Annotated in this window: 123 protein-coding genes, 3 tRNA genes and 1 pseudogene (1 of these 127 only partly in view); 76 read left to right on the plus strand and 51 right to left on the minus strand. The window is 68.0% G+C overall.

Annotated elements, in window-relative coordinates:
- Positions 1-256 precede the first annotated feature (256 nt).
- Positions 257-742, plus strand: coding sequence for a hypothetical protein (locus tag ACFWY5_RS03200; RefSeq protein ID WP_379615108.1), 486 nt, complete (start codon positions 257-259; stop codon positions 740-742).
- Position 743: 1 nt separating this feature from the next.
- On the opposite strand, the gene ACFWY5_RS03205 is transcribed toward ACFWY5_RS03200, so the two are convergent.
- On the minus strand, positions 744-896 hold the full coding sequence (locus ACFWY5_RS03205) for a hypothetical protein (protein WP_246508322.1): 153 nt from the start codon (positions 894-896) through the stop codon (positions 744-746).
- A 344-nt stretch (positions 897-1240) separates the two neighbouring features.
- A complete protein-coding gene (locus tag ACFWY5_RS03210; protein ID WP_379615106.1) occupies positions 1241-1522 on the minus strand; it encodes a hypothetical protein in 282 nt (93 codons plus the stop codon).
- 65 nt (positions 1523-1587) lie between these two features.
- Here ACFWY5_RS03210 and ACFWY5_RS03215 point away from each other — a divergent pair, with 65 nt between their 5' ends.
- The 3 genes from ACFWY5_RS03215 to ACFWY5_RS03225 are packed head-to-tail and all read left to right on the plus strand — an operon-like array spanning position 1588 to position 3837.
- On the plus strand, positions 1588-2427 hold the full coding sequence (locus ACFWY5_RS03215; RefSeq protein WP_379630418.1) for an LLM class F420-dependent oxidoreductase: 840 nt from the start codon (positions 1588-1590) through the stop codon (positions 2425-2427).
- A gap of 17 nt (positions 2428-2444) precedes the next feature.
- A complete protein-coding gene (locus ACFWY5_RS03220; RefSeq protein WP_379630419.1) occupies positions 2445-3239 on the plus strand; it encodes an SDR family NAD(P)-dependent oxidoreductase in 795 nt (264 codons plus the stop codon).
- Between the two features lie 34 nt (positions 3240-3273).
- Positions 3274-3837: a hypothetical protein gene (locus ACFWY5_RS03225; RefSeq protein ID WP_379630420.1), complete on the plus strand. Its 564-nt coding sequence runs from the start codon at positions 3274-3276 to the stop codon at positions 3835-3837.
- Here the strand turns inward: ACFWY5_RS03225 and ACFWY5_RS03230 are convergent.
- Positions 3832-6642, minus strand: a complete 2811-nt coding sequence (locus ACFWY5_RS03230) for a BTAD domain-containing putative transcriptional regulator (RefSeq protein ID WP_379630421.1) — start codon at positions 6640-6642, stop codon at positions 3832-3834. The two genes, ACFWY5_RS03225 and ACFWY5_RS03230, sit on opposite strands and share 6 nt — an antisense overlap.
- A gap of 150 nt (positions 6643-6792) precedes the next feature.
- Complete coding sequence (locus ACFWY5_RS03235; protein WP_379630422.1) at positions 6793-7242, minus strand: hypothetical protein; 450 nt, start codon at positions 7240-7242, stop codon at positions 6793-6795.
- A 99-nt stretch (positions 7243-7341) separates the two neighbouring features.
- On the opposite strand from ACFWY5_RS03235, the gene ACFWY5_RS03240 reads away from it, so the two are divergent.
- The 3 genes from ACFWY5_RS03240 (at position 7342) to ACFWY5_RS03250 (ending at position 12184) form a co-directional block, all read left to right on the plus strand.
- Complete coding sequence (locus ACFWY5_RS03240; RefSeq protein ID WP_379630423.1) at positions 7342-7602, plus strand: hypothetical protein; 261 nt, start codon at positions 7342-7344, stop codon at positions 7600-7602.
- Positions 7603-7697: 95 nt separating this feature from the next.
- Positions 7698-8585, plus strand: a complete 888-nt coding sequence (locus tag ACFWY5_RS03245) for an S-4TM family putative pore-forming effector (protein ID WP_379630595.1) — start codon at positions 7698-7700, stop codon at positions 8583-8585.
- Positions 8582-12184: a tetratricopeptide repeat protein gene (locus ACFWY5_RS03250; protein ID WP_379630424.1), complete on the plus strand. Its 3603-nt coding sequence runs from the start codon at positions 8582-8584 to the stop codon at positions 12182-12184. Before ACFWY5_RS03245 ends, ACFWY5_RS03250 begins: the two co-directional genes overlap by 4 nt.
- Here ACFWY5_RS03250 and ACFWY5_RS03255 read toward each other — a convergent pair.
- Positions 12181-12792, minus strand: coding sequence for a hypothetical protein (locus tag ACFWY5_RS03255; RefSeq protein ID WP_379630425.1), 612 nt, complete (start codon positions 12790-12792; stop codon positions 12181-12183). The genes ACFWY5_RS03250 and ACFWY5_RS03255 overlap by 4 nt on opposite strands.
- Positions 12793-12939: 147 nt before the next feature.
- Here ACFWY5_RS03255 and ACFWY5_RS03260 point away from each other — a divergent pair, with 147 nt between their 5' ends.
- From ACFWY5_RS03260 to ACFWY5_RS03270, 3 genes are all read left to right on the plus strand, one after another.
- Entirely contained in the window at positions 12940-13197 is a 258-nt protein-coding gene (locus tag ACFWY5_RS03260) for a hypothetical protein (RefSeq protein ID WP_379626239.1), read from the plus strand.
- Positions 13198-13442: 245 nt separating this feature from the next.
- Positions 13443-13715, plus strand: coding sequence for a hypothetical protein (locus ACFWY5_RS03265; RefSeq protein WP_379630426.1), 273 nt, complete (start codon positions 13443-13445; stop codon positions 13713-13715).
- 121 nt (positions 13716-13836) lie between these two features.
- The gene (locus ACFWY5_RS03270; RefSeq protein WP_379626235.1) at positions 13837-14358 is read left to right on the plus strand and encodes a hypothetical protein; all 522 of its coding nucleotides are present in this window, start codon (positions 13837-13839) and stop codon (positions 14356-14358) included.
- A gap of 152 nt (positions 14359-14510) precedes the next feature.
- Here ACFWY5_RS03270 and ACFWY5_RS03275 read toward each other — a convergent pair whose 3' ends face one another.
- Complete coding sequence (locus tag ACFWY5_RS03275; RefSeq protein ID WP_379626233.1) at positions 14511-14774, minus strand: hypothetical protein; 264 nt, start codon at positions 14772-14774, stop codon at positions 14511-14513.
- A 238-nt stretch (positions 14775-15012) separates the two neighbouring features.
- On the minus strand, positions 15013-16236 hold the full coding sequence (locus ACFWY5_RS03280; RefSeq protein WP_379630427.1) for an FAD-dependent monooxygenase: 1224 nt from the start codon (positions 16234-16236) through the stop codon (positions 15013-15015).
- Positions 16237-16887: 651 nt separating this feature from the next.
- Between ACFWY5_RS03280 and ACFWY5_RS03285 the strand changes: the two genes are divergently transcribed.
- A complete protein-coding gene (locus tag ACFWY5_RS03285) occupies positions 16888-17208 on the plus strand; it encodes a hypothetical protein (RefSeq protein WP_379630428.1) in 321 nt (106 codons plus the stop codon).
- Positions 17209-17343: 135 nt separating this feature from the next.
- Positions 17344-18057, plus strand: coding sequence for a type II CAAX prenyl endopeptidase Rce1 family protein (locus tag ACFWY5_RS03290; protein ID WP_379630429.1), 714 nt, complete (start codon positions 17344-17346; stop codon positions 18055-18057).
- 237 nt (positions 18058-18294) lie between these two features.
- On the opposite strand, the gene ACFWY5_RS03295 is transcribed toward ACFWY5_RS03290, so the two are convergent.
- The 3 genes and pseudogenes from ACFWY5_RS03295 to ACFWY5_RS03305 all read right to left on the minus strand — a co-directional run bounded on the left by ACFWY5_RS03295 (position 18295) and on the right by ACFWY5_RS03305 (position 19937).
- Positions 18295-18720: a hypothetical protein gene (locus tag ACFWY5_RS03295; protein WP_379630430.1), complete on the minus strand. Its 426-nt coding sequence runs from the start codon at positions 18718-18720 to the stop codon at positions 18295-18297.
- Between the two features lie 228 nt (positions 18721-18948).
- Positions 18949-19074, minus strand: a pseudogene (locus ACFWY5_RS03300) (hypothetical protein); the annotation flags it as partial.
- A 530-nt stretch (positions 19075-19604) separates the two neighbouring features.
- Complete coding sequence (locus tag ACFWY5_RS03305) at positions 19605-19937, minus strand: DUF6247 family protein (RefSeq protein ID WP_379626221.1); 333 nt, start codon at positions 19935-19937, stop codon at positions 19605-19607.
- 352 nt (positions 19938-20289) lie between these two features.
- Here ACFWY5_RS03305 and ACFWY5_RS03310 point away from each other — a divergent pair, with 352 nt between their 5' ends.
- Both ACFWY5_RS03310 and ACFWY5_RS03315 read left to right on the plus strand, forming a co-directional pair.
- Positions 20290-20670, plus strand: coding sequence for a type II toxin-antitoxin system RelE/ParE family toxin (locus ACFWY5_RS03310; protein WP_379630431.1), 381 nt, complete (start codon positions 20290-20292; stop codon positions 20668-20670).
- A complete protein-coding gene (locus tag ACFWY5_RS03315) occupies positions 20667-20999 on the plus strand; it encodes a helix-turn-helix domain-containing protein (protein WP_379630432.1) in 333 nt (110 codons plus the stop codon). The genes ACFWY5_RS03310 and ACFWY5_RS03315 overlap by 4 nt, the downstream gene beginning before the upstream one ends.
- A gap of 250 nt (positions 21000-21249) precedes the next feature.
- Here ACFWY5_RS03315 and ACFWY5_RS03320 read toward each other — a convergent pair whose 3' ends face one another.
- From ACFWY5_RS03320 to ACFWY5_RS03335, 4 genes are all read right to left on the minus strand, one after another.
- Complete coding sequence (locus ACFWY5_RS03320) at positions 21250-21483, minus strand: hypothetical protein (RefSeq protein ID WP_379630433.1); 234 nt, start codon at positions 21481-21483, stop codon at positions 21250-21252.
- 242 nt (positions 21484-21725) lie between these two features.
- Entirely contained in the window at positions 21726-22337 is a 612-nt protein-coding gene (locus ACFWY5_RS03325) for a hypothetical protein (RefSeq protein ID WP_379630434.1), read from the minus strand.
- Positions 22338-22454: 117 nt separating this feature from the next.
- The gene (locus tag ACFWY5_RS03330; RefSeq protein WP_379630435.1) at positions 22455-23261 is read right to left on the minus strand and encodes an inositol monophosphatase family protein; all 807 of its coding nucleotides are present in this window, start codon (positions 23259-23261) and stop codon (positions 22455-22457) included.
- The gene (locus tag ACFWY5_RS03335) at positions 23258-24112 is read right to left on the minus strand and encodes a DUF5919 domain-containing protein (RefSeq protein ID WP_379630436.1); all 855 of its coding nucleotides are present in this window, start codon (positions 24110-24112) and stop codon (positions 23258-23260) included. The genes ACFWY5_RS03330 and ACFWY5_RS03335 overlap by 4 nt, the downstream gene beginning before the upstream one ends.
- Before the next feature lie 312 nt (positions 24113-24424).
- Here ACFWY5_RS03335 and ACFWY5_RS03340 point away from each other — a divergent pair, with 312 nt between their 5' ends.
- On the plus strand, positions 24425-24712 hold the full coding sequence (locus ACFWY5_RS03340) for a hypothetical protein (protein ID WP_379630437.1): 288 nt from the start codon (positions 24425-24427) through the stop codon (positions 24710-24712).
- A gap of 426 nt (positions 24713-25138) precedes the next feature.
- Here ACFWY5_RS03340 and ACFWY5_RS03345 read toward each other — a convergent pair.
- A tRNA-Gly gene (locus tag ACFWY5_RS03345) sits at positions 25139-25212 on the minus strand.
- Between the two features lie 92 nt (positions 25213-25304).
- Between ACFWY5_RS03345 and dcd the strand changes: the two genes are divergently transcribed.
- Positions 25305-25880 carry a dCTP deaminase gene (gene dcd / locus ACFWY5_RS03350; RefSeq protein ID WP_379630438.1) on the plus strand — a complete coding sequence of 192 codons (576 nt, stop codon included), beginning with the start codon at positions 25305-25307 and terminating at the stop codon, positions 25878-25880.
- Here the strand turns inward: dcd and ACFWY5_RS03355 are convergent.
- Positions 25852-27081, minus strand: coding sequence for an MFS transporter (locus ACFWY5_RS03355; protein WP_379630439.1), 1230 nt, complete (start codon positions 27079-27081; stop codon positions 25852-25854). The genes dcd and ACFWY5_RS03355 overlap by 29 nt on opposite strands.
- A gap of 198 nt (positions 27082-27279) precedes the next feature.
- Between ACFWY5_RS03355 and ACFWY5_RS03360 the strand changes: the two genes are divergently transcribed.
- Together ACFWY5_RS03360 and ACFWY5_RS03365 are read left to right on the plus strand one after the other, a co-directional pair.
- Positions 27280-27897 (plus strand): DUF47 family protein, encoded by a 618-nt coding sequence (locus ACFWY5_RS03360; protein ID WP_184958320.1) that lies wholly within the window; start codon positions 27280-27282, stop codon positions 27895-27897.
- Entirely contained in the window at positions 27898-28902 is a 1005-nt protein-coding gene (locus ACFWY5_RS03365; protein ID WP_379626196.1) for an anion permease, read from the plus strand. It abuts the gene before it with no gap.
- Here ACFWY5_RS03365 and mshD read toward each other — a convergent pair.
- Complete coding sequence (gene mshD, locus ACFWY5_RS03370; RefSeq protein WP_379626194.1) at positions 28835-29800, minus strand: mycothiol synthase; 966 nt, start codon at positions 29798-29800, stop codon at positions 28835-28837. The two genes, ACFWY5_RS03365 and mshD, sit on opposite strands and share 68 nt — an antisense overlap.
- Positions 29801-29908: 108 nt before the next feature.
- Between mshD and ACFWY5_RS03375 the strand changes: the two genes are divergently transcribed.
- The 4 genes from ACFWY5_RS03375 to ACFWY5_RS03390 all read left to right on the plus strand — a co-directional run bounded on the left by ACFWY5_RS03375 (position 29909) and on the right by ACFWY5_RS03390 (position 35057).
- Positions 29909-31693: a bifunctional metallophosphatase/5'-nucleotidase gene (locus ACFWY5_RS03375; protein WP_379630440.1), complete on the plus strand. Its 1785-nt coding sequence runs from the start codon at positions 29909-29911 to the stop codon at positions 31691-31693.
- Between the two features lie 571 nt (positions 31694-32264).
- Entirely contained in the window at positions 32265-33374 is a 1110-nt protein-coding gene (locus ACFWY5_RS03380; protein ID WP_379622800.1) for a hypothetical protein, read from the plus strand.
- Positions 33371-33955, plus strand: coding sequence for a hypothetical protein (locus ACFWY5_RS03385; RefSeq protein ID WP_379630441.1), 585 nt, complete (start codon positions 33371-33373; stop codon positions 33953-33955). The genes ACFWY5_RS03380 and ACFWY5_RS03385 overlap by 4 nt, the downstream gene beginning before the upstream one ends.
- A 592-nt stretch (positions 33956-34547) precedes the next feature.
- The gene (locus tag ACFWY5_RS03390) at positions 34548-35057 is read left to right on the plus strand and encodes a GNAT family N-acetyltransferase (protein ID WP_379630442.1); all 510 of its coding nucleotides are present in this window, start codon (positions 34548-34550) and stop codon (positions 35055-35057) included.
- A 327-nt stretch (positions 35058-35384) separates the two neighbouring features.
- On the opposite strand, the gene ACFWY5_RS03395 is transcribed toward ACFWY5_RS03390, so the two are convergent.
- A complete protein-coding gene (locus ACFWY5_RS03395) occupies positions 35385-35510 on the minus strand; it encodes a hypothetical protein (protein ID WP_379622794.1) in 126 nt (41 codons plus the stop codon).
- A gap of 210 nt (positions 35511-35720) precedes the next feature.
- On the opposite strand from ACFWY5_RS03395, the gene ACFWY5_RS03400 reads away from it, so the two are divergent.
- Complete coding sequence (locus ACFWY5_RS03400; protein ID WP_379630443.1) at positions 35721-36482, plus strand: SDR family NAD(P)-dependent oxidoreductase; 762 nt, start codon at positions 35721-35723, stop codon at positions 36480-36482.
- Between the two features lie 105 nt (positions 36483-36587).
- Here ACFWY5_RS03400 and ACFWY5_RS03405 read toward each other — a convergent pair whose 3' ends face one another.
- Positions 36588-37283, minus strand: a complete 696-nt coding sequence (locus ACFWY5_RS03405; RefSeq protein ID WP_379622789.1) for a winged-helix domain-containing protein — start codon at positions 37281-37283, stop codon at positions 36588-36590.
- A 167-nt stretch (positions 37284-37450) separates the two neighbouring features.
- Between ACFWY5_RS03405 and ACFWY5_RS03410 the strand changes: the two genes are divergently transcribed.
- From ACFWY5_RS03410 to ACFWY5_RS03460, 11 genes are all read left to right on the plus strand, one after another.
- Positions 37451-37702, plus strand: a complete 252-nt coding sequence (locus ACFWY5_RS03410; RefSeq protein WP_379622787.1) for a MoaD/ThiS family protein — start codon at positions 37451-37453, stop codon at positions 37700-37702.
- A gap of 61 nt (positions 37703-37763) precedes the next feature.
- On the plus strand, positions 37764-38429 hold the full coding sequence (locus tag ACFWY5_RS03415; protein WP_379622785.1) for a DUF2993 domain-containing protein: 666 nt from the start codon (positions 37764-37766) through the stop codon (positions 38427-38429).
- Between the two features lie 68 nt (positions 38430-38497).
- Entirely contained in the window at positions 38498-39010 is a 513-nt protein-coding gene (locus tag ACFWY5_RS03420) for a sigma-70 family RNA polymerase sigma factor (protein ID WP_379622783.1), read from the plus strand.
- A gap of 2 nt (positions 39011-39012) precedes the next feature.
- Positions 39013-39816, plus strand: a complete 804-nt coding sequence (locus ACFWY5_RS03425) for an anti-sigma factor family protein (RefSeq protein ID WP_379622806.1) — start codon at positions 39013-39015, stop codon at positions 39814-39816.
- A gap of 118 nt (positions 39817-39934) precedes the next feature.
- Positions 39935-40291 (plus strand): TlpA family protein disulfide reductase, encoded by a 357-nt coding sequence (locus ACFWY5_RS03430; protein ID WP_379622804.1) that lies wholly within the window; start codon positions 39935-39937, stop codon positions 40289-40291.
- A gap of 33 nt (positions 40292-40324) precedes the next feature.
- Positions 40325-40408 carry a putative leader peptide gene (locus ACFWY5_RS03435; protein ID WP_357918323.1) on the plus strand — a complete coding sequence of 28 codons (84 nt, stop codon included), beginning with the start codon at positions 40325-40327 and terminating at the stop codon, positions 40406-40408.
- Positions 40409-40467: 59 nt separating this feature from the next.
- Positions 40468-40881, plus strand: a complete 414-nt coding sequence (locus tag ACFWY5_RS03440; RefSeq protein ID WP_379622780.1) for a DUF4395 domain-containing protein — start codon at positions 40468-40470, stop codon at positions 40879-40881.
- Positions 40878-41717, plus strand: coding sequence for a sulfurtransferase (locus ACFWY5_RS03445; RefSeq protein ID WP_379622778.1), 840 nt, complete (start codon positions 40878-40880; stop codon positions 41715-41717). The genes ACFWY5_RS03440 and ACFWY5_RS03445 overlap by 4 nt, the downstream gene beginning before the upstream one ends.
- Positions 41717-42022, plus strand: coding sequence for a DUF1416 domain-containing protein (locus tag ACFWY5_RS03450; RefSeq protein ID WP_184958290.1), 306 nt, complete (start codon positions 41717-41719; stop codon positions 42020-42022). Before ACFWY5_RS03445 ends, ACFWY5_RS03450 begins: the two co-directional genes overlap by 1 nt.
- Before the next feature lie 115 nt (positions 42023-42137).
- Complete coding sequence (locus tag ACFWY5_RS03455) at positions 42138-42689, plus strand: RNA polymerase sigma factor (RefSeq protein WP_379622802.1); 552 nt, start codon at positions 42138-42140, stop codon at positions 42687-42689.
- Positions 42686-43417, plus strand: a complete 732-nt coding sequence (locus tag ACFWY5_RS03460) for a methylated-DNA--[protein]-cysteine S-methyltransferase (protein WP_379622776.1) — start codon at positions 42686-42688, stop codon at positions 43415-43417. The genes ACFWY5_RS03455 and ACFWY5_RS03460 overlap by 4 nt, the downstream gene beginning before the upstream one ends.
- Here the strand turns inward: ACFWY5_RS03460 and ACFWY5_RS03465 are convergent.
- Entirely contained in the window at positions 43384-43947 is a 564-nt protein-coding gene (locus ACFWY5_RS03465) for a helix-turn-helix domain-containing protein (RefSeq protein ID WP_379622773.1), read from the minus strand. The two genes, ACFWY5_RS03460 and ACFWY5_RS03465, sit on opposite strands and share 34 nt — an antisense overlap.
- A 47-nt stretch (positions 43948-43994) precedes the next feature.
- Here ACFWY5_RS03465 and ACFWY5_RS03470 point away from each other — a divergent pair, with 47 nt between their 5' ends.
- Positions 43995-45179 carry a benzoate/H(+) symporter BenE family transporter gene (locus ACFWY5_RS03470; protein ID WP_379630444.1) on the plus strand — a complete coding sequence of 395 codons (1185 nt, stop codon included), beginning with the start codon at positions 43995-43997 and terminating at the stop codon, positions 45177-45179.
- On the opposite strand, the gene ACFWY5_RS03475 is transcribed toward ACFWY5_RS03470, so the two are convergent.
- Complete coding sequence (locus ACFWY5_RS03475; RefSeq protein WP_379630445.1) at positions 45134-45502, minus strand: tetratricopeptide repeat protein; 369 nt, start codon at positions 45500-45502, stop codon at positions 45134-45136. The genes ACFWY5_RS03470 and ACFWY5_RS03475 overlap by 46 nt on opposite strands.
- An 81-nt stretch (positions 45503-45583) precedes the next feature.
- On the opposite strand from ACFWY5_RS03475, the gene ACFWY5_RS03480 reads away from it, so the two are divergent.
- A complete protein-coding gene (locus tag ACFWY5_RS03480) occupies positions 45584-46903 on the plus strand; it encodes a hypothetical protein (protein ID WP_379630446.1) in 1320 nt (439 codons plus the stop codon).
- Here ACFWY5_RS03480 and ACFWY5_RS03485 read toward each other — a convergent pair.
- From ACFWY5_RS03485 to ACFWY5_RS03495, 3 genes are read right to left on the minus strand one after another with little or no spacing between them, the layout of a single operon-like run.
- Positions 46893-47759 carry a hypothetical protein gene (locus ACFWY5_RS03485; protein ID WP_379622766.1) on the minus strand — a complete coding sequence of 289 codons (867 nt, stop codon included), beginning with the start codon at positions 47757-47759 and terminating at the stop codon, positions 46893-46895. The genes ACFWY5_RS03480 and ACFWY5_RS03485 overlap by 11 nt on opposite strands.
- A 3-nt stretch (positions 47760-47762) precedes the next feature.
- Positions 47763-48401, minus strand: coding sequence for a hypothetical protein (locus ACFWY5_RS03490; protein ID WP_379630447.1), 639 nt, complete (start codon positions 48399-48401; stop codon positions 47763-47765).
- The gene (locus ACFWY5_RS03495) at positions 48398-49060 is read right to left on the minus strand and encodes a hypothetical protein (protein ID WP_379630448.1); all 663 of its coding nucleotides are present in this window, start codon (positions 49058-49060) and stop codon (positions 48398-48400) included. The genes ACFWY5_RS03490 and ACFWY5_RS03495 overlap by 4 nt, the downstream gene beginning before the upstream one ends.
- Before the next feature lie 170 nt (positions 49061-49230).
- Here ACFWY5_RS03495 and ACFWY5_RS03500 point away from each other — a divergent pair, with 170 nt between their 5' ends.
- The 5 genes from ACFWY5_RS03500 to ACFWY5_RS03520 all read left to right on the plus strand — a co-directional run bounded on the left by ACFWY5_RS03500 (position 49231) and on the right by ACFWY5_RS03520 (position 56736).
- Complete coding sequence (locus ACFWY5_RS03500) at positions 49231-51180, plus strand: hypothetical protein (protein ID WP_379622760.1); 1950 nt, start codon at positions 49231-49233, stop codon at positions 51178-51180.
- A gap of 169 nt (positions 51181-51349) precedes the next feature.
- Positions 51350-54184, plus strand: a complete 2835-nt coding sequence (locus tag ACFWY5_RS03505) for an ATP-binding protein (protein ID WP_379622758.1) — start codon at positions 51350-51352, stop codon at positions 54182-54184.
- 10 nt (positions 54185-54194) lie between these two features.
- Complete coding sequence (locus ACFWY5_RS03510; protein ID WP_379622756.1) at positions 54195-54788, plus strand: thermonuclease family protein; 594 nt, start codon at positions 54195-54197, stop codon at positions 54786-54788.
- 15 nt (positions 54789-54803) lie between these two features.
- The gene (locus ACFWY5_RS03515; RefSeq protein WP_379622753.1) at positions 54804-56033 is read left to right on the plus strand and encodes a MurT ligase domain-containing protein; all 1230 of its coding nucleotides are present in this window, start codon (positions 54804-54806) and stop codon (positions 56031-56033) included.
- The gene (locus ACFWY5_RS03520; RefSeq protein ID WP_379622751.1) at positions 56023-56736 is read left to right on the plus strand and encodes a type 1 glutamine amidotransferase; all 714 of its coding nucleotides are present in this window, start codon (positions 56023-56025) and stop codon (positions 56734-56736) included. The genes ACFWY5_RS03515 and ACFWY5_RS03520 overlap by 11 nt, the downstream gene beginning before the upstream one ends.
- Positions 56737-56768: 32 nt before the next feature.
- Here ACFWY5_RS03520 and ACFWY5_RS03525 read toward each other — a convergent pair whose 3' ends face one another.
- Entirely contained in the window at positions 56769-57131 is a 363-nt protein-coding gene (locus ACFWY5_RS03525) for a DsrE family protein (protein ID WP_379630449.1), read from the minus strand.
- Positions 57132-57220: 89 nt separating this feature from the next.
- Between ACFWY5_RS03525 and ACFWY5_RS03530 the strand changes: the two genes are divergently transcribed.
- From ACFWY5_RS03530 to ACFWY5_RS03545, 4 genes are all read left to right on the plus strand, one after another.
- On the plus strand, positions 57221-57709 hold the full coding sequence (locus ACFWY5_RS03530; RefSeq protein ID WP_379622747.1) for an FABP family protein: 489 nt from the start codon (positions 57221-57223) through the stop codon (positions 57707-57709).
- A gap of 6 nt (positions 57710-57715) precedes the next feature.
- Positions 57716-58012 carry a DUF2470 domain-containing protein gene (locus tag ACFWY5_RS03535; RefSeq protein WP_379622745.1) on the plus strand — a complete coding sequence of 99 codons (297 nt, stop codon included), beginning with the start codon at positions 57716-57718 and terminating at the stop codon, positions 58010-58012.
- Positions 58013-58295: 283 nt separating this feature from the next.
- Positions 58296-58709, plus strand: coding sequence for a Fur family transcriptional regulator (locus ACFWY5_RS03540; RefSeq protein ID WP_184958251.1), 414 nt, complete (start codon positions 58296-58298; stop codon positions 58707-58709).
- 10 nt (positions 58710-58719) lie between these two features.
- A complete protein-coding gene (locus tag ACFWY5_RS03545; RefSeq protein WP_379622742.1) occupies positions 58720-59658 on the plus strand; it encodes a YgfZ/GcvT domain-containing protein in 939 nt (312 codons plus the stop codon).
- A 26-nt stretch (positions 59659-59684) separates the two neighbouring features.
- On the opposite strand, the gene ACFWY5_RS03550 is transcribed toward ACFWY5_RS03545, so the two are convergent.
- Positions 59685-60101 (minus strand): hypothetical protein, encoded by a 417-nt coding sequence (locus ACFWY5_RS03550; RefSeq protein WP_379622739.1) that lies wholly within the window; start codon positions 60099-60101, stop codon positions 59685-59687.
- A 76-nt stretch (positions 60102-60177) separates the two neighbouring features.
- Entirely contained in the window at positions 60178-60603 is a 426-nt protein-coding gene (dtd, locus tag ACFWY5_RS03555; RefSeq protein WP_379622736.1) for a D-aminoacyl-tRNA deacylase, read from the minus strand.
- Positions 60604-60653: 50 nt separating this feature from the next.
- Here dtd and ACFWY5_RS03560 point away from each other — a divergent pair, with 50 nt between their 5' ends.
- On the plus strand, positions 60654-61565 hold the full coding sequence (locus ACFWY5_RS03560) for an asparaginase (RefSeq protein ID WP_379630450.1): 912 nt from the start codon (positions 60654-60656) through the stop codon (positions 61563-61565).
- A gap of 9 nt (positions 61566-61574) precedes the next feature.
- Here ACFWY5_RS03560 and ACFWY5_RS03565 read toward each other — a convergent pair whose 3' ends face one another.
- Together ACFWY5_RS03565 and ACFWY5_RS03570 are read right to left on the minus strand one after the other, a co-directional pair.
- Positions 61575-62156, minus strand: coding sequence for an ankyrin repeat domain-containing protein (locus ACFWY5_RS03565; protein ID WP_379622732.1), 582 nt, complete (start codon positions 62154-62156; stop codon positions 61575-61577).
- Between the two features lie 207 nt (positions 62157-62363).
- Positions 62364-62870, minus strand: a complete 507-nt coding sequence (locus ACFWY5_RS03570; protein WP_379630451.1) for a heme-binding protein — start codon at positions 62868-62870, stop codon at positions 62364-62366.
- Positions 62871-63048: 178 nt separating this feature from the next.
- Between ACFWY5_RS03570 and ACFWY5_RS03575 the strand changes: the two genes are divergently transcribed.
- Complete coding sequence (locus ACFWY5_RS03575; protein WP_379630452.1) at positions 63049-64089, plus strand: sensor histidine kinase; 1041 nt, start codon at positions 63049-63051, stop codon at positions 64087-64089.
- The gene (locus ACFWY5_RS03580; RefSeq protein WP_379622724.1) at positions 64086-64706 is read left to right on the plus strand and encodes a response regulator; all 621 of its coding nucleotides are present in this window, start codon (positions 64086-64088) and stop codon (positions 64704-64706) included. The genes ACFWY5_RS03575 and ACFWY5_RS03580 overlap by 4 nt, the downstream gene beginning before the upstream one ends.
- Here ACFWY5_RS03580 and ACFWY5_RS03585 read toward each other — a convergent pair.
- The 3 genes from ACFWY5_RS03585 to ACFWY5_RS03595 are packed head-to-tail and all read right to left on the minus strand — an operon-like array spanning position 64701 to position 68339.
- Positions 64701-65795 carry a serine hydrolase domain-containing protein gene (locus tag ACFWY5_RS03585; protein ID WP_379630453.1) on the minus strand — a complete coding sequence of 365 codons (1095 nt, stop codon included), beginning with the start codon at positions 65793-65795 and terminating at the stop codon, positions 64701-64703. The genes ACFWY5_RS03580 and ACFWY5_RS03585 overlap by 6 nt on opposite strands.
- Positions 65788-66732, minus strand: coding sequence for an RNA polymerase subunit sigma-70 (locus ACFWY5_RS03590; RefSeq protein ID WP_379630454.1), 945 nt, complete (start codon positions 66730-66732; stop codon positions 65788-65790). Before ACFWY5_RS03590 ends, ACFWY5_RS03585 begins: the two co-directional genes overlap by 8 nt.
- Positions 66729-68339 carry a DUF2207 domain-containing protein gene (locus ACFWY5_RS03595; RefSeq protein WP_379630455.1) on the minus strand — a complete coding sequence of 537 codons (1611 nt, stop codon included), beginning with the start codon at positions 68337-68339 and terminating at the stop codon, positions 66729-66731. The genes ACFWY5_RS03590 and ACFWY5_RS03595 overlap by 4 nt, the downstream gene beginning before the upstream one ends.
- Positions 68340-68399: 60 nt before the next feature.
- Between ACFWY5_RS03595 and ligD the strand changes: the two genes are divergently transcribed.
- Positions 68400-69305, plus strand: coding sequence for a non-homologous end-joining DNA ligase (ligD, locus tag ACFWY5_RS03600; protein WP_379630456.1), 906 nt, complete (start codon positions 68400-68402; stop codon positions 69303-69305).
- Here ligD and ACFWY5_RS03605 read toward each other — a convergent pair.
- Positions 69295-70374 carry an FAD-dependent monooxygenase gene (locus ACFWY5_RS03605; RefSeq protein WP_379630457.1) on the minus strand — a complete coding sequence of 360 codons (1080 nt, stop codon included), beginning with the start codon at positions 70372-70374 and terminating at the stop codon, positions 69295-69297. The genes ligD and ACFWY5_RS03605 overlap by 11 nt on opposite strands.
- A 111-nt stretch (positions 70375-70485) precedes the next feature.
- Here ACFWY5_RS03605 and ACFWY5_RS03610 point away from each other — a divergent pair, with 111 nt between their 5' ends.
- From ACFWY5_RS03610 to ACFWY5_RS03620, 3 genes are read left to right on the plus strand one after another with little or no spacing between them, the layout of a single operon-like run.
- Complete coding sequence (locus ACFWY5_RS03610; RefSeq protein WP_379630458.1) at positions 70486-71388, plus strand: TetR/AcrR family transcriptional regulator C-terminal domain-containing protein; 903 nt, start codon at positions 70486-70488, stop codon at positions 71386-71388.
- A gap of 27 nt (positions 71389-71415) precedes the next feature.
- Positions 71416-72012: a DUF2975 domain-containing protein gene (locus ACFWY5_RS03615; RefSeq protein WP_379630459.1), complete on the plus strand. Its 597-nt coding sequence runs from the start codon at positions 71416-71418 to the stop codon at positions 72010-72012.
- 1 nt (position 72013) lies between these two features.
- Positions 72014-72223, plus strand: coding sequence for a helix-turn-helix domain-containing protein (locus ACFWY5_RS03620; RefSeq protein ID WP_379622708.1), 210 nt, complete (start codon positions 72014-72016; stop codon positions 72221-72223).
- A 2-nt stretch (positions 72224-72225) separates the two neighbouring features.
- Here the strand turns inward: ACFWY5_RS03620 and ACFWY5_RS03625 are convergent, their stop codons facing one another.
- Positions 72226-72960, minus strand: a complete 735-nt coding sequence (locus ACFWY5_RS03625) for an alanyl-tRNA editing protein (RefSeq protein WP_379630460.1) — start codon at positions 72958-72960, stop codon at positions 72226-72228.
- Between the two features lie 42 nt (positions 72961-73002).
- On the opposite strand from ACFWY5_RS03625, the gene ACFWY5_RS03630 reads away from it, so the two are divergent.
- Complete coding sequence (locus ACFWY5_RS03630; protein ID WP_379630461.1) at positions 73003-73692, plus strand: SGNH/GDSL hydrolase family protein; 690 nt, start codon at positions 73003-73005, stop codon at positions 73690-73692.
- Here the strand turns inward: ACFWY5_RS03630 and ACFWY5_RS03635 are convergent.
- The 5 genes from ACFWY5_RS03635 to ACFWY5_RS03655 form a co-directional block, all read right to left on the minus strand.
- Positions 73677-74045 (minus strand): DUF2516 family protein, encoded by a 369-nt coding sequence (locus tag ACFWY5_RS03635; protein ID WP_379622701.1) that lies wholly within the window; start codon positions 74043-74045, stop codon positions 73677-73679. The genes ACFWY5_RS03630 and ACFWY5_RS03635 overlap by 16 nt on opposite strands.
- A gap of 110 nt (positions 74046-74155) precedes the next feature.
- Entirely contained in the window at positions 74156-74575 is a 420-nt protein-coding gene (locus ACFWY5_RS03640) for a hypothetical protein (RefSeq protein WP_379622699.1), read from the minus strand.
- Positions 74576-74578: 3 nt separating this feature from the next.
- On the minus strand, positions 74579-75070 hold the full coding sequence (locus tag ACFWY5_RS03645) for a helix-turn-helix domain-containing protein (RefSeq protein WP_379622697.1): 492 nt from the start codon (positions 75068-75070) through the stop codon (positions 74579-74581).
- Positions 75071-75130: 60 nt separating this feature from the next.
- Entirely contained in the window at positions 75131-76039 is a 909-nt protein-coding gene (locus ACFWY5_RS03650; RefSeq protein WP_379622695.1) for a M56 family metallopeptidase, read from the minus strand.
- Complete coding sequence (locus ACFWY5_RS03655) at positions 76036-76392, minus strand: BlaI/MecI/CopY family transcriptional regulator (protein WP_379622693.1); 357 nt, start codon at positions 76390-76392, stop codon at positions 76036-76038. Before ACFWY5_RS03655 ends, ACFWY5_RS03650 begins: the two co-directional genes overlap by 4 nt.
- Before the next feature lie 54 nt (positions 76393-76446).
- Here ACFWY5_RS03655 and ACFWY5_RS03660 point away from each other — a divergent pair, with 54 nt between their 5' ends.
- Positions 76447-76971, plus strand: coding sequence for an O-acetyl-ADP-ribose deacetylase (locus tag ACFWY5_RS03660; protein WP_379630462.1), 525 nt, complete (start codon positions 76447-76449; stop codon positions 76969-76971).
- 39 nt (positions 76972-77010) lie between these two features.
- Here ACFWY5_RS03660 and ACFWY5_RS03665 read toward each other — a convergent pair whose 3' ends face one another.
- Entirely contained in the window at positions 77011-77796 is a 786-nt protein-coding gene (locus ACFWY5_RS03665) for a class I SAM-dependent methyltransferase (RefSeq protein ID WP_379630463.1), read from the minus strand.
- The gene (locus tag ACFWY5_RS03670) at positions 77789-78532 is read right to left on the minus strand and encodes an SDR family NAD(P)-dependent oxidoreductase (protein ID WP_379622686.1); all 744 of its coding nucleotides are present in this window, start codon (positions 78530-78532) and stop codon (positions 77789-77791) included. The genes ACFWY5_RS03665 and ACFWY5_RS03670 overlap by 8 nt, the downstream gene beginning before the upstream one ends.
- Positions 78533-79037: 505 nt before the next feature.
- Between ACFWY5_RS03670 and mshA the strand changes: the two genes are divergently transcribed.
- From mshA to ACFWY5_RS03685, 3 genes are read left to right on the plus strand one after another with little or no spacing between them, the layout of a single operon-like run.
- Positions 79038-80321, plus strand: coding sequence for a D-inositol-3-phosphate glycosyltransferase (gene mshA, locus ACFWY5_RS03675; RefSeq protein ID WP_379622684.1), 1284 nt, complete (start codon positions 79038-79040; stop codon positions 80319-80321).
- A gap of 10 nt (positions 80322-80331) precedes the next feature.
- Positions 80332-80811 carry a YbjN domain-containing protein gene (locus ACFWY5_RS03680; RefSeq protein WP_379622682.1) on the plus strand — a complete coding sequence of 160 codons (480 nt, stop codon included), beginning with the start codon at positions 80332-80334 and terminating at the stop codon, positions 80809-80811.
- Between the two features lie 10 nt (positions 80812-80821).
- Entirely contained in the window at positions 80822-81559 is a 738-nt protein-coding gene (locus ACFWY5_RS03685; RefSeq protein WP_379622680.1) for a phosphoglyceromutase, read from the plus strand.
- A gap of 49 nt (positions 81560-81608) precedes the next feature.
- Here ACFWY5_RS03685 and phoU read toward each other — a convergent pair whose 3' ends face one another.
- Positions 81609-82253, minus strand: coding sequence for a phosphate signaling complex protein PhoU (gene phoU / locus ACFWY5_RS03690; protein ID WP_379622678.1), 645 nt, complete (start codon positions 82251-82253; stop codon positions 81609-81611).
- Positions 82254-82376: 123 nt separating this feature from the next.
- Here phoU and ACFWY5_RS03695 point away from each other — a divergent pair, with 123 nt between their 5' ends.
- A complete protein-coding gene (locus ACFWY5_RS03695) occupies positions 82377-83555 on the plus strand; it encodes a sensor histidine kinase (RefSeq protein ID WP_379622676.1) in 1179 nt (392 codons plus the stop codon).
- The gene (locus tag ACFWY5_RS03700) at positions 83552-84244 is read left to right on the plus strand and encodes a response regulator transcription factor (RefSeq protein ID WP_184958198.1); all 693 of its coding nucleotides are present in this window, start codon (positions 83552-83554) and stop codon (positions 84242-84244) included. Before ACFWY5_RS03695 ends, ACFWY5_RS03700 begins: the two co-directional genes overlap by 4 nt.
- A gap of 65 nt (positions 84245-84309) precedes the next feature.
- Here the strand turns inward: ACFWY5_RS03700 and ACFWY5_RS03705 are convergent, their stop codons facing one another.
- Positions 84310-84882: a copper chaperone PCu(A)C gene (locus ACFWY5_RS03705; protein ID WP_379630464.1), complete on the minus strand. Its 573-nt coding sequence runs from the start codon at positions 84880-84882 to the stop codon at positions 84310-84312.
- A 242-nt stretch (positions 84883-85124) separates the two neighbouring features.
- On the opposite strand from ACFWY5_RS03705, the gene ACFWY5_RS03710 reads away from it, so the two are divergent.
- The 4 genes from ACFWY5_RS03710 (at position 85125) to ACFWY5_RS03725 (ending at position 86909) form a co-directional block, all read left to right on the plus strand.
- Positions 85125-85607, plus strand: a complete 483-nt coding sequence (locus ACFWY5_RS03710) for a CarD family transcriptional regulator (RefSeq protein ID WP_030451583.1) — start codon at positions 85125-85127, stop codon at positions 85605-85607.
- Between the two features lie 17 nt (positions 85608-85624).
- Positions 85625-86086, plus strand: coding sequence for a 2-C-methyl-D-erythritol 2,4-cyclodiphosphate synthase (ispF, locus tag ACFWY5_RS03715; RefSeq protein ID WP_184958197.1), 462 nt, complete (start codon positions 85625-85627; stop codon positions 86084-86086).
- 186 nt (positions 86087-86272) lie between these two features.
- A complete protein-coding gene (locus ACFWY5_RS03720) occupies positions 86273-86560 on the plus strand; it encodes a GlsB/YeaQ/YmgE family stress response membrane protein (protein ID WP_379622670.1) in 288 nt (95 codons plus the stop codon).
- A 73-nt stretch (positions 86561-86633) separates the two neighbouring features.
- Entirely contained in the window at positions 86634-86909 is a 276-nt protein-coding gene (locus ACFWY5_RS03725; protein WP_379622668.1) for a GlsB/YeaQ/YmgE family stress response membrane protein, read from the plus strand.
- Here the strand turns inward: ACFWY5_RS03725 and ACFWY5_RS03730 are convergent.
- Complete coding sequence (locus ACFWY5_RS03730) at positions 86906-88084, minus strand: fumarylacetoacetate hydrolase family protein (RefSeq protein ID WP_379630596.1); 1179 nt, start codon at positions 88082-88084, stop codon at positions 86906-86908. The two genes, ACFWY5_RS03725 and ACFWY5_RS03730, sit on opposite strands and share 4 nt — an antisense overlap.
- 63 nt (positions 88085-88147) lie before the next feature.
- Complete coding sequence (locus tag ACFWY5_RS03735) at positions 88148-88990, minus strand: DUF2637 domain-containing protein (protein WP_379630465.1); 843 nt, start codon at positions 88988-88990, stop codon at positions 88148-88150.
- Between the two features lie 55 nt (positions 88991-89045).
- On the opposite strand from ACFWY5_RS03735, the gene ACFWY5_RS03740 reads away from it, so the two are divergent.
- The 4 genes from ACFWY5_RS03740 (at position 89046) to ACFWY5_RS03755 (ending at position 91943) form a co-directional block, all read left to right on the plus strand.
- Entirely contained in the window at positions 89046-89432 is a 387-nt protein-coding gene (locus tag ACFWY5_RS03740; protein ID WP_379622662.1) for a PPOX class F420-dependent oxidoreductase, read from the plus strand.
- A gap of 42 nt (positions 89433-89474) precedes the next feature.
- Positions 89475-90866, plus strand: coding sequence for a cysteine--tRNA ligase (gene cysS / locus ACFWY5_RS03745; RefSeq protein WP_379622660.1), 1392 nt, complete (start codon positions 89475-89477; stop codon positions 90864-90866).
- A 23-nt stretch (positions 90867-90889) separates the two neighbouring features.
- Complete coding sequence (gene rlmB, locus ACFWY5_RS03750) at positions 90890-91849, plus strand: 23S rRNA (guanosine(2251)-2'-O)-methyltransferase RlmB (protein WP_379622658.1); 960 nt, start codon at positions 90890-90892, stop codon at positions 91847-91849.
- A gap of 21 nt (positions 91850-91870) precedes the next feature.
- Positions 91871-91943: transfer RNA gene (locus ACFWY5_RS03755), tRNA-Thr, on the plus strand.
- 78 nt (positions 91944-92021) lie between these two features.
- Here ACFWY5_RS03755 and ACFWY5_RS03760 read toward each other — a convergent pair.
- Entirely contained in the window at positions 92022-92636 is a 615-nt protein-coding gene (locus tag ACFWY5_RS03760) for a site-specific integrase (protein WP_379630466.1), read from the minus strand.
- Between the two features lie 203 nt (positions 92637-92839).
- On the opposite strand from ACFWY5_RS03760, the gene ACFWY5_RS03765 reads away from it, so the two are divergent.
- Together ACFWY5_RS03765 and ACFWY5_RS03770 are read left to right on the plus strand one after the other, a co-directional pair.
- The gene (locus ACFWY5_RS03765) at positions 92840-93373 is read left to right on the plus strand and encodes an XRE family transcriptional regulator (protein ID WP_379630467.1); all 534 of its coding nucleotides are present in this window, start codon (positions 92840-92842) and stop codon (positions 93371-93373) included.
- Between the two features lie 667 nt (positions 93374-94040).
- Positions 94041-94853 (plus strand): hypothetical protein, encoded by an 813-nt coding sequence (locus tag ACFWY5_RS03770; protein ID WP_379630468.1) that lies wholly within the window; start codon positions 94041-94043, stop codon positions 94851-94853.
- 406 nt (positions 94854-95259) lie between these two features.
- Here the strand turns inward: ACFWY5_RS03770 and ACFWY5_RS03775 are convergent, their stop codons facing one another.
- Positions 95260-96372, minus strand: coding sequence for a hypothetical protein (locus ACFWY5_RS03775; RefSeq protein WP_379630469.1), 1113 nt, complete (start codon positions 96370-96372; stop codon positions 95260-95262).
- A 391-nt stretch (positions 96373-96763) separates the two neighbouring features.
- Between ACFWY5_RS03775 and ACFWY5_RS03780 the strand changes: the two genes are divergently transcribed.
- Positions 96764-97363 carry a transposase gene (locus ACFWY5_RS03780; RefSeq protein ID WP_379630470.1) on the plus strand — a complete coding sequence of 200 codons (600 nt, stop codon included), beginning with the start codon at positions 96764-96766 and terminating at the stop codon, positions 97361-97363.
- Positions 97364-97496: 133 nt separating this feature from the next.
- Here the strand turns inward: ACFWY5_RS03780 and ACFWY5_RS03785 are convergent, their stop codons facing one another.
- Positions 97497-97868, minus strand: a complete 372-nt coding sequence (locus ACFWY5_RS03785) for a hypothetical protein (RefSeq protein ID WP_379630471.1) — start codon at positions 97866-97868, stop codon at positions 97497-97499.
- A gap of 611 nt (positions 97869-98479) precedes the next feature.
- Here ACFWY5_RS03785 and ACFWY5_RS03790 point away from each other — a divergent pair.
- Positions 98480-99283 (plus strand): hypothetical protein, encoded by an 804-nt coding sequence (locus ACFWY5_RS03790; RefSeq protein WP_379630472.1) that lies wholly within the window; start codon positions 98480-98482, stop codon positions 99281-99283.
- Between the two features lie 151 nt (positions 99284-99434).
- Positions 99435-99507 (plus strand) — tRNA-Thr (locus ACFWY5_RS03795).
- 62 nt (positions 99508-99569) lie between these two features.
- Here ACFWY5_RS03795 and ACFWY5_RS03800 read toward each other — a convergent pair.
- A complete protein-coding gene (locus tag ACFWY5_RS03800; RefSeq protein WP_379630473.1) occupies positions 99570-99731 on the minus strand; it encodes a hypothetical protein in 162 nt (53 codons plus the stop codon).
- A gap of 1209 nt (positions 99732-100940) precedes the next feature.
- Here ACFWY5_RS03800 and ACFWY5_RS03805 point away from each other — a divergent pair.
- The 3 genes from ACFWY5_RS03805 (at position 100941) to ACFWY5_RS03815 (ending at position 104541) form a co-directional block, all read left to right on the plus strand.
- Positions 100941-101465 (plus strand): hypothetical protein, encoded by a 525-nt coding sequence (locus ACFWY5_RS03805; protein WP_379630474.1) that lies wholly within the window; start codon positions 100941-100943, stop codon positions 101463-101465.
- Between the two features lie 194 nt (positions 101466-101659).
- Positions 101660-101938: a hypothetical protein gene (locus ACFWY5_RS03810; RefSeq protein WP_379630475.1), complete on the plus strand. Its 279-nt coding sequence runs from the start codon at positions 101660-101662 to the stop codon at positions 101936-101938.
- 932 nt (positions 101939-102870) lie between these two features.
- Positions 102871-104541 carry a TROVE domain-containing protein gene (locus tag ACFWY5_RS03815; RefSeq protein ID WP_379630476.1) on the plus strand — a complete coding sequence of 557 codons (1671 nt, stop codon included), beginning with the start codon at positions 102871-102873 and terminating at the stop codon, positions 104539-104541.
- Positions 104542-104715: 174 nt separating this feature from the next.
- On the opposite strand, the gene ACFWY5_RS03820 is transcribed toward ACFWY5_RS03815, so the two are convergent.
- A complete protein-coding gene (locus ACFWY5_RS03820; RefSeq protein ID WP_379630477.1) occupies positions 104716-105651 on the minus strand; it encodes a zinc-binding dehydrogenase in 936 nt (311 codons plus the stop codon).
- A 92-nt stretch (positions 105652-105743) separates the two neighbouring features.
- Between ACFWY5_RS03820 and ACFWY5_RS03825 the strand changes: the two genes are divergently transcribed.
- Positions 105744-106508, plus strand: coding sequence for a TetR/AcrR family transcriptional regulator C-terminal domain-containing protein (locus ACFWY5_RS03825; protein ID WP_379630478.1), 765 nt, complete (start codon positions 105744-105746; stop codon positions 106506-106508).
- A gap of 827 nt (positions 106509-107335) precedes the next feature.
- Here the strand turns inward: ACFWY5_RS03825 and ACFWY5_RS03830 are convergent.
- Positions 107336-107716: the 3' portion of a hypothetical protein gene (locus ACFWY5_RS03830; RefSeq protein WP_379630479.1), read on the minus strand. Its footprint extends 129 nt past the window's final position; 381 of the gene's 510 nt are visible here — the last part of the coding sequence; its start codon lies off the right edge, out of view — the gene reads right to left on this strand; it ends in the stop codon at positions 107336-107338.

Below are 107716 nucleotides of genomic sequence, written 5' to 3' on the forward strand. Positions count from 1 at the left end.
CGCGTTCCGCGTCTCGCGTTCCGCGTCTCGCGTTCCGCGTCTCGCGTTCCGCGTCTCGCGTTCCGCGTCTCGCGTTCCGCGTCTCGCGTTCCGCGTCTCGCGTTCCGCGTCTGTGAGTTCTCGCCTGCCAGGGTGTGTGCCGTCGTGGTCTGTGCGGGGCGGAGCGGGGTGTGTCGGGTTTGTAGGGCTGGATGGGTGCGAGGTGGGGTATGGGCTGCTTGTGCTTTATGTCTTTGGGTTTGAACAGACCGGTGTCGTGCTGAGCGACCTCTACTTCATCGACCCGAAACCCGCCAAAGGTCAAGAAGGCCCCGAGCATGGCGTCCGTCTGGAGGTCAGGGAACTCGAACGGGGCGCGCTCAAAGGGACGATCTACTCGGCCCAGCCCATCGCCGTAGGCCGGCCCATCTGGCGGGTGGATCTGCTGGAGTCGGTGGATGGTACGCCGGGCAGCTTCGACCGGACCCACCACCATCCGGAGTTCACCGGATGGGATCCGAGCTCACGCGTCTTCGACCGGGCGCTCACCGCCGACCCGTTGGGTTGGCTGAGCGACCGGCTCACCGAGGCCGCCGGGCCGCTGGCCGTGCTCGACGAGGCGGATCGGGGCGCGCTTCGCCGGGCCGTACCGGAAATCGTGGAGGCGGCGGGGCGGCTGCTCGACGGCGTGCGCGCAGGCACGCTTGGCACCGCCCCCTCCTCCGGCGCGCCTCTGGCGGACGCGCGGGCCGGTTGGCTGTAGCTCAGAGCTTGACGAGCTTGGCGTACGGCACCGTGATGCGAAGGGTCTCCGTGCCGAAATCAACGACAACGGCGACATCCTTCTCCACCCGGATGACCGAGCCCAACCCGTATTTGTCATGGCTGACCAGGTCCTGCACCTCGAAGTCGGGCATCGGAGGCGCAGGGGCCTGAGGGACGTTGAAGGGACTTCCTGGCAGGGGACGCCGGACCGCGGCTGTTCTGGGTTTCATTACGGTAAGTATGAGCCCATTTGACACGCGGCGGGGGTTTTCTGGATATCAATCCGTACTCGGCGCCGCTCACCGGCCCGTTTTCCTCGCCCAGCACCCGGCTGCGGCCACAAAAGATCTACGCGGCCGGGACCGTAACCGGCCAGGTCAGGGGCGGGACGAACACGAGCATACGGCAGACACCCCCGCCGGATACCTCAGAACGCTTCCACCACTCCGGCCTCATCCGAAAGGTGTGCTCCGCACAACGGACAAGAGCCGGCACTCTACGCGGTACGCCGCCGGTGGAGCAGGGCCTCGACCATCGAGGTGAGCAGGAATCCCATCGCGACCAGGGCCAGGCCGTGCTCGACCCATTGGGCGGCCGGCCCCCACTTCAGAGACTCGGCCAGCAAACTCTGCGGCACCCCGGTGGCCAGGCCGATCACGTGGGTGAGGACCACCCAGCCCGCGACGACGCTCATCGCCCACAATGCCCACTGGGGGTATCGGTCGACGGACAGGGAGTTGCCGAGTCGGATCGCCGCCAGAGCGCGGTTAATGGCCATATGAGCCACTATGGCACTTCGCGGTTTGCCCTGACGCCGGTGTCAACGTTCTAGCCTCCAGGACCATGAAGTTCGGCATCAGCTACAGCACGCCCTACTACGGCGTCGACCCCCAGAAGATCGTGGCCTTCGCCCAGCTCGCGGAGGAATGCGGCTTCGAGTCGATCTACCTGCCCGAGCACATCGTCCTGTACCCGGGGGCCAAGGTGGGGACGTTCGAGATACCACCGGCGCTGCCGTACCTGGACCCGCTCGACTGCCTGTCCTTCATCGCCGCCGCCACCGAGCGCATCCTGCTCGGGACCGGGGTACTGCTGCTGCCGTACCACCACCCGGTGATCCTCGCCAAGCGCCTGGCCACGGTCGACGTCCTGTCCGGCGGCCGCATGCGCCTGCTCACCGTCGGCCTCGGCGCGCTGCCCGGCGAGGCGGAGGCGCTCGGCGTCGACTTCGCCACCCGCGGCCGCCGCGCCGACGAGGCCATCGACGTCCTCCGCCTGCTGTGGGCAGGCGGCGAAGAGGGCGTCAGCCACTCCGGCGAGTTCTTCACCTTCACCGACCTGGTCAGCTTCCCCAAACCCCACCAGACCACCCGCCTGCCCATCCACGTAGGCGGTTCCAGCCGCCCCGCCGCCCGCCGCGCCGGCCGCCTCGGCGACGGCTACTTCCCCGGCGGCCGCCCGGACCCGGCACAGTGGGACCTCGTCCGCGCCACCGCCGCCGAGTCCGGCCGCGACCCCGGCACCCTGGAATACACCAGGACCGCCACCATCGACCTGACTCCCGAACGGCTGGCGGACCTGACCAGCGAAGGCGTCACCCGAGTCGTCGTCAGCACCTCGGCCACCTCGCTCGACCAGCAGCGAAAGGAGCTGACCGGCTTCTCCCGCCGCTTCAGCCTCTGACGGGTATGTTCTGGATCATGCTCATCGATCTCACGGACAGAACGGCCCTGGTCACCGGCTCCACTCAGGGCATCGGGGCGGCGATCGCGGCGGGCCTGGCGCGGGCCGGCGCCCGGGTCGGGGTCAACGGCCGGAGCCGGGAGTCGACCGCGGCGGCGGCGTCCCGGTTGAGCGCCGAGGTGCCGGGCGTCCAGATCGTCCCGGTCGCGGCGGATCTGGCGACCGAAGAGGGCGCCGCGGCGGCGGTGGAAGCACTGCCGGACGTCGACATCCTCGTCAACAACCTGGGGATCTTCGAATCGCGGCCCGCCCTGGAGATCGACGATGCCGAGTGGCGCCGGTACTTCGAGGTCAACGTCCTCGCCGGTGTACGGCTGACGCGCGCGTACCTGCCGGGCATGATGGAGCGCTCGTTCGGCCGGGTGCAGTTCATCGCCAGTGACTCAGCCGTCGCGATCCCCGCCGAGATGATCCACTACGGGATGAGCAAGACCGCGCTCCTGGCGATCTCCCGCGGCTTCGCCAAGGCCGCCGCCGGAACCGGCGTCACGGTCAACTCCGTGATCGCCGGCCCCACCCACACCGGCGGCGTCGAGGACTTCGTCTACCAGCTCGTCGGCCGCGACCTGCCCTGGGACGAGGCACAGCGCGCCTTCATGCGCGAACACCGCCCGCAGTCGCTTCTGCAACGCCTCATCGAGCCGGAGGAGATCGCCAACATGGTCGTCTACCTCAGCTCCGCGCAGGCCTCGGCGACCACCGGCGGCGCCCTCCGCGTCGACGGCGGTTACGTCGACGCGATTCTCCCCTGACGAAGAAGCGCGCCCGCTGGATACGTTCGCGTCCATGGACGACAGAACAAGATCACTGAGTACGGCTCTCGCGACGGCGCTCGACATGGCCGACCCCGGCACGGCGTACCGCGTGTGCGGCACGAGCGCCGCCCTCCTCCAAGGCGTCCCGCTCCCCGCCAGAGACGTCGACATACTGTTGGCCTGCCGAGAGGACCTGGACAGGTTCGCCGCGGCACTCTCGGTGTTCCCCTGCCTGTACGAAGCCTCATGGCTCCCCGAAACCGCGCAGTACTTCACCAGGTTCGACGTGAACGGCGTCGACCTGGAGCTCAGCACCGTCGAACGGCCGGCCGACTCGGACGCCCTGGAATGCGTGGGCAGCGGCCCATGGCAGCACCACGTCCTGATCACGTGCGGCTCTCACCAGGTGCCCGTCGTCCGCCTGGAACTCCGGCTGGCCACCGAATTTCTGCGCGACCGGCCCGACCGATACGACCCCCTCCTGGACCACCTGAGCACGCACGGTTTCGACGCCGACCTGCTGGGACGCGCGCTGGACGCCCACGCCATCCCCGCGCACCACCGCCGGCTCGTCGAGGCCCGCCTGCGGCTATGACACCAGCAGCGGGCGCACGTCCTCCGCCTCCGGCAGCGCGAGCCGGTCGAAGATCTTCAGCGCCTCGGTCAGGCAGGCTCGCGCCCGCCCCGGCTGCCCCCGTTCGCCGAGCGCCCGGCCGAGCACGGTGAGGGCCATCCCCTGCGCCCACTCGTCGTCCGCCTTCGTCAGCACCGCCAGCGCGTCCTCCGCATGCTCGATCGCACGCTCGGAACTACCGACCAGGAGGTAGGTCTCGGCCATCCGGAACAGCGTCGCTCCCTCCCACCCCAGCTTCTTCAGCTTGCGATGTTCGGTCAGGGCCGTCTCGAACTCGGCCAGCGCCTGCTCCGGATGTCCCGCTTGGTGCAGGACGATCCCCAGCTGGTACGCGGCCGACGCGTCCGGCCTGCCGTCACCCACCTCCAGCATGATCTTCTCGGCTTCCCTGCCGGCCTCGAGCGCCTCGTCCATCCGGCCAAGATCGGCCAGCACGCGTGCGAGGTTCCCGAGCGTGATCGCCAGGTTGGACGGGTCACCGACCGAGCGCCACACCTCGGCGGCCTGCCGGTACCAGTCCGCCGCCTCCTCCGATTCCCGCCGGCACATCGCACTGCGGGCCAGCAGGCTGAGCGAGTCGGCGTAGGTGTCCAGATCGCCGTGCTCCAGGCTGAGGTCGCGCGCGGCCAGGCCGTCCTGCGTGGCCGCGTCGAGTGCGCGCCTGCTCACCCAGGTGAACCCGCGCACACAACGGGCCCGCGCCTCCAGAACCCCGTCCGCGCGATCCGCCGCCGCGGTGACCAGCAGATCACACAGCCGCTCATAGCGGGCGGTGTCGGACTCATAGCCGATCACGTCGATGGTCATGTCGAGCAGGATGACGGCCTGGCGCAGTTCGCCGCCCGGGGTGCGCGCGGTCTGTTCGAGGCAGCTGAGCAGGCCTTGCTCCTCCTCGTCCGCCCAGTCGACGGCGGCGCCCTCGTCGTTGAAGCGCAGCCCCGCCGAGCGCGTGACGACCTTGTCCGGGCGCAGGTCGCCCAGGAACGTCAACCGGAGCGCCCCGGCCACCGTGGCCAGGTAGAAGTCCAGCATCCTGGCGAGCGCGGCCTGCCGTACCCCTGGATCGTCGGGGCGTGACCTGGCGTAGAGCTTGAGCAGGTCGTGGAAGCGGTAGCGGCCGGGCGAGGGCGACTCCAGCATGCTCAGGTTGACCAGCGCCTCGCACACCTCCTCGGCGTCCGGCTCCGGCAGGTCGAGCAGCGCCGCCGCGACCGGCAGCGAGAACATCGCGGCATCCGGTACGGCCAGCAGCCGGAACGCCCGAGCGTGCACCGCGTCGAGCTGGTCGTACCCCAGCGAGAACGTCGCCTCGATCGCCAGATCGCCCGCCCTCAGCTCGGCCATCCTGCGCCGCTCGTCCGACAGCCGGTCGCGCATCGTGGCCAGGCTCCAGCCCGGCCGGGCCGCCAGCCGGGCGGCGGCGATCCTGATCGCCAGCGGCAGGAATCCGCAGGCCGCGACCAGATCCATGGCGGCCCCGCGCTCGGCGGAGACCCGCTCCTGCCCGACGATCGTCGTGAACATCAGCAGCGCCTCGGCCGGCCCCAGGACCTCCAGATCCACCTGCCGCGCGCCGGACAGCCCGGTCAGCCGGGCCCTGCTCGTGACGATCACCCCGCACCCCGCCGAACCGGGCATCAGCGGTCGTACCTGACCGGCGCCGGAGGCGTTGTCGAGCACCACGAGCACCCGCCGGTCGGCGAGCGCGGTCCGGTACTCCGCCGCTCGCTCGGCCAGGTCCTCCGGCGGCTCCTCATGCCCGAGCGCGCGCAGGAACGCCCCGAGCACCACCCCGGGCTCGACCGGCCGCGCGCTCGATCCGCGCAGGTCGACGAACAACTGCCCGTCGGGATAGTGACCGGCAAGCCGATGAGCCGCGTGTACGGCCAGCGTCGTCTTGCCCACCCCGCCCGCCCCCGACACGGCCGAGATGACCAGGGCCGGCACCTCACCGGAACCCAGCGCGGCCACCACGCCCGCCACCTCGCGCTCCCGGCCGGTGAAGTCGGCCACGTCGGACGGCAACTGCCTGGGCACCTGCCGCTGCGGGACACGTTCGGCGGGGCGGCCGAGCGCCACGTCCGCGCTGATGATCTGCTGGTACAGCTCCGCGAGCTCCGGAGACGGGGCCACGCCCAGTTCCCGGTCCAGCAGCTCGCGGGTGTCGGTGTAGACGCCGATCGCCTCGGCCTGCCGTCCCGCGAGGTAGAGGGCCAGCATCAGCAGCGCGCGCATCCGCTCATTGGTCGGGTGGTCGGCGCAGAGCGCGGTGAGCTCGGGGACGATGTCCGCATGCCGGCCGTTTCTCAGGTCGGCGTCCAGGCGGCACTCGAGCGCGGCCAGCCGCCGCTCGTTCAGGCGAGCGCGCTGGGTCTCGGCGAAGAAGCCGTCCAGGCCGGCCAGCGGCTCTCCCTGCCAGAGGGCGAGCGCCTCGGTGTAGTGCCGCTCGCCGTACAGACGCTCGAATGCGACGACGTCGCGCTCACCGCCGAGCAGGACATAACCATGACCGACGGACGACAACACCTCCGCGCCGAGCACCCCGCGCAGCCGCGAGATGTAGGTCCGCAGCGTGCTGAGCGCCGTGCGCGGCTGCTCCTCACCCCAGATCGCGTCGATGAGCAGGTCCGGGCCGGTCGCCCTGCCCTCGGCCAGCAGCAGTACGGCCAGCACCGTCCGTTGCTGCGGCGAGCCGAGCTTCAGCTCCCTGTCACCGCGCCAGGCGCGCACCGGGCCGAGCAGCGAGAATCGCAGGTCGTCCGCCATCGTCTTCCTCCTGACCGGCCCTCCTGGGGGTGGCTTGAGTGGAGCCGTGGCCTCGATCGGGGCGCCCGCAATCGTAGAGGACGTTCCTTGTTCAGCGGCCGGCCGACGCCCACCAGGATGTTCACGTAGCTGCCGACGGCCCTGACCTGGTCATATCGTCCACCCCTGGCGCTGAGCTCCGAGCAGCTCTCGGATGAGGTCACGGGCGTTGGAGTCCCGTTCGGCGATCACCTGCAACGTGCCGGCGGCCCGCCCAACTCGCTCGACGATCGCCGCGATGACATCAACCGTCTCACCCTCCGGATCGATGAACGTCTCGAAGCCCGGTTCCGGCTGAAAACATCCCCACCAGTCCAGCAGAACACAAAGAGCGATCTGCCTCGGCGACCCGGGGCGCTCGGCGATGATCTCCAGTAGGACGTCGGTGCCCGCGACGGCGGCTGGATACAGCGTCCCAGCGTGATCGTTCCCGATCACTGATCGGATGCCGCCACCTTCCGCCATATCTCTGCGCAGGGCGGTGAAGGCTTCCGGGACGGCTTCAGGCCGGTACCACTCCGGCCCGGGGATCGCCGCCCAATCCACAGCCTCCGGGTTCACGAGGGGAGCGTACGCCCGACCATCGCCTCCGCAGGAGGCGTTAGGTTGAAGCGGCACAGATCGAATGCTCGGGTTGGGCACGGAGAAGGGGCGAAGGGTATGGCGGTTCGTCCGAAAGCCTGGAGTAAAGAGTCGCGCGGCGCCCTGCTCAAGCTGACTGCCTTCCTCGTGATGCTTTTCCTGGTGGAGCTGGTCGTCGACTACCTCACCGACGGGCCGGAAAGGTTCACCGCGTCGTACCTCACCGTGCGCCCTCTCACGCTCGCCTTCTTCTGGATGGTCGGGGCGGTGTTGATATGGCGATGGGGCTATATCCGCGCTCTCCGCCGGCAGAACGATCCGGACGACGTCAAGGAGTAAGGCGCCAGGCGGTCAGCACTGCGGGTATCGCGGGAACGCCGGGCGTGTGACACTCAGTGAGTCGACCGGCATGCGCGGGAGGGGCATTGAAAGGCGTGCACCCATTATCCGATCGGCAGGACAGTGTCGCGGCCATGCGCCTTCTCAAGGCCATCGCTGTCACTCACGTCTACAACCAGCGCGCGCAGGCTCTGAGCGTCGGTGTCTCGATCGCCGTGGCTGTCGCGGGCCTGGTGACCGGGCTGGGTTCAGGGTATGGCGCCGCGGTCGCTCTCATCGGCGCTCTCTGGGCCGCCGTTTACAAGGCGGTGATGGCCCCCTGGGCCGAGCGGTATTTGCGTATGGCCGCGACGCTCCAGGAAATGTTCGACGCTGACCTGCTCGGATTGCCGTGGAACCACGTCGCGGTCGGGCATCGCATCGGCGATGACGAGGTGAGCCGGCTCAGCCGGCGCTTCCGGGGTGACGAGCGTCGGCTGCGGGGCTACTACCTGGTGGCGAACGCGGCACCGCCGTACGACGTGCTCTTCTGTCTGGACCAGAACCTGGCTTGGGGCTCACGCATCCGGCTCCGTTTCGCCCAGATGATGCTCGGCGTGCTGGGGCTGTGGTCGATAGCGGGCGTCGTGTTCACGCTCGCCACCGGCGCGACGGTGAGCAGGCTGGTCACGGGATGGTTCGTGCCCTCGCTCGGCCTGCTGCTCTTATGTCTGGAGATGTATCGCACGCAGATGGCGAGCACCGCGGAACGGCTACGCGTACTGGGATTGGTGCGGGCGGCCATTGACGATCCGTCGTCACCGGTGATCGCCACCCCCGCCGCGCTGACGCTCTTCGTCCGCCAGGTGCAGGACACGCTGTATCACATGCGACGGCTCCAGCCACGCCTGCCGACGTGGTTCTTCCAGCGTTACCACGACCAGGACAAGGCCGATTTCCAGGTCAGAATGCAACTGCTGGAAGCGCGGTTTCCCCGCTCATGAACGCCTTGGAGCAGTTGACCCGCGTGTTCGACGACCAGGTGGTCGCGTCGGAGATCATCGAGTCGCTGTTCGGCGACGAGGTCGAGATCGATGCCAAGAGTGTCGCGCCTCTAGCACGCGGCTACACCGGGGCCCGGCTGGCGAAGGCGATGCTGACCAATCGAAGCGGGAAACCCGATCCTCGCTGGTGCGTGATCAAGTTCTGCCCGCCGGTGCCGGCGAACCATCGGCGGGAAGGCGAGCAGCACAGGCAAGCTCTGAACGAATCGCCCCGGGAGTTTCGCGAGCAGCACCTCACTGAGATCGCCTTTCCGGCCATTCGATGTCCCGGGGGCACTTTGGTGATCGGTCAGTCGATGGTCGACGGCGATCCGCTGGGAACGGTGGAGCTCAGCCAACTCGCGGGCGCCTGCGAAGTGGTCTGGAAGGAAATCCTTGAGAAGTGGGCCGGTTGTGATTACGGCAGCGAACACTCGACGGTGGCAGAGCTACTGCGGTGCGAATTGGGCAGTAGCTTCGAAACAGGCGGGTGGTTACGCGGCTGGGCGGAAAAGCACAACCTCCTCGAGCCCGCTTTCCTGCGACTGCCGGACGAGGAAGCGGCGCTACCGAACCCATGGCGGCTTTTCGCCGAGGACTCGCCTGCGGCCCAGGCGGGGATCCACTATCTGGTGGGCCGAACGCACGGTGACCTGCACGGGGACAACGTTCTCGTACCGGTGCGCAACAGGACCGTCTGTCCAGCCGACTTTCGGCTGATCGACCTGGCAACGTACGAATCGCGAGGACCACTGAGCCGGGATCTTGCCACCCTGCTGCTCTCGCTCTGCTCCCGCGAGATAGGTGCCTCCTCCGAGCACAGCCAGAACGTGTTCCTCGCCTACCTGGAGCTCGGCTATCGAGATGAACGCCTCGACGGCGGCATGCCGGGTGACGTGCGGAGCGTCATCGACGCGCTCCGCGAGCCGGCGCTCGGGTTCGTGCGCCGGAAGAGCTGGGACCCGGCGCTCTGGCAGCGGCAACTGCGGGTGTCTCTCCTCGCGCAGGCCATGCTGCACAGTGCCTACACCTCCGGTACACCGGCAGCCGCCCGCTGGTGCTCGAGGCTGGCGGGTCGGCTCACCCAATGTCTGCTCGGGCCAGTGGACGTTCGGATGGGCCCGACGATGCCCTTCGACGCCGGGAAGATCGTTGAGACCAGTCGCACGACGGCGACACGGACGATGAGCCGGTCGGCACAGAGCGGGTCGGTCTTCGTCGACCGAACAGGGCACCGCGGTCACCTGCGCGCGGCTCTGGAGGATCAGGTCACGTCCGTCATCGTGGTCACCGGCCCGCCCGGCATCGGCAAGACGGCGTTGGTACGCGAGGTGCTCGCCGACCTGGGCTGGAACGATCCGGATGTCGATACCTCGCCGGTGCGCTGGCACGAGGCCACACCGCACGAGGAAATCGGCGTACCAACCTTGATCGAGGCCATCGAGCCGCCCGGGTCGGGACAGGTGGCCGGCCCGTCCGCGCCGGCACGCCTGGAGATCGCCCTGGACGGTCTCGAGCAGGCCGGTGGCATCCGGCCGATCATCGTGCTGGACTCGGCGGAGAACCTCCTCAAGGAGGGGAACCTCCTGCGCGACCCACAGCTCGATCTGGCGCTGGACGTCGTGCAGAGCCGGCCGTACCCCCTGGTCAAAGTCGTTCTTCTGACGCAGCACCCGCCCGAGACGACGACGGGTGTGGCGTGGGCGGGAAGCGCGTGCCGGATCAGTCTCGAAGGACTGGAGCCGCCGTCCTTGGGCGAATATTTCGCCCAGCTCGATCCAGACCGCAGGTATGGCCTCGCAGAGCTGAGAGGAGCCGATCTGCGGCGGCTTCATGGCCTCTTGGCGGGAAATCCCCGGCGCGCCGAACTCCTCCATGCGTGCCTCAGCAGCGAGCCACCCGCCCTACAGGCCCATGAGGTTGAACCATGGCTGGAGGCGAGCGAGGTGCATCAGCGTCTGGTACGCACGTTCGTCGACCACCTGCCCGTCGAACAGCAGCGGGTGGCGGAGGCCGTCGCGGCGCTCGGCGTCCCGGTTCACCATGACACCGTCATCAATGTCCTCAAGCCGTACGTGTCGGCGACGCAGGTCGAGCCGGCCCTGCGCGCTCTCGTGGCGGCTCGCCTCGTCCTTGAGCGCAGGGATGGCCGCAGACATCTGCGAAAAGCCGAAACGGACGCGGTCCTCGGGCGTCTGGGCCAGGGCGATCGGTGTGCGGAAGAGGGAGAGCCGCCAACCCGATTTGACCTTTTGCTCCGGGCGGCCGAGGTGCTGGCGACCATGCAGAAGGACGACGAGGACGTGCACGGCATCGCCGACCTGGACATGCACTTCGCACGCGTCGACGTCTGGCTGCGGGCCGGGATGTACGGCGCGGCGCACGACTTGATCCACTCCATGGACCACCTGGTGTACCTCTGGGGCAGCGGCGCCGAACTGCGCACCCAACGGGAAGCCATCCGAGGCCGACTCCATGACGACCGGGAGGGCGAGATGATGAACCTCGCGGCCCTCGGCGACATCTACTCCTACAGCGGCGACCATCCCTCCGCCCTGATGGCGTACAAGAACGCGCTCTCCATTGCTCAAGAGGAACACGATCGCGAGGCGATACGCCGGTGCCACATAGGCATGGGCGCCATGTTCTGGGAACACGACGATCTCGCGAAGGCCGAGGAGCATTTCGGCTGGGCGTACGCTCTGGCGGGCGAGGACGAGGATGACGGCGGCGATCGCGCCGCCGCGCTGATGGGCCTGGCCGACTGCCGCCAGCGGCGTGGCGACTACCGACACGCTGTCGGAAATGCTCTCGAAGCCTTCGGCGCCGTACGGGAAACCGAACCTGGGCTGGCGTCGAGCGCCACGCTGCGCCTCGCTCGCTGGTACGCCGAGCTGAACCAGATCCCGGACGCCCAGCGGATGCTGGACGAGTGCGCGAATCTCATCCTGGCCGCCCCTGATCCCACGGCCCAGGCGGAACTGCTCACCTCGACCGCGGACCTCCATCTCTACCGGGACCTGCACAGCGAGGCGCGAACGACAGCGCAGCGGGCCGTCGATGTCGCGCGCGACCACCGGGATCCGATCAACCTGCGGCGGTCACTCACCACGCTGGCCCTCGCCCACGTGCACATGGGCGCTCTCCCGGAGGCTCGAAAGGCGATCGAAGAGGCGGCTCGATACCGAGTGGCCGGCCGGGAAACCGCGGAACTGGCGCTGCGGGGCATCATCGCGCACCGCTGCGACCTTCCAGGCACCGCGAGGGACCTTTTCCAGCAGCTCCGTGAGGAGACGGACAAGCGCACCGGGGCGGACCAGAATGATCTCGTAGCCTGGGACTTCACCGGGATCGCCCGGTGCTACTCAGTCCTTCTCGGCACCTCGGAAACAACGGTGGCGCTGGAGGCGTTCCGTCGCGCACGGCCAGAGTGGGCCGAGCCGACCCCGGGTCTGGACGTCCGTCTGAGGTTCATGGTGAAGGCGATGGCCGACGGCGCCTCCGAACTGGAGCCGGTGCTGAACGGGCTGGCCTGCATCCGCCCGGGCGCTACCGTCTAGGACTGAAGCCAGCCCTCCTCATGTGCCAGCAACATGGCCTCAAAGCGGGAATTGGCGCCTATCTGTTGATAAAGCGTCTTGAGCAGCCGGTACATCGCTCGCTCGGAGTAGCCGGCCTCCGTGGCGAGGCGCGCCACCGTCCACCCATCGGATAACCGTCGCAACCAGGCGATCTGCTCCTTCGAGAGAACCGAGCGACGGGGCGGCCGGCCACCCCGGCCGGCAACCAGAAGGTCGGCCACGTCGGCCGGCATGACCGCTTCGCCGTCGAGCGTCGCCGCCACCGCCCGTTGCAACGCCGGCACCGTCGCCGTGTGCGCCACCACCGACCGGGCACCTGCCCGTACGGCCCGCGCTCCCAGCGAAGAGGCCTCGCCGAAGGGCAGTGCGACGACGAGGGGCCGGGGCCGTACGCGGGACAAGGTGATCACCTGGTCAAGGTCCTCGGCGGAGCGCAGGGTCAGCAGAATCATCGCGCCCGGCCGTTCGCTGAGCCATGCCGCCGCATCGGGGGGCTCCTCGACGAGATATCCCTCGCTGGACAACGCCGCCACGACGCCATGACGGAACACGGGCACGGGGTCCACGACCGCAACGTGAACGGTCACCCGCACCTCCCTCTCACCTCCAATGGCAGCCGACAGCTTAGGGCTGGCAGGAACATGTCATTCGACGTCACAGTTCCGCACAATTCGGTCATAGACCTGCATGCCGTGCATTTTTAGCGTCGAGTCATCCGGTGCTGGGAGGTATGCGTGGTCTACTTCGACAAATCAGGCCGGCGTATACGTCGGCCCCTCGAACGCCGCATCCCACGAGCAGACTCCAACCCCGACGAGGCCAAAGCCCGATACATCCGCGACGTTGCCGCCCAGCACCCAAAGTTCACGCCTGAGGAGGTGTACGTCGAGATTCGCTACGTCCGGCGCCGGAACGACATCACCAAGGACCTGGTCCGTCGCGTCCTTGGCCGGCGACGCCGCACCTTTACGCTGTGGCCTTTCCGCCGTTGACGACGGCCCGCAGGGCCGGCTGTACGGCGTGCTCGGCGGCGCCATGGTCGGCCTGAGCCGCACCAGGGCGCCTATCCAGTCCCGTGCCCAGCGGATATGAGCTCCAGACTTCGCCTTGCCGCGCTGCGAAACCAGGGCGCAGGTAAGAGCTGGCTCCCTGGCACGCGATGGCTCGCTCGTGCTTGGGTGTTCGATGTGAACCCCGATGTGAGTGGCGTGGGCGTCTCCGATCTGCGGTGGCGACGATGAACCCAGCGGCTGGCAGGTCGAAATCCCTCACGCCGGCCCTTTTGCTGGGCGCGGTCCCTCTTCTCCTGGCCAACTGGTTTGCCGTTGTTGCGATCCTGGGGCGCAACTGCGTGTTGTCATACGACGGCGGCAACATTACGGAATGTGGTGGTGGGCTTTCGGAGGAACAGATGTCCGCCGTGTCGGGACTGATCGCGCTGGCGATGCTTGTTATCCAGACAGCGCTGATCGTCCTGGTGAGTCGGCGCGTCCGCTCCGGCCCTCAGTGAGGACGCCCGGCGTACCGGCGCAACCCTTCGGACCATGACTCTGACACGTATCTGGCACGGAAGCCGCTCTGTGCCGCCCGGCAGCCGAAACTGTCGTGGAAGAACTCTATGCTCCCCGTCCATGAGCAGAGACGAATCTCCTGTCGTGCGCACGAGGCGGATGGTCGTGGAGGTCGAGGACTGTGGTCAGGTCTATCTCATGGATCGCGGGGACTATAAGTCGGCCGACTCACGGACCCACACCGCGGGGCTCATCAAATTAGAGGAGAGAGGTCTCGCGAGCCTGAACATCGCCACGCAGTGGGGGGATATTCCCTTCACGGTGACTGCCGCCGACCGGGATCCAGGCGCTGACCTTGACGGCTATGAGGACATCGTAGAGATCAGTTTTGAGTCCCCGTCCGGCAAGCTTTTCCTGGTGGGATGGCTCATGGACTGGAACGATGAAAAGGCGCACAACCTTGCCCCGTTGCTTTCTGGTCCCGGTACATACCGCTTGCGATACCACCTCCGAGGAAGGGATGAAGAGCGCTGCGCGGTAGATGACCACTACCTTCAGATATGGCCCGCGCCACATTATGACCCGGCAGTGCTGAAAACCACGGACGCCGCCGTCCAGTACTTCCTGAAGCCCGAAGCCTGATGCTGTCAGATTGGAAACAACAATGATCCGTTCCTGCGTGACCGTGATCGACTAATCGCACGACGATCACGGTGAGGCCGGGCAGTCGCCGTCCACCGCGGTATGGCACCCGCCCCCGCTGACAGACTGCCGGCGGGAACGGACGCTCGTCGTCAGCGGCGATACTCGCGGAAGAACGTGAAGTTGCGATACTCCCGGACCCGCCCGCTGTTGTAGACATAGTCGTAGTTGCCGAAACCGGGGCGTTCGACGACCACGAACCCATCTTCATCGGGATGCCGGCCCTCGAAGCAGCAGGCGCTCGCGGGTGTCGCTGTACTGACGGCACCAGCGACGGTGAGGCTGGCGGTCGCTACGGCCAGGGATGCCAGCAGCCGGACCCAGCGGCGGGTAGGGCGGGAGATGTCAGCTTGCATTTCTGCTCCTGCGTTGGTCGGGACACCGGAGAACCCCGGCCAGCTCTATTCGAAATCGGGCATCCGCAGGATGTGTCGGCGGCCTTGAAATCGTGGATCGCATCGGGGGCATGCCGAGGCCGGCGCACGCCGTACCGCGAAACTCGTCCCGCCCTTGGACCAGCCGAAGGTCCGCACGGGCGGCACCTGACGCTCCAATGCGCACTACGCGGCTTGAGCGGAGATTGTCCGGCCGTGTCTACCGCTTGGCCGACGAGGCGGGTGGCGATCCGGCAGGGTCCGGCACCCCCGTGTAGTCGGGCAGCTCGACGCCGTTGATCGCGCGCCCGACCAGCTCGGCGAACCATTCGCCGGCGAAATCGGGGCGCGGCTCGGCGTCCGGCCCGGGGACGTCGCGGCTGCGGGCGTTCAGGCGGCCGATCTCCTGGTTGGCCTCGACGAACGAGCGCATCCGCGCCTCGTAGGCGGCGAACCCCGCGTCAGGATCCCATCCGGCGGCGGCCAGCTCCCCGGCCAGCACGTACGCGCCGACCAGCGCCAGCCCGGTGCCCTGCCCCGACATCGGCGAGGAGCTGAACGCCGCGTCCCCGAGCAGCCCCACCCGGCCACTCGACCAGCGGTCCATCACCACCTGGGCGACCTGGTCGAGGTAGAAGTCCGGGGTGTCGTCCAGGTGCGCGAGGATGCCCGGAGCCAACCAGCCCAGGCCCGCCATCCGCTCACGCAGCAGGACCTTCTGGGCCGCGATGTCACGGTAGTCGACGTCGAAGCCGGCCGAGGAGAAGTAGAACATGGCCATCGCCCGGCTGGCGTCCTGAATGGGCCGCAGGAGGGCGGAGCGCCCGGACTCCTGATCCTGGTACTCAAGCAGCCAGCGGTCCAGCCCGAACTCGTTGGGCACACTGTAAAAAGCCAGCACATGCCCGAGATGGCGAAGGAACCGCTCATGCGGCCCGAAGACCATCGCGCGCAGCGCCGAGTGCAACCCGTCGGCCCCGACCACCAGGTCGAAGCGCCGCCGGCTCCCGCCCGCGAAGACCACGTCGACCCCGTCCGCGTCCTGGGTGAGCTCCGCGATTCGGTCGCCGAAGACGTACTCGACGCCGTCGCGGGTGTCGTCATAGAGCACCTGGGACAGGTCCCCGCGCAGGATCTCGATGTCCGCGATGAACCCGTCGCCGCCGTCGTCGTCGACACGGAAGGTCTCCAGCACCTGCCCGTCCGCGTCCACCGTGTGCGCGCCGGCGGTGTCGGTGCACGCCGCGCGTACCGCCGCGTCCAGCCCCATGCGCCCGATGACCTCCCTGGCGACCCCGCGCGCGTCCACCGCCTGTCCGCCGGGACGCAGCTCGGGAGCCCACTCCACCACGGTCACGTCGGCCCCCCACCGGCGCAGCCAGTGGGCCAGCGCGGGCCCCGCGATGCTCGCCCCCGCCACCAACACCCTGGGACCGACGCTCATCGTTGCCTCCATATGCTTCCTCCCACGCTGAGGCGTTTCCAGCCGTATAGACCGCGGGTCCGCACAAAACTCATCGGCACGACCCGAAATCGCGTCCTGAACTCGGCATCTGCGTGCCGCAACGATCAGCCTTCGCGGCGGTCTCAGGTAGCCTCCAGCGTCATCTCCCGGTGCGGTACGTTCTCGCGCCCCACGGACGGCGACGGCGTACAGCCAGATCTCCGTGCTCTGTAGCGTGCGGAAATGACCAGAAGCGATGAGATTTACGGGAGATGGAACGCAGGGGTCCGCGAACTCTCGGACACCGACCTGGAGAAATCGAGCTCCGCACGTACACGTGAAAGGCACCAATCACGGCCTCAACCGTGCGCACGTAACGTCATGCCCGCCGCGACCGTGCGCGACGTCACCTCCGGGACATCGGCGCCGGCCCCGGTGGGTGGCCGCGACGATCCTCGATCTCGTACGGCAGGTGCCGATGCGGAGGGCGACCGCCCTGAACGGCCGTACCTGCGCGACCACATGCACCCGGTGATCCACGCCTACGCGAATGAGCTCGTCGCTCGCCACGAAGTCCATCCTGGCGGGCGGTACCCGGTTCACCCCTTCGGGTGAGGACGGACCGATGCCGCCCGGCCTAGCTTCGAGATTGTGCGTTTCCCACGTCTCATACTTCTCAGCGTCGTCATGCTCGTCGGCTGGACGGCCCCGGCCTATGCCGGTGACCAGGAGCTGACCGACGACCACCGCTCCGATTACGGTACGCCGGGCGTACCCGCGGCCGTGATCGACGGGTGGTCGGTCGAGACGATCGTCCACGGCCGAGACGAGGACGACAACGCGGTGACGCCCCGGACGCCGTACCGCATCGCGTCCTTGAGCGAGTCGATGACAGCAACGGTGATCATGCTGCGCGAGTTCAAGATGGCCGATCCGCGCCACACCAAGATCACCGCACGTTCATCGAGCTAGATCCTCGCGCCCGCACGAAACGAGGTCATCATGACTACGTCCCCCACGCGCTCCAGCTCCGCCAGATCAACCACTACAGACGTCACGTGGTTCTTCGCGATCGCCGTCCTGCTGTGTTTCGCGCTGTCCATTCCGATGGTCTTCCGGCTCGTCTCGACGGACCTCAACAACCTGATCACTCCGATCCTGCAACTGACCCCGCTGCTCGCAGCGATCATCATGTGGCTCGCCCGACGACCAGGAACGTTCCGGGAGACGTTCGCCACCAGGTGGCGCGGCACACCCAAGTGGGCCGGCATCGGGATCGGCCTCATCGCCGCGATCGCCGCGATCCAAACCGCCATCGCACTGGCCTTGGGAATCTGGCCGCTCAACCCGCTTGACCAGATCCTCGTGGCGTCCATATGGATCGTTCCGGTCTTCCTCATGCAGTCGGTCTTCGCCATCGGCGAAGAGTTCGGCTGGCGCGGCTGGCTGGCGACGCGCGCCGCGTCCTGGGGATTCTGGCGGCTGGCCCTTGTCAGCGGCCTGGTCTGGATCGTCTGGCACCTGCCGGTCTTGGCCGTCATCGGTGATCGCCCATTCTGGGACCTCGTCATCTACTACGCGGGCATGCTGCCGTGGGCGCCGCTGTTGCTCGCACTTCGCTGGCAGTCGGGAAGTGTCTGGCCCGCGGTCCTGACGCACGGAGCGATCAACAGCGTCCGGGTGTTCCTGCTGCAATCCGTCCCCACCGCAACGGATCACCTGCTCATCGAAGTGATCGGCTGGGTACTCACGCTCGCCGCCGCCGTATGGCTGATGCGCCCAAGCCGGGCCCGGCTCGTCCGCGGGCCTATCGAAGGTTAGGTTGATCCCCTTGCTTGAGCCTTCGCCCCATAGCCCTGGCCTCTTCCTTGAACTCCGGCGAGAACTGCCTACGACGCCTCGTCAAGTACCTACCTCTTCCAGGCTTCTGTCAGCTTATGGAGCCGACTGTCCGGAATCTGCTGGGCACCTCAGCCTCCGGCGCCCCGCTTGTGGTGGTCGAGATCTTGCTCCCTGCTGATCGTCACGAGCTGGAGGACGCCTACCCGGTCGGGTAGGTCAGATGCAGCGCCAATCCCAATCGCTGTCGTGGCTGTCGTACACCTCGACGATGACCCGGCGTCCGCCGGCGTCGCCCTCCTCCTCGAAGAACAGGGAGATCTGTGCCTGGTGCACTGCTCCAGGGATCTTCGCTTCGCGGAAGTACGTGCGGATCTCCTCTTCGGAGAGTGCGGTCTGAAGCGTCAGGCGTACGCGGTAATCGCAGTAGTCTCCGCTCCCGCCAGTCAGGTTCTTTCCGAAGGTCGCTTCGGGATCTTTCGGATAGATGCCGCTTGTATTGGGCGGGAGAGGGTGAGCGAGAACCCGTTCTCGCAGGTCGTTGAGCCGAGCATTGTCACGCCAAACCGGGCTCATGATCAGATAGAAGCCGCCGGCTAGCGGCACCAGTACGATCGCGGTCAGAGTCGCCCATAAGATCCGCACGACGGCACTCTAAGGTCGCGGCCCTATGCTTCGAGCCACCCCGTTCCATCTAGGAACTCGACCTATCAAGAAGCCGGCATGTTCGTAGATCATAACTTGATAGCTTAAGTGACTATCGCTCAATGGGAGGAGCAGGCTCGGCTCTGCGAGGTCCGATCCCTGCCACTTGCGAGACGCTCTACGGCGGGTGCGCCGCGCCGGATGGCGTTGGGCCGCCCAACAGGTGCTTCACGATCGCGATTGCAGCCCTGAATCGAGGTCCTGGGTACGTGGGAAGCCACTCAGCCCCCTCAGGCGATCGCCGAGCCCTGCCTCGAGCTTCCGGCTCAGGCCGGCCAGTTCGCCCTTGGCCTCGAAGAGGCTGAGCGGTCACGCTGATCCTTTTGACGGTTCTGGGCCTGTCGATCATTCATCCCTGATGATCGATCTGTTGCCGAGCGGGTGCTGATCAGCCCATGCCTTCGGGAGTCAGGAGATTGGTGTCGATCTGGCTGACAGGTGCTGCCTGGGGCTTGCCCTGGAGGCCGTGTTCGCACCCGCCTTTCGGCCGTGGCTTAGCTGATGGCGTTAGCTCTTAGAGGAACGTGCGGAGCGAAGCGGTGGGATCCAACTGGCTGACCACTTGGCTGGGCAACGGGTGGGGCCTCAAAAAGGGCACTAGGTAGGTCTCGCGCTGTCGTTCCAGGACGATGTAGGTTGCCAGACCGCGTTCACCGAAGGCGTGGGTGAGCATGTTCGCTTTGGGGTTGGCGGAGTTGTACGGCTCGCCGCTCCACGGAGCGGTTTCCAGGAGGGTGAACAACTCCGCGAGCGGTCGAAGGGCCTTCATCGGGGAGAGCAGCGATCTGATCTTCGGCTATCGGATCGATGGCGAGCTTGTACACTTACACGTCGATTCCGCGCGCGGACAAGATCTCACGCCATGGCTTTCCTTGCTGTACCGCTTCGCCGGCCATGACTTGCTCAGCCCGGATGTGCATCTGCCGCCGCCCTTCGGGATCCTTCACCGAGTCGCAGGCGGAGATCCACCAGCGGTGCACGAACGCGCTCAGCGCTCCGAGGTCGAGGCTGACCCTGACTTCGTCGAGTACGGCCTTGAGCCCAGCGTCGAACGCCTCCCGATCTTGTGGGACCACAAGCGCGGCGCGTATGGAGCGGAGATTCTTGTCCGGCATGGACGCGCCTGCGGGGGTGAAGTCCTGCGGTTGGGCTGTCATGGCTTGCTCCTCTCCCTGTTATAGAGGGTACAGAGTGAGGGTGACATCGCTCATGAACATGGGTGGAGCGGGTGACGGGAATCGAACCCGCGCTGTCAGCTTGGGAATTGCAGGGATCTTGCCTTGTAGAGGCGTTGACCTGGTCTGAGGCCGGTCGTGAGTGACCGTGGTTGACCCCTCGTTACCGCCCTTAATGGCATGCTAATGGCACGCCGATCAGCCCACGACCTGGTGCCTCCCGTCCGAGGCGCACACGCCGACCGCTTGATCATCCGGTCCATCGTTGACCCGCCGCGACGGAGGAGCGAGAATGCGGACACGGAGAATATGACTAGATGGTTATAATCGTTGCATGAGCTGGGAGGTCAGTCTTCATCCGGAGGTCGAGGCGTGGTACCTGACCATATGCGCAGCCGATCCGGAGACTGGAGACCTGATCAAGGACGCGATCGATCAGCTCGCGGAAGAAGGCCCGACGGCACGCCGTCCTCTGGTGGATCGGGTACAGGGCAGCCGATACCACAACATGAAGGAGCTACGTCCGCCCTCATCAGGGACGAGTGAGATCCGAATGCTGTTCTGCTTCGATCCAGCAAGGGAAGCGATCTTTCTGGTAGCCGGCGATAAAGCCGGCAACTGGAACCGCTGGTATCGGGAAGCGATACCACTGGCTGATGAACGATTTGCCCAACACCTGATCACGCTCAAAGAAGAAGAGCAGGAGGAGCGATGAGCACTCGGGCCAGCAAGTGGTCAGATGTCAAGGCCAAGGCGGCAGCGCTCGACCCGCGAGACGAGACGGAACGCGCTGCTGGAGAAGCCGTCGCGCGTGAACGCCGCGAAGCGTACGTCCGCGGATTCCAACTCGCCGAGATCCGTCAAGCCGCCGGTGTCACCCAGGCTGAACTCGCCCACACCTTGGGAGTCAGCCAAGCTCGCATATCCAAGATCGAACATGGCGAGGTGTCCGGCATCGACGTCGTACGAGAGTACATCGCTGCCCTCGGGGGTCACTTGGATCTCGTAGCTACGCTTGGCGACCGAACCTGGAAAGTCGCCTGAGAAAGGCGCGCCAACTCGCAGTCGAATAGCTCAGAGCCTTGATCATGTCAGCCCTGACCTGGGCCTCACCAGTTGGAGCGGGTGACGGGAATCGAACCCGCGCTGTCAGCTTGGGAACAGCAATGATCCGGGCTTGTCAGGGCTCTGAGCTGGGCGGGAAGCCGGTCCTGAGTGACCGTGGTTGACCCCTCGTCACCCCGTCTAATTGCACGCTAATTGCACGACGATCAGCTGGCGACTTGGGGTCCTCCTACCACTTCTTGCCCTCAGTCAAGCGCTGCTGCTTCATCGAGCTGATCGCATCGCTGATGGCTCGTAGCACTGCTCGGGCTTGTTCCCGGTCAACCCCCATGCGCGTCTGGAAGTCCCAGTCGTTGAGGTTTACGCCGTTGCAGATCTCGTTGAGGGCGTTGTTGATAGCGAGAGCATTGTCTGGCCCAAGGTCCGCAGTGATCACGTCAGCTGTCGCTCGAATGATTTTCACGGTGAGCATTCTGAGGGTGAAAGCGCACCTGCGCACATCTGCTCCGCCTGATCATCCCGTCTGCCGTCGTCCCGCCCGAAGGGGAAGCGGGCCAGGGCCACGGGCACCAGATGGAGCGCCCAGTTGGACGAACGATCTGGTGCCCGTGGCCCTGATCTGCTCGGCTTGTCCCGGATCTACAGCAGACGGGATGATCAGGCCCCCCGCCTCAGCCACCTACGAGCCTGATTTCTGCGCAGCGATCATCCCGTAGTCGGAGCGCCCCCGCCGGAGGCATTGTCGCTCTCCTTGGGACGGCGCCAAGCAGAGCGGAAGCAGGCGTGAGCAATTGCCAGCTGGCTAGCTAGATTGAAGACATCCGTAATTGCCCAGTGCTGATTGGGAGGAAATGCTTTGGGGCGCTGCCGACTCCGTACGAGATGGAAGGTTTCGTCATCATCATTCCCACCAAAGGGGCGGCCGATACAACCGTCAGGCGGCTCACCGCGGCCAGGCTTCAGTTCGCAGTACTCCCTCGTCCGCCATACGCCATGCACAACTAGGTTTCTCTGTTCGCGTAGGGGCCCCATAAGGTCCAGGGCAGCAAGAATATGCTCTCTGATTGGAGAATAGCCGAAACGGCCTGCCTCGGGGTCATTGGCGTGCCAGTTCAAGAGAAGGCGAATATGTCCCGTCAGCCATTCGAAATTCTGCCCCTCAAGAAGGAGGACAGAGGGGTGACACCAGCCAAACAGCTCTTCAAGGAAGGATCGGAGCTCAGTTTCCAGCTCAGCGCTAGCGATTGAGACTCTGCCTATTGCCAGAAACAAGGCATCTGGCACCACCAGACTTGTCGGATCCTTGGCGGCGATCACTCCCGTATTATGCGCCGTTGCTCTCTGATTGGCGATAGGATTTTCTGACTGTGACGGCCCGAGCGCAGGGCCGCGCGGAGCGCCGCCCTTGATACCTGTAAGAACGATTCGGCAGTGCTATGCCTTGGCTGCCTTCTGTGCTTCGGCGATCAGCTCGACGAGGTCTGCGATGAGCTTGGGGCTGGCCGCGATGGTGGCTCGGGCGTTCATGGTGTGAGGGCTGCCGTCGGTGTCGACAACTACAGCTCCGGCTTCTCTGGCGATGAGGACGCCGGCGGCTGTGTCCCAAGGGTTGTTGCTGAGCATGATGTTGGCGTCGATCTTGCCGTCTGCTACCCAAGCCAGATCGATGGCGGCTGAGCCGAACATGCGAACCCGTTGGACTCGGGCGGCAAGTTCGTGAGTGAGCGCGAGGCGGGGTCTGTTCCGTGCCTCAGCATCGCTGCCCACCGCGTAGTCGCCGAGAGCGACGATTGCTGCGTCGAGGTCGCTGGTGTCACTGACGCGGATGTGTTCGCCGTTGAGCTTGGCTCCACCATCGATGGCTGCGCTGTACCGCGCGTCGAGGAATGGCATCTCGATTACGCCAAGCGTCGGGACATCTTTGTCGACAAGGCCCAGAGAAACTCCGCACAGGGGGAGACGGTGCATGAAGTTGGCGGTGCCGTCGACTGGGTCGAGTGTCCACATGAGACCGGTTCCGAGATGGGCAACGCCTTCCTCCTCGCCCAGGAACCCGATCTCGGGCGTCTCGGCGGCGAGGAACTCGCGGACGGCTTGTTCGACGGCGTAGTCCACTTCGGTGGCCATGTCGCGGTCGCCCTTGGCGGTGATGATGCCGGGCAGCTTGGTGCGGATGATGTCGCTGGCGATGGTGACGGCTTGTTCGGCGATCGGGAGAAGCGTTCGGGTGTCTATGGTCATGCAGGTCTGCTCCGCTCCCACATCTCGTTGAACACCTGGTCGAAGACGGGGAACAATCCCTCTGCGGCGGTGTTGTCGGTGATCACAAACGTAGGGGAGTCGACGCCGCGCGCCTGCGGGAGGTAGGGCTGTACGACGCAAGTTGCCCGGTCGATGAGAAGAATGTTGAACCGGATCGTCTCGTCGTAGACGCGAAGCTCAAGGCGCTCAGCCGCCTCGGGCGTGAGCCGGTCTCGTAGCCGGGTCAGCATCGTGATGTTGAGCGCGGTCAGCGTCGTGAGCGTGCCGTCCGTGTAGCGCTCTTCGTCCTCGCGGGCGCGGATGGCTGAGCCCTTGGGATCAAGGAAGAGACAGCGAATCCGGGTGCCCGACTCCAGTAGACGCTTGAGCTGGTGATCGGGATAGCTCTGGCACAGCACATTGAGTGAGAGCCCGGCCGCGCAGATCTCCTTTGCCTGGCCGAACCACTCTGACGCCGGATAGGCGGACGAGAACGCCGAACGACTGCTGAACACGGCGGTCACGTCCTCGAGCTGCGGTGTGGGCGTGGGTTCGGCCGGCGGTTGAGGCTCGGCCCGCGGAGCGGGAGCGGTGGCACCGTTGGCGGAGAACAACTCGTCGGCTCTCTGGCCAGGGAACATGGCCTCCAGGACACGGCAGTGGTCCGAGTACGGCAGGCCCTTGAGTTCGCCGGTCAACCATCTGTGCAGCTGCGCACGGCTGGGGTAGCCGCCCTGCAACGACGGATCGACCTTCTTCGCAGCCTTGTCGTACTCCTTACAGAATGTGCTGTACGTCTGCCAATGGCGCTGCTTCAGGAGTGTCTTCAACAGGATCTGCCGGTCAGTCATGAATCCACGCCTCGGGGCTGGGGCTCCCTTGTCTGATCAGGCAAACGACTGGGAGGAGCGAAGAGGAGACAAAGACGAGACGAACAGAGACGCGGTGATCACAAGCGGGACGTGCGCGCGGTCGAGACGTGACAGGTGATCGGGAAGTCCTCGCTCTATGGCTGCGCCATGTGGATCGTGTTCGGGACGAGGGTGGAAGTATCTGAGCCTGCGTCGCGCCCTGGTGGCGGAGGGCACCGCCCATGCCGGTCGCGGCGGACGCCAGCGAGCGACCTGCCTGCCGTGCTCGGGTACAGGATCGGTGCGTGCATCGTGATCGTCTTGTCGGAGTGCTTCAGCCCTCATGTCGCTCCCGCACAGGTGCGCTACACCCAGATCAGCTGGCGCGGGGCGGTCAACAGGGAAGATCGTGTTCGGGTGGTCGCTTGGACCTGCGACTGCCGTTCCACGGTGTACGAGCTGCGCCACGCGGGAGGCCAGGCGCACATTCGCCGAACCAGCCGCAAGAAGGCCAAGCCTGTGATCCACGAGACGCTCCGCTGGACGTTCAACGAGGCCGACAAGCTGTGTGCCGCACTGCTGCGCGGCGAGGCTCGATAGGCGGACGCGGCGGCACTGACATCGGGTGTCCGGTGTCGTCGTGTCTCTCAACGCGGGGGCTTGCTGTAGCTCGTACAGCAGGCGCTGCCTGGGCTCGCCTGGGGTGTGTGCCTGCGGTCGGCGCCTGTCTTGGCCATGGCGCAAGCTCTTCAGAAGGGCGCGCGGAGCACCTTTGAGCCAGGGTGGGATTTAACTGGCTGACCACTTGGCTGGGCAACGGGTGGGCCGAGAAGGGCGCCCGACCGAAGGAGGACCTTCAGGGGTCGAGCCCGCGGCTCGACTGGAAGAACAGCCTGAGCCCTATAGGCGCGAAGCGCCCCCAAGAGCGAAGCCCGAGCAGTGGGCGGGGTGTGGGGGTCGCGCCCCCACTGAACACAGCCTGAGCTAATTGGCGCGAAGCGCCCCGGGAGCGAAGACCTTGCCTTTTGGAGCGGGTGACGGGAATCGAACCCGCGCTGTCAGCTTGGGAAGCTGATGTTCTGCCATTGAACTACACCCGCGTCGGCCGAACGCCGCGCCCCCCACTGTAGCGGAAACCAGCCGTCCCCAAGCAACCCCGCCCCACCCCCGCAACCACGGTAGGTTGCTCTACGTGCTGCTTTCAGACCGCGACATCTTCGCCGAGATCGGCTCCGGCAGGCTCAGCCTGGAGCCGTTCGATGAGGACATGATCCAGCCGTCCAGCATCGATGTCCGGCTTGATCGATTTTTCCGGGTCTTCGAAAACCATAAATATCCGCACATCGATCCGGCAGTCGAGCAGCCCGACCTCACCCGTCTCGTCGAACCCGAGGGCGACGAGCCGTTCATCCTGCACCCGGGCGAGTTCGTCCTGGCCTCCACCTACGAGGTCATCACCCTGCCCGACAACCTGGCCAGCCGCCTGGAAGGCAAGAGCTCGCTCGGCCGCCTCGGCCTGCTCACGCACTCGACGGCCGGCTTCATCGACCCGGGCTTCAGCGGCCACGTCACCCTTGAGCTCTCCAACGTCGCCACGCTCCCCATCAAGCTCTGGCCCGGCATGAAGATCGGCCAGCTGTGCGTGTTCAGGCTGAGCTCGCCGGCCGAGCACCCGTACGGCGCCCAGAAGTACGGCTCCCGCTACCAGGGCCAGCGCGGCCCCACCCCGTCGCGCTCGTTCAAGAATTTTCACCGGACCAAGATTTAGACCGCAGCTCCACGAGCCCGGGAATCATTAGCGCCACCAGCGGCAGCACCGCGGCGAGCGCGCTGACGAGCAAGACAGGCCTGGCCCCGACGGTGTCCACGAGCACACCGGTCGCGACCAGGCCGAACGGCGTCAGCCCGAGCACCGCCACCCATTCCAGCGAGGCCACCCGGGCCTGCCGTCCCGGCGGCACCTCGCGCAGCATGCCGATGACCCATTCGATGGCGGCGACCTCCAGCCCGACCCCGGCCAGCAGGAAACACGTGAACACCGGCCAAGGCGTCGTCGAGGTCAAGAGCGACAAGGGCACCAGCCCGTACGGCAGCAGCCCCACCATGGCCGTGAGCCCCGGCCGAGGCCTGGGCCCGAGGAGCGCGATGACGGCCCCGATGAGCCCGCCGAGTGAGAGCGCGGCCAGCGACAGCCCGTAGATGGCGTCGGCCTCGTGCAGCGGCAGGAAGTTCCACTGCAGCTTGGACGCGGTGGCCGGCAGCAGGACCTGGGCCGGGGCGACGATGAGCGTCTGGTGGAGGGCGAGCACCGCGATCACGGCGGCCATCCAGGGCCGGGACCAGACTTCGCGCATGCCTTGGCGGATCTCGTCCATGAGGCGGTGGCGCGGCTGGGCGGGTAGAACGGGTTCGCGCATGAGCCAGATGAGCCCGGCGCTGATGCCGAACCCGAGGGCAGCGGCCAAGAAGGCGGCCCACGGGCCCCACGCGACGACGATGGCCGATCCGGTGAACGCCCCGAGCAGCGATCCGCCGCGCAGGGAGACGCTGGTCATGGCGATTCCGGTACGGCGGTGCCGTTCAGGAAGAACGGTTGACAGGACGCCCTGCAACGCGGGGCGGAAGAACGCCTCGCACAGCCCGCCGAGGAAGACGGCGACCCCCATGAACGGCGCCAGCGGCCAGATCGCGACGACGAGCGCGATGACGAGGAGGCCGAGCTGGGAGCAGGCCATGACGACGCGGCGGGGGAGCCGGTCCGCCCATACGCCGCCGATGAGGGCGAATCCCACCAGGGCGATCAGGCGCCCGGCCAGGACGAGGCCGATGGCGGCGGCGCCGTACCCACCCCGGACGAGTGAGATCACCACGGCTATGGGAAAGATGTAGTCAGCCGCCACAGATGCGGTGAGGCTGCACCAAAGCAGACGGAAGGCTCGATCTCCCAACACACCGGCGGCTGGCCGCATATGTCACCAGGATGAGCCATAAGTGGCTCAAAAACCAGCAAAGCGGACGTCGGCAAAATGGTGATCAAGCTATCCGCAGGGCCGGTGTCCGGCAAGGGATGGAGGGTAGCCACACGATGAAGGGGACATGAAGTTCGCATTTTGCCTGGTAACCCGTACTCTCTTCCACGGACCATCCCCGCACATCTGGAGAACGACGTGCGCCTGCGTCTCACGCCTCGTGAGGACAGCTACTACGACCTGTTCGCCGACTCCGCGAACAACCTGGTCACGGCATCCCGGCTGCTAGTGGAGATCATCAGCGACGGCTCGGACCGGGAAGCCCTGGCCGAGAAGATGCGCGCTTGCGAACACGCCGGTGACGAACGCACTCATGCGATCATGAATCGGCTCAATGAGAGCTTCATCACCCCATTCGACCGCGAGGACATCTACCGCCTCGCCTCGAACCTCGACGACGTGATGGACTTCATGGAGGAGGCCTCCGACCTCATCGTCCTCTACCAGATCGACCACCTGCCCAAGGACGTCATCCGGCAGGTCGAGGTCCTGGAACGCGCAGCCGAGCTCACCGCCGAGGCGATGCCGAGGCTGCGCTCGATGAAGAACCTGAACGAGTACTGGATCGAGGTCAACCGCCTGGAGAACCAGGGCGACCAGGTGTACCGGCGCCTTCTGGCCAAGCTCTTCAGCGGTGAGTACGACGCGCTCACGGTCATGAAGATGAAGGAGGTCATCGACCGTCTCGAAGAGGCCGCCGACGCCTTCGAGCACGTGGCCAACACGATCGAGTCGATCGCGGTCAAGGAAAGCTAAGTGGACCTCACGCTCGCCCTCGTCGTCGGCGTGGTCATCGTGGCGTTGATCTTCGACTACACCAACGGTTTCCACGACGCGGCGAACGCCATCGCCACCTCGGTCTCCACCAGAGCCCTCACCCCAAGGGCGGCTCTGTTCATGGCGGCGGCGATGAACTTCATCGGCGCCCACCTGGGAACCCAGGTCGCGCAGACCGTCGGAAAAGGCATCATCGATGCACCACAGGGCTCCCACGGTCTGGTGGTCGTCTGCGCCGGCCTCATCGGCGCGATCACCTGGAACATGGTCACCTGGTACTTCGGACTGCCCTCCTCCTCCAGCCACGCCCTCATCGGCGGCCTGATCGGCGCGGCGCTCGCCTCGGCCAGCGTCGTCCACTGGGACGGCGTCGTGGAGAAGGTCGTCATCCCCATGATCCTGTCGCCGATGGTGGGCTTCTCGCTCGCCGCCGCGATCATGATCGCAATCTATTGGATCTTCCGCAACGCGCAGCCCGGGAAAACCAACCGCGGCTTCCGTTACGCGCAGACCGTCTCCGCCGCCGCCATGGCGCTCGGGCACGGCCTGCAGGACGCGCAGAAGACGATGGGCGTGATCTTCCTCGCGCTCACCGTCGGCGGCTACGCCTCCCCGACGGACCCGATCCCGCAGTGGGTCATCCTGGCCGCCGCGGGAGCGATCTCGCTGGGCACCTACGCGGGCGGCTGGCGCATCATGCGCACGCTGGGCCGGCGCATCATCGCGCTCGACCCACCGCAGGGCTTCGCGGCGGAATCCGCCGCGGCGACCGTGCTGTACGGCGCGGCCATCGGCTTCGGCGCTCCGATCTCCACCACCCACACCATCACCTCGGCCATCATGGGCGTCGGCGCCACCAAGCGCCTGTCGGCCGTGCGCTGGGGGGTGGCCGGCAACATCGTGACGGCCTGGATCCTCACGATTCCGGCCGCGGCTCTTGTCGCGGCTCTGTCGTACTTCGCGCTTCACTGGCTCGTGGAGTAGCGGCGTACATCACGTCGACGTCCCAACGGCTGAACCCGAGACCCGAGTAGAGCCTGATCGCCGCCGCGTTGGCCTCGTCCACATAGAGCATGACCTGGGCGAGGCCGCGCGAGCGCAGATGACGCAGGCCCGCGACGGTCAGCGCCTTGCCCAGGCCGGTGCCCTGCTGGGACGGGTCGACGCCCACGACGTACACCTCGCCCAGCGGCTCGTGGCCGTGCTCGTCGGAGCCGTGGACCTTGGTCCAGTGGAAGCCGACGAGCCGGTCGCCGCGGAAGGCCAGGAAGAAGCCGGCCGGGTCGAACCACGACTCCGCCTCCCGGCGTAGGACGTCCTCCAGCGTCCACGCCCCCTGTTCGGGGTGATGGGCGAACGCCGCCGCGTTCACCTTGAGCCAGGCCTCCTCGTCGCGGCCGGGGACGAAGGCGCGCAGCCGTACCCCTGAAGGCATCTCAAAGGACGCCAGGGGCGCGAACAGCGACCGGCGCATCTGCCACAGGGAGCGAACCCTCTCGAACCCCATGGAAGCGGCCAGAGCGCCCGCACCGGGGTGATCTCCGTGTGCCCACAGGCGCAACTGGCCGTCGGTGATGTTCAGGACCTCGCTGAGCAGGCGCTTGCCATGCCCCTTTTGGCGGTACGACGGGTGGATGACCAGCTCACCACTTGGACCCTCGACCTCGTCGGTGGGGTCCACGTGGGCGTAGCCGGCCAAGGTCTGGTCGTCGTAGAGCAGGAGCGAGCGTGCGCGGGCGTCGCCGCCGTAGCGCAGGTGGAGCATCACATGCTCGTTCAGGGGGCGGACGCCGTCGGCCTCGGTGGCCGCTTCCACGACACTCAAAACGTCGGCGATTTCCTGTTCAGCCAGTCGTTCCGCGACCTTCACATGCACGCTCATGCGTCGAACTCTAGGCGTCCGTATGGCAAACAACGCCAGGGGGCTGGCCGATGAATCGTTACCTTTGCGACATGGGTTGCATGGATTGCGGACGTAACGTCTTGGTCCATGACGTCTCGATCCCTCCTTCGGCTTGCGCTGGCCGGAGCCGTGGCGGCCGGCGGGTTAGCCCTGGCCATCACCCCCGCGGACGCCGGTAAGACCACCGCCAGAACGGTCCCCGTGCGCCTGCTCGCGCTGAACGACTTCCACGGCCACCTCGAGCCGCCCACCGGCTCCTCCGGCCGCATGGTCGACGAGAACGGTCAGACCGTCGACGCCGGTGGCGCCGCCTACGTCGCCGCCCACATGAAGCGCCTGGCCGACCGCAACACCATCGGTGTCGCCCAGGGCGACCTCATCGGGGCGACGCCGCTCATCTCGGCCGCCTACCACGACGAGCCCTCCGTCGAGTTCCTCGGGAAGATCGGGGTGAAGGTCTCCGCGGTCGGCAACCACGAGTTCGACGAGGGGTACGCCGAGCTGCGCCGGATCATGAAGGGCGGCTGCCACCCGGTCGACGGCTGCTCGCCCGCCGGCCCGTGGAAGGGCGCCCAGTTCGACTACGTCGGCGCCAACGTGCTGTTCAAGAACCGGAACGAGAGATCCGACGCGCTGGCCGGGCTGTCCTCCACGCCGCAGGCCAAGCAGTTGCTCAAGGACTGGGGCGTCCCCGCGCTGCCGCCGGTCAGCATCAAGTGGAAGAACGGCGTGCCGATCGGCTTCATCGGCCTCGTCACCCAGACCACGCCAGGCATCGTCACCGCGGAAGGCATCAAGGACCTCAAGTTCGTCGACGAGGTCAAGGCCGCCAACGTCGCCTCCAAGCTCCTCAAGCTCATCGGCATCAAGGCCCAGGTCGTGCTGGTGCACGAAGGTGACCAGGTGAACGCCGGCCAGTCGCCCGACGCCTGCAGCGCCGTACCCGGAGCGGGCAAGCGCATCGCCACGCAGGTGGACGCCGAAGTGGACATGGTGCTGAGCGGGCACTCGCACCAGGCGTACAAGTGCACCGTCAAGGACCCGGCGGGCAACGATCGCCTGTACTCGCAGGGCGGATCGTTCGGGCGCGTGATCACCCAGGTCGACTTCCAGGTGAACACCCGCAGCCGCGACATCGTCCGCAACACCGTCACGGCCGACAACCACGTCGTGACCCGCACCATCGCCGCGGACCCCGAGATCTCCACCTTCGTCCAGACGTGGAAGGACCGGGTCGCCCCGGTCGCCAACAAGCCCGTCGGCAGGATCACCGCGGACATCACCAACACCGCCACCCCCACCGGCGAGACCCCGCTCGGCAACCTCATCGCCGACGCCCAGCTCGCCGCCACCAAGACCGGCGGCAACGCGCAGGTGGCGCTGATGAACCCGGGCGGCATCCGGGCTCCGTTCACGTTCGCCGGGTCGCCGGCGGGTGAAGGGGACGGAGTGGTGACATATGGGGAGGCGTTCACTGTTCAGCCGTTCAACAACCTGATGCAGGTCGTGACGCTGACGGGGGCGCAGTTGAAGACGGTGCTGGAGCAGCAGTTCGTCGGTGGTCCCAACGGCCAGCCGTTCCAGAAGATCCTGCAGCCGTCGGCGAACCTGACCTACACGTACAGCCGGGGCGCCGCCTGGGGTTCCAAGGTCAGTGACCTGAAGATCGACGGCGCTGCTGTTACGGACACCCAGCAGGTCAGGGTGGCGGCGAACAACTTCCTCGTGGGCGGTGGCGATGCCTTCGCCGCCTTCAAGGACGGGACGGACGTGTGGAGCGGGCCGCTCGACATCGACGCCCTGGTCGTCTACCTCACCGCGAACCAGCCCATCGCCCCGCCGGCGCTGGGCCGTATCACCGCGGTCAATTAGGTGTGGGGGCCGCGTCGCTTCGCAAGCTCGGTCTTCCCTTCGGAGGGGCTCCGGCTGTGTCTTGCGGCGGCGCGGCCCAAAAGCTCGGGCTTCGCTGTGGGGCGCTTCGCGCTTTGGGGCTCAGGCTGTGCTTTGTGGGGGCGCGGCCCCCACACCCCGCCCAAAAGCTCGGGCTTCGCTGTGGGCGCTACGCGCATAGGGCTCAGGCCGTTCTGATTCCGATCGAGGGGCTGCCGCCCCTCGAGCACCCCGCCCGGTTGACCGTCTAAGAAGTCGATGGAACCACCTCGCCAAGATCGCACGAGCATTGTCACGGCGCGCCCCATTACGCGGAACCAGAAGTTTGAATGGGTGGCATGGTGCCGTTTCGAGAGCGCCCAGGTGAGTATCCACTCATGTCGCCGCGGCTTTCGCCCGATGGAAGTTGCCCGATCGGGCGGCTGTAGCCGAGCCTCTGCCGAGGTGTAAGGCAGTATCCTCGAGCGGAGGCGCGTCACTGAACCGCTGCCACGCTGGTCAGTAGGAGCGAGTTCACTGCGGTGCTGGTGTTCCGCAAGCTAGGGTGTTCCGCGTGATGCGGAACAGTGAGCCGCGAGAAACGGAACTCGAACACCTTCTCTATGCCAACTTGCGTTCGATGCTCCCAGATGAGTGGGTCCTGAAGATCACCAGAGGGCCTCGATGGGCCTCTGACGCGGGTGTGGACGCAACTCTCGAGATCCAAACCCCCGACGGCACCCTGAGCCACATACACGTAGAGACGAAGCGCCGGATAGAGCCGCGAGACGTTGATCGGCTCCTGCGCAAGATCTCGGCCTATGACAAGCGGTATTTCTCCGCAGAAACCGCCGATAGTGCCCAGTTGATCGCGGCTTCCTATGTCTCGCCCCGCGTGCGCGAGCTCCTGGCCGCGCAAGGCGCCGGCTGGTTCGACCCCACCGGCAATCTCCGGCTCCAACTGCGGAAGCCTCTGATCTTCATCGATCGGCGGGGAGCCGATCGAAACCCCTATCCCACGACGGACCGCCGCCTCCGATCCCTTCGCGGTCCTGGCGCTGCCCGAATCGTTCGCGCGCTTCTGGACGGCCGCGGGTTTCGTGGAGTACGAGACCTGGCGGCTGAGGCCCAGGTCAGTGCGGCCACGAGTTCGCGTGTCCTCGATCTGTTGAATCGAGACAGTCTGCTCGAGCGCGACAAGGGTGGGGCTGTCGTCACAGTACGCAAACGATCGCTCGTCCATCGGTGGATCCAGGACTATGGAGTGACCACCTCCAATCACGCGGTACCGATGCTCAATCCCCGTGGCACCGAGCAGGTCTTCCAGTACCTCTTGGATTATCCAGGGCGCTACGCCCTGACCCTGTCTGCTGCGCTGCACGCCTACATGCCCGTCGGACGCACCGCCGTCACCCCCCTGATGTTGCCGGCGCTGTATGTCGATGACGTCGTGGCCGCACAACGGGACCTCAAGCTGCACCCTGCGCCACGAGGCGCCAACGTGCTCCTCATCGAGCCCTTTGATGAGGTCGTCTACCGCAATCCCACAGTTCACGCTGACTTGCGCTATGTCAGCCCCGCGCAAGCCGCGGCCGACCTCCTGACCGGGGCCGGGAGATCCCCTGAAGAAGGTGCTCAGCTGTTGGAACTCCTGACCGAATCCGATCGAGAGTGGGCGGCATGACATTCACCAACTCACTGGAGTACGTGCTCGCCCGTCGCGTCCTACTGGACGCGCTGCATGCTCTCGGCCCTCATCGTGCTGCCGTCGTTCTGGTAGGTGCGCAAGCGGTCTACCAGCACGTTGGCGACGGCAACCTGGCGGTGGCGCCGACGACTACCGACGCCGACGTCGCCCTCGCTCCAGACTTGCTATGTGAGGAACCCCTGCTGGAGGCCGCTCTGCGGGACGCTGGGTTCACTCCCGGAGTGAACCCGGGTACTTGGCTCAGCGCCAGCGGTATAGCCATTGACCTGATGGTCCCTGACGCGCTGAGCGGCGGTGGCAAGGGTCGGCGCGGAGCCAGGCTTCCTGTGCACGGCAACCGCGTCGCACGACGCACCACTGGACTTGAACCAGCGCTAGTGGACAACCAGCAGCACAACCTCACTGCCCTGGACCCGGCCGACAACCGCTCCTTCAGCATTCGCGTCGCCGGGCCCGCCGCCTTGCTCGCAGCCAAGGCCATCAAGGTCGACGACCGATTGGACAACCCCCTCCGGCTCAAGCCTAAGGACGGGCTCGACATACTGCGTCTCCTGTAGGTCACGGAGGCCGGGCCACTTGCCTCCCAGTTTCATCTGCTCAGCGATGATGCGCTGGCAGGCGAAGTGACCAAGAGAGCCATTCAGGTGCTACGCCAGCATGGAAGCGGCCCAGACAGTACCCTCGCGCGCCTCGCGGCACGGGCAGTAGGCGTGCTGGAAGATCCGGATGAGATCGCCGTCTCATTTGCCGTCCTTCTCCAAGAGATGCTCGCTGTCTACGATGCACGCCCATAAGCCGTGTTTACTGTCCGAGTTGATCAGTAGCGTCGACTCCCCCTTTCGACCCTCGCGTACTCACGGTCCTAAGGGTTTGGCAGAGAGATCAGCGGACGGGTATCAGCAGATGATCTCGGTGGAGCAGCGCCGTGCCTCCGGTCAAGGTATGCGCACAGGGAGCGTCGGTGGAGCACGATCCACGACGTCGACATGATGGCTGGGCAGCGGTGTTGTCACATCGGCCATCCATTGGAGCGTGCGGAACTGCGGCACTTCGAACCGTTACTCCCTGATTCGGCGAGCCACGGGCGGCACACTACCCGTGCGATGTGGCTCGTCGCGGCCGGAGAACGGGTTGCTACGGTCGCTGGTTGTGGCTGATGATCTGGCGCTGCCCGTTCTCTCGACCTCCGTGCCCCGGCTTACCCTGCGACCGCTCACGGCCGACGAGGTGGAGGCGTACTACGAGCTGATCGTGCGCAATCGCGAGCACCTGACCCGCCACGGCGATTATGAGGAGGTGAAGGTCGCGACGCGGGAGTCGGTTGCGCGGGATTTTGTGAGCCCACTCGACCGGAATCTGCGGTTTGGTATTTGGCTTGAGGATCAGCTCGTTGGCAGAGCGGATCTCAATCCGGTTGATCCGCCCCGGTACTCGATTGGTTACTGGCTTGACGAAAAGGTGACGGGCAGGGGTTACATAACCGCCGCCTGCGGAGCGTTGATCGCCTTTGCCCGGACCGGGTTGGGGGCGACGGATGTGTTCGCCGGGGTGACGCATGGCAATGACCGGAGTGTGGCTGTTCTGGAGCGGCTGGGGTTTGGCGTGGTGGCCGACTTCGAGCGCTACACCAGGTTCCACCTCTCGTTGCGGGCCGAGTAGCTTGATCGAGGGCGGTTCTCGCCGTGAGCAGTGGTGCCAGGTGCGGGCGACGGCCTTGAAACCGTCCCGCCATGCTTCGCTCGGGTTGTATGCGCTCTGCCGGACCGCTCGTGGGAGGTGATTATGACGCTTGTCGCCGCCGCGCTGTCGGCTGGAGCGGTTGTACGTGGACTGTGGCGGGGGCCTTGGGGATCGGGGTTCGTGCCGCACGGACCGAACTTGATGCGGCCGACTGACGAGCCAGCGTGAAATCACGCGAGAGCGGCGGGCTCCGGTTGGTCGGCGACGTTGCCTCGGCTCCGCGCGCCTGTGTGTCGCTTGGGGGCCTCAGACTTTCGGGCCCTCCTGCCGGTACCTCTCATGCCTGATCGCCAGCCGTACGGCCCAGTAAACAATCAAGAAAAGCGCGATGGCCGGAATGATCCAGCTCGTGAGAAAGAAGACCTCGGCCACGTCGTTCCCCTTCCAGGTGCGTGTTGTGAGTATGTCTGGTCGACCGGAGCCCCGGGCGATGATCGCGACTTCCCGAGCGGAGCGCTGCGGACTGTGACCACGCGCGTTCTGAGAACAGTCTCGCCTGTGGGATCTTGGCGCCAACGGCCAAACCCGTCCGCGGCGATCAGGTCGCCGGTGCGGTTCGGATCTCCTGGCGAAGGGACACAAGTGACCACAGGTGACACGGGCGAGGGCAGGCGGCGTGTGGCGCTCGTGACCGGGAGTTCGCGCGGGCTGGGGAGTGCCATCGTGCGGCGGCTGGCCGAGGACGGCATGGCCGTTGCCGTCAACGGGCCGCCCGGCGACACCAACGCCCGTGAGGTCGCGCGAGCCGTCCGCGGCACCGCCGACGCCTTTCTCGCCGATGTCACCGACGAGCGGCAGGTCGCGGAACTGGTCACCGCCGTCGCCACCACCCTGGGCCCCATCGAGGTGCTGGTGCTGAACGCCACGGGGCCACAGCCCGAGGCGCCCCTGACCGACGTCACCTGGGCGGACCACCTCGCCCAGCTTGAGTTCTTCGTCAAGAGCCCGGTGCTTCTCGGCCGCCTGGTGATCGAACAGATGCGGGCCCGCGGGTTCGGCCGGATCATCCAGATCGACTCCGAAGTCGCCCACCGGCCACCCCCGGGCCGGTCAGCCTATGCGACCGCCAAAAACGCGCAGATCGGCCTGACCCTCAGCTGGGCCCGCGAACTGGCGCCCGACGGCATCACAGTGAACACCGTCGCCCCGGGCTTCATCCCGGTCGAGCGCCATGCCGGCGTACCGGCCGAGATCAGGAGCACCTACCGGGCCTCGGTGCCCGCGGGCCGCATGGGTACCGCCGACGACGTCGCCCATGCGGTGAGCTTCCTGGCCTCGGAAGGCGCCGGCTTCATCACCGGCCAGCGCATCGTGGTCGACGGCGGCCGCAGCCTCGGAACCTGACCGCCGTCCCGCACCCCGGCGAATCCTGCCACAGTCTCATGAAGCCCAAGCCCAGTGTGATCATGGAGGGATGACAGGATCTGGAGACGTTCTTCACATACTCGGCTAGGAGACCAGGGATGAGTCGCCGCGTTCTGGGACGAATCTGTAGCCGACGTTGCGGACCGTGCCGATCAACGACTCGTATTCGGTGCCGAGTTTCGCGCGCAGCCGCCGCACGTGTACGTCCACCGTCCGGGTGCCGCCGAAGTAGTCGTACCCCCACACCTCCTGCAACAGTTGCGCCCGGGTGAAGACGCGGCCGGGGTGCTGGGCGAGGTACTTGAGGAGTTCGAACTCCTTGAAGGTCAGGTCGAGGACGCGGCCGCGCAGGCGGGCCGTGTAGGTGGCCTCGTCGATGGACAGTTCGCCGCTGCGGATCTCGTCGGGTACGTCCTCGGTGGTGGCCAGGGACAGGCGGCCGGCGGCCATGCGCAGGCGGGCCTCGACCTCGGCGGGGCCGGCGCTGTCGAGCAGGACGTCGTCCACGCCCCATTCGGCGGTCATCGCGGCCAGGCCGCCTTCTGTGACGATGACCAGCAGGGGGACGTCTATGCCCGTGGTTCTGATGAGGCGGCACAGGCTCTTCGCGTGGGCGAGTTCTTTGCGGGCGTCGACGATGACGGTGTCGGAGGGCGGGGCGTCGATCAGGGCGGAGGCCTCGGCCGGCGCGACGCGGACGGAGTGGAGCAGCAGGCCGAGCGCGGGCAGCACTTCGGCCGACGGCTCCAGAGCGTTCGTCAGCAGGAGCAGGTTGCTCATCACGGCCTCCCCAAAACGCGCAAGGACCCGGGGGCTACGTCGCCCAGGTCCCATACGTGAGGATAACCCAAGGGAATCTCGCGTTCATTGTGCGTCCACCTGTTGAACAGCGAAACGCGCGTGTTAACAGGGGCGCACAATGGACCCGACACGATTGTGAGGAGCCTATGGCCACGGGAAAGGTTCGTTATTGGGCGGCGGCGAAGGACGCGGCGGGAGTCGCGGAGGAGCCGTTCGAGGCCGTCACTCTTGGCGAACTCATGACGAAAATCACAGCCGGGCGCGACGATCTGGCCAGGGTGATGCGGCGCTCGTCGTTCCTGGTGGACGGCGATCCGGTCGGCCGGCGGGCGCATGACGAGGTGGTGCTGGGCGAGGGGGTGACGGTGGAGGTTCTGCCGCCGTTCGCGGGCGGGTGATCTCCCGTTTTTTCAGGGAATTGGTCGGTAAGCTCAATGTCCCCCGTGCCAAAGGAGCCCGATGCGCAAGCTGGTCATTTTCCTGATCGTGCTGATCGTTCTCCTTGTCGCCGTCGACCGGGTCGCGGTGGCCGGCGTCCAGCGTGACCTGGCCAACCGGATCGGGGCCGCCGCCGACCTCAGTGGTACGCCCACGGTGACGATCGAGGGCATCCCGTTCCTGACCCAGGCGTTCGCGGGCCGCTATCCCGAGGTCCGCTTCGACCTCGGGACGCTCACCTATGGAGGCGTGCCCATCCGGAACCTGCACGGCGTCGCCTACGGGGTCACCGCGCCGCTGTCCGACGTGATCCAGAACACCGCGGACGTCCGCGCCGAACGGCTGGCCGTCAGCGGCACCGTGACCAGGGCGACGATCGACAAGTTCGCCCCGCCCGGCGTGAAGATCTCGGGCAACGGCCAGCGGCTGGTCGCCTCGGGGGAGGTGCCGTTCGGCGGGCAGAAGGTGAAGTTCAGTGCCGAGCTGAAGGTGGAGCTGACCGACGGCGGCATCAAGCTCGCCGCCACGAAGATCCAGGGAGTGCCGAGCCAGCTGGCTCAGTTCGTCACCTACACGATCCCGTTCAAGGGCAAGCTGCCGTTCGACGTGAAGGTGACGGGTGTGAAGAGCGTGGCCGACGGGCTGGAGCTCTCGGCCGAGGGAAAGAACGTGCCGCTCCGTGGATGAGGAAAAAACCAGTGGATGAGGACAAAGCCACCGGTGAACCGCCTGGCCGTGCCGTACGTGATGAGGGCGTGAGTCCAGCTGGCACCGCCGACGAGGAGCTTGTACGCACCCTCTTCGACGAGCACGCCGGGCCGCTGTATGGCTACGTATTGCGACTTACCGGAGATTCCGGCCGGGCGGAGGATGTCGTGCAGGAGACGCTGCTGAGGGCTTGGCGGCATCCCGAAGCGTTGTCCGGGCGTCCGATCCGCGCGTGGCTGTTCACGGTGGCTCGCAATCTCGTCGTCGATCAGCACAGGGCGAGGAGGGCCAGGCCGCCCGAGACGGGTGACGACGCGCTGGCCGTGATCCCCGCCGACGACGAGCTGGAGAAGGCCGTCGAGTCGTGGGCCGTGGCCGAGGCCCTGGCGGCGCTGCGGCCCGAGCATCGTGAGGTGCTCATGGAGGTCTACTACCGGGGGAAGTCCGTGAAGGAGGCATCGGCCACGCTCGGCATTCCGCCGGGCACGGTCAAGTCCCGCACCTACTACGCGTTGCGGGCGTTGAAGCTGGCGCTGGAAGAGCGGGGGTTGGCGCCGTGAGGATGACCTGTGAGGAGGTACGGCTGTCGCTGGGCGCCCACGCGCTCGGCGCGCTCGACCCCGAGGAGGCGCTGGAGATCGACACCCATCTCGCCACGTGCGAGGCGTGCGGCGCCGAGCTCGTGGAGCTCGAAGGCGTCACCGCTTTTTTGGGCAAGGTCTCCGAGCGCGACGTGGAACTGGTCGCCAGCCCCCCGCGCCAGGTGCTTGACCGGCTGCTGAACGACCGGGCCAAGCGCAGCAGGCGCGGCCGCGTCCTGCTGGCCGTGGCCGCCTCCGCCGCGGTGATCGCCGTCGGCGGCACGATCTGGACGGCCACGACCAGCGGCGAGCGCACCAGCTCGTCGGCCGCGGGAGTGGAGCATGCCGATCAGCGCGAGGCGGCCGCCCCTGACAGCGCCGCCCAGCCGGAGTACGGCTTCGACTCCAGCGCGAGCCCGGAGCCGCGGACCGCGGCGAGCAAGAGCGCGACGGAATCGCCCTCGACGATGAACGCCCCCGCGGGCAAGGAGTTCAAGGGCGCCAACGGCGCCAGGCAGGCAACCGTCATGGCGATGCCCGCCGAGGACGGCACCGAGCTCAACCTCACCGTCTCCGGCGTGGCGGTCGGCACCCAGTGCCGCGTGATCGTGTTCGGTGAGGGCGGCAAGCGCGAGACTCTCGACGGCTGGGAGGTCAGCCGGGAGAACTACGAGAAGCCCCCGGTCTTCCAGCTGACGACGAAGCTGCCGCTGGAGTCGATCCGGTTCATCAGGATCGTCGACCAGGACGGCAAGCTGCTGGTGCACACCAAGACCGTGACGTAGGGAAGAACCCGGGCCCCGCGATGGTTGGCCATGACTGATGACGGGTTTGTGGGTGGCGCTCGGCACACTGGCGCTGGGCTTGGTGATCGGGGTGGTACGACTGCGCCGCGATGGAAGGATGCGCGAAACGGCCACGGACATGCCGGCAGGCGTGCTGACGGAAGGGCAGATCGGCGCGCCGCTGGGAGAACGGGCGACGCTGGTGCAGTTCTCGACGGCGTTCTGCCAGCCGTGCCGCGCCACGCGCAGGATTCTGGCCGAGGTGACCGATCTCGTGCCGGGCGTGGCGCATGTGGAGATCGACGCGGAGTCCCGGCTGGATCTGGTGCGCCGGCTGGACATTCTGCGCACCCCTACGGTCCTCGTCCTGGACAGGTCCGGAAAAATCACTAAAACGGCGTCGGGGCAGCCCAGGAAGGCCGACGTGCTCGCGGCTTTGGGCAATGCGGTGTCTCAGGAGCCGGACGAGATGTGACAGATGGCGAGACGTCGATGTAGTCTCATCGACATGAACCCCACGACAGAGCTGCTGACGAAGCGGCGCGCGGTTGATTTCTGCCGCGTGGCCACCGCGCTCTGTCGCGCTGCCTGAGGACGGTCTCGCGGACATTCAGGTCCGCCCCAACCCGACCCCTTCAGGAGCATCCAGCGATGCGTGCCGACCCTAGAGCGCTGCGCTTCGGCGCCGCGATGACGACCTTGGTCCTGATCCTCGTCCTGGTGACCGAGAGCCCGTGGCTCCTGGCCGCCCAGGCGGTGGTTTTCGCACTCGGTACGGCGGGTCGCTCGCCGTACACCATGCTCTTCAAGGCGCTCGTCAAGAGCGCTCCGAAGGAGACGGAAGACGCCCGCCCGCCGCGCTTCGCGCAGGTGGTGGGGCTGGTCTTCGCGGGTGCCGGGCTGATCGGTTTCTTCACCGGGATCACGCCGCTCGCCCTGGGGGCGACGGCAGCGGCCCTCCTCGCCGCCCTCCTCAACGCAGCCTTCGGATTCTGTCTTGGCTGCGAGATGTATCTGCTGATTCGCCGTCTACTGCCCGCCGCCAAAATGGAGGTTCCCCAATGAGCCGCTCCGCCGTCCTGGTGGATGCCGACTGGGTCGAGGCCAACCTCGACACGCCCGGTGTCGTACTCGTCGAGGTCGACGAGGACACCAGCGCCTACGACAAGGGCCACATCCGTGGCGCCGTCAAGATCGACTGGAAGTCCGACCTGCAGGACCCGGTCCGCCGCGACTTCGTGGACAAGGCCGGGTTCGAGGCCCTGCTGTCCGAGCGCGGCATCTCCAACGACGACCAGGTCGTGCTCTACGGCGGCAACAACAACTGGTTCGCCGCCTACGCCTACTGGTACTTCAAGCTCTACGGGCACGAGAACGTCAGGCTGCTCGACGGCGGTCGCAAGAAGTGGGAGCTCGACTCCCGCGAGCTGGTCAAGGACGTGCCGGCCAAGGCCGCCACCACCTACGTGGCCCAGGACCAGAACAGCTCCATCCGCGCCTTCCGCGACGACGTCGTCACCGCGATCGGCAAGCTCAACCTGGTCGACGTGCGCTCGCCCGACGAGTTCACCGGCAAGCTGCTGGCTCCCGCGCACCTCCCGCAGGAGCAGGCCCAGCGCGCCGGCCACGTGCCCACCGCCCGCAACATCCCGTGGTCGAAGTCGGCCAACGACGACGGCACGTTCAAGTCCGACGACGACCTGCGCACCCTCTACGGGGAGGCCGGCGTCGACTTCGGCAAGGACACCATCGCCTACTGCCGTATCGGCGAGCGCTCGGCGCACACGTGGTTCGTGCTGCACGAGATCCTCGACCAGGCCAACGTCAAGAACTACGACGGTTCATGGACCGAGTACGGCTCGCTCGTGGGCGTGCCGATCGAGCTGGGAGAGGCCCGCTGATGTCTGTTGTATCTCAGGGTTGCGCGGCGCCGGAGCAGACCGCGACGCTGCCCGCCGGGATCGATCTGTCCACCCAGGCCGTCATCCAGGGCGTGGTGACCGGCGCGGGCACCGCCTACGCGCGGCTGCTCGACCACTCGGGCGAGTTCACCGGCGAGGTCGTGGTGTCCGACGAGGGCATCTTCCGCTTCTTCGCCGCTCCCGGTGACTGGACCGTCCGCATCATCGCCGGTGGTGGCGTCACGCGTGACGTCCACGTCTCCGCGCGTCTCGGCGAGGTCTCGCAGCTCGCCGTCGCCGTCTAGGTCCCCCTCTGAAGGACCCGCGCCGTGTTTCGCGGCGCGGGTCCTTTCTTTTCCGGTACGGCTACCGCCCCGCAACCATCCGCACCCCGATGGTGTTCTATAGAACGTGATTGACATGGAATGCCTGGATCCGGTGCGCAAAGCGTTGCTCGACGACCTCGACGAGGGGTTCGCCGAGCTCTTCAACGCTTACCGGGGTCTGGTGTTCTCGACCGCGCTCCGCCTGACGGGCAAGTGGGCCGACGCCGAGGACCTGACGGCCGAGGCGTTCCTGCGTGCCTACCGCGCGCTCGCGGACTACGACCACGACCGCATCTCCGCGCTGCAGCCGCGCGCCTGGATCGTCACGATCGTGATGAACGTCTGGCGCAACTGCGCCCGGCACAAGTCCCGCAAGCCACCACCGCACCTGCTCGACGAGCCGGTCGAGACCCTGGACCCCGGTGAGGGAGTGGAGGAGGCGGCCCTGCGCCACGAGACCGGCGACGAACTGGCCGACCTGCTCGTCCAGCTCCCGGACGACCAGCGTGCCGCCGTGGTGCTGCGGCACGTCGTCGACCTGCCGGTCAGCGAGATCGCGACGGTCATGCGGATTCCGCAGGGCACCGTCAAATCGCATATCTCACGAGGCCTGAAGCGGCTGCGCACACTGGGAGGTGCCCGATGACCCACGACCCGATCATCACCGGACTCGCGGCACTGGCCGCGGAGCCGCCGCGCGACCTCTACGACCGGATCGCCGCCCGCTGGACCCGCGTGCCGGGCCCGATCGGCGAGCTGTCGGTGGCCTTCACCGATCGCGGCATCGCGTACGTGCACCACGGCGACGGCTTCGCCGAGACCTTCCACCGGCGCTTCGGCCGCCCGCTGGTACGCGCCGAGCGCCCGCCCGCCGGGCTGGTTCCCGCTCTGCGCTCGGGAAAGGCGTCCGGGCTTGAGCTGGACCTGCGCGGGATCAGCGACTTCCAGCGCGACGTGCTGCTGGCCGCGCGGACGATCCCGCGCGGCGAGGTACGCCCGTACGCGTGGATCGCCGCCAGGATCGGCCGGCCCAAGGCGGTCAGGGCGGTGGGTACCGCGCTGGGCAACAACCCGGTGCCGCTGCTGATCCCCTGCCACCGGGTGACCCGCTCCGACGGCGTCCCGGGCGAGTACGTCTTCGGCGCCGGCGCGAAGGAGGCGGTGCTGGCGGGCGAGGGCGTGGACCTGGCGCGGATGCGCGAGCTGGCCGGTTCCAGCGTCTTCTACCTGGGCAGCGACACCACGGGCGTGGTCTGTTTCCCGACCTGCCACAACGCCCGCCGGATCACCCCGGCGCACCGCGTCGGCTTCCGGACCCTGGACCAGGCCGAGCGGGAGGGCTACCGGCCCTGCAAGGTCTGCCGTCCCGGGTAGCGGATGAGCAGGCTGGCCTGCACGATGTCAGGTCCCTGCGCCCGGTAGAGGTGCGGGCCGTCGGAGGTCCAGCTGATGTGGTCGCCGGGTCCCGCCGTCAGCGGCGCGGACGCCGGCCCGGCGATCAGGGTGCCGTGGAAGACGGTGAGGTGTTCGGTGACGCCCTCGTGGTGGGCGGGCGAGGACTGGGTGGTTCCCGGCGGGACGCGCAGCCGGTAGAGCTCGTAGGTGACCTCCTGGTCCTCGAACACCTCCAGCAGGGTGGCCTCGACGGCGGCGCCGTACATGACCTGGGGTTCCGCGGGGGTGTCGAGGATGGCGCCGATGGGCACGCCGAGCTGCGCGGTGATCGCCCAGAGCGTCTCCAGGGTGGGGTTGCGCTGGCCGGTCTCGACGCCGGAGAGTGTGGCCTTGCCGATCCCGGCCCGCCTGGCCAGCTCCGACAGGGAGACTCCGCGTGCCTCCCGTAGCCTGCGTACGCGCTGGCCCACCTCGCGCGGGTCGCCGTCGAGCGCCGGCCGGGAATCCATGCCGCCCATCTTGCCCTCTCGCCGCCGAGTTCACTACTGTTCCATAAATGGAACGAACCGCCCTGAGACCGGTCATCGCCGGCATCGTGACCGCGGTGGTCGGCTTCGCCAGTTCGTTCACCATCGTGCTGGCCGGCCTGCGCGCCGTCGGCGCGGACTCCCGCCAGGCCGCCTCCGGCCTGCTCGCCCTCTGCGTGGCCGTGGGCGTCACGACCATCGTCCTTTCCGTACGGCACCGCATGCCCATCACCGCCGCCTGGTCCACCCCCGGGGCGGCGCTGCTGCTGTCCACGGGCCCCGTCGACGGCGGCTACGCAGCGGCGATCGGCGCCTTCCTGGTCTGCGGCCTGGCCATCATGGCCACCGGGCTGTTCCCCGCGCTCGGCCGCCTCATCGCCCGCATCCCGCAGCCGATCGCCGGCGCGATGCTGGCCGGCATCCTGCTCAAACTGTGCCTGGCGCCGGTGGCCGCGGTCGCGCAGGTGCCGCTCATGGCGATCCCGGTGATCGTGATCTGGGCCCTGCTCTACCGGTACGCCCGCATGTGGGCCGTGCCGGGCGCGCTGGCCGCCGCCGTCGTGGCGATCGTGGTGACAGAGTTGTCGATGCCCTCACTCACCTTCGACGCCGTGCCCGTGGTGGCGCCGGCCGTACCGGCCTTCACCGGCTCCGCGATGGTCGGCATCGCGCTGCCCCTCTTCCTGGTGACGATGGCCTCCCAGAACGTACCGGGCATGGCCGTCCTTTCCGGGTACGGCTTCCGCCCGCCGTTCGGCCAGGTGCTGCTGACCACCGGGGCCGGCACCGCCGCGGGGGCCTTCCTGGGCGGCCACGCGATCAATCTGGCCGCCATCTCCGCCGCGCTCGCCGCCGGACCCGACGCCCACGAGGACCCCGCGCGCCGCTGGGTCGCATCCCTGACCTCGGGCATCTCCATGGTCGTCCTGGGCCTGGGATCGAGCCTGGCGGTGGCGTTGGTCCTGCTGGCCCCGCCGGTGCTGATCGAGGCGGTGGCCGGTCTGGCGTTGCTCGGCGCGCTGGCCGCCGCGATCGCGGCCGCGTTCAGGGCCGGGGTGGAAAGCGCCGCCGTCACCTTCGTGGTGACCGCCTCGGGAGTCTCCTTCTTCGGCGTCGGCTCGGCCTTCTGGGGCCTGCTGGCGGGCGGCGCGTTCCACCTGTTGATGAACTACAAGGACAGCTTCCGCTCGACTCGCGCCACCGAGTCGGCGTAGTCGGGCTCGGCGGCCATGGCCGCGGCCATCCGCAGGTGCGGCAGCGCCTGCTCCGGCTTGCTCGCCCGCTCCAGCGTCCGGCCCAGCAGGAACCGGGCATAGTGGTCGCTGGGGTCGCGCTCGACCAGCGTGCCCAAGGCCTTCCGGGCCCGGCCGAGCTGGGCGGAGTGGAAGTAGGCACGGGCGGCGAGCAGGAGCACGCCGGGATCGTCACCGTGCTCGTCGAGCAGCGGCTCCAGCATGTACAGGGCTCCTAGCGCGTCCCGCTGGCCAAGCAACCGCTCGGCGTAGCGGTAACGCTCGATCTCGTTGAGAAGCGTCATGGACGGTTGAACAATCAACTGATTGGCGGCATTCCGCGATGTGGATGCGCCCATCCTGGACAGACCGCTACGATTCTTCAGATGTCCGGATCGTCTGGTGTGGTGGCACCCCCTCAACCCGGGCCGACACCGGCTCAGCGAGTGCCCTCGCCGTACTCGCTGCCCCTGCACACCCTGCGTCTGGCGGGCAAGTGCGCGCTGCCGCTGGTCCTGTGGTTCTCCGCGGGAGAGACGGCCAGATGGGCGCTCCTCTACATCGCGACGGAGATCTCCCACGGCGACTTCCGTCAGGCCCGCCTGGTGGTGACCGTCATCCTGATGACGGTCATCGTCATGCTGGCGATGACCGTCATCACCGGGATGATGCTCTCCCTGCGGGCCGCCATGTGGGAGAGCGCCGCGCGCCGGGCCGACGGGGCGGAGGACGAGTCCTTCTGGTCGTCGATGAACCGGATCGCCCCCGCGTTCGCGGTGATCTATCTCGCCTGGGAGCTGTACAAACCCGACGCCGCGGCCTTCCTGGCGATGGACTCGCTGCACAACCTCGACGACAACTTCTACAACGTCATCTTCAACAACATCGCCAACGGCACGAAGGAAGAGACCACGCTCAACACCGGGCTGGTCGGTCTCGACTGGCGTGTGTCGCTGGCCGCCATGGCGGTGGCGCTGGGGCTGCGGATGCTGTTCGAGCGGCAGGTCGAGCGCGGATCCGGCAAGCTGGCCGGCATCGCGGCCGCCTTCGCCGAGTTCGCGTTCATGTTCTGCGGCCTCAACGCGGTCTTCACCTTCAGCGCGCTGCGCGCCGACTGGGCCGAGCACCGCGTCGTGGTCTCCGAGGCGGGGGACATCGTCGTCAAGGCCAAGGAGAGCGTTCCCGGCCTGGAGGCGTTCTGGGGCTGGATGGGCGAGATCTGGCCCTTCATCGTGGACGCCCTGGTCATGCCGCTCACCTGGCTGGCCGTCGCCGTTCTGGTGTTCGGCGGCACGGTCGACGACACCCGGCGGGCGCTGCGCGGCACCCGGCTGGCGGGCAGTGTCGACAGGCTGGAGGGCTCGCACGAGGTCACCCAGCGGTCGGTCAACCGCGTGGTCGGCGGGTTCCAGGAACGCTGGGTCCCGGTCGTGAACGCCTTCCGCGTCACGGTCAAGGGCGGCGCGACGCTCTTCGGGCTGATGTGCCTGCTGTTCGTGGGAATCCGGGTCGGCGCGGACTATCTGGACAGGGCGGTGAGCACGTTCATCGGCTCGCCCACGCCGTACATGTGGTTGTGGGTCAGCTGGCCCGTCGACTTCGTCAAGAACCTGCTGGTGACCGTGCTCACCTACTGCCTGCTGGCCGCCACCTTCGACATCGCGGCGACCAGGGCCCGGGCCCGCGGCGAGGACATCACCGCCTGAAGACGATCACATCGTTGCGGCGGGACTTCTCCGTGTCCTCTTCGTTCGCCTCGAACAGCTTCTCCGTCGGGGTGTCCATGCGGTAGGTGATGTCCGGCTCCAGGTTCAGCTGGACCTCCTTGCCGACCGCCGCCGGGACGACCGCCATGGCCAGGTAGCTGTACTCCTTGCCGACCTCGTGCTTCTCGGTCGGGGTGTTGTCCTCGTAGATCTCGGCCATCCAGGCACGCCCGGCTGCGTCCTTCAGCGTGAGCTTCGGCTTGGCGGTGAGCACGGCGCCGGTGTCGTCGGTGGCAGAACGGGTGACGGTGATCTTCAACCACTGCTTGTCGGGAGTGTTGTGCCTGCTGTCCGGGGGCGCCGTGGCCGGCTCGATGGCCGACTTCCAGGACACGTGCTCGTAGGTGAGCGTCTGGCCGGGCCCCGCCAGGTGCACGGTCGGGCTGGGCCGCCCGCTCTTGTAGAACAGGTACCGGTCGGCGGTCGGTACGCCGAGGGCCACCACCAGGGCGACGACCGCCCCGATGCCGAGCAGGAGCCGGCGCGGCCTGGGCGGCGGCGTGGCGGCGGGCGGCGTCTCCTCCGGAGGGGTCCACGGCGGCTGGGGCGGCCTCGGGGGCAACGGGCCCGCGCTCGGGATGGCCGGGATGGGCTGTGTCGAGCTGTCGGTCGGCTGGGCGGGAGCGGGCGGCCACACCTGCTGGTCGGCGTGGATCGCGGGCCGGGGGCGCGGCGGCGTCGGGGCGGCGGCCCGGCGCCCCGGACGCCGAATCGGCGGCGCCGGCGGCTGCGGACGCTGCGGGGGCTGGCCGGCGGGCGGGGCGAACCAGTCGCGCTCTGAATCGTTCGTGCTCATCGTCTACTTCTTCTCGCCCAGCGTGTACACGTCCTGAGGGGCGGTGGCGAGCTGCTTGGCCGCCGCCTCGTCGATGCCCAGGTCGATCTCCGCCGCCGGCAGCATCGGCTCGCCGTAGAAGGCGCTCGTGGGCGCGACGAACGAGGCCTGGGCGCCGGCCAGCGCGTCGGCGGGCACGTCGAACACGAACACGCCCGAGGCCCACCAGCCCGGCTGGCTCCACACGTTCGCCAGCGTCTTGCTCCTGTCGACCTTGTCGGTGGTGTCGAAGCGCCGGCCGTTCTCGGCGACCAGGACGGGCGGCCGGATCTTCGTGGGCTCCTGCGGTACGGTCGCGGAGGTCTCGATCACCAGGAAGACGTTGCCCGTGACGGCGGTCTTGTCCCCGGCGCGGATGGTCTTGGCCGTCTTCACCCCGTCCACGCGGATGGTGAACCGTCCGGTGGCGACCTCCTCGCCCTTGTCTCCCGTGCTCGCGAGCGGCATCGACATGTCGTCGGCGCTCAGGCCCAGGGTCTGGAGTCCCACGGCGGCCGCGGCCAGCGCGAGGCCCACGACGGCGCCGAGAACCTTGGAACCGCCCCCGCGGGCGGGCGCGCGGCGCCTGCGCGGCGCCGCCGGCCGCTGGTCGGTCGCGGTCACTGCGCCGCCTCCTGCTTCACCGGGGCCTTGATGGTGTAGAGCACTTCCACGGCGCGCTTCCGGGTGAAGGGATCTTCCTTGTCGACGGGCATCCACATCGTCGTGCCGGAGATGGGGTTCTTGCTCTCCTCCAGCTTGGACAGGCTCAGGGCCACCTCGGGCGGCGCTTGGGCCGCCTTCTCCAGCTCGTAACGGACGGTCACGTTCGACGGGACCCCGGGATGCAGCTGGGAGCTCTTGCCGTCCTCGCCCGAGGGGATGAAGGCCTGCGCGCCCCACTTCGACTTGATCTCCGGCGTCATCTTGATCAGCGTCCCGGCGAAGCCGCTGCCGGCGCCGGTGGCGCTGGAGCCCGCACCGGTCGTGATCGTCGTGTCGCTCTTGTTCGTGACCTTGAAGAGGATGTCGAGATACCGCCGGTCCTCCGCGAACTCGCCGGGGCCCCGCTGGACGGTGATCTTGGCTTCCACGAACTCGGTCTCGTACAGGCCCTGGTCGATCTTCTGGCCGGCGCCCATCTGGGGCGGCGGCTTGTCCGGCGCGGTGTTCAGACCGCCGAGCAGGGCGGTGATGCCGAGGGTGGTGAGGATGACCAAGCCGATCGCGGGCACCACAACCGGGCGTTTGGGGGTGCTTGGTGCGCCGGAGGGTTCCGTCATGGGTAAGGATGGTAATAGGTCGCGCTTGTACCATCTGCCGCAATGGTCCCATCCCTGTGATGGATTTGGCGGGAACCCTGCCCGAATAGGGGTTCTAGCTCTTACGCTGTCACGAGCGGCCGACGACGAGGTCGCCGCGGGACAAGGACATATCGCAGCCGGAGGGTCACGTGACGGACGTGCATCCCGAGCATGCGCAGCTCCAGGCCGACCGGATCTACCTGGGCTGGCAGTACGTCCTGCTGCACCCCGACCCCGGCCCGCCGCCGAAGCGGCCCTCGCCCATCGGTGACACCGGCGATCCCGCCGACGCCGGAGAGCAGGCCCGGGTCGACACCGAGCTGCTGCGGCGCGAGAAGCTCCAGGAGGATCTGCTCAACCGGCCGGTCCGGATCTTCCGCATCTTCATGATCTTTCTCACGTTGCTCATCTTCGCCCTCGCCCTGCTGGGCTACCTCGACTGGTCGTTCGCGCTGATCGGGTTCGTGGCCGCGGGCGGCGTCGCGGGAATCTGCAGCTACGCGCTGCTGCAGGGCGACCGGGCGGTGCGCTACCGGGTCCTGGAGCAGCAGGCGCGCGACGACCGGGTGCGTCAGGAACGTGACAAGGAGTTGTTCCGCGCCCAGGAGGAGCACGCCCAGCGCTACCGCGAGTGGCAGGAGGTCAAGGACCGCCACGACCGGCAGGTCAACTGGTACGCGGTAGCCGTACCGGATGAGATCGACCGCATCGACGTGGCCGGCGGGACGCTGCCAGGATGGTCGGCGCTGATCACGCTGATCGGCGCGACCCGGCTCTACAGCGGCGGGCACCTGACCGTGCTCGACCTGTCCGAGGGCGCCATCGCCAAGGACCTCATCGAGCTGGCCAGGCGCGGCGGCGACGACCCGCTCGTCTGGGTGCTGCCCGTCGACCTGCCCCGGCTGGACCTGGGGGCGACGCTCAAGCCGGAGGCGTTCGCCGACGTGCTGGCCCATGTCGTCAGCGTCAGCGAGGAGCACCGCACCACCCGCGACCTCAGCTTCGACAACGCCATCCTGGAGCGCGTGCTGGAGGTCCTGGGCGAGGACGCCACGATCAGGCAGGTCACCGCGGCCCTGCGGGCGCTGGCCCAGGTGGGCGACCCGCGCGACGACCTGAGGTTCGGGCTGATCACCGCGACGCAGCTGGAGCGCATCGGGACGTTGTTCGGGCGCGGCGTCAGCGACCGCGTGGTGATCGAGCGCGCGTGGGCGCTGGAGTCACAGCTGCGCAAGCTCGAAACCCTGGGCACCCAGGCCGTACGGCTCCCGCCCGCGCGCCTGCGCGTGGTCAGCATGGACCGCCAGGCGGGCGTGTTCGGCAACCGGGTCCTCGGCACGTACGTGGCCACGGCGCTGACCCACATCCTGCGCCAGTCGCCCGCTTCCGAGCGGCCCTGGTACCACACGATCATCGTCGCGGGCGCGGACAAGCTCCGCGGCGACGTGCTCGACCGGCTCATGGACGCCTGCGAGACCTCCCGCACCGGCCTCGTGCTGACCTACCGCTCGCTGACCCCCACGGTCAGGGAACGGCTGGGGCGCGGGCACGCGGCGGTGGCGTTCATGCGGCTGGGCAACGCCGAGGACGCGCGGGTGGCCAGCGAGCACGTCGGCACCGAGCACCGGCTGGAGCTGGCCCAGCTCACCGAGACGATCAGCGCCTCGGTGCCGGGGCTCGACGGCGGCTACACCTCGACGATCTCCCAGGTGGAGGAGTCGACGGAGGAGCGGGGCGACAACCGTACCGACCTGGCCGGGGACATCACCGAGTCGACCGAGTGGGGCAGGACGGCGACCAAGATCGGGGAGAAGGAGCGGGTGCTGCAGCGCTCGCGGGAGTTCCTGGTCGAGCCGCACCAGTTGCAGCAACTGCCCACGACGTCCGTGATCGTCACCGATGCCACCGCCGAGGGCCGCCGGGTCCGCCTGGCCGACGCCAATCCCGCGATACTGACCTTCCCCAAGACCACGCTTGGCGAGCTGGAGGACGTTCGCGACGCCGTACTGGCGCAGAACGGCAACGAGAACCCCGGCGAGGAGCCACCCCCGAACCTCGGCCCGCCCCCGCCGCGTCTGGACTGGCGCAAGGAGAGGTAAGGACCTCCCCAATGACCGGTCCACACGCCGAATGGAGGCGGACTTTACTAAGAACCATCTGTGGGGGGATGAGATGCAGCTAAGCGGACCCTGGTACAGAATCCAGTCGATCGCCGCACCCTCGCGAAGTTCATCGGCGGAGTGGGACTTCGTCTCCATCCTGCCGGCCGTGCTCTCGGCGGCCCAGCGGCAGCGGCCGTTCGTCATCGGCTGGCTCTCGCGCGGCTCCGGCGCGCCGCTGGAGCTGATCACCAACGCCGGGCCGCTGTCGCCGCCCCGGCAGCCGCGCCGCGCGCCGGGGCCCGAGGGCGCGCGCGGTCCTCAGCCGCTGCTGTTCCCGGGCGGGGCCAGGGGCGTGCAACTGGGCGAGGAGTGCCTGGCCGACCTGGCCGACCTGGTGTGGATGCCCTGCCCGGGACGCCAGGCGCCGCCGCTGAACGCGCGCAGGGAGTACGACCCCGACGAGCTGAAGCGGCCCACGTTGTTCGAGTCGACGCTGGTCACGCTCATGTCGCGGCCGTTCGCCTGGCTGCTGGTGGCCGAGCCGACCGACATGCTCGACGCCGAGGTCGCCCACCTGCGCACCCAGCTCAACGTCCTGCGGCAGTACGGCGACGCCTCCGAGCGCTCCAGGTTCGACGCCGAGCGCGCCGAGCGCCGCATGCAGGAGCTCGACGCCTTCCGCGAGGCCGGGCTGTGGAACGTCAGGGCGCTGGCCGGCGCCGCCACCGCCGACGAGCTGCGCCAGCTCGCGCCCGTCCTGGTCGGCTCGGTCGAGATCGGCCACCACCCCTACCGGCTGCGCAGCGCCGCGGGCGCCGTCTACGCGCTGCCCGAGGCGCTGAGCCTGAACCTCCAGGACCCGGGCGACGGCGCCGCCGCGCCGTTCGCGGCCACCGCGGGCGCGCTGGCGGCCCTCGCCGGGCTGCCCAGGCGGGAGGTGCCCGGCCTGCGCGTGCTGGACGCCGGATTCTTCGACGTCACCTCGGAGGCCTCCGAGGCGGGCGAGCTCGACCTGGGCGAGATCCTCGACGGCCAGGACCGCGGCGTGGGCGCCTTCCGGGTGCCGCTGGCCACGCTCAACCGCCACGCCTTCGTCACCGGCGCGACCGGCTCCGGCAAGTCGCAGACCGTCCGGCACCTGCTCGAACAGCTCAGCGCCGCCAGAATCCCCTGGCTGGCCATCGAGCCGGCCAAGTCGGAGTACCAGGCCATGGCCGGGCGGATCGGCACCCCGGTCACCGTGATCAACCCGTCGGCGCCGGACGGCGTGCCGTTCAGCGTGAACCCGCTGGAGCCCGAGCCCGGTTACCCGGTGCAGGCGCACATCGACATGATCCGGGCGTTGTTCATGGCCGCCTTCGACGCCGAGGAGCCGTTCCCGCAGATCATGTCGCTGGCGTTGCAGCGGGTCTACGAGGCGACCGGCTGGGACGTCGTCACCGGCGGCGCGGTGCCCGGCTCGAAGGTGCCGCCCAGCGTGCCGACGCTGGAGCAGCTCCAGCAGCACGCCATGGACGTGATCCGGGAGATCGGCTACGGCCGCGAGGTCCAGGCCGACGTCGAGGGCTTCATCTCCCTGCGGCTGCGCTCGCTGCGCGTCGGCTCGGCCGGGCGCTTCTTCGAGGGCGGCCACCCGGCCGACATCGGCGGGCTGCTCGAACGCAACGTCGTCCTGGCCATCGAGGACGTCGCCAACGACGAGGACAAAGCCTTCCTCATGGGCACGCTGATCATCCGGATCGTGGAGCACCTGCGGATGCGCGCCCGCGGCGAGAAGTCCGGCGGGCTGCGGCACGTGATCGTGATCGAGGAAGCGCACCGGTTGCTGCGCGACCGCGGCGCGGGCCGCGCCTCCACCCACGCCGTCGAACTGCTCGCCGGAATGCTCGCCGAGATCCGCGCGTACGGCGAGGGCATCGTCGTGGCCGAGCAGATCCCGACCAAGCTCGTGTCCGACGTCGTCAAGAACACCGCGCTCAAGGTCGTGCACCGGCTGCCCGCCGAGGACGACAGGCAGCTCGTCGGCGCCGCCATGAACCTCAGCGACGAGCAGTCCCGCCAGGTCGTCTCGCTGCAGCCGGGCGCAGCGGCGGTGTTCGCCGACGGCATGGACCGGCCGCTGCGCATCATGGTGCCGCTCGGGGAGTCGCGGGAGAAGGTGCTGCCGGGACCGCCGCCGCCGATCCGGGGGCGGCGCTCGGCGGCCTGCGGGGCGGCGTGCCGTACCGGACAGGCGTGCACGCTCGTGGAGCTGCGTGAGGCGGACGTGCTCGCGGGCGCGCCCGAGTGGGCGTGGCTGCGTATCTGGTGCGACACCGTCGTGCTGGCCTTCGTCGGCAACCGGCCGCTGCCCGGGGTGCCGCGCGCGCTGGCCGGGGTCTGGGCCGAGGTTCCCGCCAGGCGGCGCGAGTGCCTGCTGGCCACGCTGGTCGAGCGGGCGGTCAGCAGGCGGGCGTGGGCGCTGCGGAGCTGGTTCGACCCGGCGCTGCTGGTGGAGAAGGCCGCGGAGACGGCGGCCAAGCTGCTGAACGCGGCCGAGGGCGGCGGCGAGCGGCCCGGCCCGTCGTGGGTGATCCCGCAGGTGCGGTGGCTGCACGAGGTGGACAGGCTCTTCCCGTTCGGGCAGCCGGCTCCCGACCTGCGCGCTCCCGCGCCGGCGCTGGAGTACGCGCTGTTCGGCACCGGCGCCTCCACCGAACTGGTGCGCAGCGAGTTGCTCGGCCACCGGGCCAAGGCGCTGCGCCACCACCCGCTGTCGATGGAGATCGACCACAACCGGGCGCTGGCCTGGCGGGTCATCCTGGGCGACGACGAGAACGAGGCCGTGCAGCGCGACATCCTGACCGTCGCGATCGGGATCGAGGCCGCCGCGCGGCTGCGGCACGTCGGGCAGATGATGGGCGCGGGGTGGCTGGAGAGCGTGCTGTCGTGGCCGCGGCGGTTCGTGCTGCCGTTCGAGAACGGCGGCGCCCCCGAGATCACCTTCGCCGAGTCTGGGTAGGTCTGCCCGTGTGCGACTGACCGTGATTGGAATACTGCTGGTTGTAGCCGCCCTGGGCGCGGTGTACGTGCTGGCCGACACCTTCGTCAGGCCGCCCATCACCGGACTGATGCCCCCGAGCCCGCCGCCGGTCGAGAGCGCGCGGGTCGTGTGGGTGAACGACGGCGACACCATGGTGGTCGCGCCGGTCGACGGGGAGTACGCGGGGCATGAGCAGCGCGTCCGGCTGATCGGGATCGACGCGCCCGAACTGCGGCCGTCGCCGGAGTGCTGGGCCAGGCAGTCGGCGGACGCGTTGCTGAAGCTGGCGCCTCGGGGGTCGATCGTCACCATGGCCTTCGATACGCAGAAATTCGATGACTACCGGAGGCAGCTGCGTTATGTGTGGAACGCCCGGGGGGTGCTGGTGAACGAGAGCCAGCTCGCCGCCGGGAACGCCTTCTTTCTTCGCGTGTGGCCGAATGTGGCGTACGAGAAGGTGTTCCGGCAGCGGGCGGACCAGGCGCGTACCGGCAAAAAGGGCTTGTGGGGCGGTTGTCCCGATCCCCGGCCGCCCGTCCATGGCGGGAATTCGGCGGTGACGCCGAGTACCGGCCAGCCTTGACTAGGATCCATAACCATGACCCAGCTTCCCCTGCGGGCTCAGCTCGCGAGTGCCCTGGGGCGCAGTGCCGCCACCCTGTCCAGGATGACCGGACGTGGCGACGGTTCGGTGATCGGCGGCCGCGTGGGCCTGATGCTGGAGCCCGACCTGCTGCGCCAGCTGGCGCGCGACCGCAGGCTGGCCCTCATCAGCGCCACCAACGGCAAGACCACCACCACCCGGCTGATCACCTCCGCGCTGCTGGAGATGGGCGAGGTGGCCACCAACGCCTACGGCGCCAACATGCCCGCCGGGCACGTCTCCGCGCTGTCGCAGCACAAGGACGCGCCCTACGGTGTGCTGGAGGTCGACGAGAAGTACCTGCCCGAGGTGCTCGACACCACCGGCGCCGGCGTCGTCTGCCTCATGAACCTCAGCCGCGACCAGATGGACCGCGCCGCCGAGATCTGGCTGCTGGCCCAGAAGTGGCGCCGGGCCCTGTCCGGCAAACCCACCCACGTCATCGCCAACTGCGACGACCCCCTCGTCACCTGGGGCGCCTCCACGGCCGCCAAGGTCACCTGGGTCTCCGGCGGCCAGCGCTGGAAGGAGGACAGCTGGTGCTGTCCCGAGTGCGGTGGTCCGCTGGATCGTAAAGATCGGCACTGGGCCTGCCGCGAGTGCACCTTCCACCGGCCCGAGCCGCAGTGGATCCTCGACGACGACGCCGTGATCGACCCGCGCGGCCAGCGCTGGGTGCTCGACATCCAGTTGCCCGGCTCCGCCAACCGCTCCAACGCCGCGATGGCCCTGGCCGTCGCCGAGGCGTTCGGCCTGCCGGTCGAGCGCGCCCTGCCGAGGCTGCGCGAGGTCACCTCCGTGGCCGGCCGCTACACCACCGTCGAGCGCGACGGCCGCCACGCCCGCCTGCTCCTGGCCAAGAACCCGGCCGGCTGGCTGGAGGCCTTCGACGTCGCCGACCCGGCGCTGCCGATCATCCTGTCGGTCAACGCCCAGGGCCCCGACGGCCGCGACACCTCCTGGCTCTGGGACGTCGACTACCGCATCCTGCGCGGGCGGCCGGTGTTCGTCACCGGTGAGCGCCGGCTCGACCTGGCGCTGCGGCTCGACGTCGCCGACGTACCGTTCGCGCTGGCCGACACGTTCGCCGAGGCCCTGGGCACGCAGCCGCCCGGCCGGGTCGACGTGATCGCCAACTACACCGCCTTCCAGCAGATCCGATCGGAGTTCGGCCGTGCCGTCTGACAGCACCCTGCGCATCGTCTGGATCTACCCCGACCTGCTCAGCACCTACGGCGACCAGGGCAACGCGCTGGTGCTGGAGCAGCGCGCCCGCCGCAGGGGCATCGACGCCGAGGTCGTCCACGTACGCTCGGCCGACCCGGTGCCGGAGACCGGCGACATCTACCTCATCGGCGGCGGCGAGGACCGCCCCCAGATCCTCGCCGCGGAACGGCTGCGCCGCGACGGCGGCCTCCACCGCGCCATCGCCAGGGGCGCGGCCATGCTGGCCGTCTGCGCCGGATACCAGATCATGGGATCCACCTTCGGCGGCGAGGAGGGCCAGCCGGTCGACGGCATCGGCCTCCTCGACATCAGCAGCACCCGCGGTCCGGCCCGCGCCGTGGGCGAACTCGTCGCCGAGGTCGACAGCGCGCTCAACCTGCCCACGTTGACCGGCTTCGAGAACCACATGGGCGTCACCCATCTCGGGCCGGGGGTCAAGCCGCTGTCCCAGGTCGTCACCGGCGTGGGCAACGGCAACGGCTTCGAAGGCTGCTACGCCGGCCACGTCGTCGGCACCTACCTGCACGGTCCCGCCCTCGCCCGCAACCCCGCTCTGGCCGACCTCCTGCTGACCTGGTCGGCCGGTGACCTCGCGCCGCTGGACGACCGCTGGTACGAGGCCCTGCGCACCGAACGCCTCTCCGCGGTCCTGCCCCGCTGACAGGCCCTGGCGATGGCGCTGGGGGTTGAAGGTCAGTAGACCAGGGCCTGGGCGCCTTCTGCCACGGCTTCCTCGACGAAGGCCGGGGCTCCGGCGATGCGTACGCCGTCGATGAGGTCGTCCACCGTGATCTCGCGGCGGGCCGCGCACTGGGTGCAGACCGTGACCCGGCCGGCGGCCAGGACCACGTCCAGGAGGTCGGTCAGGGGGGCGGCGTGGGGGAGGCTGAACTCCTTGGCCCTTCCCGGCAACGCGAACCAGGAGGCCTCGCCGGTCAGCCAGAGCGAGACCGGGACGCCGCTGGCCAGGGCGGCGGCGGCGACGGTGAAAGCCTGGTTGCACCGCTCGGGGGCGTCGGCCCCCGCGGTCACTTTGATCACCAGTGATCGTGCCATGCAGGCCACCCTACGCCTCCTCCACCTGACCTCAGAACCTCGCCCGGTACCCCGGGAACAGGGGGCGACGGAGAGTAATGTTGGGCGGCATGGAAACCCCTGAGGCGCACCCCGATCTTGAGCACATCTCCTTCCTCCTGGGCAGGTGGGAAGGCGCGGGCGTGGGCGGTTACCCCACGATCGAGAGCTTCAACTTCGGGCAGGAGATCGAGTTCGGGCACAACGGCAAGCCGTTCCTGGAGTACGTGAGCCGGACCTGGCTGCTCGACCAGGACGGGAACCGGGTGCGGCCCTTGGCCACGGAGTCGGGCTACTGGCGGGCACGGCCCGAGCGGCAGCTTGAGGTGGTGCTGGCGCATCCCACGGGCATCGTGGAGATCTACCTGGGCGAGGTCGTCTTCCACAAGATCGAGCTGCGCACCGATGTGGTGGCGCGGACGGAGTCGGCCAAGGAGTACACGGCGGGGCAGCGGATCTACGGGCTGGTCAACGGGAACCTCATGTGGGCCTACGACATGGCCGCCGTCGGACACCCGCTGACGTCCCATATGTCGGCGGAGCTGAAGAAGGTAGCTTGAGCGGATATGACTACCCCTTTCACCCCTGATGTCGTCGAGGCGATCAAGCGCCACATGAACGACGACCACACCGACGACGCGCTCATCATCGTGCGCGGGCTGGGCGGGCGGCCCGAGGCCACCGAGGCGGTCACGAGTGACGTGACGGCGCAGGCGATCGAGTTCACGATCGACGGGGGCGAGAAGCTCAACGTGCCGTGGGGGGAGACGCTGACCGAGCGTCCCCAGGTGCGCAAGGCGGTGGTGATGCTCTACCGCGAGTCCTGCGAGAAGCTCGGGATCCCCTGGCGGACCGAGCACTAGGCGGGAAAAGGCAGAAGGGCCCCGGGCAGGTTCCGCCCGCTTGAGCGGGCGGGCTGGATGGGCCATGGGTCGGGATGGACCTCCCGCCCCCCAGCAGCCTCGGGGCCCCGGTGGTTGCCTCGAATTTCGCCGAAACGACGCGAGACAATGGAGTCCGCTTCGTTAGCGGACAACCACCTCGCTAGCCCAACTATGAATCACCATTGTTTGGACCACCTCCTTTCCGCGTGCAGACGACGCTATGCGAGGCCCCCGAACCCGGGCAAGCGATTATTCTCAGGGCATGACGGAGACGCAGTGGCACGAGGAACTCCGCGCCAAGGGCTACCGGGTGACGCCGCAGCGGCAACTGGTGCTGGAAGCGGTCAAGGACCTGGAGCACGCCACCCCGGAGGAGATCTGCGTCAAGGTCCGTGAGACCGCGCGGGGGGTGAACATCTCCACCGTCTACCGGACGCTGGAGTTGCTGGAAGAGCTGGGCATGGTCACCCACACCCATCTCGGCCATGGCGCGCCCACCTACCACCTGGCGGCCGACGCCGACCACGTGCACCTGGTCTGCCGTGGGTGCGGCGAGGTCGGGGAGGTGGGGCCCGAGATGGCGGAAGGCCTGGTCAAAGGGCTGGACGACCAGCTCGGGTTCGTCGCCGACGTCCATCACCTGACCGTCTTCGGGCTGTGCCGCAACTGCAGATAGCCTGGAGGGCATGCGTAGCCCTCTGCTCGATCTCCCCGGCGCGGTCGCGGCCGATGCCCCCGACGCCGACGTGGCGGCGCACTACGGCGACCTGTTCGCCGAGCAGCGCGCGCTGATCAAGGGAGAGGCGGTCGTCGACCGCAGCAATCGCGAGATCGTCCGCGTGTCCGGGGCAGACCGGCTGAAATGGCTCAACGATCTGACCTCCAACAAGCTCGACACCCTCAAGCCGGGGGAGTGGACCCAGACCCTCATCCTCGACCTGCAGGGCCGCGTCGAGCACCACCTCACGCTGGTCGACGACGGCGAGGCCGTTCTCGCGCACGTGGAGCCCGGCACCTCCGAGGCGCTGATCGACTACCTCGACAAGATGCGCTTCATGCTGCGCGTCGAGGTGTCCAGCGCCGACGACGAACTGGCCGTGATCTCCACCGCCGACGGCGACCGTTACATCCCGCGCGCCGAGCTCAACGCGGGCCTGGGCCGCATGGCCGGGATCTGGGCGTACGAGGCGCTGCGCATCGAGCGTCACCAGCCGCGCCTCGGGCTCGACACCGACCACAAGACCATTCCCCACGAGGTGGGCTGGATCGGCGAGGCCGTACACCTGACCAAGGGCTGCTACCGCGGGCAGGAGACGGTCGCGCGCGTGCACAACCTCGGCCACCCGCCCCGCCGCCTGGTCTTCCTGCACCTCGACGGCAGCGTCGACACGCTGCCGCCGCACGGCGCGCCGGTCATCTTCGAGAGCCAGGAGGTGGGCGCGGTCGGTTCGTCGGTCCGTCACCACGAGCTCGGGCCGATCGCGCTGGCCGTGGTCAAGCGGACGGTCCCGGTCGACGCCCCGCTGCTGGCGGGCGGCGTCGCCGCCACGCAGGAGATCATCGTCCCGCCGGACGCGGGCCGCAACGTCAGCATCGACCCGGCCATGCGCCGCCGCATCCGCTAATCCTGTTCGGTACGGCAGGGCCGGGCTCAGCCTTCGGCGCAGGTCACCTTCGCGGCGCAGCTGATCCCCCCGGCCGCGCCGGTGACCGTGATCCGGGTCGATTCGGGCACGGTCAGCACGTAGTCGGCCGCGCATCCGTCGTCGCACGAGTAGGCGATGCGCAGCCGCCGGGCGTCCTCCCAGGCTTCCTCGTGGTGGCGCGCGCCGGTCCAGCTGAGTTCCCGCTTGATGGCGACCCGCTGCCGTCCTCCGGCCACGACGGTGAGCCGGATGGGCCCGTCGGCCTCGATGGCCAGGTCGGTCCCCGGGAGCTCGTGGTAGCCGAACGTCGTCTCCGTCTGCGGCACGGGCGCCGGGCCGGGCTCGCGGTCGAAGGTTTGCACGGCCAGCGCGGCGACGAGGAGCGCGGCCCCGGCCGGCACTGCCCAGAGGATCTTTCGCATACCTGAACGATAGGAAGCGCCGCCCGTCCGGGGACATGGCGGAGGATGGCCGGTTATGGGTGGGGCCAGCCCCACCCTAGACGTCGATCACCAGGGTGATGGGGCCGTCGTTGACCAGGGAGACCTTCATGTCGGCGCCGAAGCGGCCGGTCTCGACGTGCGCGCCGAGCGCCCGCAGCCCGGACACCACGGCCTCCACGAGCGGCTCGGCCACCGGTCCCGGGGCGGCCGCCTGCCAGGTGGGGCGGCGGCCCTTCCTGGTGTCGGCATAAAGGGTGAACTGGCTGATGACCAGCAGCGGCGCGCCGATGTCCGAGCAGGACTTCTCGCCGTCGAGGACGCGTAGCCCCCAGAGTTTGGCGGCCAGCTTGCGCGCCTGCTCCGCCGTGTCCGTGTGGGTGACGCCCACGAGCACGAGCAGCCCCGGCTCGTCGATCGCGCCCACCGTCTGACCGTCCACGACCACCGAGGCCGTACTCACTCGCTGCACTACCGCCCGCATGGGAACTCATTCTCGCCGATCCGTAGACTCCTGCTGAAAGGGGGCGGGGAATGTCGCTCGTTGTCGAGGTTGTCCGGTCCGGGTTCGTGGAGTCCACGCATCTGGCGCGGGTGCTCACCGTGGACGCGGACGGGACGCCGGTCGACGCGCAGGGCGCGGTTCACGTGCCCGCCTCGCCGCGCTCGTCGATGAAGCCGCTCCAGGTACTGGGCATGCTCCGCAACGGGCTCTCGCTGGAGGGTGAGCTGCTCGCGCTGGCCTGCGCCTCGCACGCGGGCGAGCCGTACCATGTGGACGGGGTTCGCAAGATCTTGGCCGGGGCCGGGCTGGAGGAGTCGGCGCTGCTGTGTCCCGAGGACTATCCCGAGGACCGGACGGTCACCGACCGGAGCCGCGTGTACATGAACTGCTCGGGCAAGCACGCCGCCATGCTCGCGACCTGCGTGATCAACGACTGGCCGCTGGGCTCGTACCTGGAGCCCAGGCATCCGCTGCAACGGGCGGTCCGGGCGACGGTCGAGGAGCTGACCGGGGAGCGTGTGGCCGCCTCCGGGGTCGACGGGTGCGGGGCGCCGTTGTTCTTCGTGTCCATGCTGGGGGTGACCAGGGCGTTCCGTGCCCTGCCGCTCGGCGGGCCCGGCAGCCACGAGCGGCGGGTCTTCGACGCCATGCGCGCCTATCCGCAGTGGACGTCCGGCACGCACCGGGACGAGGCCAAGCTGATGCGGGCCGTACCGGGACTGATGCTGAAGTCGGGGGCGGAGGCGTTCGACGCGTTCGTCTTCGAGGACGGGCGGGCCGGCACCGTCAAGATCGAGGACGGCTCGTCGCGCGCCCGCACGCCCGTCACGGTCGCCGCCCTGCGCCGCCTCGGTCTGTCGGGCCCCGGCCTCGACGCCCTCGCCACGGGTGTCCTGTACGGCGGCGGCCGCCCCGTGGGCGAGATCCGTGTGCGCCCATAGGGCCGCGCGTCAGCCGCGCAGGATGTCGGCCACCTCCCGCTGGCCCTTCTTCACCGCGTGCCGCAAGGAGGTGACTCCGTCACGGTCGGCCAGCTCGCGATCGGCGCCCGCGGCCAGCAGCAGGCGGACGATCTCCTGGTATCTGGCCGAGCCGTCACCCAGGATCACCGCCTCCAGCAGGCCGGTCCAGCCGAGGTCGTTGACGTGGTTGACGTCGATGTCCGTCTTCAGCACCTCGCGGACATAGTCCACGTGACCGCGCTCGCACGCCGGGATCAGGGAGACGCCGCCGTAGCGGTTCCTGATCGTCAGGTCCGGGTTGGCGGGCAGCAGGACACGCAGCATCGCCACACTGCCGGTCACACCGGTCACCAGCCATGGGGTGTCGTGCTGGGCGTCCAGCGCGTCCGGGTCGGCGCCGGCGGCCACCAGGATCTGCGCGACCTCCACGTGATCGGCGGCCGAGGCCAGCAGCAGAGCGGTACGCCGGCGGCCGTCACGGGCCTCGAGATCGGCCCCCTCGGTGACCGCCTCGCGCACGGCGGCGGCCTCACCTGCGGCGGCGGCGGTAAGTAGTGTCTCGTCAAGCACGTCTGATCCTTTCACGGCTGTCGGGGAGGTAACGCCCGGAGCGGTCGAAACCGCCCGGCTGCCACCTCCACCACAGGCCGCCGCAACGAGCCCTAGACCCGCGAGCAGCAGCCCGCGCCTGCCAACCCCACCCACGCCCCCATCCTCTCTCCCTTTCTCACCTTTTTGGACAGAACGGGATATATCCCGCTAAAGGGGTCGGTGGCATCAGCCCAGTCGGCCCTGGACGGCCTTGAGGCCGGCCTGGGCGATGGCCTCGTCGATGGCGCCGCTGGGCGCGCCGCCCACGCCGATCCCGGCGATCGGCGCGCCGCCCGAGGCGACCGGGACGCCGCCGGCCAGCAGCAGGGTGCCGGGGATGGCGGCCAGAGCCTGGTTCTTGGCCAGGGCGCTGGTCGGCTGGCCGAAGGACACCGCGGTGAACGCCTTGCGCTTGGCCGACTCCTCCGTCTGCGGCCCGGCCCCGTCGCCCTTGAGGATGAGGCGGGTGGCGCCCGAGCGGTCCACGATGGCCACGGTCACGCGCTGCTTCTGCTTGGCCGCCTCCTTCTGCACCGCGTCGGCGATCTTGAGGGCGGCGTCCGCCGACAGCACGTTGGTCTGGACGACCGCGGGCGCGTCCGGCGCGGCGGCCTGCGCGGCGGTGCTGGTGACGCCACCGGCGAGGGCGAGGGCGGCGAGCGAGGCGGCGGCGAAGCGGGTGCGGAGCTTCATGGTGTTCCTCCAGGTCAGTGGTCGGTTCGACGAGTTCCAGACTGCCGGGGCGAACCGGCCGCGCCATCGGGAGAGCGGTCGATGCGTGGGAGAGAATCGGTCGAGGGGCGGGTCAACCGATCGGTTGATGCGGGTGCCGAGGGCGCCGCCTACGCTCGCACCACGGCGAGGGGGTGAGATGGAGCGGATCTGGCTCAACCGGGCGATGCACGCCGGCTTCTTCCTGTTGCTGGCCGCCTCCGCCTCCCGCCTGGTCGTGCGCCACGCGATGGACCTCACGACCATCGCGGCCCTGGCCGACGCGGGCCTGCTGGCACTCGTGTACGCGGGCGGCGTCCTGCTGTGGGAGCGCCTGGGCCGCAGGGGCCGGCTGGTCTGGCTGGCGGTCGTACTCGGGTGCTGGCTGGTGCTGGTGGAACTGGCGCCGTCGTTCGCCTGGTGCGCGATCCCGCTGCTGTACCTGTGCCTGCGGCTGCTGTCGTTGCGGATGACGCTGGTCGCCGCGGCCGTGCTGACCGTCGCGGTGATCGTGGCGCAGATCAGCCTGTCCGACCGGTTCGACCCCAGCCTGGTGCTGGCGCCGATCGCCGTGGCGGCCATGACCATCGTGATCTTCTGGGAGCTGAGGAAGGCGGGAATCATGCAGGAGCGCGAGCGTCTCTCGCGGGAGATCCACGACACCCTCGCCCAGGGCCTGACCAGCCAGCGCATGCTGCTGCAGGCGGCCGAGCGGGTCTGGGAGTCCGACCCCGCGCAGGCCCGTTCCTACGTCAGGACGGCGATCGAGGCGGCCGGGGAGAATCTCGACGAGGCCCGCCGGTTCGTGCGTGACCTCGGGCCCGCGCCGCTGGCCGTACGGTCGCTGCCGGAGGCGCTGACGGCGCTGGGCGCGGAGTTCCGGCTGGAGGGTACGGAGTTCCCGCTGGCCGACGGGACGCAGGCCGTACTGCTGAGAGTGGCTCAGGGAGCGGTCGCGAACGCGCGCGAGCACGCCCGCGCGAACCGGGTGATCGTGACGCTCGCCTATCTCGACGACGAGGTGACGCTGGACGTGTACGACGACGGGGTGGGCTTCGACCAGACGATGGCCGTGACCCGCCCGGGACGCGGGTACGGCCTGCGGGCCATGCGCGACCGGGTCGCGGAGGTGGGCGGCACGCTGACGGTGGAGAGCGCGCCGGGGGAGGGCACGGCGGTGGCTGCGAGGATTCCGGTATGAAGCTGTTCCTGGTCGACGACCATCCGGTGGTCAGGGCGGGCATCGCCGCGCTGGTCGGCGGCGAGGCCGACATGGAGATCGTCGGCGAGGCGGAGAACGCCGACGACGCGCTCCGGCTGATCGCCCTGCGCCGGCCCGACGTGGTGCTCATGGACCTGCAACTCGGCGACGGCCCCGACGGCGTCGCCGCGACCAGGAAGGTGCGCGCGCTCGACGACGCGCCGCAGGTGCTGGTCCTGACGACCTACGAGACCGACGCCGACATCGTGCGCGCCATCGACGCGGGAGCCACCGGCTACGTGCTCAAGGCCTGCCCGCCGGACGAACTGTTCCAGGCGATCAGGGCCGCCGCCAGGGGCGAGACGGCGCTCTCGCCCAGGGTGGCGACCCGCATGATGCGTCGCATGCGCGATCCGGGCCCGGCGCTGACCACCCGCGAGATCGAGATCCTGGAACTCCTGGCCCGCGGGGCGGGCAACAAGGAGATCGCCAAGGCCCTGTTCATCACCGAGGCGACGGTCAAGACCCACCTCAATCACGTGTACGGCAAGCTCGGCGTCGACACCAGGACCGGAGCCGTCAGCAAGGCCGTCGAACTCGGCCACATCCGTCTATAGGATCACCTGCCCGATCCTGTCCACCGTCCCGAACGGGTCACCGGCGCCGATGCGGTTCTTGGTGATCCCGATCGAGAGCCCGGTGGCCTTGTCGGCGAAGGCCGCGGTGCCGCCGCTGCCGCCCATGCCGAAGTAGGTGGGGCGGTCGAGCACCTGGGTCAGCCCGACGGAGTACCCGAGCCCCCAGGTCGCCGGCATGCCGACGACCTCGTCGGTCCCGGTGGCCTGCACCGAGGTGGCCTCGGCCAGCCGCGCGGGCGGGATCAGGCCGTTGAGCAGGGCGTCGTACATGCGGGCCAGGCCCCTGGCGGTGGCCGTGGCGCCGGCGTCGCTGGTCAGGACGTCGGCCCGGTTGCTGAAGGCGGCGTCGGGCAGGGCCGCCATCGGCGCGGCGGTGTAGCCGTCCACGACGCGGAAGAACGGGATCTGCGCCGTCATCTCCGGCGTCAGCTCCATCGGCGGGCCCTCGGGGTCCTCGATGACGGCCAGGCGCGGCAGTTCGGCGGCCGGCACGGCCAGGAAGAGCTCGCCGGCGACGCCCAGCGGCAGCGCGACCTGCTCGCGCAGGACCTGGGAGACGGTCTTGCCGGACGTCCGGCGGACGATCTCCCCCATGAGGTACATCCAGGACTGCGGGTGGTAGCCCATCGTGGTGCCCGGCTCCCACCAGGGCTTCTCGTCGGCGACGGCGGCGCACATCTTGTCCCAGTTCGCGATGTCCGCCGCCGTGGTGTCCACGGGCACGCCGGGCACGCCCGCCCGGTAACTGAGGGCATGCCGTACGGTGGCCCGCTCCTTGCCATGGGCGGCGAACTCGGGCCAGTACTCCGCGATCGGCGTGTCATAGGCCAGGAGGCCCTGCTCGGCCAGCAGGTGCACGACCGTGGCGATCATGCCCTTGCCGGTGGAGGTCACGTAGACCGGGGTGTCCGAGGTCATCGGGCGACCGGTGGCGGGGTCGGCGAGACCGGCGACCGCGTCCACGACGAGCTCGCCCTCCCGGTACACGGCGACCTGAACCCCGCGCTCCACCCCGGTCTCCACGAGCTCGTCGATCGTGGCCTGAACGTTCTTCTGCAGATCAGTCATGCCCATAAGACGAGGCATCGCCGGAAAAGGAATCGGGCAGACCCATCTGCGGGAAAAATTCGTGGTCGAAGGTGGTGATCTCGCTGATCAGCGGCCCTTCCATGCGGAAGACGCCGAGCCAGGACGCGGAGAAGACCTCCTCGCCCGGCCGGCGCAGGTACGCGGCGATCGCGGGCTGGCGGTTGACCCGGGCGGGCAGCACCCGCCAGTCGCCCCACGAGGCCTCGCCGGACATCTGCGGGCCCCACGAGGAGACGAACGCCTCGCGGCCGAGGATCCACCCCGGCGTGGGCGGCATGGTCTGCCAGACGTCCGATGCGAGCAGCGCGGGCAGGACCGAAGGATCGCCCTGTTCGAGCGCGTGAATGTAGGCGCGCACCACGGCCAGCTCGTCGGCGCTGCCCGAGCTCATGCGCTGGGCGGGCAGGTGCTCGCGCAGCACCGGCCGGGCACGCTGCAGGGCGCTCTTGACCGCGGTGACGGTCGTGTCGAGCGCCGCGGCGGTCTCCGGCGCCGACCAGCCGAGCACGTCGCGCAGGATGACGATGGCCCGCTGCTTGGCGGGCAGGTGCTGGATCGCCACGAGGAAGGCCAGCTCGATCGTCTCGCGCTCGATGACGGAGTCGAGGAGGTCGTCCGGGTAGGGGCTGATCCAGGACACGTGGGTGGAGACCGGCCACGCCATCCCCGCGTCGGCCGCCATGGGCGTGTCGAGCGGCTCCGGCCGCCGGGGGTTGGCGCGCAGGAAGTCGAGGCAGGCGTTCGTGGCGATCTTGTACAGCCACGCCTTCAGGTTGTCCGGCGGCTCGTCCCGCTTGCGCCAGGCGCGCAGGAACGTCTCCTGGACCAGGTCCTCGGCCTCGTGGTAGGAGCCGAGCATCCGGTAGCAGTGAACGTGCAGCTCCCTGCGATGGCGCTCCAGCTCCTCGGCGTTCACAGCGAGCGCAGTTGCCGGGTGGCGGAGATCGCGCCGGACGTGGTGGTGGTGAAGGTACGCATCGACCCGGCGAACTTGGACAGGTCCCATTCGGCGGGCCCATGGTACCAGTACAGGTTGTCGGCCTGGTGACCGTTGCCGGTGACCGAGGCCACCACCCGCGACCAATGCTCCACGCCATCAAAAATCACGGCGTAGGGCAAATATCGCGAAAAAAGCTCGACTCGGTGCTGCTCGGGGACATTTCCCAGCTCGCCGGAGAAGAGGTACTGCCGGAAGCTCAGCGTGTGCGCCAGCGCCGCCGACCCCTTGGCGGTCTTGGCCGGCATGAACTGCCCGCCCACCGCCAGCGCCGCCCCGGCGATGATCAGGGCCAGGCCCAGCAGCCCGTAGGTGGTGAACCAGGCCAGGCCCACCGTGGCCAGGATCCCGGCGCCGATGAGCACGAAGCCGATCGTGGTCCAGCGCGTCCGCTCGGTGTCGGGCCGCCGGGCGAACCACCCCTGCCGCACGACATCGGCGTACAACTCATCCCGCACTTTCCCGAGATTTTTCGCGAAAGATCCGGACAACTCCGACAGCAGGACGGCGTCCCGGCCCTCGAACACCGCGTCGTACAACGCCTTCTCGTACGGCAGCAAGCCCTCGACCGGCGCGCTCGGCAGCCTGACCAGCGTCCAGTCCGGCGCGTCGTAGGCCTGCCTGGACTGCTCGTCGATCCGCAGGTACCCGCGCACCGCCAGGTCCACGATCGTCGCGGTCACGTCGACCACGTCGGCCTGCTCGTCCACGAGCGTGCCGATCTGACCGGGACGCACCCCGTCCGGCGGTGAGAAGTGCCCGTTCTGCACGGGGTCGACGGCGCTCTCCTGACCGGCGATCCGCGCGTCCCGCCCCCGCGTCCAGTACAGGAGCCCGATCCCGCCCAGCATCAGCACCAGCAGCGCGGCCAGGGCGCCACCGGTGATCCCGTTGAGCGTGAACGCGGCGGCCAGCGAGAAGCGACGCTCCAGGATGGGGGTGCCGGAGCTGGTGCCCTTGGGGTAGCCGACCACGACGGTGAGGGCCTCGCCGGGCGCGAGGTTCTCCTGCTCGAAGTCGGCCTGGGTGGCCCCGTGGTCCATGGAGGCGCTGGTGCAGCCGATGGCCGAGGTCAGCTCGCCGGCGAAGCACGACAGGTTCTGCACCATGCCGGCGCCGGTGACCTTCACCGTGGCCTTGGAGACCGGGACGTTCCAGCCGTTGACCGCGAACCAGCGCAGCTCCTCCACGCCGCCGGACGGCGTGACCGCGCCCTTCACCTCGTAGGTGACGGTGGCGGGCGCCTTGACGGTGAGCACGTCACCGGCGAGCTGGCCGCCCTTGACGTTGGCGATCTGGTAGACGCGGTCGTTGCCGTCGTCGTAGCGGGTCCTGGTGAGGAAGGTCCGCTTGACCTCGCCCGCGCCGCCGATCTTCTCGCTGACCCGGAGCACGCCGTCCTCGCGCAGTTCCAGGTTGACCTGGTCGGTGATCGGTGCGGCGGCCGCGCTCGCCCATGCGGGCGCCGCGGTCAGCGTCAGGGCGGTGGCGCCCAGCAAGGCCAGCGTCAGCCTGATTCCGGTCATGGCGGCAAATCGTATCGGTTCGCCCTATGTCTGGCAGGGGTATGCCTCTGACCAGGGGGAATGATGCTGATCAGGCCGATGCTGGCGGTCAGCGGGGAGCTGCCCATCGCCGCCCAGGAGGCGGCCTGGGCCGCCGAGTTCAAGTGGGACGGGGTACGCGCCGTCGCCTACCTGCTCGACGGCGAGGTACGCCTGCTCTCGCGCAACGACCGCGAGGTGACCGGCGCCTATCCGGAGCTCCGCGCGGACCTGGCCGGTGCGCGGAACATGGTGCTCGACGGCGAGGTCGTCGCGCTCGACTCGTCGGGGGCGCCGGACTTCGGACGGCTCCAGTCGCGCATGCACGTCCGGTCGCCGAGCCGGTCGTTGCTGGCCACGGTGCCGGTCATGTACCACGCGTTCGACGTGCTGCACCTGGACGGGCGTTCGACGTTGCGGCTGCCGTACGAGCGGCGGCGGGCGTTGCTGGAGGAGCTGGCCCTGGATCGGGGGCGGGTGCGGGTGCCGCCGTCGTTTCCCGGCAGCGCCCGCGTGGTCATGGGCGTGGCCCGCGAGCACGGTCTGGAGGGCGTCGTCTGCAAGCGGCTCGACTCGCCGTACCTGCCGGGGCGGCGCAGCGAGCTGTGGATCAAGGTCAAGAACACGCTGATGCTGGACGTGCTGGTCGGGGGCTGGAAGCCGGGTGAGGGCCGCAGGTCGGGGATGATCGGGTCGTTGCTGGTGGGGGTGCCCTCGGCCGACGGCCTGCGGTACGTGGGTCACGTGGGCACCGGCTTCACCGAGCACATGCTGCGCGACCTCGCGGCGCGCATGGCGCCGCTGGCCCGGACGGCCTCGCCGTTCGCGGGGGCGGCCCCCGAGCCGGCCCACTGGGTGGAGCCCCAGCTGGCCGGCGAGGTGGAGTACGCCGGCTGGACCAGGGACGGCGTCCTGCGCCACCCCACGTGGCGGGGCCTCACAGAGTGATCGCGTCGGCCGCGCGCCGCACGCTCTCCTCGGGGGCGGGCCCGGCCGGGTTCTCCTTGGCCAGCGCCTGGTTGAGCGTGACGAACTCGCGCATCCGCTCCTGGTAGCGCCCGAACCCGTCGCCCCCCGCCATCTCCTCGGCCAGCACGTACGCGCCGACCATGGCCAGGCTCGTCCCCTGCCCCGACTTCACCGAGGCGCAGTAGGCGGCGTCACCCACGAGCGCGACCCTGCCCTTGTGCCATGCGGGCAGGTGGACCTGCGCCATCACGTCGAAGTAGAAGTCGCCGGCCGCCCACATCGCCTCCAGCAGCTTGGGCGCGATCCAGCGCAGCTCAGAGCAGGCCGCCGCGACCAGCCGCTTCTGCTGCCCGGTGTCGCGGTGGTCGTAGGCGATCGGCCCCGACTCGAAGCCCATGTTCACCACCAGTTCGCCGTCTCCGGCCGGGTAGAGACCGAACCCGGCCGCCCCCTCGCGGTGCCACACCTGCCAGCGGTCGAGCCCGAGGAAGTTCTCCGCGCGGAACAGCCCCAGGTACATGCCGAGATGCTCCACGAACTGCTCCTCCGGGCCGAAGAGGAGCCCGCGGGTGTTGGAGTGCAGCCCGTCCGCGCCGACCACCCTGTCGAAGGTGCGCGGCGCGTTCCTCTCGAATCTCACGTGTACGGCGGAGCCGTCGTCGTCGAGCGAGGTGATCGAGTCGCCCCACAGGATCTCCACGCCCTCGACGGCGCCCAGGAGCAGCCCCATCAGGTCCTCACGCATGATCTCGATGTCCGGGCTGTCCAGGCGGCCGCCGCTGAAGGTCGACTCCTCCGAGCGCATGACCTCGTCGCCGTCGCCGTCCACGACGGACATGCCGAGCATCTCGGTCCTGAGCGCCTCGGCCGCCTCCAGGACGCCCATGCGTTCGGCGACGGTCAGCGCCGCGCCGCGGACGTCGATGGCCTGCCCGCCGCCGCGCGGCGCCGGGGCCCGCTCGACGAGGGTGACCCGGGCGCCGCGCTCGCGCAGCCAGTAGGCCAGGACCGTGCCGCCGACGCTGGCGCCGGAGATGAGGACGTTCACAATGGTTCTCCCGTTCAGTCGTTGACGCTGTACGCAAACTGAATGTACACAGTACGCACAGTCCGTGCAACAGGCATTTCTGCTACCTTCTGTACTAGAACAGGAGGCTCCATGACCCCGCCATACATCCGGATCGTGGCCGACATCAAGCGGCGCGTCGCAGAAGGCGAGCTGAAGCCGGGTGACAAGGTCCCGTCCACGCGCGGCCTGGCCCGCGACTGGAACGTCGCGCTGGCCACGGCGGCCAAGGCGCTGACCCTCCTGGCTCAGGAGGGCGTGATCACGTCCGAGCCCCGGGTCGGCAGCACCGTCGCCGGCGCCGCCCGCGACCGCGCGCCCACCCCCTCCGACCTCACCCGCGAGCGGATCGTCAGGGTCGCCATCGAGATCGCCGACGCCGAGGGCCTGGCCGCCCTGTCCATGCGCGGCATCGCCGCCAAGACCGGCGCCGCCACCATGTCGCTCTACCGTCACGTGGGCGGCAAGGAGGACCTGGTACGGCTGATGGCCGACGCCGCCTACGGCGAGTTCGACTACCCGGAGCCGCTGCCGGAGGGCTGGCGGGCCCGCTTCGAGTTGTCGGCGCGCGGCCTGTGGTCCCTGTACCGCCGCCACCCCTGGCTGCCGCACGTCACCGCGCTGACCCGGCCGCTGATCCTGCCCAACCTGATGCGGCACGCCGAGTACGCCCTGGCCTCCCTGGACGGCTACGGACTCGACGCCATGACCAGGCAGAACATCCACGTGCTCATCTACAACTACGTGCAGGGCGTGGCCGTACACCTGGAGCGGGAAGCTCAGCAGGACGCGGCGACCGGCATGGGCGACGACGAGTGGATGGACGCGCAGGGGCCCGGCCTGGAGGAGCTGCGGGACTCCGGCGCCTACCCGCACTTCGCCGCCGTCGTCGCCGGGCTGGGCGACGACTACGACCTCGACCTGGACGCCTTCTTCGAGTTCGGCCTGACTCCGCTCCTGAACGGCCTGGCGACCCTCATCGAACCCTCGACATAACGACTTTCGTTATTTACGATAATCGTTATGCGATGGATCGCCAGACTTGAGATCACGTTCAGCATCGGCTTCGTCCTGGGCTGCCTGGGCGCCTTGGCGATGCTGGTCCAGGCGGCCGGCATGGCGTTCGCGGGCACGGCCGGCGGCATCGGGGTCACCCTCAACGTCCCCGGCGCCCTGCCCGCCGGCATGCTGGCCGAGGGGGCGGCCTACGTGGGCTCCGGCGCCGAGGTCGTGGTGCGGCCCGTGGACCCTTCGCCGGCGATCGCCGGCCTCTATCTCCTGGACACGCTGCCCGGCGTCGTCACCGGCCTGCTGGCGGTGGGGATCCTCATCCGCGTGCTGCGCCAGGCCAGGTCCGGCGACCGCGCGCTGTTCTCCGCCGGCACCGCCGGCCACCTGAGCAGGCTCGGCTGGGTCCTCATCGCCGGGTCGATCGCCGCCGCGCTCCTCGGCTGGCTGGCCAAGACGCTACTGTCGTCCATGTTGCTCGCCGAGAGCTTCATGTTCCAGCCGCTTCCCGGCGGCCTGATCGGCGTCGTGGCCGGCGCGGCGGCCCTGGGCATCGCGGAGATCGTCCGCCGGGGCCTGGCCCTGCTCCAAGAGGTCGAGGCCACCATCTGACATGCCGATTCGCATCCGACTCGACGAGCTGCTCAAAGAGCGCGAGATGACGCTCACCGAGCTGTCGCACCGCGTGGAGATCACCGTCGTCAACCTGTCGATACTCAAGAACGGCCACGCCAAGGCCATCAGGTTCTCCACGCTGGTCCGCCTGTGCGCGGCGCTGGAGTGCCAGCCGGGCGACCTGCTGGCATACGACCCGGAGGCGTGAGGTCAGTCGGAGATCGCGATGCGCAGGCGGCGGAAGCCCTTGCCCTTGCTCTCGATCTTGGTGACCTTGATCCGGCCGATCTGGGCGGTGGAGCCCACGTGGGTGCCGCCGTCGGCCTGGGTGTCGAGGCCCACGATGTCCACGATGCGTACCTCCTCGACCTCTTGCGGGACGAGGTTGGTGGCGGTGCGGATGATGTCGGGGATGTCGAACGCCTCCTTGCGCGGCAGCACCCGGATGTCGATGCGCCGGTCGGCGGAGACCTCGGCGTTGCAGGCGTCCTCGACCGCCTCCTTGAAGCCCGGCGGGACCTCGGGGAGGTTGAAGTCCATGCGGGCGGTGAACGGCTCCATGTTCCCGCCCGTGACCAGCGAGCCGTAGTCGCGGAAGACCACCCCGCACAGCACGTGCAGCCCCGAGTGCGTGCGCATCAGCGCGGAACGCCGCTCGTCGGCCACCGCGGCGCGCACCACCGTGCCCACCGGGGGCACCGGATCGCCCTCGGCCGGGATCAGGTGGAGATCGTCGCCTTTGCGTACCCCGGCGATCCGGGTTTCCACGCCCAGCCAGATCAGAACTCCGTGATCCGCCGGCTGACCGCCGCCGCCTGGGTAGAATGCCGACCTGCTCAACACGATCCCGTCGGGCGTCGAGTCCAGCACGACAGCCTCGAATTCGCGCAGGTTCTGGTCGGACAGCTCGAGACGCTCAGTGCGCCCGTAGAGGTCGGAGCTCATGTCCGGCAGCTTAGAGCCCATGAGGTGGTCATGCGCGGCCTGATGCATCGACGTCTGATCGCACCCGCCGCCCTGATGATGGCGTTTTGTACCGGATGCGGCAGCGCGGCGGGCGAGACGGCGGGCCCGGACCCGACTCCGGTCCAGCAGAAGTCCGCGCCGGTGCTCATGTTCGTCGGCGACAGCTTCACCGTCGGCTCCGGCCCCGTCCCCACTTGGAGCTCCTACGCCGCCGCGACCGCCCGCCTGCTCGGCTGGCAGCCCGTGATCGCCGGCGCGGGCGGCACCGGCTACATCAACAAGGGCCGCGTCGGCCGCAGCTTCCAGGACTCCTTCGACGCCGAGCTCTCCTGGCGCCCCGCCCCCGACCTGCTCGTCATCTCCGGCGGCCACAACGACCGCCGCTGGCCCACCCTGGGCGTACGGCGGGCCGCCGCCACACTCCTCTGGACCGCCCGCGCACGCTGGCCCGAGACCCGCGTGGTCATGGTCGGCCCGATCTGGCTGGCCGACGCCCCGCCCAGGGCCTACGCCGTACGCGATGCCCTGGCCGAGGTCGCTGCCCGCGAGGGTGTCATGTTCCTGGACCCGCTGAAGCAGCGCTGGGTCACCGGCCGCCGCTCCGAGATCCTGCTCCCGGACGGCGTCCACCCCACCTTCACCGGCCACGCCCGCCTGGCCAAGTGGCTGTCGGCGGCGCTAGGCCCGGCGGTGGTTCACCAGGGGCCGTAAGGGCCGTTGTTGCCGCCCCTGCCGCCCATGCCCTTCACGGCGGGCTTGACGTCCACGATGTACACCGTGGCCGCGATCACCGCGAGGATCGAGAAGATGCCCAGGCCGATGCCGATGAACGCGGCCCCGCCGACCACCATGAAGGCGTTGAAGTAGGACCAGGCGCCGGCGGCCGAGAACAGGGTGGCCAGGCCGAGGATCAGCAGCCACAGGTTCTTCTGCAGTTTGCCGGCCGAGACGAAGGCGTTCGGCGTCACCCGCACCGCGTGGACCAGCGCGTAGACCGACATGCCGAAGATGCCCGTGGCCAGCACCAGGAAAAGAAGGTTGAGAACGCCGTTGATCATGCTCATGTTGGCTCCGCCCCAGGCTGCGTTGTCGGGCCCAGCCTAGTGCGCAACTCTGGCACGCGGGCAACGAAAGAGCCCGCCCCGGACCGGGACGGGCTCATCGCGCCGCACGCTCAGGCCTTGGCCTTGGGGGTGCGGGTGGTCTTCTTGGCGGGAGCGACGGGGGCGGCGGCAGCCGGCTCGGCGGCCTCGGAGACCTCTTCCAGCTCCAGCGCGGCCTCGCCGCTGACCTTGCTGACGACCTTGCGGCCACGGCTGGCGAACTCCTCGTAGACCTCGGTGGCCTTGTGACCGAGCTCACCGGCGTAGGCACGGGCCTTCTCGGGAAAGTCCTTGGCGAAGCCCTCGGCCTTGCCGGTGAGCTCACGGGCCCGCTCCGGCAGGTCCTTGGCGATCTCGGTGCGGCGGGCCTGCAGCTTCTGGAGCTGCTCGGGCAGCTCACGCAGCTTCTCCACCGCGAAGTCGCCGGCGCCGGCGACCGCGTAGAACGGCTTGGACTCGGTCAGCTTCTTGACCTCGGTTGCAAGCGTCATGGGTTAACCTTCCTTGGTTTCCTGGGTGACGGTGCCGTTGCCGGGGTTCGCCGCGAAGGGCTCCAGGGCGGCGAGAAAATCCCCGGGCAGCGGTTCGTCGTCCGATTCCGGGTCACGCTGGGGATGGGCATTCTGGGAGGTCTGCTCGTCCCCGGCGTGGTTCTCCTTGCGAAACGACTCATAGATATCAATGAGCACCTGGCGTTGCCGCCCGGTGATGTGCGTGTCGGCCCGGATCGCCGCTTCGACGTCGCTCGGCGGCTCTTTGTCCTCGATGAGACCCGCCTGCACGTAGAGCGCCTGCGCCGAGATGTGGAGACCCTTCGCGATCTGGTTGAGGATCTCCGCGCTCGGCTTGCGCAGCCCGCGCTCGATCTGGCTGAGGTAGGGGTTGGAGACCCCCGCCGCGGCGGCAAGCTGGCGCAGCGAGATCTTCGCCTGCTGCCGCTGCTCGCGGATGTACTCGCCGATCGAGCCGACCTTGGGTAGTGCCATGCCTGCATTCTGCCCCATAGTGCTTGCAATTGCAAACGCGGAGCTAGCAGCTGCAAGCGCTCAGAGCGGGATCACCCAGAGGCTGGCCGCGGAGGCCAGCAGCGCGGCCGACAGGCCGAGGTAGCCGTAGCGGAAGTGGGGCTTCAGCTCGGGATCGGGCTTGACCAGGCGGTTCACGCGGGCCATGACGTTGGCCGCGGTCACGCTGCCCAGCATTCCGTGTGGGGTGGGCATGGCGCCGGCCGTACCGAAGCGCAGGAGGGCGGTGGCGAGACGGCGGGGTGAGCAGTAGCGGCGGGCGCGGTCGTCGGCGGCCATCTCCACCAGCAGCTCGACCTGGGCCTGAGCGTCGCGCACGACCTTCGACCAGGGCAGCACGCGGCGCAGCGCGCCGAACGGCAGCAGCACCAGGTCGTGGCGCTCGCGCACGTGCGCGGCCTCGTGGGCGAGCACGGCGGTCAGCTCGTCGTCGGACAGCAGTTCCATCGCGCCGGCGCTGATCACGACCTGCGAGCGCAGGCCGGGCACGCAGTAGGCGGCGGCGCCGGGATGGTCGAGCACGCGCACGCCCGGCACGAACGGGTCGTCGCGCGCGATGAGCGCCAGCAGCGTGCGGTGGCGGCGGCGGGCGCGCAGCGTCTGCGCGGCCGCGGTCAGGGTCACGGCCACGAGTACGGCCAGCGCGGTCAGCCCCGCGACCAGCGCGAACAGATGCGGCCCGTCCCAGGGCTCCACCGGTTCGCGGCCCTGGGCGACGGCGATCAGCCCGTGCAGGAGCCCGCGGTCATAGGGCTGGACGGCGTACGCCAGCATCGAGCCGGTGGTCGCCAGCCCCCAGGCCAGCCCGAGTGCCTGCCACAGGACGATGGCCACGCGGGGCGCGCGGTAGGTCCAGCGCGCGGAGGTGAAACGCCAAGCGCCGAGCGCGCACGCGGTCGCGAGCGCAGCCAGCGCGGCGGCGGTGATCACTCGTCCTCCAGCTCCGTAAGGGCCTTGCGCAGGATCTCCGCCTCGGAGGCGGGGACCGCCTGTGCGAAGCGGGTCAGGGCGGCCGAGCGGTCGCCCGTCATTTCCAGAGCCTCCAGCATAAGCTCGGCGATGTACGTGTCGCGGCTTTCCGCCGGTTCGTAACGCCACGCGCGCCCGTCGCGGATGCGCTCAAGGAAGCCCTTGCGGGTAAGACGGTCGAGAACGGTCATGACCGTGGTGGGCGCGAGATCGCGTTCGGCGATGAGCCGGCCGACCTCGCGGGCTGTCAGCGGGCTGCTCTGCGCCCAGAGGATGTCCATGATGCTGCGCTCTAGCTCGCCAAGACCCTTCACACGCTCCAGCGTAGTACTACAGGTTGTCGAGCAGCCATTCGGGAGGTCGGTGAGATGGACGTCACTCTGGTACAGGGAGATATCACCACGCAGGAGGTCGACGCCGTGGTGAACGCTGCGAACTCCTCGCTCCTGGGCGGCGGCGGAGTGGACGGCGCCATCCATCGGCGGGGTGGTCCCGAGATCCTGGAGGAGTGCCGTCGGCTGCGCGCCTCCCACCACGGGGGCGGGCTGCCCACCGGTCAGGCCGTCGCCACGACCGCGGGACGGCTGCCGGCCCGCTGGGTCATCCACACGGTCGGGCCCGTGTACGCGCCGGGGGAGGACCGCTCGGCGCTGCTGGCCTCCTGCCACCGCGAGTCGCTGCGGGTGGCCGACGAGCTCGGCGCGCGTACGGTCGCCTTCCCGGCGATCTCCACTGGCATCTTCGGCTGGCCGATGGCCGACGCCGCAGGGATCGCGATGGAAGCCGTCACGGCCGCGGAGACGTCGGTGGTGGAGGTGCGGTTCGTCCTCTTCGACGCGGCGGCTTACGACACCTTCAGCGACGTGATTATGAAATTTGCCAGGGAATCGTGACATCTCACGACTTGTCGTGTGAGGAGGGGCTGAGGAAGATCAACCAGTGGCGGACCAGGGGATGGTCAGCTCCCCGAGCCGCCACCTGGTCCGTCCGCCCAGAGGCGCATGCTGGGGGACGGGCCAGGTGGCTCCCAGCACCTCCACCGCCGCCAGCCAGCGCTGACGCAGGCCGTGCGCGCCGTACGGGGCGCTGACCGCCCAGGCGTGATCCCAGTCCTTGAGTAAGGCGTGGATGCGCTCACCGGGCACGTTGCGGTGAATGAGCGTCTTGGGCAGCCGGTCGGCCAGGTCGGATGGCCGCTCGAAGGCGTCGAACCTGGCCGAGAACGTCAGCGTCCGCGGGCCGTTCCTGTCCAGGCCCACCCAGACCGCCCGGTGCCCGACCTCCGAACACGTGCCCTCCACCAGCACGCCGCCGCTCGCGAGCTTGGCGCACAGCTCCTGCCAGTAGTGCCAGGCGTCGGCCTCGCCGTACTGGCGAAGGACGTTGAAGGCGCGCACCACGTCCGGCGGGCGCGGGACCGGCAGCTCGAAGCCGCCCAGCCGGAAGGACAACCCCTCGCGCTCGTACGGCCGCGCCAGCGCCACCCGAGCCGGATCGATCTCGATGCCGATCACCTCGACGTCGGGGCGGATCCTGCGCAACCGGGTGTACAACTCCAGCGTGGTCGTGTGCGAGGCCCCATAGCCGAGATCGACCACCAGCGGGCGGGCGGCGGCGCGCAGGACGTTGCCGTGCACGGCGGCCAGCCAGCGATCGGCCCTGCGCAGCCGGTTGAACCCGGTCGTCCCTCTGGTGATCTCCCCGACCGGCCTACGCACTTACGCGGTGCACCTTGTGCTGGGCCGCCTGGGCGCGGGGGCGGATGACGAGGCGGTCGACGTTCACGTGCGCGGGACGGGTGACGCACCAGGCGATGGCGTCGGCCACGTCGTCGGAGGAAAGAGGGTCGGGCACACCGGCGTACACGCGGGCGGCGGCCTCCGAGTCGCCCCGGAACCTGGTCACCGCGAACCCCTCCGACCGCACCATCCCCGGCGCGATCTCGATGACGCGCACCGGGCTGCCGACCAGTTCCAGGCGGAGGGTCTCGACCATCGCCGTCTGGGCGTGCTTGGCTGCGCAGTAGCCGCCGCCGCCCTCATAGGAGACCAGGCCCGCGGTGGAGGTCAGCATGACCAGCACGCCGTCACCGGACTCGACCAGCTTCGGCAGGATCGCCTGCGTCACCCGGAGCGAACCGAGGACGTTGGTGTCGTACATGTTCTGCCAGTCCTCCAGCCGCGCCTCGGCCACGCTCTCCGTCCCGAGCGCGCCGCCCGCGTTGTTGACCAGCACGTCACAGCGCTCCAGCCCGGCCACGAAGGCGTCCACGGAAGGGCCGGAGGTGACATCCAGCTCCAGGGCCCGGATACCGGGGACCTCGGCGGCCAGCTTCTCCAGCCGGTCGAGCCGCCTGGCGCCCGCCACGACCTCGTACCCCTCCGCGGCCAGCCGCCGCGCGGTCGCCGCCCCGATGCCGCTGCTCGCACCGGTCACCACTGCCGTCTTCGTCATGCCACCCATCCTTCCACGCACCCCCACCCCCCACCCGGCCCCAGAACTCCCCCCATGCCCCGCCCCCCTCCCCACCACACCTCCCTCCCGAACCCCGAGGCACCCACCGGGAGTCCCTCCGGGACCCGGGAGACCACCGGGAGGCATAGCGCGATCCCGAGAGGCGGTGTCCCAGGGCCGATCACCTCCCGAGAGGCGGCCCGGGACACGGGCTCCTCCGGGGCGGGAAGCGGCGTCTGCCGCGAGCCTCGGGTTTCGGGGGGTGTGTCACGGGGCGTGGGCTGCTGGGCATGCGGCGTCCCCTGGGGCGTGGGAGGTGCCGGGGGTGGGTGGTTGGCGGGGCTTGGGTGGGTTTTGGGGGTGGGTCTGGGTGGGGGAGGTGGGGCTGGGCTGGGGTTTTTCAAGGGGGCGTAGGGGTGCCCCTGGGTTTGGTCTGGATGTTGGGTTGTCGGTGTTTGTCGGGAATGCGGCTTAGGTCCGCCTGGTTGTAGCCAGGTTGGAGGTGGTGACGTTGAGGCGTCGACGGGTCAACCGCGTGGCGACCATCAGCATGCACACATCCCCCCTGGACCAGCCGGGCACCGGTGATGCGGGTGGGATGAACGTGTACATCGTCGAATCCGCCAGACGACTGGCGGAGCTGGGTGTCGAGGTGGAGATCTTCACCCGGCAGACCGGCAGTGCCCTGCCTCCGGTGGCGGAGATCGCGCCGGGCGTCTCGGTCAGGCACGTGACGGCCGGGCCCTACGAGGAACTGGATCGCGCCGACATGCCCGGCCAGCTGTGCGCGTTCCTGTCGGGCGTGCTGCGGACCGAGGCCATGTACGACCCGGGCCGCTACGACGTCATCCACTCCCACTACTGGCTGTCGGGCCAGGTCGGCTGGCTGGCCAAGGAACGCTGGGGCGTCCCGCTGGTCCACACCATGCACACCATGGCCAAGGTCAAGAACCTCCTGCTCGCCTCCGGCGACCGCCCCGAGCCCCCCGCCCGCGTGCTGGGCGAGGAGCAGGTGGTGGAGGTCGCCGACCGCCTGGTCGCCAACACCTCCGACGAGGCGCGCGAGCTCAAGGACCTGTACGGCGCGCCGGACGACCGCGTGGCCGTCGTCAACCCGGGCGTCAACCTCACCGTCTTCCAGCCCGCCTCCCAGGGCGCGTCCCGGCGCAGGCTCGGGGTGAGGCAGGACGCGCACCTGCTGCTGTTCGTGGGCAGGATCCAGCCGCTCAAGGCACCCGACGTGCTCCTGCGCGCCGCGGCCCGCATGCTGATCGAGGACCCGTCGCTGCGCGAGCGCCTCGTGGTCGCCTGCGTCGGCGGCCCGTCGGGCAACGGCCTGGCCCGCCCGGACGTCCTCGTCGACCTGGCCGCCGAACTGGGCATCGCCGACGTGGTCCGGCTCGTGCCGCCGGCGCCGCAGGAGGAGCTGGCCGACTGGTACCGGGCCGCCGACGTGACCGTGGTGCCCTCCCACAGCGAGTCGTTCGGCCTCGTCGCCCTGGAGTCCCAGGCTTGCGGCACCCCGGTGGCCGCGGCCTCGGTGGGCGGGTTGCGCACCGCCGTACGCGATGGAGTGTCAGGACTGCTCGTCGACGGCCACGACCCGCACGACTGGGCGCTGGCGCTGCGGCGCTTCGTCACCGCGCCGCGCTGGCGCGACGGCCTCGCGTCCGGCGCGCGCGCCCACGCCGCCGCCTTCGGCTGGCAGTCCACCGCCGCGCGCCTCATGGAGGTGTACGCGGGCGCCATGGCTCATCTCCACCGGATGCCGGTCGCCGTCAACTCGTAGGGTGTGGCACATGCGTGAGGTTGTGGAGGCGGCGTTGAAGGCCGCCGAGGTGCCCTTCGAGGAGGAACGGCCGGGCGCTTTCGTGGTCACCCTGCCCGGCAAGCGCAAGCTCGCCACCGTCACCTGGTTCGTCATCGGCGACCAGGCCATGCTGGTGGAGGCGTTCTTCTGCCGTCAGCCCGACGAGAACCACGCCGAGTTCTACCGCTTCCTGCTGTCGAAGAACGGCGGCATGTACGGCGTGCACTTCGCCCTGGACCCGGTGGGCGACGTCTACCTCGTCGGAAGAATCCCCCTTGACGCCATCAGCGAGCCGGAGATCGACCGCTTGCTCGGCTGCGTCCTGACCTACTCCGACGACTGGTTCAACACGGCACTCGAACTCGGCTTCGCCTCGACCATCAAGCGCGAGTGGGAATGGCGGGTCAAACGGGGCGAGTCGCTCAAGAACCTCCAGGCGTTCGCCCACTTCGCCGACCCCGGCTCCTAAGATTGTCGCCATGGCGACATTGGTACTGCTACGGCATGGCGAGAGCGATTGGAACGCTAAGGGGCTGTTCACCGGCTGGGTGGACGTGAGCCTTTCGGCCAAGGGCGAAGAGGAGGCCGGGCGCGGCGGACGCCTCCTGACCGAGGCCGGCGTCCTGCCGGACGTGGTCCACACGAGCCTGCTCGTCCGGGCCATCCAGACCGCGCAGCTCGCGCTGGGCGCGGCCGGGCTGGCGTGGCTGCCGGTCAAGCGTTCGTGGCGGCTGAACGAGCGCCACTACGGCGCGCTGCAGGGCAAGAACAAGGCGCAGACGCGCGAGGAGTTCGGCGAGGAGCAGTTCATGCTGTGGCGCCGCTCCTACGACACCCCGCCGCCGCCGATCGCCGACGACGACGAGTTCTCGCAGGCCGGCGACGCCCGCTACGCCCAGCTGCCGGACGAGCTGCGGCCGCGTACCGAGTGCCTGAAGGACGTGGTGGATCGCATGCTGCCGTACTGGTACGACGAGATCGTGCCGGACCTGGCGGCGGGCCGTACCGTGCTGGTGGCCGCGCACGGCAACTCGCTGCGCGCGCTCGTCAAGCACCTCGACGGCATCTCCGACGCCGACATCGCGGGGCTGAACATCCCGACCGGCATCCCTCTGGTGTACGACCTGGACGCCGACTACAGGCCGGTCAAGAGCACCTACCTCGACCCGGACGCGGCCAAGGCGGCCATCGAGGCCGTGGCCAACCAGGGCCGCTGAAACATCCAAGGGGGCTACCCGCCGATCCGGGTAGCCCCGATCTGGTTTCCTAGCCGGGCCGGGAACCGGTGACGAGGTAGACGACGTCGCGGGCGACCCGTACCGAATGGTCGGCGTACCGCTCGTAGTAGCGGCCGATCAGCGTTATGTCGATCGCGGGCTCCACGCCGTGCGCCCAGTCCTTGGACAGGATCTTGCGGAACAGCCGCCGGTGCAGCCTGTCCATCGCGTCGTCGTCCTGCTCGAGCTCCAGCGCCGACTCCACGTCGCGGGAGGCGACGGAGCTGCCGGCCTTGGTGATGAGGTTCTCCGCGATCTGGCCCATCTCCAGGATGGTCGAGCGCATCTCCGGCGGGATGGCCGAGTCCGGGTGACGCAGGCGAGCGACCTTGGCCACGTGCCCGGCCAGGTCGCCCATACGTTCCAGGTCGGTGCCCATGCGCAGTGCGGTGATCACCATGCGGAGGTCGACGGCGACGGGCTGCTGCCGTGCCATCAGCTCGAAGATGGTGGTCTCGATCTCCGCGAAGAGCCTGTTCACCTCCTCGTCACGGGAGATGACGCTCTCGGCCAGCTGCAGGTCGGCGTCGAGGAGGGCGGTGGTGGCCCGCGAGATGGCGGACCGGACAAGCCTGGTCATTTCCACCAGTTTGTCCGTGAGGGAGTCAAGTTCTTCATGGTACGCGTCGCGCATGTCGTCACGGTACGTGTAGATCTGTGAACGAACCCCGACCGCAAGGTGAACTTTCCGGGAAAGGACCGTTCATCCGCAGGTAGAGGGTCTGTTACGTCTCCTGAGCCACCTACCATCGAAGACATGAGTGAGATGGCCCTGAGCTTCGCGGCCCTGGCCGGCTTCGTTGTCGGAGCCGTGGCCGTCCTCTTCTATCGCAACCAGATCGAGACGCGCGCCAGAGACGAGGACACCGACGACACCGAAACCGGTGCCCTGCCACAGGGCGTCGCCTCGGTTCTCGCGGTGCTGCCCTCCTCCGCCGTCGTCCTCGACGCCCACGACCGGGTGCTGCGCGCCAGCTCGGCCGCCCGCGCGTTCGGGCTGGTCAAGGGCGACCGCCTCATGGCCGCCGAACTCCTCGCGCTCGCCCGCCAGGTCCGCCGCGACGGCGAGATCCGGGAGAGCGAGATCGACGTGGCCGGCCACAAGTTCGGCCAGGAGACCACCTGCTTCGCGGTACGCGTGGCGCCGCTGGGCTCCCACGGACAGGTCCTGGTGCTGGCCGAGGACCAGACGGAACGCCGGCGGGTCGAGGCGGTACGCCGCGACTTCGTCGCCAACGTCAGCCACGAGCTCAAGACCCCCGTCGGCGCGCTCAGCCTGCTGGCCGAGACCATCCAGGACGCCGCCGACGACCCCGAGGCCGTCACCCGGTTCTCCGGCCGCATGCAGCACGAGGCGGCCCGGCTCACCTACCTCGTCCAGGACCTGATCACGCTCAGCAGGATCCAGGGCGCGGAACCCATCCCCACCCCCGGCCAGGTCGCCATCGACGAGGCCGTCAACGACGCCATCGACCACTGCAACACCAAGGCCGTCGCCAAGGACATCACCCTCGTCTCCGGCGGCACGGAAGGGCTGCGCATCTGGGGCGACGACGAACTCCTCGTCACCGCCCTGCGCAACCTCATCTCCAACGCCATCGCCTACAGCCCCGAGCACACCAGGGTCGTCGTCAGCGTCAGGCCGGCCGGCGACTCCGTCGAGATCAGCGTGAGCGACCAGGGCATCGGCATCCCGGAAGAGGCACTGGAGCGCATCTTCGAGCGCTTCTTCCGCGTCGACGCCGCCCGCTCACGCGCGACCGGCGGCACCGGCCTGGGCCTGGCCATCGTCAAGCACGTCGCCGTCGCCCACGCGGGCGAGGTGTCCGTGTGGAGCAAGGAAGGCTCCGGTTCGACGTTCACCCTCCGCCTGCCCGCGTTCGGCGGGACGGCGGTAGCCGTACCACCTTCGATTCCCCTGGAGGCAGTCCAATGACCCGAGTTCTCGTAGTTGAGGATGAGGAGTCGTTCTCCGACGCCCTTTCGTACATGCTCCGCAAGGAGGGCTTCGAGGTCTCCGTCGCCGCGACCGGCCCCGAAGCACTGGACACCTTCGACCGCAACGGCGCCGACCTGGTCCTGCTCGACCTGATGCTCCCCGGACTGCCCGGCACCGAAGTCTGCCGCTCGCTGCGCCAGCGCTCCAAGGTCCCGGTCATCATGCTGACCGCCAAGGACAGTGAGATCGACAAGGTGGTGGGGCTGGAGCTGGGCGCCGACGACTACGTCACCAAGCCCTTTTCCTCCCGCGAGCTGGTCGCCCGCATCCGGGCGGTCCTGCGCCGCCAGGGTGACGTCGTGGAGGAGCTGGAGAGCGCCGTCCTGGCCGTCGGCCCGGTCCGCATGGACGTCGACCGGCACGTGGTCGCGGTCCGCGGCGAGCAGGTCCAGTTGCCGCTGAAGGAGTTCGAGCTGCTCGAGGTGCTGCTGCGCAACGCCGGCCGCGTCCTGACGCGTGGCCAGCTCATCGACCGGGTGTGGGGCGCCGACTACGTGGGTGACACCAAGACGCTCGACGTCCACGTGAAGCGGCTGCGCGCCAAGATCGAGGCCGATCCGTCCAACCCCCGCTGCATCCTCACGGTGCGCGGCCTCGGCTACAAGTTCGACGCCGTGGAGGAGTGACCGGCCTTCTCGCGTTCGCTTTCTCCGGTACGGCGGGCCGCCCGCCGTACCGGAGAAGAAGGCTTCTAGTGCCCGCCCGTCGTGGCCGTGTGGCTGGCGGAGGGCGAGGGGGACGGCGCGGGGGTGGCGCCGGGGGCCGCGGGGTAGGCGGCGAACTCGCGGCTGCGGGTGACCACCGGCACGTGCAGGTCGACTTGGCCCGCCTTGGCGAACTGGACCGACAGCCGCACGCTCTCGCCGCCGTGCAGCGGCTTGGACAGGCCCTGGATGATGATCTGGGGCGTCGGCTTGCCGGTGCTGGTGAGCACGCCCGCCGGGATCGTGATGGGCGTCGCCAGCTTGGCCGCGCCGACGTCGGAGCTGACGGCCTGGATGGCGTCGCCCGCGGGGCTGATCACGTTGAGGTAGACGGGGGCCTGGCCGCCCTGGGCGAGCTGTGCGCCCGCGTCGGGGCCGAGGATGAACGCCTGGGGGATCTGGACGCCGCGGGCGCCGTACGCGCCGTTCTCGATGAGGGCACCGGCTTCGACGGGTGCGTACGGCTTGTTGGTGTTGGCGTCGAACCCAGCGGCACAGCCGGCCAGCACGGGGGCCGCGAGGAACGCGGCGGCGGCGACAATCCAGCGACGGCTGGTCACGGGGGTAACTCCTAGGTCTCGCGCGTGCGTGTGAGTGGGCAGCGCCCACCATATCCGGCCTATTCCATGGTCATATCCGCGCCCCTGCAGGTCATTCGGTATGTCAGCATTTGTGATTCACAGAGTTGAAGGGATGTCAACCCCTAATATGCGGCTTTGACCTGCAGTTATGGTGATTTCACTGTTCCGGGAGGCTGTGGATGCGTGGTACCCTGGAGTACAGCGGAAGGGGTACTTGTCACATGACTTTCCAGGTCGGCGACACTGTCGTCTACCCCCACCATGGGGCTGCTCGGATCGAAGCAATCACGACCCGAACCATCAAGGGTGAGGAAAAGACCTACCTGGTGCTCAAGGTCGACAAGGGCGACCTAACCGTCCAGGTGCCAGCAGAAAACGCAGAACTTGTCGGCGTACGTGATGTTGTCGGCCAGGAAGGCCTCGAGCGGGTTTTCGACGTTCTCAGGATGCCGCACACCGAGGAGCCGACCAACTGGTCTCGCCGTTACAAGGCCAATCTCGAGAAGCTCGCTTCCGGCGATGTCAACAAGGTCGCCGAGGTGGTTCGGGACCTGTGGCGGAGGGACCGCGAGCGCGGCCTTTCCGCGGGTGAGAAGCGCATGCTCGCCAAGGCCAGGCAGATTCTCGTGAGCGAGCTCGCACTCGCCGAGAAGACCAATGAGGACAAGGCCGAGGCCCTGCTCGACGAGGTTCTCAACTCCTGAACGCGCAACTTCCCCGGGTGGGCGTCGGTATCGACGTCCACCCGTTCGCATCTGGGCGCGAACTGTATCTCGCCGGCCTGCACTGGCCGGGCGAGACCGGGCTCGACGGCCATTCCGACGCGGACGCGGTCGCCCACGCGGCCTGCAACGCGCTGCTGTCGGCGGCCGGCATGGGCGATCTCGGCGCCGTCTTCGGCACCTCCGACCCCCGCTGGGCGGGCGCGTCCGGCGCGGTGCTGCTGGAGGAGACCGTACGCCTCGTGCGCGAGGCCGGATTCCAGATCGGCAACGTGGCCGTCCAGGTGGTCGGCAACCGGCCCAAGCTGGCTCCGCGGCGCGCTGAGGCGGAGAAGGTCCTGAGCGCGATCGTGGGCGCTCCGGTGAGCGTCTCCGCGGCGACGACCGACGGGCTCGGCTTCACCGGCAGGGGCGAGGGAATCGGCGCCATCGCCACGGCTCTCGTGGTGAACCTCGCGTAGCCGTAAGGCGTCTTATGTCGGGATGCGTTGAGGTATCCCGGCGGGTGGTGCCCTTAGCCCGTCGACTCAGGGGTGCGGCGGTCCGTCACTGGCGCGGTACGGACCGCCGCTCTTCCCATGCGTAGCTCTCCGTGATGCCGGGTAAACCCTTTGTGAAGCGGCAAGTGGATCTGGGGGGACCTTGTCATGATCGGAGCCATCGTCTCGGCGATCGTCATCGGCGCCATCGTCGGCGCGCTCGGCCGGCTGCTGGTGCCGGGCAAGCAGAACATGTCCATCGGCCTGACCCTCATCGTCGGCATCGTCGCCGCGCTGCTCGGCACGCTGATCGCCCAGGTGTTCGGCTGGGCGGACACCCGCGGCATCGACTGGCTGGAACACATCCTCCAGCTCGCGCTCGCGGTGGTCGGCGTCTGGCTGGTCGCCCGCATGCAGGCCACGCGAGGCTCGGGAACGTCGGGTCCCGCCGCGTAGGCATATTCACGAACGACGGGGTAGACCTCAGGCTGTGGGTGTGAAGGTCTCACACTTACCGGGAGGTGCCCACATGACCATCCAGTCCATCCTCGGCGCCATCGTGATCGGCGCGGTGATCGGCGCAATCGGCCGGCTGCTGATTCCCGGCAGGCAGGCCATCGGGTGGATCCTCACCATCGTCGTAGGCATCATCGCCGCTCTGGTCGGCACGCTCATCGCCCAGGCGATCGGCGTCGAGAACACCTCTGGCCCCGACTGGATCGAACTCGTGATGCAGGTCGTCCTGGCCGTCGTCGGCGTCGGCCTCGTGGCGGGGCTGCGCCGCAGCCGCGGGGGCAAGACCTAGACGGCGGGATAGACGGTCCCCGCGACCCCGCCGAACCCCAGGCGCGAACCATCGGCCGCGGGGACGGAGGCGGTGACACGCACCATGTCGCCGTCGCGCAAGAAGACCCGCTCGGAGCCGTCAGGCATCCCGAGCGGGTCTCTGCCGTTCCAGGTGAGGTCCAGGAGCGTGCCTGCGCCCCCGACGGGCCCCGTGGTCAGGAGATCGCCCGTGCGCACCGGAGAGCCCGTCACAGAGGCGTGCGCGAGCATCTGCGCGCCGGTCCAGTACTGCCCCTGGTACTCGGGCCTGGCGACCGTCAGGCCGTTCAGCCGGACGTCCAGCTCGGCCCGGATGGCCACGTCGTCCTTGATCGTCAGGTAGGCCGCAGGTTCGGGGTCCTGGACCGGCTGGGCCGTACGCGCGTGGTTGAGCGCCGACAGCGGCACCACCCACGGCGAGATCGACACCATGAACGCCTGCCCCAGGAACGGCCCCATCGGCCGCGCCTCCCACGCCATCAGGTCCCAGGCCCGCCAGGCGTTCACCAGCACCGCGCCGAAGACGTGGGCGGGGAAGTCGGAGGTGCTCAGAGGGTACGGCGGCGCCGACGGCACCCCGACCACGTATCCGAGCTCGGCCGACAGGTCCAGCTTGGCCGTCGGGCCCACGTGGCCGCGTCCCAGCTGGCCGCTCGGGCGCACGACCGGCGCCCCCGACACGGTGACGGCGGCGGCTCTGCCGTACTGGCCGACGGGCATGTGCCGCCACGTGCGGGGCAGCGGATCGCGCTCGGGCGGCAGGAACATGCGGCCCACGTTCGTGGCGTGCTCCAGCGACGTCTGGAACAGCAGCAGGTCCGCCACGTTGAACGGCAGGTGCAGCCGCACCTCCTTGAGCGGCGTCAGCGCGGGAAGGACGTGCGGCCTGCGGCTCTCGTCGGTGAGCAGCTCCAGCAGGTCGGCGCGGACGTTGTGCCACACCCGCGGACCCGCGGCGAGGAAGGAGTTGAGCGTGCCGCTGGCGAACCAGTACGCGGGCGGCAGCGCGCCCTGCGTCGTGAGCAGGTGCATGTCGAGGACGTATTCGCCGATCGCCACCCCCACTCGCGGCAGCTCCCCGCGGCGCGAGAACACGCCGAAAGGGAGATTGAGCAGAGGGAAGTCGCTTCCCTCGGGGACCGGCACCCACGACATGATCGCCACGGCTGGCTGATTCCCTCACCCGGGTCAGGGGGCCGTGGGCGTACGGTCAAACTTTCATTCCTCAGGCGGTAACGGGGTGCTGCGCAGGCGTCCCGAGGGCGCCGGGACCTCGTCCCGCTCGCTGTCGTCGGCCTGTTCGGGACCGTGGCCGGGGTCGGCGGCCTGCTCCTCTTCCCCTTCCGCTTCCTCTTCCTCTTCCACGAACACGCGTACCGGCTGGGTGTCGGCGTCGCGGTCGGTGACCTCCGGCGTCCTGGGGTGGACGAGCACGTCGGTCGGCTTGACGCGGTCGCCCCAGCGCACGGGCTCTGGCTCTTTCTGAGGCTCTTCTTCTGGCTCTGGTTCGGGGGGTGACCAGCGGGTGACCCGCTCCGACAGCGGCGGCAGTTCCTCCGTCTCCTCCGTCTTCGGTGGTTCGGGCCGGTGGAAGGGCACGATGTCCGGCTCGGGCTCCGCCTCTTCCGGTACGGCCGCGCGTCCCGCCTGCACGTGCTTGATCAGGAGCAGCCACAACCACAGCGCCACGGCCAGCATGATCCAGGGGGCGAGGGCCACGCCCAGGGCGGCCTGCCGTACATCGAAGGAGAAACGCAGCGCCGTCGCCACGTTGACCGCCGCGGCCGCGACGATCAGCAGCACGAGCGCGGTCGCGGCCTGGGCGCGCACGAGCGGCCGGGCCGTGCGCAGCAGCAGGACGCCGGTCAGCGCGACCACGAGCACCGCGTCGAACGCGGCCGGATAGAAGAACGCGAGCTCGGGCCGGGCCTCACCGAGGATGGCCAGCTCGCGCAGATCGTCGAAGGACAGGGCGCAGGCGGCGCCGGTCAGGGCGGCCACCGCGAGTCCGGCAAGGGCGAGGCCCAGGCGGCGCAACGTGGAGGGGGGAGTCACTTCCATGGCGAATTCGAGACTACAGAAGAATGGGTGACAGCAAGCGATCAAGGGAGATTCCATGGCAGAGCTCTCCGACGACGTGCGGAGGCTGTTCGACGGCCCCAACTACGCGACGGTGACCAGCATCAATCCGGACGGCGGGCCGCAGGCGTCGGTGATCTGGGTGCGCACGGACGGCGACGACATCCTGTTCTCGACCGTCAAGGGCCGGCGCAAGCCGCGCAACTACGAGCGCGACCCGCGCACCAGCATCGTCGTCATCGACCCGGACAACCCGTTCAGGTACGCCGAGGTACGCGGCATGGTCACCCTGGAAGAGGACCCCGCGGGCGACCTCATCCAGGAGCTGTCGCGCAAGTACACCGGTGCGGCCTGGGAGGAGCATGCGGGGGCGGAAAGGCTGATCGTCCGGGTACGTCCGGAGAAGGTCTTTCTCAAGGGGTGATTGTCGGCATGCGACGCCACCCGAGGCGTTAGCCTTTCTTTCGTGAGCCTGCACCTTTACGACACCAGCACGCGCGCCATCCGTGAATTCGTTCCGGTCGAAGCCGGCCGGGCGTCGATTTACCTGTGTGGGGCCACCGTGCAGGCGCCCCCGCACATCGGGCACATCCGCTCGGGCGTCAACTTCGACGTGCTCAGGCGCTGGCTGACGCGCTCCGGTTACGACGTGACCTTCTGCCGCAACGTCACCGACATCGACGACAAGATCATCAGGGTGTCGGCCGAGGAAGGCGTGCCCTGGTTCGTCGTGGCCGAGCGCAACCAGCGCGCCTTCACCTGGGCCTACGACACGCTGGGCTGCCTTCCGCCCACCGTCGAGCCGCGCGCCACCGGCCACGTGCCCGAGATGATCACGCTGATGGAGCGGCTGATCGAGCGCGGTCACGCCTACGCCTCGGGCGGCGACGTCTACTTCGACGTACGCTCCTACGCCGACCGCTACGGCTCGCTGTCGAACCAGCGGCTGGAGAACATGCGGCCCGCCTTCGACTGCGACGACGACTCCCACAAGCGCGACCCGCGCGACTTCGCCCTGTGGAAGGGCGAGAAGCCGGGCGAGCCGACCTGGCCGACGCCGTTCGGACCCGGGCGGCCCGGCTGGCACCTGGAGTGCTCGGCCATGGTCACCAAGTACCTGGGCCCCACCTTCGACATCCACGGCGGCGGGCTCGACCTGATCTTCCCGCACCACGAGAACGAGATCGCCCAGTCGCAGGCGGCCGGCGACGGCTTCGCCCGCTACTGGATGCACAACGGCATGCTCAAGATCGGCGCCGAGAAGATGAGCAAGTCGCTGGGCAACTCGCTGCTCATCCCCGACCTGGTGCAGAAGGTGCGGCCGGTCGAACTGCGCTACTACCTGGCCGTGCCGCACTACCGCTCCTCCATCGAATACTCGGAGGAGGCGCTGCTGGAGGCGGCAGCGGCGTACCAGCGCATCGAGGGCTTCGTGACCAGGGCCGCGGAGGTCATCCACGACGTGGACGCCCACGCGCCCCTTCCCCAGGCCTTCGCCGACGCCCTCGACGACGACCTCGGCACCCCGCAGGCCGTGGCCGTCATCCACGAGGTCGTCAGGGAGGGCAACGTAGCGCTGTCCAAGGGTGACAAGGAGGCGGTGGCCCGCCTGCTGGCCGAGACCCAGAACATGCTGGACGTCCTGGGCCTCGACCCCCGCTCGCCCCAGTGGCGTACCGGCGGCTCCGACCTCAAGCCCGTCGTCGACGCGCTGGTGGCGGTGGCGCTCGAGCAGCGCAAGGCCGCCAGGGAGCGCAAGGACTACGCGGCCGCCGACGCCATCCGCGACCAGATGACCGCCCTCGGCATCGTCGTCGAGGACACCCCGCACGGTCCCCGCTGGGAACTGGCGCGCTGAATTTCGCCGGTACCCTTGGTCCCATGGCAGCAGGTGGTAGGGCGTCCGGTCGACCGGCGAAGAAGAAGGGCCCGGCCAAGGGCACCGGTGGGCAGAAGCGGCGCAGCCTGGAGGGCAAGGGCGCGACGCCGCCCGCCCACATGCGCCACTGGTTCAAGGACAAGTCCCGCGAGGAGCGCATCGCCCGCGAGGCCAAAGGCGGCGCCGGCCGCCAGCCGGCCCGCCAGCGGCGCTCCGAGGACGCCCCCGAGTACATCGGCGGCCGCAACCCGGTCCTGGAGGCCATGCTGGCGGGCGTCCCCGCCAGCGCCCTCTACGTCGCCCAGCGCCTGGAGAACGACGACCGCGTCCGCGACTCCATCAAGATCGCGGCGGAGCAGGGCATCGCCCTGCTGGAGGTCAGCCGCGACAAACTCGACCGCCTGACCGAGGGCGCCGTCCACCAGGGTATCGCCCTGCAGATCCCCGCCTACGACTACGCCCATCCCACCGAACTGATCACCCTGGCCGAGGACGCCGCCGAGATCCCGCTGATCGTGGCCCTGGACGGCGTCACCGACCCCCGCAACCTCGGCGCCATCGCCCGCTCCGCCACCGCCTTCGGCGCCCACGGCATGCTCATCCCCTCCCGCCGCTCCGCCGGAGTGACCGGCGGCGCCTGGAAGACCTCCGCCGGCACCCTCGCCAACCTCCGCGTCGCCCGCGCGTCCAACCTCACCGCGGCGCTACGGGAGTACCGGGAGGCCGGCCTGTTCGTGGTCGGCCTCGACGGCGAGGGGACCGTGGACATCGGCGACGTCTCCCTCTTCACCGAGCCGCTTGTTGTCGTGGTGGGGTCGGAAGGGAAGGGGTTGTCCCGGTTGGTACGGGAGCAGTGTGACGCGCTGGCCAGGATTCCGATGCAGGCGGCGGCCGAGTCGTTGAATGCTGGGGTGGCGGCTGGGGTTACCTTGTATGAGGTGGCTCGTCATCGGCGTGGGTGAGCGTCTACACTGATGGGCTGTGCCGACGTAGCTCAATCGGCAGAGCATCTGTCTTGTAAACAGAAGGTCAGGGGTTCGATTCCCCTCGTCGGCTCTGCACGTGAAAGGCCCCTTTCCTCGATCGGGAAGGGGCCTTTTTGATCTTGTACAGCACGGTTGTACAGCTACGGGTTCAGCCATCGAGGCGCTTGTTAAGCTTCTTCAGGGCTTTGCGCGTCTCCGGGGTGGGGATCTGGGTGTAGACGTTCATGGTCACCGAGATCTGAGAATGCCTGAGGATCTGCATCGCGACTCTCGGATGGACGCCCAGGGCGGCCAAGAGGGATGCGCATGTGTGGCGGGTGTCATGGACGCGGATCGCTGGGACGCCGGCGTTGTGGCAGTGCGATGCGAAGGCGCGGTTGAAGTTGCGCGGTTCGACCGGGGTGCCGTTCCGGGTGGTGAAGACGAGGTCGGTGTCGGGCCAGTTCTCGGCGGCATTTTCTGCTGCGGTCTGCTTGGTCCTGCGGTGGTGGAGGCCGGCGATGCACAGGCCCAGGAGCGGGAGCGTGGTCGTCGAGCCGTCCGTCTTGGTGGTGTCGCGGTGAAGCAACTGGCCGCCGACTCTTGTGAGCTGGTGGGAGATGGCCACCTCTTCGGTCTGGAAGTCGACGGCTGACCAGGTCAGGCCCAACACTTCGCCCCGCCGGAGGCCGAGAACGAGGATCAGGACGTAGGCGGCGTATAGCGGGTCGTCGACCTTCCGGAGGTGTTCGAGGAATCGGCGTGCTTCGTCGACGCTCCACACGCTTTTGGCTTTGCGCTTCTTGGTCTGGCTTGCGCTGGGCAGACTGGTGAGAGCTGCGACGTTCTTGGATAGCAGTTCTTCGCGGATCGCTTGGTTGAGTGCTGCGCGCAGAGTGCGGCGAATGCCGATGATCGTGTAGCGGGCGGGGTAGCTCTTGCAGCATTCGCCCTTGGCGCAGCACTTTCTGCGCCGGCGCTCACCGGATGATCAACCACGAGGTCCGCGCTATCTATCCACACCGCTGGGCCGTTCCACATGCGGCATGGCGGAACCTCTTCGCCACGGCCACGAAAAGGATCGAAATCCTCACCTACAGTGGGCTGTTTCTCGCCGAGGACGCAGGGCTTATGAACCTGATCGCCGAACGTGGTAGTGCCGGAGTACGACTCCGTATCCTCCTAGGCGATCCGGACAGTACCGAGGTCGCTGCGAGAGGCGTAGACGAGGGAATCGGCGCAGACGTCATGGCCGCCCGCGTCCGCAACGCCCTCACACTATTCAGCCCTCTCCAAGAGGTGCCGAGCGCGGGTATTCGCCTTCACCGCACTGTGCTCTACAACTCGATCTATCGAGCCGACGACGATCTCTTCGTCAACGCCCACGCCTATGGCACGAAAGCTCCAGACGCACCCGTCATCCACCTTCATCACGTCGGTCCCCACGGCACCACAGCCGTCTATCTCACCGGTCTGGAACGCGTTTGGGCCAGAGCGAGCCCCGTCCGCAGCACATGTTGAGCCTGCAACCCAAATATCTCTACGGCTATCAAGCCGCCGCCCGCTGGGCGGCCGGGCGGTCCGGGCGGGCGTGCGGCCTCTCCGGGCCGGTCCCGCCCGGCCACCCCGCCGCACCAACGAACGCAGGCAGAACCGTGTACAGAACGTTCCCAGCACCACGAGGGATGCCGACTCCCGGACTGAGCCGATGAGGTCAAAGCATGCCTCCGGCGGGAGCACTCCGGCACCGAGGTGATCGTCACACGGCCCTGAACGTAGACGGGTGGCTGGGGGCTGATCACCTCGCACACCATCGACCCACGCAAGTCCAGCAGACCGACTCCTACGTATCAAGCCCGGCTCTGACCGCAGGACAACGCATGATCGAGGAACGGCGACTGGCGAACGTACACGCGAAGCCGAGCTTGACACTCCGTCCCCGGCCCGCTGCCGCTACGCGGTGAGTCGACGGCGTACGGGGTGATCAGGGCCTGTAGATGAGTGCTGGCCGCACGGGCGGGACCTACCGCGCGTCGCCCAGGAGCGGCGCGGCCCAGAGCCGTTGCGCTTCGGCAGAGGCCAGTTGCTGGCGAGCGGCGCCTTGGCGATCAAACGGCTCTTCCCGAAATAGCGGCACATTATTGCAATGAGTAGTTCTGGCAGGCTTGGCGCACCTACGATTGAACCCGTGGCCACCTCCGATGTGATCGCGATCATTGCTGCCATCATCGCGGTAGCTTCCTTGTTATATGCTCGTCGATCCGCAATCGCTGCGGTGCATTCGGCCAAGGCTGCTGCCGACTCTGCCCATGCAGCTGCTCGAAGCGCGGACGCCGATGAGCTTGCGGCCGTTCAGCAGGCGCGAACCGAAGCCGACTCCGGACGTGTAAGGGTCTACGTCAGCTTGGAGCGCTCCCAGGGGTGGAGGCTCACCTACCTCGGAAAGGAGATCTGCGACCAGTACATATTCGAGTTCGCCAATCAGGCGGATTTCGAGGGGAACTGGCTCGAAGCTCCTGTCAGAGGCATCCTCGTTAACGAGGACACGCGCACCATCGTCGTGGACGATTCATGGTCATGTGTAGGCGGATCTACTCCGCTATGGCCTGATCCTCTTCCCGAGCCCATAAGCGATCATCGTGGAGTTCGAGTACCGCCTGGCGGGGCCGTCATTCTCGAAACGACTATCGGTGCGTGGACCGAACGTTGGCGAGAGCTGTGGGCCGAGAACAATTTGGATGAGCTTTGGTCCCACGGCCCTGCGGCCTCCCTGCGCGTGTGGGCTGCTCAAGAAGGCGATGGAGTGGACTACGCGGCGGAGGACTGCCACAGTCCGCCTAGCGGATGGGAAATCCGGATAGGTGTATATGACTGGGCGTTGGAGCCGAGGCCCAAGGATGACCCGGACGCGCTCACTTGGGGTGTGCGCGGCAAGCCATCATTCATCGTTACCCGCTCGCCCTATCGACCATCTCCTCAGAGCATCCACGAGCTCATGTGATCGGGGCGAGCGGGAGATTGGAAGCTTCTGACACCAGCCCGATCTGCGGCTGTGCAGTCGTTTGACCACCGCGCTGCTGAGTGACCAACTGCGTGACAACCGAGGCGTACAAGTGTGGACGTCTATGGACCTCACCAGACTGTTTACACGGTTCAGTCCGGCTAAGGAGCTTGATAAAGACCGCGATCAAGTGGCTTCGCATCGAACTGGTCGGGCCGCGACGATCGCTCACTTCGGTACCGGCACTGGCGGTTGGGGCGATCGCTGCCGCGAACCGACTTCGTCGGTCCGGCCACCGGTCTTTGCGTGATGCTGTCCGTAGTGACAGTCCTTATCGTGCAGCACCGAGGAGAAGCAGCAGCCACCAACGGCGTGACTCCGCGTGGCGCCAGGGGCCAGCGCGGAGTCAAGCCGTTAGAGGCGTCATGGCCGAGTAAGCCCCCTCCGACGGAACCGTCAAGATAAAGCTCCTAGGCCCCCTCGCCCAGTTTTCTATGATCCGTATATCCTGGTCGGACGCATCAGGCAGATCTCGAAGCTTCTGAGAGTCGGCGATAAGGAACAGTGGCGGCTCTTCAAAGGTGCGGAGGTGTGGCTCGAATTCCGCTGCCAGTCTGTGCGCTGCGGCATGTAGGACGTCATCCTCAACCACCGCTCCTGGCTCAGCGTGCAGCGCCCATACTATAAGCGGCCGCAACCTGCGACCATACTCCTTCTCCGACAGATTCTGCATGTCGAGCGAGAACTTCAATGCGTCGAGGACGCGCTTTCGCACATTAAGACGCCAGTTTGACTCGGTAAGGAGCTTGACGTCTATTCCGAGACTTAGACGAGGTCCGATAGCCACCGCGTCCACACGTGCCGCCTTACCAAGCTTGACATTTTGGAAGGCTTCGCCATCTCGCCCCATCAGACGGGTGACGAGCTTCACAGCTGCATCTTCAGCGTCGACATAGTGTCGAGTTATGGATGCGCGTGCATTTCTAGCTATGTTTGCCGAGACGTCACTCCGCGGTTGAGGAGGAGACGCCTGCCCATTCACGCTCGCGGCATGCTGATCAACGGATACTTCTTCAACGACCTCCTCGGCCTTTCTCTCTACCGACTCACTAGCCTCTTCAGGACTTTCCAACTTCGCTTTAACAATTTGAGCTACTTCTTCGTCGAGCTTCTCCTTCTCGGCCTTGAGTTTGCCCAATTCGGCTTCTTCCCGAAGAACAAGGTGCTTCTGCCTCTGCCACCACTTTAAACCGCCCCAGGTGATCAGAAGTAGACCAGCAACTGCGAGGCCTCCAGAGATATACGGCCATGAGCTGAGCAGCCAACGGATCTGCTCCTGCTGCGCCGAGAATATTTGTTTACCGATGGGCGTCAGCTCTCTTAAGTTTTTCTCCGGCGTACCTGCCACCGTCTTCTCTTGAAGTAAGAAGATAGGAATAGCAAGCCCGGCAGCAATCAAGAGAGCCCCGACGCTGACGAGGAACTTGTTGAAGTCCGCGTACTCGAACTTGGGCAACACGCTGCGATGCTAGCGGATTCCAGCAGACTCGACAGGACAAGTGAGATTTTTGCAGATTGACCGAATCTACACGTCTGGGAGCCGGCAACAGCGACATCCAAGTCTCTCGTCCAGCGCGCAGGCGAGAACAGGAGCGCATCCCAACATGGCGCACGACCGACTATATGTTGACGTTCGCCTCATAGGCCTCAGACGAGGCCGGGCAGGGGCTGAGGCGCCGAAGGGCCGCACCTGGGCGCCGGTCGGCGCCCGTGGTGGTGACGGTATGCGGTAGGGGGTTCTGGCCGGGTCAACAGGGCCGGCGTCGTGGCCTACGGGACGGCGAACGCCCGCACCTGTTCTACACCCTGCACATCTACCACGGCCGCAAGGGCGAGCCCAAGACGTTCTCTTGGATCGACTACCACCTGATCGTGGCCACCCACCAGCGCCTGGGCGCGCGCCACTGGTCTGGTGCTGGGACAACCTGAACGTGCACCTGACCGGCCAGTTCACCGAGTTCGCCGCCGAGCACGCCGACTGGTTGCGCATCGTCCAATTACCCGCCTACGCACCCGAGCTAATCCCCGTCGAGGGCGTCCGGTCCCTACCGCGCCGGGCCCTGGCCAACTTCGCCGTCGCCGACCTGCCTGGACCCGTCCGGATCGTCAAACGCAAGCTGAAGAAGATCCAGTACCGGCCTCATCTGCTCACCGGTTGCCTGACCCAGACCGAGCTCACCCTCGATACCCGGCAAAGACATGACCGACCCTACGAATTCAACCTGTGTAACAGCAGCTCTGGACTGCCCTGGATCGATCGGGACGACGCGGCGGTCCGGCAGCAGATCAGGAGGCGGGCATGGAACGGCTGTGGACGCTCTCAACCTTCCTACGGATCAGAAGGCGGCACAGCGGCTGAAGCCGTGACGATCGCGGACTTCGGTGCCCGTCGTACGGGCTGGGGCGATCGGTGGCAAGGCCTTCCTCCGTCGGGCCTTGCCACCGAGTGACCTTGGCAGAGATGACAGCAGCACTGACAGCAACGTCCCCACATGCCGACGCATCTGCGCCACCGTCCACACGCGGCTGAGCACGGTCTCGATCGCCCGAGCAGGGCGATCGGTCCGCCTGAAAAGCGGACGGTCATGCTCGATACGAGGCGAACGACAATACTGGCAGGATCTCCGCCAGCGCTGCCAGATTGTCGCGCGAGAGATCGAGTCGCACGTGGCTCCCGTTTTGATCAGGTCGCCAACCGGCGTGCAGAGCTCTGGCCACAACAGCAGCTACCAGGGCCGGCCGTACCGTTGCCGTCTCTTCTCCGAGCCAGCTGTCGGGACGATGGAAGGGCAGCGATACCACGAGGACCTGGGCTGGTGCGTCGGCCAGTTGGACGGCGAATGTCATAGGGCTCCAGCCGTTGCCCTGGTCGTAGGTGGGCTTGTGGCGAATCCGCCAGCGGTAGACGACACCATCGACGGTGATGAGCCGGGAGCCCTTCTTCGGTATGGCCACACGCACCTCCGATCATGGTCTGCTCCGTGGCTGTTCCGTGCGAGGCCGTAAGCAACGAAAGGCCACAGCAAGCGTATGCCCTTCTCGGACGCTTGATCGAGTAGTTTTCCCGGTGGCCGGACCTGGGATCGAAGAACATGCAAATCTTCGAGGGCGCAGACCGGCGGACCGATACCGCTGCAGCGACGTTTACTGATCAGCGAACCATTTGCGAAACGATCTTCCAGCCGACCGTGCTCGATTCCTGAGTTCCTACAGCTCAAGAGGTTGGTTCTCGCCCGAGGAATCCCGCTCTCCTAATGCGGGTGTCGAAGGCTCTGCCCCGCGGCTTCCGTTCCTCGGGCCTGGAGTCCTGCGGTACGGGTCCACTTGCTACCGGCTGGCGGAACTGCTCGCCGGCCGGATGCGGCGGACAGCGCCACCGCCGTGCGTGATCCCATCCCACCAACCCTTGTCTCTCGTCTGACCTGTGCGTTGGCCCGCTGGCTTGGGGTATGCATTTCCCTCATCGTGAAGTGCTTCGGCTTGGCCTCTCACAGGACCTACTCCCGACGGAGCGTGATCGCCATGAGATCTGTCGCTGCGAGGATCTTTGCGTGATGAGGCGAGGTATGGCGGCGGCGGTTCTGCTGATGGCCGCATCCATGGTGACTGTGGGGCCTGCCGCGCGGGCCGATACGGTCGTGGATCCGGCTGGTGCCATTCAGCGCCAACTCGTTCCGGGCCATGGGGTGAAGATCGTCCAACGTTCGCGGATGCGCATGCTCGGCGAGTGGTCTGCGACCGAACCGGTGCGCGGTGTCGTCGGATTCGGCAAGGGCAAGATTGTCGCGACGGACTTGAGGGACTTCAACTCGGCACCTGACGGCACACGTAACATCTGCATCGGCAAGCGCGGCTACCAACTCTACGCCGAGCCCGACCCTGACCGTCCGCTGCCGCCAGGCAAGACCTGGGTGACCTACGAATGGCCGTGCCGGCTCGTACTGAAGTCAGGATTCCATCTCAGCCTCAGCGATCCGGCCACGCTGCGAGCGGTACTGGCCACCACCGTGCGCAAGCGGCCCGCCGGGGTCTATGACGGTGTGCCCACAACCCTCCACGAGGGGAGCATCACTTTCGCCCAGCTTCACAGAGTGAACCCGGGCATGCGCATCGGCTTCCGCAACATCCCGCCTACCGGCAAGTACGCCTCCTGGAAGGTGTCCTGGCGGTTGTGGATCGGCCGTGACCAACTCGTCCGCAGGGCGTGGAGCTCCTGGCGCGACCCGAATGACAGCCGCGGCAGGACCGCCAACGAGGAGCCGTATCACGTCTTCGATGCGGACCTCCGGTTGTCACACTGGGGGATGAAGGTGGACATCCAACCACCACCCGCAGATGAGACGGTGGCGTCGAAGGACTTGGTCGACTGAATCGGCCTGCGCCGGAAGCGCAGCCGCCCATTCCACTCTCAGGGCTCGTTGCCTTCAGAATGGATGATCTCAGCTGTACAGCACGGAGATACAGCAACGCCCCCAGACAGCGGCTCATCACGACGAACCCCTCCGCATGCCTGACCAGGGCGGCGACGTCTCAGCTACCCCTCCGTATCTGTCTTGTAAACAGAAGGTCAGGGGTTCGATTCCCCTCGTCGGCTCTGCATACAGAAGCCCCTGAGCAGGTGGTTCTTGCTCAGGGGCTTCTGCTTTGTCAGGACAATTATGCGATCTTGCTAACACCCTTGCTAACAGCGGTCGCGAAGATCTCGGCGGCGGTGGCTGCCTGCTCGGTGATAACGTGGGCGTAGACGCGCAGGGTGATGGCCGGGTCGCCTGGATCACGCGTGCCGAGCGGGAACGATCTGATGCAGGAGTTCGGCATCGCTTGTATGACAGTGCACAACGGCATGCGCGCTCTCCGCGACGAGGGCGACATCTACACCATCCACGGTTTGGGCAGCTTCGTCAGCCAGCCCGAGCCTGATCCCGGTGAATGAGAACGTTCTCTACGGGTTCAAAGGCCGCCCGTCTACGGCGGCCGGCGCGCGTCGGGCGGTCGCTGGCCGCGCTGCGGCTTTTCGGCCGATCGCGGCCAGCGCCGCCCACGCGCTCAGATCACCGCGACAATCAGCTTGATTCGGGCCTACCAGGCCATCACCGCGCGCCCAGCCGACCAACACTTCAACGTGCCGGGCGCATCCGTCTGGTCACTTCGGCATCCAGGGGAGAGGCACGAAAGCAGCCACTCCCCCCAGGACCGCAACAACGGCCCCAATGGTTGCCAGGGACTCGCGCGGTTGGGTCCAGAGGCCGCGGTTCATCTTGGCCCACTTGGTGCGGGCGAACCGCATTTTTACCTTCTGCCACTTGTGCTGGCGCCTGTGGCAGCCGAGAAGCAAGCCGTATGCGTTTTCACGGCAGGATGTTCCGTCACGGTTAACGGCGCCACACCACACCGGCATTCGAAAGACGAAGAAATAGCTGGACAGGGCGGCCAAGCTAAGGATCATGACGGGGGCAACCTCGGGAATCCAGCCTGCCACAGCAGCGATAAGGGCAGCAAAGGGGACGAAACCCCAATACCTAGCTGGACCAGCCTTCCCTTTGCTCCTGCTCCTTGTTGTCATGTGCGGAAATTAGCGCCCTCTTGCGATAGTTGACCAGCAATGCTGTGCTACCGAACAAGTCACTCGAACGTTGCTTGACATGTGGCAGTAGTTACAGTACCGGGCTCTGATCGGCGGCTTGTCGGCCGCAGGTCTTTGCTTCTCGGGCTCTAGGGCGGGTCTCCGGAAGCAGCTGAATGCAGACTCCGTAAGGCCTTGATTGCGAAGTCTATCCGAGGTGATCTTTAAAGCGTTTTCCCGGGTCATCCACAGACTCGTGAGTTCTCTGGCGCCCGTGCCCACTCTTCTCGGGGACACGTACGCTCCCGGCTAGCTTCGACCACGACAGGCTGGTACCTCGAGATCGCCCTGGTTTGGGCGCCACGGAACAGCGATGGTGGGTACGTAATAGGAGCAACGGTTATCTAAGGCCTTTCGCGGCTAACCAGCAAGCTTCAGCAAGCCAACCTTGACCAGGAGGTCGCGTGGACAGCGCGATGTGGGTTGCGATCTTGACAGGTGGGACAGCGATCCTGGCGGGATGGGTGACGAGCCTGGGGAACGCTCGCACAGTACGAATCCAGGCTGAAGCGTCCGCTAGGGCTCAGCACTATACCCAGATTCGGGAAGCACGTCGGACGGCCTACCTTGAGTTCTTAGAGCAGGCCCACATCACTGGCGAGCTCTACTACAGGCTCGGCGACATCTACATCCAGGTGACGCAGCAGCAGGAGCAGTTAGTAAGGATTCAGGACTTACGTACTGCTCTGCGGAACGCCTATGATCCGCTGGCTCGATGCGCCAGGGTAGTTCTCCTCGAAGGGCCGGAAGTCATTGCCGAAAGGGTAGAAGCTGTTAAGCGGGCGGCAACTGATGCCAACGGAGCACTGTGGTTCATCGCGCAAGAGGCCCCGGAAGCGCGCTCCCGTTTTGACAACGCCCACCAGGCGTTCCGCGACCAGCTGCAGAGTTTCATCGAAACGGCCCGAACTACCATAGGTTCCCCGTAGCGGGGCTGTCCTAGAAAGCCAAGCGTGCCTGCGCTCTTGTGGCGGCACCTGGCCTCCAAGCCTGGACAGGTCGAAAGCCGGGGATATGGATGCCCTGAATTCTCCGAGCTCGTGCGGGTGCGTCTATTCGGAGTCACGCCACAGTCCCCGAGGTCGCCGGGGCATGGCTCCATCTGGAGTCCTTGACTCTCCACGTGGATGTTCGCGCCGACTGGTCGCTTCGGGTCGAACGGTCCGAGCTGCGACTCGGCTACGCGATGGAAGAGCTGGGAAGCCGCGTCGACATCGACCCTGCCTCCGACGAAGTTCCTTTTGCACGGCACGTGGGCGAACGGCTCGTACGTGTCGTGGAGAGGGTCGATAGTGACGACACCACAGAGCGTGTGGGAGCGGAGTTCGTATTCGACTTGGGGTCTGTACGCGCGGAGACGTTCGGCGGGGATCTACGGCTGACCGATTGCGGGATTCGATGAGGGCTGCCGCGAGGCTTCCGCTCCTCGGGCCTGGAGGTCCTGCGGCGCGGGTGCTCTTGCCATCGAGATGACATGGCTGAGGTCGAGTCTCGGACGCTCGTGGACGACGGTGGACTCATCTCAGGAGCGGCGTTTCCATTTGCCAGACGGTTGCTAGATCAACTCACGCGGGCTGGCGAGGCGAGCCTTGCTGCGGGCGGGGAGCGCTTTCAGACGAGTAGGTGTGTGCCCTGGTAGAGAGTTTCGGTGGCGGGATGATGGCCGTGGCCGATCCGTCGGATATTCAGGTGTGCCGCGCCACGCTGATCGATACCGTAGGAGACAGTTCACGGGACCTGAAGGGCGCGGGTCGAAGAGCGTCGGTTGTCTTCAACGCATCTGCGCTTCCCCCGGGTCGTGTGAGCTGGTCAGGTCTGGTGCTGGCGCGGGTCGAAGTCTCGTCGGTTATCCACTGTTAATGGAGAGGTTGCGGGTTCGAGTCCCGTCGGAGGCCTGGGTCTCCGTAGCTCAATTGGCAGAGCTCTTAATGCCGGTGGGCGCACCTACATCCGTGTCAGTTCCAGACCTGATCGCTCGTCAGCTCTGCCGGCGGTACGGGTCGAATCTCTATCGGTTATCGCCTCCCATGCGGGTGACGCAGGTTCGAATCCTGCCGGGCCGGCCACGTCGGCCTGTCGTCTAGCGGCCAAGGACGCCTTAACACCGGTGAGTCCCCCACATCCGTTCCGCCGGCAGGGCTGACGAGCAGGGGAGCGGGTCGAAGGTCGTCGGTTATCGGGATCAGAAGGTCGCAGGTTCGAATCCTGCTCACCCGAAGTTTCGGGTGGTGGCGCAGTTTGGTAGCGCGTCTGATTTACTCGGCGGTCATCACCACATCCGCTCCCCTTCGTCATATCCGCCCATTGGGCGGGTCGAATCGAAGGAGCGCATCCATGGCCGTACGTGATCCCCTCGCGAATGTCTCCGCGATCGTCACCCCGCAGACGCAGCCGATCCCCGGCCGCGACGACCAGGTGAAGAACGCCGCCGGCGGCTACGTCTTCGACAAGGACCTGTGGGCCAAGGTGGAGGACTTCCTCATCCTCGGCACCACGGGCGGCACCTACTACGTGAGCGAGAAGAAGCTCACCGGCGACAATGCCGGCGTGCTGTTCTCCGCCATCGCCGAGGACGGTCCGCGGGTTGTCCGGCTGCTCACCGAGATCTCGACGGCTCGCCCGCCGCGGGCTCCGAAGCCGCGTCCTGCTCTGTTCGCGCTGGCCGCGTGCTACGCCATGGGTGATCCGGACACCCGGCAGGCGGCGAAGGTCGCGCTGGCGAAGGTCGCCCGCACCACCGACCACCTGGCCCAGTTCTTCGGCTATTACAAGAACCTGGGTGGAAAGCGGACCGGCCGAGGCACGGCGCCCACGGTCGGCCGTTCGCTGCGTACGGCGCTCGGTTCCTGGTTCCTGGCCGGCGACGCCGACAGCGTGGCGTTCAAGGCGTGCAAGGCTCGCCAGCGGAAGACGCCTCAGGGTGAGACGTTCGACCTGCGGGATGTGTTGCGCATCGCTCACCCGGCAGCCGATAACGGCCAGCGCAAGGTCCTGTTCGGCTGGATCGCCGGCAATGTCGCCGACGATGAGGCCCGCGCCGAGCTGCCCGCAGTGGACCGGTTCCTGACCGCGAAGGCCGCCACCACACCGGCCGAGGCGGTCCGGGTCGTCACGGAGGCGAACGTGCCGTGGGAGTTCCTGCCGGACGCGATGCTGCGCGAGAGCACGGTGTGGGAGGCGTTGATCGAGACGGTCGGCCTGACCGCCCTGATCCGCAACCTGGCCCGCATGACACGCATCGGCGCCCTCAAGCCGATGTCGGAGGCGACTTCGCGGGCGGTGCTGCGGCTTACGGACCGGGAGGCGATCTTGCGCGCCCGGATCCACCCGATGGACGCCTGGCTCGCCATGCGCGTTTACGGCTCCGGCCGGGCGCAGCCCAACCCGCGCGCCGACGTCCAGACCTGGAAGCCCGTACCTGCGATTCTGGACGCGCTGGAGGAGACGTACGAGCTGGCCTTCGGCACCGTCGAGCCGTCCGGCAAGCGGCTGCTGATCGCAGTGGACTCATCCGGCTCCATGAGCAGCCAATGGAGTAGCGGCGTCGTCGTGGGCGGCTCCACCATCGGCTCCCCGTACGAGGTCGGCTGTGCCATGGCCGTCATGCTGTCCCGCATCGAGAAGGGCAACGTGCACGTCATCGATGTGGACACGAGCGTCCACGCCTCGAAGGTGACGCCGCGTACCAACCTGCGCGAGATCGCACGGTGGCGGCCCTCGGGCGGCGGAACCGACCTGTCGCTGCCGTTCACCTGGGCGAAGCGGGAGAGGCTCAACGTGGACGGCATCGTCGTGTTCACCGACAACGAGACCTGGGCCGGCCGCTCACACCCGGCACAGGCTCTGGCCGCCTACCGCCGTTCCGTCAGCCCGGCCGCCCGTGTGGTCGTGGCCGCGATGACCGCGGCGGGCTACTCGGTCGGCGACCTCAAGGACGACGGCGTCCTGAACGTCGCAGGGATGGACGCTTCACTGCCGCTCATCGTCAACGGATTCGTGCGCTGACCTGGGCAATGCAAAATCGGACTTCAGCGTACGCATGCCCTTGGCCAGGAGAGATCCCGGTCAAGGGCTTGGCCGGTCGGGGGTGAAGTCATACCGCGCGCCAGCAGGTCGAGACGGACGTGGCCGCCAACAAGGCGATGGCGGAGGCTCAGGGCGCTCGCTGGCAGAAGTTTCTTAACGGGGCGGCTCCAGGGTCACCTTGATCGCTCCTGCGGATCTGTCGCGGGCGACTCGGAACGCTTCGGCGGCGGCGTTCAGCGGGAATCGGTGGGTGATGACGGTTTCTGCGATCTCGGGCCGGGTGGCGAGCATGTCCGCGGCCTGGCCGAACTCGCGCACGCCGCCGGGTCGGCCGTAAGCCATGGCGTTGATGTAGGTCAGTTCCTTGATGAGGCTGTGTGCCGCCGGGATGCTGATGGTGTCGTTGTAGACGCCCAGCACGATGATCCGTGCGCCGGCCGCGGCCAGTTCGGCGCATCGGGCCAGGCCTGATGAGCTGCCGGCGGCGTCGATGACGACGTCGTACGTGCCCTGTGGGCGTCCTGCGCCGAGGTGCTTCGCGGCTGACGTCTGGTGCTCGTAGCGGGCTTCCAGATCGACGTCGAAGCCCAGGTGGCGCGTAACGGCGGCCGCGAGGAGCGCGATGGATCCTCCGCCGACGATGACCACTCTTTCGCCGGGCAGCAATCCGGCCTTTCGCACGCCGTGCCATGCGACGGCGGCGGGTTCCACCAGGCAGGCATCCTGTACGGGCAGGCTGGCGGGCAGCGGTAGCAGCGTGTATTCCGGGACCACCACGGATTCCGCCATTCCGCCATCCCGGAAGATGCCCAGCGTGCCGTGCGCCGGGTCGGCGCAGCGCTGGGTGTTGCCTGCCGCGCATTCCGGGCAACGACCGCAGTAGATGGACGGCTCTACCACGAAGGCGGCACCGTCGACCGTACCGGCGAACTCGTGGCCGTATGTGAAGCCTTGGTGGCCGTTCGCGACGAACGCGACATCCGTGCCGCAGATCCCGGCCGATGCGATGTCCAGCCGGACGCCCGGTCCCTCCGGGTCGGCCACGTCCTGCACCTGGATCCCGTCGGCGGTGTTCCTGACAGCCAGCACTCTGTTTCCTCTCGCTTCTTAAGCAAACGTCGTTTGCTTAAGCTAGGCGATCTCGTTTTGCTTCTGCAAGGCATGGGAGGCTGAACTTCGACATGACACGAGAGAAGCCCAGCTCACCGGACCGCGCCCGCGTCTCATCGCCGGACCGGCCGGGCTCCGCATCCTGGTGGCTCGCGCGCGGCGAGCCGTCCACGCGCAGGCGGCGGAACCGGATGCTTTCGCTGGAGTCGATCGCCGACACCGCGCTACGGCTGCTGGACGAGCACGGCATCGAGGCGATGACCATGCGGAGGCTCGCCGAGGACCTGGGGTGCAACCAGTCCTCTCTGTACCGGCACGTCCGCAGCCGGGACGAACTGACGATCATCGTGGCCGACCGAGCCATCCGGCTGGGGCTGCGACCACCGCCCCCGGGTCTGGACTGGCGGTCGGAGGCGGAGTGGCTGGCGCGTGCTTTCCGCGCTTTTCTTCTCGGGCATCCCTCCGTTGCCTTGCTTCTGCGTGGCACCGAGCGGCTGGGTCCGAATTCGCTCCAAGGGGTGGAGGTCGCGGTCGATCGGTTCATCGGCGCGGGCCTGAGTCCGAGGCACGCGATGGCGGCCGCGGGGGCGTTGGCCACGTTGATCATCGGTTCTGTGCAGTTCAATCTCTATCTTGACGCCACCGATCCTGGGGAACAGCAGGCCCGTCAGACGCTTTATGAACGTCTCGACCCGCAGACCCATCCCAGGATGGTGCGGCATGCCACCGATATCGCCGGGGTGGGGAGTGATGAGGAATTCGAGTTCGGGCTGAAGATGTTTCTGGACGGCATCGCGGTCGCGATCCGTGGTACGACGGGTCAGCTCGATATGTGACGTCGCCATGGTCAGAAGGATGACCAGTTGGGCGTTACCGATTACCGTCCGGGAGTTCCGGCACCTGGCTGCCGGCAGTGCGGCCCGTCAGGTCAGGATGCGCCGTTGGTTGTAGAGCCGTTCGAGGCTGGCCGACGGAATAACGTATTCACCGCCCTCGGACGTATCGACCTGGTAGCGGATTGGCCGGCACCAGCCTGGTCGTTCTGCGGCAGGCCATGTGCATCAATCCCGACAGTCTTGTATCGGCAGAATGAGTCGCCCGCGTTGTGGCAGATACGGGATGGACCTGGTTCGAGAACTCTGCGGTTGCTCGCGACGACTACGGAGGCGACCTGGCCGCTTGCTTCGAGCACATTCGGACTGGTGTGCGGACTATCGTGACCAATCGGCTCCCCGAAGAGATCCTTTTCGGGTAGCGAACTAAAGCGAGTGGTAGCTCAGCACAGCACGGAAGTCGGACCAATCGCACTATCCGACCGGCCCGCGCGGAGCATCCGTGCAGCTCAGCCTTATAGGCAGAGCATGTTACATTCGCTCTTTTACTGCGTTGCTCATTGAGCACGGTTATGACCGGCTGCCAGCGGCCCGACCAAAGCCCAGGCTAGGACACGGACCGGTCCGTGAAGCAGCAAGGGTGGAGTTACTCTGCACTGCCTTGTGCTCTCCACTCCGAATCTCATGCGGGTAGTCTGCTTATTCGGAGTGGAGAGCACGGTCGGAGGGCAAGGCAAGCTACGCGTTCCTACCGGCAACGGCCGCTAGAAACCCGCGCTACAGCCATGCCGATTGAAACTGAGCGTCCGGATGGCATACTTGCGCCGACATCAGACCCTCGCCTTTTTCGGTCGTCCCACGCGTCGGCGGTCCCATCTATCTAGGAAATCCTGAACGCTTCGTAGCGTGAATACTGGCCCCATCGCCAAGCGGGCTATGGGAGCTGGGAAGTCTGCCCGCGTCTCCGCTAGCTCTCGTACCCTCTGCCGGGACACCTGCAGGAGGCTGGCAATCTCGGCGTACCCTACCAGCTGCAGGAAATCTCTTGGTATCGACGAATCGTCGCCTTCCCGCCATGCGGTGATGCCAACGTAAGTCAGCACATCTCCCAGAATCTCTCTTGCGTTCTTGGTGAAGAGCTTCTCGCCTTGATTGATGGCATCCTGCTCATCAGATGCTTCGAGATCGAATTCTACGATTAGTTGCCCTGT

It is taken from the genome of Nonomuraea sp. NPDC059007 (assembly GCF_042740555.1).
Classification (GTDB): Bacteria; Actinomycetota; Actinomycetes; order Streptosporangiales; family Streptosporangiaceae; genus Nonomuraea.

What these genes read in the sequence shown, in the direction of transcription:
- ACFWY5_RS03630 (WP_379630461.1), top strand. Translation starts at nt 73,003, where the DNA reads ATGCATCGACGTCTGATCGCACCCGCCGCCCTGATGATGGCGTTTTGT.
- ACFWY5_RS03430 (WP_379622804.1), top strand. Translation starts at nt 39,935, where the DNA reads ATGCGCGAAACGGCCACGGACATGCCGGCAGGCGTGCTGACGGAAGGG.
- mshD (WP_379626194.1), bottom strand. Translation starts at nt 29,800, where the DNA reads ATGAGCGTGCATGTGAAGGTCGCGGAACGACTGGCTGAACAGGAAATC.
- ACFWY5_RS03635 (WP_379622701.1), bottom strand. Translation starts at nt 74,045, where the DNA reads ATGAGCATGATCAACGGCGTTCTCAACCTTCTTTTCCTGGTGCTGGCC.
- ACFWY5_RS03425 (WP_379622806.1), top strand. Translation starts at nt 39,013, where the DNA reads ATGACCTGTGAGGAGGTACGGCTGTCGCTGGGCGCCCACGCGCTCGGC.
- ACFWY5_RS03580 (WP_379622724.1), top strand. Translation starts at nt 64,086, where the DNA reads ATGAAGCTGTTCCTGGTCGACGACCATCCGGTGGTCAGGGCGGGCATC.
- ACFWY5_RS03450 (WP_184958290.1), top strand. Translation starts at nt 41,717, where the DNA reads ATGTCTGTTGTATCTCAGGGTTGCGCGGCGCCGGAGCAGACCGCGACG.
- ACFWY5_RS03615 (WP_379630459.1), top strand. Translation starts at nt 71,416, where the DNA reads ATGCGATGGATCGCCAGACTTGAGATCACGTTCAGCATCGGCTTCGTC.
- ACFWY5_RS03550 (WP_379622739.1), bottom strand. Translation starts at nt 60,101, where the DNA reads ATGCGAAAGATCCTCTGGGCAGTGCCGGCCGGGGCCGCGCTCCTCGTC.
- ACFWY5_RS03495 (WP_379630448.1), bottom strand. Translation starts at nt 49,060, where the DNA reads ATGACGGAACCCTCCGGCGCACCAAGCACCCCCAAACGCCCGGTTGTG.
- ACFWY5_RS03275 (WP_379626233.1), bottom strand. Translation starts at nt 14,774, where the DNA reads ATGCAAGCTGACATCTCCCGCCCTACCCGCCGCTGGGTCCGGCTGCTG.
- ACFWY5_RS03700 (WP_184958198.1), top strand. Translation starts at nt 83,552, where the DNA reads ATGACCCGAGTTCTCGTAGTTGAGGATGAGGAGTCGTTCTCCGACGCC.
- ACFWY5_RS03720 (WP_379622670.1), top strand. Translation starts at nt 86,273, where the DNA reads ATGATCGGAGCCATCGTCTCGGCGATCGTCATCGGCGCCATCGTCGGC.
- ACFWY5_RS03545 (WP_379622742.1), top strand. Translation starts at nt 58,720, where the DNA reads ATGCGTAGCCCTCTGCTCGATCTCCCCGGCGCGGTCGCGGCCGATGCC.
- ACFWY5_RS03610 (WP_379630458.1), top strand. Translation starts at nt 70,486, where the DNA reads ATGACCCCGCCATACATCCGGATCGTGGCCGACATCAAGCGGCGCGTC.
- ACFWY5_RS03250 (WP_379630424.1), top strand. Translation starts at nt 8,582, where the DNA reads ATGAACGCCTTGGAGCAGTTGACCCGCGTGTTCGACGACCAGGTGGTC.
- ACFWY5_RS03815 (WP_379630476.1), top strand. Translation starts at nt 102,871, where the DNA reads ATGGCCGTACGTGATCCCCTCGCGAATGTCTCCGCGATCGTCACCCCG.
- ACFWY5_RS03215 (WP_379630418.1), top strand. Translation starts at nt 1,588, where the DNA reads ATGAAGTTCGGCATCAGCTACAGCACGCCCTACTACGGCGTCGACCCC.
- ACFWY5_RS03575 (WP_379630452.1), top strand. Translation starts at nt 63,049, where the DNA reads ATGGAGCGGATCTGGCTCAACCGGGCGATGCACGCCGGCTTCTTCCTG.
- ACFWY5_RS03695 (WP_379622676.1), top strand. Translation starts at nt 82,377, where the DNA reads ATGAGTGAGATGGCCCTGAGCTTCGCGGCCCTGGCCGGCTTCGTTGTC.
- rlmB (WP_379622658.1), top strand. Translation starts at nt 90,890, where the DNA reads ATGGCAGCAGGTGGTAGGGCGTCCGGTCGACCGGCGAAGAAGAAGGGC.
- ACFWY5_RS03240 (WP_379630423.1), top strand. Translation starts at nt 7,342, where the DNA reads ATGGCGGTTCGTCCGAAAGCCTGGAGTAAAGAGTCGCGCGGCGCCCTG.
- ACFWY5_RS03685 (WP_379622680.1), top strand. Translation starts at nt 80,822, where the DNA reads ATGGCGACATTGGTACTGCTACGGCATGGCGAGAGCGATTGGAACGCT.
- ACFWY5_RS03595 (WP_379630455.1), bottom strand. Translation starts at nt 68,339, where the DNA reads ATGACCGGAATCAGGCTGACGCTGGCCTTGCTGGGCGCCACCGCCCTG.
- ACFWY5_RS03525 (WP_379630449.1), bottom strand. Translation starts at nt 57,131, where the DNA reads ATGGCACGATCACTGGTGATCAAAGTGACCGCGGGGGCCGACGCCCCC.
- ACFWY5_RS03465 (WP_379622773.1), bottom strand. Translation starts at nt 43,947, where the DNA reads ATGGATTCCCGGCCGGCGCTCGACGGCGACCCGCGCGAGGTGGGCCAG.
- ACFWY5_RS03530 (WP_379622747.1), top strand. Translation starts at nt 57,221, where the DNA reads ATGGAAACCCCTGAGGCGCACCCCGATCTTGAGCACATCTCCTTCCTC.
- ACFWY5_RS03645 (WP_379622697.1), bottom strand. Translation starts at nt 75,070, where the DNA reads ATGGCACTACCCAAGGTCGGCTCGATCGGCGAGTACATCCGCGAGCAG.
- ACFWY5_RS03290 (WP_379630429.1), top strand. Translation starts at nt 17,344, where the DNA reads ATGGTCTTCCGGCTCGTCTCGACGGACCTCAACAACCTGATCACTCCG.
- ACFWY5_RS03315 (WP_379630432.1), top strand. Translation starts at nt 20,667, where the DNA reads ATGAGCACTCGGGCCAGCAAGTGGTCAGATGTCAAGGCCAAGGCGGCA.
- ACFWY5_RS03790 (WP_379630472.1), top strand. Translation starts at nt 98,480, where the DNA reads ATGGCGGCGGCGGTTCTGCTGATGGCCGCATCCATGGTGACTGTGGGG.
- ACFWY5_RS03460 (WP_379622776.1), top strand. Translation starts at nt 42,686, where the DNA reads ATGACCCACGACCCGATCATCACCGGACTCGCGGCACTGGCCGCGGAG.
- ACFWY5_RS03765 (WP_379630467.1), top strand. Translation starts at nt 92,840, where the DNA reads ATGATCAACCACGAGGTCCGCGCTATCTATCCACACCGCTGGGCCGTT.
- ACFWY5_RS03535 (WP_379622745.1), top strand. Translation starts at nt 57,716, where the DNA reads ATGACTACCCCTTTCACCCCTGATGTCGTCGAGGCGATCAAGCGCCAC.
- ACFWY5_RS03210 (WP_379615106.1), bottom strand. Translation starts at nt 1,522, where the DNA reads ATGGCCATTAACCGCGCTCTGGCGGCGATCCGACTCGGCAACTCCCTG.
- ACFWY5_RS03440 (WP_379622780.1), top strand. Translation starts at nt 40,468, where the DNA reads ATGCGTGCCGACCCTAGAGCGCTGCGCTTCGGCGCCGCGATGACGACC.
- ACFWY5_RS03725 (WP_379622668.1), top strand. Translation starts at nt 86,634, where the DNA reads ATGACCATCCAGTCCATCCTCGGCGCCATCGTGATCGGCGCGGTGATC.
- ACFWY5_RS03385 (WP_379630441.1), top strand. Translation starts at nt 33,371, where the DNA reads ATGACATTCACCAACTCACTGGAGTACGTGCTCGCCCGTCGCGTCCTA.
- ACFWY5_RS03730 (WP_379630596.1), bottom strand. Translation starts at nt 88,084, where the DNA reads ATGTCGTGGGTGCCGGTCCCCGAGGGAAGCGACTTCCCTCTGCTCAAT.
- ACFWY5_RS03640 (WP_379622699.1), bottom strand. Translation starts at nt 74,575, where the DNA reads ATGACGCTTGCAACCGAGGTCAAGAAGCTGACCGAGTCCAAGCCGTTC.
- ACFWY5_RS03330 (WP_379630435.1), bottom strand. Translation starts at nt 23,261, where the DNA reads ATGACCATAGACACCCGAACGCTTCTCCCGATCGCCGAACAAGCCGTC.
- ACFWY5_RS03415 (WP_379622785.1), top strand. Translation starts at nt 37,764, where the DNA reads ATGCGCAAGCTGGTCATTTTCCTGATCGTGCTGATCGTTCTCCTTGTC.
- ACFWY5_RS03410 (WP_379622787.1), top strand. Translation starts at nt 37,451, where the DNA reads ATGGCCACGGGAAAGGTTCGTTATTGGGCGGCGGCGAAGGACGCGGCG.
- ACFWY5_RS03205 (WP_246508322.1), bottom strand. Translation starts at nt 896, where the DNA reads ATGCCCGACTTCGAGGTGCAGGACCTGGTCAGCCATGACAAATACGGG.
- ACFWY5_RS03310 (WP_379630431.1), top strand. Translation starts at nt 20,290, where the DNA reads ATGAGCTGGGAGGTCAGTCTTCATCCGGAGGTCGAGGCGTGGTACCTG.
- ACFWY5_RS03435 (WP_357918323.1), top strand. Translation starts at nt 40,325, where the DNA reads ATGAACCCCACGACAGAGCTGCTGACGAAGCGGCGCGCGGTTGATTTC.
- ACFWY5_RS03800 (WP_379630473.1), bottom strand. Translation starts at nt 99,731, where the DNA reads ATGCCGAACTCCTGCATCAGATCGTTCCCGCTCGGCACGCGTGATCCA.
- ACFWY5_RS03680 (WP_379622682.1), top strand. Translation starts at nt 80,332, where the DNA reads ATGCGTGAGGTTGTGGAGGCGGCGTTGAAGGCCGCCGAGGTGCCCTTC.
- ACFWY5_RS03405 (WP_379622789.1), bottom strand. Translation starts at nt 37,283, where the DNA reads ATGAGCAACCTGCTCCTGCTGACGAACGCTCTGGAGCCGTCGGCCGAA.
- ACFWY5_RS03265 (WP_379630426.1), top strand. Translation starts at nt 13,443, where the DNA reads ATGAACCCAGCGGCTGGCAGGTCGAAATCCCTCACGCCGGCCCTTTTG.
- ACFWY5_RS03585 (WP_379630453.1), bottom strand. Translation starts at nt 65,795, where the DNA reads ATGACTGATCTGCAGAAGAACGTTCAGGCCACGATCGACGAGCTCGTG.
- ACFWY5_RS03270 (WP_379626235.1), top strand. Translation starts at nt 13,837, where the DNA reads ATGAGCAGAGACGAATCTCCTGTCGTGCGCACGAGGCGGATGGTCGTG.
- ACFWY5_RS03540 (WP_184958251.1), top strand. Translation starts at nt 58,296, where the DNA reads ATGACGGAGACGCAGTGGCACGAGGAACTCCGCGCCAAGGGCTACCGG.
- ACFWY5_RS03740 (WP_379622662.1), top strand. Translation starts at nt 89,046, where the DNA reads ATGGCAGAGCTCTCCGACGACGTGCGGAGGCTGTTCGACGGCCCCAAC.
- phoU (WP_379622678.1), bottom strand. Translation starts at nt 82,253, where the DNA reads ATGCGCGACGCGTACCATGAAGAACTTGACTCCCTCACGGACAAACTG.
- ACFWY5_RS03355 (WP_379630439.1), bottom strand. Translation starts at nt 27,081, where the DNA reads ATGCGGCCAGCCGCCGGTGTGTTGGGAGATCGAGCCTTCCGTCTGCTT.
- ACFWY5_RS03710 (WP_030451583.1), top strand. Translation starts at nt 85,125, where the DNA reads ATGACTTTCCAGGTCGGCGACACTGTCGTCTACCCCCACCATGGGGCT.
- ACFWY5_RS03735 (WP_379630465.1), bottom strand. Translation starts at nt 88,990, where the DNA reads ATGGAAGTGACTCCCCCCTCCACGTTGCGCCGCCTGGGCCTCGCCCTT.
- dtd (WP_379622736.1), bottom strand. Translation starts at nt 60,603, where the DNA reads ATGCGGGCGGTAGTGCAGCGAGTGAGTACGGCCTCGGTGGTCGTGGAC.
- ACFWY5_RS03335 (WP_379630436.1), bottom strand. Translation starts at nt 24,112, where the DNA reads ATGACTGACCGGCAGATCCTGTTGAAGACACTCCTGAAGCAGCGCCAT.
- ACFWY5_RS03230 (WP_379630421.1), bottom strand. Translation starts at nt 6,642, where the DNA reads ATGGCGGACGACCTGCGATTCTCGCTGCTCGGCCCGGTGCGCGCCTGG.
- ACFWY5_RS03485 (WP_379622766.1), bottom strand. Translation starts at nt 47,759, where the DNA reads ATGAGCACGAACGATTCAGAGCGCGACTGGTTCGCCCCGCCCGCCGGC.
- ACFWY5_RS03480 (WP_379630446.1), top strand. Translation starts at nt 45,584, where the DNA reads ATGTCCGGATCGTCTGGTGTGGTGGCACCCCCTCAACCCGGGCCGACA.
- ACFWY5_RS03825 (WP_379630478.1), top strand. Translation starts at nt 105,744, where the DNA reads ATGACACGAGAGAAGCCCAGCTCACCGGACCGCGCCCGCGTCTCATCG.
- ACFWY5_RS03570 (WP_379630451.1), bottom strand. Translation starts at nt 62,870, where the DNA reads ATGAAGCTCCGCACCCGCTTCGCCGCCGCCTCGCTCGCCGCCCTCGCC.
- ACFWY5_RS03280 (WP_379630427.1), bottom strand. Translation starts at nt 16,236, where the DNA reads ATGAGCGTCGGTCCCAGGGTGTTGGTGGCGGGGGCGAGCATCGCGGGG.
- ACFWY5_RS03445 (WP_379622778.1), top strand. Translation starts at nt 40,878, where the DNA reads ATGAGCCGCTCCGCCGTCCTGGTGGATGCCGACTGGGTCGAGGCCAAC.
- ACFWY5_RS03620 (WP_379622708.1), top strand. Translation starts at nt 72,014, where the DNA reads ATGCCGATTCGCATCCGACTCGACGAGCTGCTCAAAGAGCGCGAGATG.
- ACFWY5_RS03660 (WP_379630462.1), top strand. Translation starts at nt 76,447, where the DNA reads ATGGACGTCACTCTGGTACAGGGAGATATCACCACGCAGGAGGTCGAC.
- ACFWY5_RS03515 (WP_379622753.1), top strand. Translation starts at nt 54,804, where the DNA reads ATGACCCAGCTTCCCCTGCGGGCTCAGCTCGCGAGTGCCCTGGGGCGC.
- ligD (WP_379630456.1), top strand. Translation starts at nt 68,400, where the DNA reads ATGATGCTGATCAGGCCGATGCTGGCGGTCAGCGGGGAGCTGCCCATC.
- ACFWY5_RS03475 (WP_379630445.1), bottom strand. Translation starts at nt 45,502, where the DNA reads ATGACGCTTCTCAACGAGATCGAGCGTTACCGCTACGCCGAGCGGTTG.
- ACFWY5_RS03625 (WP_379630460.1), bottom strand. Translation starts at nt 72,960, where the DNA reads ATGAGCTCCGACCTCTACGGGCGCACTGAGCGTCTCGAGCTGTCCGAC.
- ACFWY5_RS03560 (WP_379630450.1), top strand. Translation starts at nt 60,654, where the DNA reads ATGTCGCTCGTTGTCGAGGTTGTCCGGTCCGGGTTCGTGGAGTCCACG.
- ACFWY5_RS03375 (WP_379630440.1), top strand. Translation starts at nt 29,909, where the DNA reads ATGACGTCTCGATCCCTCCTTCGGCTTGCGCTGGCCGGAGCCGTGGCG.
- ACFWY5_RS03225 (WP_379630420.1), top strand. Translation starts at nt 3,274, where the DNA reads ATGGACGACAGAACAAGATCACTGAGTACGGCTCTCGCGACGGCGCTC.
- ACFWY5_RS03305 (WP_379626221.1), bottom strand. Translation starts at nt 19,937, where the DNA reads ATGACAGCCCAACCGCAGGACTTCACCCCCGCAGGCGCGTCCATGCCG.
- ACFWY5_RS03670 (WP_379622686.1), bottom strand. Translation starts at nt 78,532, where the DNA reads ATGACGAAGACGGCAGTGGTGACCGGTGCGAGCAGCGGCATCGGGGCG.
- ACFWY5_RS03455 (WP_379622802.1), top strand. Translation starts at nt 42,138, where the DNA reads ATGGAATGCCTGGATCCGGTGCGCAAAGCGTTGCTCGACGACCTCGAC.
- ACFWY5_RS03220 (WP_379630419.1), top strand. Translation starts at nt 2,445, where the DNA reads ATGCTCATCGATCTCACGGACAGAACGGCCCTGGTCACCGGCTCCACT.
- ACFWY5_RS03470 (WP_379630444.1), top strand. Translation starts at nt 43,995, where the DNA reads ATGGAACGAACCGCCCTGAGACCGGTCATCGCCGGCATCGTGACCGCG.